The organism is Butyricicoccus sp. Marseille-Q5471, from assembly GCF_951230135.1.
Lineage (GTDB): Bacteria > Bacillota > Clostridia > Oscillospirales > Butyricicoccaceae > Agathobaculum.
On sequence record NZ_CATNVC010000001.1, the window covers coordinates 1 to 114137 of the forward strand.

Sequence of the window (114137 nt, forward strand, 5' to 3'; positions counted from 1 at the left end):
GTATCAAGGCAGGCATTTCAGGGCGTTACCCCCTCATTCCACCTGTCGGAATATCAGTTCTCCTAAACTGAACATTTACACGTTCATTATTTAGTGCCTAACCTTTTCAGTTAGGAACGTGTCGCACCCCACTCGAACTGCCCATGCTTGCGATAATCAAAATATGCGGTTCCGAGTTTCGCAAAGAAAAACACCGCCAGAATCAGGTCGATGGCGGGGAACACCACCTTGTTGACCACCGTCTTAATCTGCTGGGAGGCGGTGTTCCACGTTCCCTCAATCGCTCCGGCCACATCGCCGGTTCCCGCCGCAAAAGCGGTCTGGCTGAACACAAGACAAAGGAGCAGCGCCACGCAAAGGGCGGCTGCCAGTCGCTTCATTTTCATTGATTTTCCACCTTTCTTTGTGAGGGTAAAAAGCGCAAGGCCACAGCTTTTTTCGAGCTGCGGCCTTGTTTTTTCTCTGTTTTTAATGGGGTTTTTGGGGCGCAATGTGCCAGTCATCCCAAAGTGATCCTCGGATGGTGATATTATGTGAAAGAGAAACCATTCGCTTGCGAAGCAGACCGCCGACCTGAGCATCATACAGGGCGGCTTCGGTGGCTGTAGTTAACACCATCACACCCTCAAATTTATAAAAGGCAAACGGCTCAATGAGTAATTTATAGTCACCGTTAATTAACACATCGAAGTCCATTCCTACAGTTTCTGAAATAGACCGGATGACTTGCTCATCGGTGAAATAACTCTTGATAGCAGCGATGTTATTGCTGCCGCTGGTGCTGATAATTCGGGGCAAAGACTGTGCCGGGTTTTTAAAGGTATATCCTCCCTGCACAGGAGAGAGTCCTCTACCGCCAGTGTATTGCAGTTTGCTAACCTTTCCAAAATGATAGATGCTGGAGGGAGGTGTTTTATTGGTGAGGTCAACGGGTGTTGTCACAGCAGTGTGGTCACTTGCCCGAACTACCGTCACCCGCACACCATCATTACCGGGAGTCCATGAATTAGTGCTGGTACCATCGCCCATACCACCACCGCCACCGTCCACATTGCCCTCACCAATGGCATAAACCGAAACCGGCGAAACCAGACAAAGCAGCAGTGCCAGTGATAGAAAAACAGAAAACAATCGCTTCATTTTATCTCCTTTCCGCAACAAAAAAGCACGGCATAAACCGTGCTTTTCTGCTGCTTATTCTATTTAGTCCATGTCACCGATTTTGTTGCCATTCTCATACATATTATCAAGTCGTTCCCCTTGATTGGCTCCTGCATTCGGCACATTGTCAAAACCCGGCAGCCCACCGCCACCCTGCGGTTTGCTTTCGGGAGGAGTCGTTTTTTTCTCAGTATCCTCCGGTTTGTAGACAGGCGGGGCATCGGTGCTTTCGGGAGTAAAGTCATGGTCTTTATCCGAGCTGGGTGTCCTGTCAGTGCCATCCGCTGTTTTTGGATTCTCCGGGGCTTCCGGCTTTACCGGATCGGACTGGAGCTTCTGCTCCGGCAGGTCGGTTTGAGGCGGCAGGGTTTCCACCGGCTGCGAGGGTGTATGATTGGGCGGCGTGACCACCACATCAGGCGGCTGCACCTCCGGCGTTACTGAAGAAGAGCCTTGCTCCGACTGAGGCAGGGTATCCGGTTTATCGGGAGCCTTGGCGAACTGCATTCCAATAGCGACCAGAAGTGCCAGTCCGAGAACCGATACCCCTGCAATGGTCAGCCTTTTCTTTGTTTTCTCTGTCATATTGAACCCCTCCTTTGAGAAGTGTAAAATGCTACCTTTTTGTATTTTTCACCATACTATATTTTTTTCCAGAAGTCCAGACAATTTCCCGCACAGTTAAAACACCTCGGTATACCCTGCCTGAACCTTGAGCTTGATTTTCATGGACGGAAGCTGCTTGCCGCCGAAATAGACCGGCACCTCCAGCCAGATTGTGGCATCAGCCTCGAAGCGCTGGACGTTTCTTGGAGAAGAAGGTGCCAGCGGCGCATTGCGAATGGTGACGTCCAAGCCGGAGAGCTTGTATTCGAGCGCATCTCCGGAATACTTTACATGGCTGCCGCTGATTTCTTCCGTACCGAGAACACTGTCCATGTAGCTGTAGATATCGCCGGTGTTCACGCTGTAGTAGAAGGAGGAACCGTCCGGCTGATAGCCGCCGCTGTATCCCTCACGAACTCCATGATACACATCGGCATAGTTGTCGTTGACAGTGACGATGATGGCATCCTGCAGGGCTTCTTTTGCGCCGCTGGCGATAATATTCAGCCTGAAAAACTCCATCACGCCGCACAGAATGAGGATAAGCGCCAGTGTAATGGCCACCACCAAAGGGAAGCCGTTACCGGCCTTGCATTTGAGAATTCTTCTCAGCTTGGTCATTTGTGGTACACCTCGCTTTTCCCGGAGGCCTCTGAGCGCAGGGTGATGGGAAAAGAGCCGAAGCCGCCGAACAGCCCGATATTCATATCCAATGTTAAGGTGACGGTGATTTCTCCATTGAGCTGGATACTGCCTGTCTTTGACCATGAAATCCGGGGACTCAGCCCGGTCTGCTCAGTGAGAACCGCTGCACGGCGGCTGGTTTCGCTGCCGACTCTGCCCGAGATTTCCGCTTCCCTGCACAGCTCGGTGGCGTAGGTATCCAGTTGGTTTTTGGCGATGAACACAGGCAGCACCCGCACCGCCAGTACAATCACCAGAACAGCACATAAGACGAGGACACACACATCAATGTAGCCCTCGCCACGTTTGGATTTTAGAATTTTCTTCATGTTCACCCCTCCCTAAAACATCCCGCCAAGAGACTTTATAATCTCAAAGGCGATGATGGCCAGATAGGTAAATAAGAAGCACATGAGCATGAGAAAGGAAAACACACGGATTTTCGGTGGTATCTTCTGCGCCTCACTCTTGAGTCGCTGCAGCTCCAGCTGCTTGAAATCGTGCGCCAGCATCTGAAAATACAAGGTGCTGTCATCGCCTCGCAGCGCACCGATGAGACCACGGGTAATATCCGACAGCATGGGCGAATTGAGCCTCGCCTCAAACCGGGTAAGGGCGGCCTCATAACTAGAGGATCGCATATCCGCTGCCAGCATGGTCAGTTCCCCGGCAAAGACTTCCCCGGCGTTTTTCTTATAACTTTCCACGATGGACAGCACATCACGGGAGGCTTTCAGTTCCTGCTCTATGCTGGCAACAAATCGGGGCAGTTCCTTTTCCACGGCAGCTCGCTTGACCGACAGCTTTTCATCGGCCTTTTTTGTTTCCTTAAAATACACCATCACCGACAGGAATACCACCACTGGCACCAGCAGCGGAAAGACTAGCCCTGCCGGGATTACAGCCAGCAGGATTGCTCCGGCCTTGACCAACGCATAGGTCTGATAAATCTCCGGCTCCATGTTCATGCCGGTGGCTTTCAGCACATTCTTCAGCCGGTGTTTGCGGTATTCGTCCATGCGGATATACCTTGATAGCTTCACCGCAAAGGTCATGAGATAGGTTTCAAAACTCCTTGCCGCTTTTTTCTCTGCTCTTGTGGTGTTCAGCATGGCTTTCGCCGTACTGAGATAAGGCAGGCGTAGCACATCCAAAAGGATAAAGAACAGACCAGCTGCCAGTGTTAATCCAAACAAAAATAGTAGTTGCAAATAGATAGACCTCCTTTGCATTAAAATCCCCCTCGGAGAGCATGGGGGGCACACGGGGGGAACTGGTTCCCGCCCGTGAGGTGCGCCGTGAGCGAAGCGAACCATATCACTTCCGCAGAAGTGATGCGCACCTTACCTCCTGTACTCAATGGGCTTTGTCAGCCGTATCACGCAAGCGGTAGAGATAAAAATGAGGGCGGCGCTGATCGCCAGAATGATCTGCCCCAGCGGGGTGTGGCATCAGCGTGTCATAATGCTGTACACCTTTCGGCTGAGATCGTCATCGAGGTAAACGGCGAGGCCACGCTCACCCTCATCGGACAGCCTTTCCCTTTCAATGAGATCGAGGATTTTATCCTCATATTCTAAAATTTCCCCAGCGCTTAAATCCACCGGATTGTTCTCCAAATCTCCCCATTCATTTCGAGGGTAGATATGAGGGAAGAGGGGATTCCATAAACGGAGGGTAGTCAGTTCTTTTTTCATCGTGCATCTACCCTTTCTTTTCGTTTTTGGGCAACAAAAAAAGCGGCTGTGTTTTTCAATTACGAAGAACACAGCCGCTTAAAATTGCCCCATAGGGTATTGGCTTTATGATGTTGTCTGCCGGACTGATTCCGGCCTAAAAAGAGAAACACCCTGCTTTTCCTTAAAAAGCAGGGTGCATCTATGAAAAACGAGGGTTCTGAATTTTTCATTCAAAACCCTCGTCAGGCCGCATAAACACTGGGTTTTTCGGCCCTGCATCTATTTTGACCTAATGTTATGGTGCGGATGGGGGGACTTGAACCCCCACGTCCTTGCGAACACTAGCACCTGAAGCTAGCGCGTCTGCCATTCCGCCACATCCGCATACAATTGTTATCATCCATCACTTAGCCATTTAGAAAGACATCGGATTCGACATCGCATCGAACCCGATGCTTCCGTTGGTGCCGGTGACCGGACTCGAACCGGTACGCTGTCGCCAGCGGTGGATTTTGAGTCCACTACGTCTACCAATTCCATCACACCGGCTAATGTGGTGCAACAGTAGATATTATATCCTATTGTTGCACCAATTGCAAGCCCTTTGCGGAAATATTTTAGAAAAATTTGTCCTTAATACCCAGTGCGAAAATAATCAGCACAACAATCGGCAGAATATAGGTGACATAAATCCGCATGCCATCCTTCACCTTAAGGCCGCGTCCTTGATTGGCTTCGTCCTTGAAGTTCTTCCATCCCCATCCATAGCGACTGGTGCAGAACAGCAGGTAGATCAACGAGCCAAGCGGCAGCCACAGGTTAGAAACCAGAAAATCCTCGAGATCAAGCACCGCCGAACCGTCGCCAAACGGCATAAAACCAGACCAAAGGTTATAGCCCAGTACACACGGCAGCGACAGCAGAATCATCAGTATAATGTTGACCCCTGCCACCTTCTTGCGGCTTGCACCGGTCAGATCCATGCCGCAGGAAATAATATTTTCGAACACCGCGAGCACGGTTGAAAACGCAGCGAACGCCATAAACACAAAGAACAAACTGCCCCACAGCCGTCCCCATGCCATATGGTTAAAGATATTCGGCAGCGTAATGAAAATCAGACTCGGGCCGCTGTCCGCCGCGACATTGAAGGAAAAGCAAGCCGGGAAAATAATCAGACCGGCAACGATTGCAACGAAGGTATCCAACACTGCAACATGTACCGCTTCTCCCAGCAGCGCGCGATCCTTGCCGATGTAGCTGCCGAAAATCGCCATCGCACCGATGCCAAGCGACAGCGTGAAAAAGGCCTGATTCATCGCACCAACAATTGTAGCGCCAATGCCGATCTCCTGCATGCGTGCAAAGTCGGGCTTGAGATAAAACGACAGTCCCTCCGCAGCGCCCTCCATCGTGACACTATTGACCGCAAGTACCACCATAATGGCAAGCAGCGCAATCATCATCACCTTTGTAACGCGTTCCAGTCCGTTTTGCAGCCCCATGGAGCAAACACCGAAGCCGACAATAACAACGAGTACCATCCATCCGCCCATCACCAGCGGCTGTCCCAGCATTTCGGTGAACATGTTTGCAACCGTCTCCGACGTTGCACCGGCAAAGCGTCCCGATGCAGTCAGATAAAAATAGTGCAGCATCCAACCCGCGACCGTTGTGTAGAACATCATCAGCAGATAGTTGCCAATCATGCACAAATAGCCGTGGATATGCCACTTCTGTCCCGGTTTCTCAAGCGCTTGATACGACATGACCGGGCTTTTCTGGCTAGCTCGGCCAACCGCAAACTCCATCGTCATGATGGGCAGACCAAGCACCAGCAGGAAAAAGATATAGAACAGAACAAAGGCGCCGCCGCCATACTGACCCGCCATATACGGGAATTTCCACACATTTCCGATGCCGATGGCGCATCCTGCCGACAGCAGGATGAACCCCAGGCGCGATCCTAATTTTTCTCTTTGCATTGTTACCCCTCTTACGTACTACTTTATTTTCAGACACCTGTTGTGTCCGATTTACTCTTTTCTTTTTTGCGGCGCAGCTCCCGAAAGAAGGATTTGAGGATGCCTGCGCATTCCTCCTCCATCAGGCCGCTGACCACCTCCGGTTTGTGATTATACGGCAGCTCAAATAAGTTCACCAGTGTGCCGCACGACCCGGCCTTCGCATCCGGCGCCCCGAAATACACCGTCTTGATGCGCGAATTGATAATTGCCCCCGCACACATCGGACACGGCTCAAGCGTAACATAAATATCGCACCGATGCAGCCGCCAACCGCCCAGCTTCTTGCAGGCTTTGCCAATCGCTTCGATTTCGGCATGGTGCAGTGCGTCCTTTCGCGTTTCACGCCGATTCCGACCACGGCCGACGATTTTTCCGTCGCACACCACAACAGCGCCGACCGGCACCTCGCCTTCGTCTGCCGCTTTCTGCGCCAGGCGCAGTGCAGCCTTCATGTACTTTTCCTGCTCGGTCAAACTCCAACCTCCTGCATCTGTTTTGCTCTAATTCATTCCGTCTGGAATACGGCATTTTCTCGCCGCACAAGTTCGTCAGCCGCTACTGTCATCGCAGAATCCACAGTCTTCTTCGGTAAAAAGCACCCGTCCGAAGCGGGCGGGTGCTTGCTGTTTACTGCATCATTTGGCGTCGGCGTGATAAGTTCATCGTACCATCCTGCATCGCCTGCAGGTTTTCGAGCGTATTGCCTGTGCCGTATGCGACACACGAAATCGCTTCATCCGCCACATGCGTCGGAATGCCGGTTTTGGAAGCAATCAGCTTATCAAATCCCCAAATCAGAGAACCGCCGCCGGTCATTACAATACCGTTGGTTGAAATATCGCCGGTCAGTTCGGGAGGTGTGCGCTCGATTACCCAGTGAATTGCCTCAATGATTGACTGAGAAACCTCTTCCAACGCATCCAAAATCTCGGTTGAGTTCACCGTAAAGGTGCGCGGCAAGCCGGTCATCAGGCAACGTCCCTTGACCTCCATCGAAACCTCTTCTGTACGCGGATAAACACAGCCGATTGCCTTTTTGATTTCCTCCGCCGTGCGGTCGCCGATGAGTGCATTGTGCTTGCGGCGGACGTACTTGACGATAGCCTCATCAAACTTATCGCCCGCGACCTTAATCGAGGTTGACTCCACAATGCCTCCAAGCGAAATCACCGCAACATCGGTCGTGCCGCCGCCGATATCGACCACCATATTGCCATTGGCCTTAGCAATGTCGATACCTGCGCCAATCGCTGCCGCAACAGGCTCTTCAATCAGGAACACACGTTTTGCGCCCGCCTGTGTGCCCGCGTCGATTACCGCACGCTCCTCAACCTCTGTAATGATGGAGGGCACACAAATAACCACGTTTGGTTTGAACAAACGGAAGCCCTGCACCTTGCGGATAAACTCCTTAATCATGCGTTCGGTCATTTCATAATCAGAAATTACGCCCTCACGCAGAGGCCGAATAGCAATGATATTGCCCGGGGTACGCCCGAGCATCTTCTGTGCGTCCGCACCGACCGATAGGATTTTGCCGGTCACCTTATCTACCGCAACGACCGAAGGCTCATTGAGTACAACGCCTTTGCCCTTGACATAGACCAGCACGGTTGCCGTGCCCAAATCAATGCCGATGTCGCTGGAGAACAATGCAAACTTTTTTGCCAATTTCTCGAAAAAAGAAGCCATAACACGTTTCATCCTTTTTTGTCAGTAAGCCGTTTTGCAATACTCCTATTATACCCAACGAGTCCCTGGATTTCAAGGTTATTTACAAAAGAATTGCCATGAAGCGGTATTTTCGACGTTTTTCTACCTTACACGCGCCGCTGAAAGCACATAAACGCGTCCTGCACCCATGTCGCGCAGAACCGCGCAGGCTGCGGCGGCAGTCGCTCCCGTTGTGATGACATCGTCAACCAGCACCACACGTTTTCCGTTCAGCGCATCCTGATTGGCAGGTGCAAAAGCACGCGATGCATTGCGGCGGCGCTGCACCGGGGATTTCTGCTGGGACTGCATCGTCACAAACATCCGTTTACTCAGCAGCGGACGACAGGGCAACTTCAGTTGTTCCGCTACTGCCCGTGCAAGCAGCTCGCTTTGATTATAGCCGCGCTGATATCTGCGCATCATACCGATTGGCACATAGGTGATTACCTCCGGCTGCCAGTCTTCTAGGCGCGCAGCCAGTTCAGCCGTCATCTGTGCAGCAAACCAGTCGGCATAGTGCTGATAATGGCTGAATTTATAACGCTTCATCGCCTCTGCCACCGCACCGCGATAGAATAACGGCGCTGCCGCACCATCTGCACCGTCAATGCATATGCCCTCGGTACACCGGTAATGCTGACGCACACGTGCCGCGCATTCATCGCAAATCATCGCGCCACCTTTGACAAACAGCGGCATAGGTTCCCCACACAGAACGCAGCGTCGCGGAAAAATCAGGCTCACTTGTGCTCCTCCTCCCGCAGACGCGCTTTGAGTGCACTATATCGGCGTCCCTTCTGGTTATTCTCCACCATATAGGAAATCACTTCGCCGCTGCCGACGATGACAAGCAGCCGCTTTGCTCGCGTAATCGCTGTGTACAGAATATTCCGCGTCAGCAGCTTGCGTGGAATGCCACTGGATAAGGCAAGCACCACCGCATCAAACTCGCTGCCCTGCGCTTTGTGCACTGTGATGGCATAAGCCAAATCCAGTTCACCAAGCATATCATAGGTATAGGTCGCAATTTTATCATCAAACCGCACGACCATGCATTCCTGCTGCGGGAAGATTTGCAATATCTCACCAACGTCGCCGTTGAACACACCTGTGCCCACTTCGCCGTCCTCTCGGCGTTCCCACATGATATCGTAATTATTGCGCACCTGCATGACGCGATCTCCCTCTCGAAAAATCGTGTCTCCGAAGCGCTTTTCCAGTTTCACATCATCCGGCGGATTCAGCACAGCCTGCAGGCGGCTGTTAAGCGGCACCGTACCGCTCCCCTGCCGCTTTGCGGGCGACAGCACCTGAATCTGGGACGGTGCAAATCCATAGTGACTGGGCAGGCGCGCAGAACAAAGCTGCGCAATGGTTTCAATGACCGCGGCAGGCTCAGCGCGCCGCATGATGAAAAAGTCTCCCTCCGCGCCCGATGCCGCCGGCATCTGTCCTGCGTTGACCGCATGTGCATTCATAACGATATCGCTTTGCTGCGCCTGCCGAAAAATTTCGGTCAGCTGAATGGTCGGAACACGATGCGAGCCTATCATATCGCGCAGGAAATTGCCTGGCCCGACAGGCGGCAGCTGATCAGCGTCTCCCACCAGAATGAGCCGCGCACCGAAGGGCAGCGCTTCAACCAACGCCTGCATCAGCGTGATATCGACCATCGATACTTCATCCAGAATGACAGCATCACACTCAAGCGGATTGGTCAGGTTGCGCTGAAATGCCGTGCGCCCGCCAACCGCATAGCCTGCTTCCAGCAGGCGATGGATGGTCTTCGCCTCCATGCCGCACAGCTCGGACAGCCGTTTGGCCGCGCGTCCGGTCGGCGCAGCAAGCAGTGTGTTCAAGCCGAGCGCCTCGAACACCTGTAAAATGCCGCGCACCGTCGTAGTTTTGCCCGTGCCCGGGCCACCGGTCAGAATGACCAGACCGTTTTTTGCCGCAGTGGCGATGGCCTGACGCTGTTTTTCGGAAAACGGTACTTCGCCGTCCAGTTCCAGTGCACCCAGTAGCTCGTCCACATCAAAATCGTAAGAATAATTGCGCTCTGCCATATCTCCGAGCATCTCGGCCAGAAAGGCCTCTGCTTCGTGAATGGTTCGCAGATAGACCGCATCGCGTCCCGCGATATGCTCGCGCACCAATTTCCCCTGCCCGGACAATCGCTCTACGCTCTCCTGTGCGCGATTTTCTTCAAACACCACTTCATCATCCGACAGCAGCGCGCACACAGCGCCAAGTAGTTTTTCAATCGGAATAAATGTATGTCCATTGTCCAAATTAAAAGATAGTGTATATAGTACTCCGGCATCTGCACGCTCGTCCGACAGACGCGACAACCCCAACGCCAGCGCCAGTGCATCGGCAACTTTAAAATCGACCTCATAGTATGCATCACAGAGTAGATAGGGATTTTCGCAAAGCGCATCAATCGCGTCCGCTCCCAGACGTTTATAGAGCGGTGCTGTGAGCGCAACCGGCAAACTGTGCTCGGTTAGAAAATCCATCAACAGCCGCATTTCGCTCTGCTCAATAAATTGTCGTCCAATTTCACGGGCCTTTTTTTCCGTAATACCGCGAATTTCTGTGAGACGCTCCGGCTCGTGCAGCATCATCTCAAAGGTTTCTTCACCGAACCGTTCCGCAATCTTGAGGGCGAGCCGTTGTCCGATCCCTCGTATCAATCCGGACCCTAAGTACTCCGCAATGCCGCGCACCGAGCTGGGCAGCCGCCGCTCAAAGGCTTCCGCGGCGAACTGTTCCCCGTAGGACGGGTGCGTGACCCAGCAGCCGGTCAACGTGACCAGCTCTCCCGGGCCAATATTGGGGAATGTCCCCGTTGCGGTCACTTCACTGCCATCTTCAGAGGCAAGGCGCAGCACGGCGTAGCCGTTTTCATCATTGTAGAAAACGATTTGCTGCACCGTGCCACTGATCAAAAAATACTCTTTTGCTTCCACTTGCCCTTCCCCAGTCCATTTTTTATTCTAAATACATGATATCCTGCCGCACAGCCAAACGCTTTGCAACGTTCTGCCCCTGTCCGTTGCCAATCTCCACAAAGGTGATGGCCAGACCGGGCAAATAGCGGCGCCGCATGTGAAGCGCCGTCGCAATCAGCTGCTCGGCAGATGCATCGCATCCGTCGCCGTAAAGCGTCAGCTCCGCGTTTCCCTTATGGCGCAGCGAATGGTAGAACAGCAGCTCATACCCGGCGTGCAAGGTGCAGTATAAACCCACTGCCGCGAAAATCGCTAGCACAGTTTGCCAGAAAACAGACATGGCTCTTCCCTCCTGCTTTCAGGCTATGCACGCATACGCAAACGGGTGACTGACATGTATTTATTTTATCATAGGCTGAAGAAAAAGTAAATCAAAGCTCGTGTTCCCCGCACCAATCGCGCAGGTCGTCGCTGTTTGCCCCGCTGATCGGATGCGATTTGCCGCAATGCCGCTCATGCGGGCACATTGCCTTACCGGATGGGAACGAACCGTCCGCAGTTGATGCGTCCACGCTGATTTCGCGTGCGGCAACGCTGGGTTTACTCACTTCCATCCACTCAATGCCTTTTTTTGCCGATTCCAGTTGCTTCTTAGTAATTTCGTTCTGATCCATTACAAATCCCTCCTTGCTGCTATTTTGCCGCAATAAAAGCGAAATAGACGGGAAGAAACCGGAATCTCTTGGCCTTCTTATGCTATAAATCGTATAAAAAAACTCCCATTCCGAAGAATGGGAGTTTTGAAAAGCGAAATTAAGCGTTAACCTTGATAACAACGCCCGAGCCAACGGTACGGCCGCCTTCACGAATAGCGAAGCGGAGGCCTTCCTCGATAGCGATAGGGGTGATCAGCTCAACGTCCATTTCAACGTTATCGCCGGGCATGCACATCTCAACGCCTTCAGGCAGGGAGATAACGCCGGTAACGTCGGTGGTACGGAAATAGAACTGAGGACGGTAGTTGTTGAAGAACGGGGTGTGACGGCCGCCTTCTTCCTTCTTCAGAACGTAAACCTGACCACGGAACTTGGTGTGCGGGTGGATCGTGCCGGGCTTAGCCAGAACCTGGCCGCGCTCGATCTCGGTCTTCTGAATACCACGCAGCAGAGCGCCGATGTTGTCGCCAGCTTCAGCGTAATCGAGCAGCTTGCGGAACATTTCGATACCGGTGATAACGGTCTTGCGGGGAGCTTCCATGAGACCAACGATTTCAAGTTCGTCAGCCATCTTAACCTGACCACGCTCAACACGACCGGTTGCAACGGTGCCACGGCCGGTGATGGAGAACACGTCCTCGACAGGCATCAGGAACGGCAGATCAGCCTTACGCTCCGGGGTCGGAATGTAGGTGTCAACAGCGTCCATCAGCTCGCGGATGCAAGCGTACTCGGGAGCGTTCGGATCGGTGGACTCACAGGTCAGAACGTTCAGAGCAGAACCACGGATTACCGGGATATCATCGCCCGGGAACTCGTAGGAGCTCAGCAGCTCACGGATTTCCATCTCAACCAGGTCGAGCAGCTCTTCGTCGTCAACCTGATCAGCCTTGTTCATGAAAACAACAATATAAGGAACGCCTACCTGACGGGAGAGCAGGATGTGCTCACGAGTCTGGGGCATCGGGCCGTCAGCAGCGGATACAACGAGGATCGCGCCGTCCATCTGAGCAGCACCGGTGATCATGTTCTTTACATAGTCGGCGTGGCCCGGGCAGTCAACGTGCGCGTAGTGACGAGCAGCAGTCTGATACTCAACGTGTGCAGTGTTGATCGTAATGCCGCGCTCCTTCTCTTCAGGAGCCTTGTCGATTGCGTCGTATGCCTGGTACTTTGCATCACCGCTCATAGCCAGAACCTTGGTGATAGCCGCGGTCAGAGTCGTCTTGCCATGGTCAACGTGGCCGATGGTGCCGATATTAACGTGCGGCTTTGAGCGTTCAAATTTTTCCTTTGCCATTGTGGATATCCTCCTCGTAAATTGAATTCTAAGTCAATGGTAAACCTATTTTACTGCAATTTGTAGAAAAATGCAATAGCTTTATCAGTCGTTTTTAGAGCGAGCGTCGATAATCTTATCCTGTACAGACTTCGGCACTTCGGTGTAGTGACTCGGGCTCATGGTGTACTGGCCGCGACCCTGCGAGCGCGAACGCAGCGTGGTTGCATAACCAAACATTTCAGACAGCGGAACCGCTGCTGCAATCGCCTGTACGCCGCCGCGTGCTTCCATGCCCTGAATCTGACCACGGCGAGAGTTCAAGTCGCCGATAACGTCGCCCATATAATCCTCAGGAACCATTACGTCAACCTGCATGATCGGCTCCATCAGAACCGGATCAGCCTTGCGCATTGCTTCCTTGAACGCCATGGAGCCGGCAATCTTAAACGCCATTTCCGAGGAGTCAACTTCGTGGTAAGAACCATCATAGAGGGTTACCTTTACGTCAACTACCGGGTAGCCGGCCAGAATACCGGCCTGCATAGCGCCCTTGATGCCCTGATTGACAGGCTCGATATATTCCTTCGGAATCGCGCCGCCAACAATCTTGTTGATGAACTCATAGCCCTTACCGGACTCGTTCGGCTCAACAATGATCTTACAGTGACCGTACTGGCCCTTACCGCCGGACTGGCGGGCGTACTTCTGGTCGACATCAGCCGAGCGGCGGATGGTTTCCTTGTACGCAACCTGGGGAGAACCAACGTTTGCCTCTACCTTGAATTCACGCAGCAGACGGTCAACGATGATTTCCAGATGCAATTCACCCATGCCGGCGATGATGGTCTGTCCCGTTTCCTCATCCGTGTAGGTGCGGAAGGTCGGATCCTCTTCAGCCAGCTTGGAAAGAGCGATGCCCATCTTCTCCTGACCAGCCTTGGTCTTAGGCTCGATGGCTACGCGGATAACCGGTTCCGGGAAGTCCATCGACTCGAGAATGATCGGGTGCTTTTCATCGCAAAGTGTATCACCGGTTGTGGTGTTTTTAAAGCCAACAGCAGCAGCAATATCGCCGGAGTAAACTACGTCGATATCCTGACGGTGGTTTGCATGCATCTGCAGAATACGGCCGAGACGCTCACGATTGTCCTTGGTTGCATTGAGCACCGAAGAACCGGCAGTGATCGTACCGGAGTAAACGCGGAAGAAGGTCAGACGGCCGACAAACGGGTCGGTCGCGATCTTAAATGCAAGCGCAGAGAACGGCGCGTCGTCAGACGACGGACGGCTGTCTTCTTCCTCAGTGTTGGGGTTAACGCCCTTGATATCTTCGATATCGGTCGGCGCGGGCATATAATCGACTACTGCGTCAAGCAGCATCTGTACACCCTTATTGCGGTAAGCAGTACCGCAGAGTACAGGGATGATCTGAACGCCGCAAACGCCCTTACGGAGCGCTGCTTTCAGCTCAGGCACCGTGATTTCTTCGCCCTCGAGGTACTTCATCATGAGGTCCTCGTCAAGCTCGGCAATCGCTTCCACCATTGCTTCGTGATATTCCTGCGCCTTGTCCTTCATGTCCTCGGGAATTTCTTCGTCGCGGACATCCTTGCCAAGGTCGTCATAATAAATTTCAGCACGCATGGTCATCAGGTCGATGATACCCTTAAAGGTATCCTCAACGCCGATCGGGAGCTGAATCGGAACCGCATTACATTTCAGGCGATCCTTCATCATGCCGACAACGTTGTAGAAGTCCGCGCCCATGATGTCCATCTTGTTGACGAACGCCATACGCGGTACGCGGTACTTGTCAGCTTGATGCCAAACGGTCTCAGACTGAGGCTCTACGCCGCCCTTAGCACAGAATACGGTGACAGAACCGTCCAGTACGCGCAGCGAGCGCTCTACTTCTACGGTAAAGTCAACGTGGCCCGGGGTGTCGATGATGTTGATGCGGTGCTCCTGATACTGATGTGCGGAGCCCGCCCAGTGACAGGTGGTAGCAGCGGAGGTGATGGTGATACCACGCTCCTGCTCCTGCTCCATCCAGTCCATGGTCGCCGAGCCGTCATGCGTCTCGCCGATTTTATGGTTTACGCCGGTGTAATAAAGAATACGCTCGGTCGTAGTGGTCTTGCCAGCATCGATGTGCGCCATGATGCCGATATTTCTGGTTCTTTCCAGGGGATATTCTCTAGGCATATTGCTCTCCTTTCAAAGCGTTATGCGGACAGACAATTAATAACGGAAGTGCGCGAACGCCTTGTTCGCTTCCGCCATCTTGTGCGTGTCCTCACGCTTCTTAACAGAACCGCCCAGATTGTTGCAGGCGTCCATGATCTCGCCGGCCAGACGCTCACGCATGGTCTTTTCAGAACGAGCGCGCGAGTACTTGGTGATCCAGCGCAGGCCCAGGGTCTGGCGACGCTCAGGGCGTACTTCCATCGGGACCTGATAGGTGGCGCCGCCTACGCGGCGAGCCTTAACTTCGAGCGACGGCATGATATTCTCCATCGCTTCGGTGAAAACCTCCAGCGGTTCACGTCCGGTCTTGTCGCGGACGATTTCGAAAGCACCATAAACGACCTTCTGCGAAACGCCCTTCTTGCCGTCCAGCATGATCGAATTGACCAGCTTGGTGACGAGCTTGGAATTATAAAGCGGATCGGGCAGAACGTCTCTCTTGGGGACATTACCTCTTCTTGGCACTTTACTTCCCTCCTTCAAAATAATTTGATTTCATAGGTACTCCGGCTCTCACGTTGAGAGCGGTGTAATGCCTGTCCGAGGCATACATCCCATTATATAATCGGATATAAAACACCCAGACAAAGCATGTTTGCTTTGCTGAAAACTTGAAACTTTTCTCGCAAAACGTGTGGGTCGGCTGATAAGCTTACTTACCGGCCTTCGGACGCTTAGCGCCGTACTTGGAACGAGCCTGGCGACGATCAGCAACACCCTGGGTATCCAGCGTGCCACGGATGATGTGGTAACGAACACCAGGAAGGTCCTTTACACGACCACCGCGAACCATGACGACAGAGTGCTCCTGCAGGTTGTGGCCGATACCGGGGATGTAAGCAGAAACTTCCATCTGGTTGGTCAGCTTTACACGAGCGACCTTACGAAGCGCGGAGTTCGGCTTCTTGGGGGTCATCGTCTTTACCGTGGTGCAAACGCCGCGCTTCTGCGGAGCGGACTGATCAGTGACCTTCTTCTTCTGAGAATTGTAGCCTACCTGAAGAGCCGGCGCCGTGGACTTAGCGACAACTGCCTCACGACCCTTACGGACGAGTTGGTTAAAAGTTGGCATTTTATTTCCTCCTTCTTTCAAAAGTATTTATGAAAAGCGCGTTTTGCGCAATTCAACAAATCAAAAAAGCGGTGCGTCAGCGCACCAAAGTTACAACTGCGGCGCCGACGTCGATGCCGACCGCGTCACCCAATTCCGCCATGGTGGCAATTTCGGTTATCGCGGTGTCGGTCTGGCTGCACAGCTCATAAATCGGCTGCGTCACGCGCGGCTCAGCGTCGAGCGCGATATATACGCGCGCGGCTACGCCTTCGCGGATGGCTTTTTTAGACTGTTTTACGCCAATGACCTTTTGCGCCGTGCGAAGATCTGAAAGCATAGTATACCTCCTATACGGCATGCTATAACAGTATAACCGTTTTACAACACGAAGTCAAGGGGTTTTTCAAGGACTTTTCTTGATTTTGTCAGCTTCGGACTTCCTTTGTAAAAAACAGGAGAATGCTGAGAGCATTCCCCTGTCTGTTCACTTTTATACATCCTTAGTCGAGATCGACTGTCTGCTCATAATGACCATCGCAGTACTCAGTCATACCGGAGCCTGCGGGGATCAGTTTGCCGATGATAACATTCTCCTTCAGGCCCAGCAGCGGGTCGACCTTGCCCTTGATTGCGGCATCGGTCAGCACGCGGGTGGTTTCCTGGAAGGACGCAGCCGAGAGGAACGAGTCGGTCGCCAGCGAAGCCTTGGTAATACCCATGAGGGTCGGCTCGCAGGTAGCAAACTGGAGACCCGTTTCGCCTGCATCGATACGATCCTGCACCAACTTGTTGCAGTCCTCGAACTCGAGCAGATCCATCACGGAGCCGGGCAGCACATTTGCATCGCCCGCATCTTCAACGCGTACCTTGCGCATCATCTGACGCACGATAACCTCGATATGCTTATCGTTGATATCAACGCCCTGCTGACGGTAAACCTTCTGAACTTCCTTGATCTCATAATCATGCACTGCGCGGGGATCAAGGATGCGCAGAATGTCATGCGGGCTAAGTGCGCCATCATTGAGCTGGTCGCCCTGCTTGACCGCCTGACCATCTTCCACGCGAATGCCGGAAGAAGAAGCAAGCTGATAGGAACGCATATCGCCTGTCTCACCGTTGGTAACGTTGACAGTCTTGAGCGTTGTACGCTTAGACTCTTCAATCGAGATAACACCGGTGATTTCAGCCAGAGTCGCAACCTTCTTGGGCTTGCGCGCTTCGAACAGTTCTTCAACTCGAGGAAGACCCTGCGTAATATCCGAACCTGCAACGCCGCCGGTGTGGAAGGTACGCATGGTAAGCTGTGTGCCGGGCTCGCCGATTGACTGTGCTGCAATGATGCCAACCGCTTCGCCCTTGCCGCACGGATTGCCGGATGCAAGGTTCATGCCGTAGCAGCGCGTGCAAACACCCTTGCGTGCGCGGCATTCCAGAACCGAACGAATCTGCACGCGGGTAATGCCCGCAGCATCGATTGCATCAACATCGGCGTCGTCCATCATCTTGCTCTTGGAGACAACGACCGCGCCCGTGTTCGGATCGCAGATGTCATCGACCGGATAGCGGCCGAGCAGACGTTCGCGCAGCGGTTCGATGGTCTGGTTGCCTTCCTTAATATCCTCAACCCAGATGCCCTTGACCGCACCACAGTCGTCCTCACGGATGATAACATCCTGCGAAACGTCTACCAGTCGACGGGTCAGGTAACCGGAGTCCGCCGTACGAAGTGCGGTATCGGACAGGCCCTTACGCGCACCACGCGCCGCAATGAAGTACTCCAAAACGGACAGGCCTTCACGGAAGTTGGACTTAATCGGGATTTCAATCGTCTTACCGGAGGTAGATGCCATCAGGCCACGCATACCTGCCAGCTGACGAATCTGGTTAATCGAACCACGCGCGCCGGAATCGGCCATCATGTGAATCGGGTTGTAACGCTGATCGCGCATGTTGGCCTGCAGTCGGCCGGTAACCTGCTTGGTGGTTTCTTCCCACTCGGCAACGGTCAGGCGATAACGCTCGTCGTCAGTGATAAAGCCGCGCTTGTACTTCTTGTCGATCAGAGCAACCTTCTTTTCAGTCTCCTGAATCAAGGTCTGCTTCTCATCCGGGACAATCATGTCTGCAACCGCAACAGTCAACGCGCCCTTGGTCGAATATTTGTAACCCATCGCCTTAATGGAGTCCAGCACCTCTGCGGTGATATGGAAGCCGTGGGTGTGGATGCATCGATCGATAATCTTGCCCAGTTCCTTCTTGCCGCAGGTGAACATGATTTCCAAATCGAGCAGCTTATCCGGATCGGAGCGATCGACAAAGCCGATGTCCTGCGGAATGCGGTCGTTAAAAATCAGACGGCCGGGGGTTGCATCAATCAGCTTGGAAATTCTCTTGCCGCCGATTTCGCGCACAGTGCGTACCTTAATCGGTGCATGGATGCCGACAACACCCTGATCGTATGCCATAAGTGCCTCATCACTGTTGCGGAAAATCTTGCCCGCACCAGGTTCGGTCTCACGGTCGATGGTCAGATAATATGCGCCGAGCACCATATCCTGCGAAGGAATGGTAACCGGCTTGCCGTCCTGCGGCTTGAGCAGGTTGTTCGCGGACAGCATCAGCAGACGAGCCTCAGCCTGTGCCTCAGCGGACAGCGGCACGTGAACCGCCATCTGGTCGCCGTCAAAGTCGGCATTAAACGCGGTACATACCAGCGGATGCAGACGGATCGCACGACCCTCAACGAGCACCGGTTCAAACGCCTGAATGCCCAGACGGTGCAGCGTCGGCGCACGGTTCAGCATAACCGGGTGACCCTTGATGATGTCTTCCAGCACGTCCCAGACCTCAGTCTTGGCACGCTCGACCATTTTCTTGGCGGACTTGATGTTGGAGGCCGTGCCGTCCTCTACCAAGCGCTTCATGACGAAGGGTTTGAACAGCTCGAGCGCCATTTCCTTCGGCAGACCGCACTGATAAATCTTCAGGTCAGGGCCGACGACGATAACCGAACGGCCGGAGTAGTCAACGCGCTTGCCGAGCAGGTTCTGACGGAAACGTCCCTGCTTGCCCTTCAGCATGTCGGAAAGCGACTTGAGCGCACGGTTGTTCGGGCCGGTGACCGGGCGGCCGCGGCGGCCGTTGTCGATCAGCGCGTCAACCGCTTCCTGCAGCATGCGCTTCTCGTTGCGCACGATGATATCGGGCGCGCCGAGCTCGAGCAGACGCTTGAGACGGTTGTTACGGTTAATGACGCGGCGGTACAGGTCGTTCAGGTCAGAGGTCGCAAAGCGGCCGCCGTCCAGCTGTACCATCGGGCGGATTTCCGGCGGGATGACCGGAACGACGTCCATAATCATCCAGTCCGGGCGGTTGCCCGACAGGCGGAACGATTCCACAACCTCAAGGCGCTTAATCAGACGCAGACGCTTCTGGCCGGAAGCATCCTTGAGCTCAGCGGCCAAATCCTTGGACAGCGTTTCGAGATCCAGCTCTGCAAGCAGAGCCTTAATGGATTCCGCACCCATACCGGCGCGGAAATCGTCCTCGTACTTTTCGCGCATGTCGCGGTACTCAGCCTCGGTCAGAATCTGCTTCTTCATCAGCGGCGTGTCGCCCGGATCAATGACAATATAAGAGGCAAAGTACAGAACCTTCTCCAGCACGCGGGGGCTGATGTCGAGAATCAGACCCATACGGGACGGAATGCCCTTAAAGTACCAGATGTGCGAAACGGGCGCGGCCAACTCGATGTGACCCATGCGCTCACGGCGAACCTTGGCCTTGGTGACCTCAACGCCGCACTTATCACAAACCTTGCCCTTGAAACGGACCTTTTTATATTTACCGCAGTGGCACTCCCAGTCCTTGGTTGGGCCAAAGATACGCTCGCAGAAAAGGCCGTCCTTTTCGGGCTTGAGCGTGCGGTAGTTGATGGTTTCGGGTTTCTTAACCTCGCCATAAGACCACTCGCGAATCAGCGCGGGCGAGGCAAGGCCGATTTTAATGGCGTTAAACGTATGATATCCCATAAATTTATATGATGCTCCTTCCCTGTTAACAGACGATTGACAAACAAGCGGATGTGTTCTTACTCACCCAGGCCGTCGTCAAAATCGTCCTCGGCATCGTCGTCACCCTCGTCGTCGGCAGAATCAAGCGTGAAGAGGTCGGTATCGCCCTCCTCAGCGTCATTGATAGCAAAGCCGGCAGCTGCGAACTCGTCGTCCGCACCCGAAACGGCGTGCTCCATCGGGCGGATGAAATCGGTATCGTCCTCGTCGTCCTCCGCAAGTTCGATAACATCCATGTTCTCATCGAGCACCTGAATATCCAGACAGAGGGACTGCAGCTCCTTAACCAGAACCTTGAAGGATTCCGGAACGCCCGGCTGCGGAACGTTGTGGCCCTTTACAATAGCCTCATAGGTCTTAACACGGCCGGTGATGTCGTCAGACTTAACCGTCAGGATTTCCTGCAAGGTATAGGCCGCGCCGTAAGCCTCGAGCGCCCAAACTTCCATCTCGCCGAAGCGCTGGCCGCCGAACTGCGCCTTGCCGCCGAGCGGCTGCTGCGTAACGAGCGAGTACGGGCCGGTGGAACGGGCATGAATCTTATCATCAACCAGATGATGCAGCTTGAGGTAGTACATATAACCAACGGTGACGCGGTTATCGAACTTATCACCGGTACGGCCGTCGTATACAACGCTCTTGCCGTCCTCGTTGACGCCCGCCTTGACCAGTGTCTCCTTGATATCGTCAAGCGAAGCACCGTCAAATACAGGAGTCTCGACCTTCCAGCCAAGACGCTTGGCCGCAAAGCCCAGATGCACCTCGAGCACCTGACCGATGTTCATTCGAGAAGGTACGCCCAAGGGGTTGAGCACAATGTCAAGCGGTGTGCCGTCTTCAAGGAACGGCATATCCTCCTGCGGCAGAATGCGCGAAACGACACCCTTGTTACCATGTCGGCCTGCCATCTTATCGCCGACAGAAATCTTACGCTTCTGTGCGATATAAGCACGAACGACCATATTAACGCCGGGAGACAGCTCATCACCGTTCTCACGGGTGAAAACCTTGACGTCTACGACGATACCGGACTCACCGTGCGGCGCACGCAGCGAGGTGTCACGCACCTCACGCGCCTTCTCGCCGAAGATCGCGCGGAGCAGACGCTCCTCTGCGGTCAGCTCGGTTTCGCCCTTGGGCGTTACCTTACCAACCAGAATATCACCGGCCTGCACCTCGGCGCCGACACGAATGATGCCGCGCTCGTCGAGGTTGCGCAGTGCATCCTCGCCGACGTTCGGGATGTCGCGGGTGATTTCTTCCGGCCCGAGCTTGGTGTCACGGGATTCGGATTCGTATTCTTCAATATGAATCGAGGTATACACGTCGTCACGAACCAGACGTTCGTTGAGCAGTACAGCATCCTCGTAGTTGTAGCCTTCCCAAGTCATAAAGCCGATCAGTGCGTTCTTGCCGAGCGCGATTTCGCCGTTCTCGGTCGAAGGACCGTCCGCCAGTACATCGCCGCGCTTAACGCGCTCGCCCAAGTCTACAATCGGGCGCATGTTGATACAGGTGGACTGGTTAGAACGCAGGAACTTGGTCAGGTGATAGCTCTTTTCCTGACCGTTGTCGTAGCGCACGACAACTTCGCGTGCGGTCACACGGGTGACGACACCGTCGTTCTCAGCCAGCGGAATCGTGCCCGAGTCAACTGCTGCCTTGTATTCCATGCCGGTTGCTACAACAGGTGCTTCACACTTGAGCAACGGCACGGCCTGACGCTGCATGTTCGCGCCCATCAGTGCGCGGTTTGCGTCGTCATGGTCCAGGAAGGGAATGAACGCAGTCGCAACCGATACCATCATGCGGGGCGAAACGTCCATCAGGTCAACATCTTTGCGGTCAACCTCAACGATTTCGTCGCGCATACGGCAGGTGATACGCTCATTTGCCAAGCAGCCGTTCTCATCGAGCGGCTCGTACGCCTGACAGGTGATATACTCGTCCTCAACGTCCGCAGTCATATACTGCACTTCATCGGTCACGTGGCCGGTCGACTTGTCGATAATCCGGTACGGCGCTTCGATAAAGCCAAAGTCGTTGATACGGGCATAGGTTGCCAGATAGGAAATCAGGCCGATGTTAGGACCTTCAGGGGTCTCAATCGGGCACAGACGGCCGTAATGGCTGTAGTGTACGTCTCGCACTTCGAAGGACGCACGGTCACGCGACAGACCGCCGGGGCCGAGGGCCGACATACGACGCTTGTGCGTCAGCTCTGCCAGCGGGTTATTCTGATCCATGAACTGCGACAGCGGCGAGGAGCCAAAGAACTCCTTGATGGCTGCAGTAACAGGACGGATGTTAATCAGGCTCTGCGGGGTGACGATGTCCAAATCCTGAATGGTCATACGCTCGCGAATGACGCGCTCCATACGGGAGAAGCCGATGCGGAACTGGTTCTGCAGCAGCTCGCCTACGCAGCGCAGGCGGCGGTTGCCCAGATGGTCAATGTCATCCGTCGTGCCGATGCCGTTGCCCAGATTGAGCAGATAGCAGATCGATGCGAGCATATCATCAACAATGATGGTTTTGGGGATCAACTCACCCTTGCGCTCGATGACGGCCTTCTTGAAGTCCTCGCCCGAAACGCCGGAATCAATCAGCTCCTTGAGCACCTTGAAACGAACCTTCTCGTTCACGCCGAGCTCCTCGGCGGTGAAACCGGTGTAGTCCTTAAAGTCTCCGATGTCGACCATGCCGTTACCGAACACCTTGACGGCTCTGCCCTCGTTGTTTTCGATGGTCACGCTGTGTACGCCGCAGCGGGCGATTTTGCGTGCCTTCTCACGGGACAGGATTTCATCAGCCTCAGCGACGATTTCGCCGGTCATCGGGTCGACAGCGGGCTCGAGCAGCTTGTGCCCAGTGATACGGCGCGCAATGTCCAGCTTCTTGTTGTACTTGTAGCGGCCGACAGCAGAGATGTCATAACGGCGCGCGTCGAAGAACATCGCGTCCATCAGGTTGGTGGCCGACTCGACAGAGGGCGGCTCGCCCGGACGCATCTTCTTGTAGATTTCAATCAGCGCTTCGTCCGAGGTCGACGCGGGATCCTTCTCAAGCGTCGCAAGGATGCGCTCATCCTCACCGAAAACCTCCTTGATTTCCGCATCGGTCTTTACGCCGATTGCGCGGATAAACGAGGTAATCGGGATTTTACGGTTCTTGTCGATACGGACATAGAACACGTCGTTCGCATCGGTCTCGTATTCGAGCCACGCGCCGCGGTACGGAATGACCGTGGCAGAAAGCAGCGCCTTGTCTGTCTTATCCAGTTCGCGGCCAAAGTAAACGCCGGGCGAACGAACGAGCTGGGAGACAATCGCGCGTTCCGCGCCGTTGATGATGAAGGTAGCGGAATCCGTCATGCGCGGGAAATCGCCCATGAAGATTTCCTGCTCCTTGATTTCGCCCGTCTCCTTGTTGCGCAGGCGCATGCGCACCTTGAGCGGAGAGGCGTACGTGGCGTCTCGCGCCTTGCACTCCTCAACCGAATACTTGGGCTCGTCGTTCATCGAGTAATCGAGGAAGGAGAGCTCCAGGTTTCCGGTGTAGTCCGTGATGCTGGCGGTGTCCGCGAAGACCTCGCGCAGGCCTTCGTCCAGGAACCAGCGATAGGACTTCTTCTGCACCTCGATCAGATTGGGCATCTCCAGAATCTCATCGATGCGTGCAAAGCTCTTTCGCGTGGTCTTGCCGTGCTGTACGTCTTTCACCATCATGTGCTTTGATCACTCCATTTCTAGCGGCATTATTTTGATACGCCAGGGGGCGTTGCAAAATCTTTTATTTGGGTCTTGCAATCCCTTGCAGACCGTGCTAACATGTACTTAGATATCGGCGCAATTGCGCCTAATCTGTTGAGCGTTTAATTATACCATAGTTTTTCCTATGAAGTCAAGAATATTTTTGCATAAAAAAGCGGTTGGCATACGCCATCCGCCTTTTCTTTTGCACAAAAAGAGAGCCGGAACAGCATCAGCCGTTCCGGCTCTTCCCTTTTTACAGCACTTTCGACAAGAAATCGCGCAGACGCGGATGCTGGGGATTGGAGAAGAACGCTTCCGGTTCGTTCTGCTCTGCAATCACACCCTGATCCATGAACATGACACGTGTCGCAACCTGACGGGCAAACCCCATCTCATGCGTGACAACCACCATTGTCATGCCGTCTTCCGCGAGTTCCTTCATAATTTCGAGCACCTCGCCGACCATCTCAGGGTCGAGCGCCGAGGTCGGCTCGTCGAACAGCATCACATCGGGATTCATTGCAAGCGCGCGCGCAATTGCGATACGCTGCTGCTGTCCGCCCGAAAGCTGTGCCGGAAAGGAATCCGCCTTATCTGGCAGCCCGACACGCTCAAGCAGCTGCTTGGCCCGCTGTTCCGCTTCTTCTTCCTTCATCACACCGAGTTTGACCGGTGCAAGCTTGATATTCTCCTTGACCGACAGGTGTGGAAACAGATTGAACTGCTGAAACACCATGCCCATCTTGCGGCGAATCACGTTGATATCCGTCTTGGCCGAGGTGATATTCATCCCTTCGAAAATGATTTCACCGCCGGTCGGCTCTTCAAGCAGGTTCAAGCAGCGCAGAAAGGTCGACTTTCCCGAACCGGATGCACCGATGATAACCACCTTTTCGCCCTTTTCGATATGCTCGTCGATTCCCTTGAGCACCTCGTGGTCGCCAAAGGATTTTTGCAGGTTTTTAACGTCGATCACTAGCGCGCAGCCTCCTTTCAAACAGGTTGAGCAGTTTGGTCAGAATCATCACAATCACCAGATAGATGACCGCAAGGCCGATGTACGGCATAAACGCGATGTACGTCTTGGACTGAACGATTTGCGCCGCCTTGGTCACGTCCTGCAGGGCGATGACCGTAACAATCGAAGTCTCCTTGACCAAGGTAATCAGCTCATTGCCGAGTGCCGGCAGGATGTTCTTGATTGCCTGCGGGATGATGATAAAGCGCATGGTCTTTGCATAATTGAGGCCCAGCGAACGTCCGGCCTCCATCTGTCCCGCATTGATTGACATAATGCCCGACCGCACGATCTCGGCCACATAAGCGCCCGAGTTGATGCCGAACGTGATAATCGCGCACATCAGCAGTGCATTATCACCGCGCGGACGCATGATAACGAAGTTCATAATCAGCAGCTGCACCATGGCAGGCGTGCCGCGGATGACCGTCAAATACAGCTTGCACAGGGCGTTGCCCACGCGCAGCAGCACATTCGGGTTCTTGCGCGAGGAGTCGTGCGCAGAGCGAACGACCGCAATGATGACGCCAATCAGCACACCGACCAGCAGCGCGCCCAACGTCGTCTGGAAGGTGACCTTCAGACCCTTGGCGAAGAACTGCCAATTGTCACGATAAATGAACGTTACGAAAAACTGGTAACAAATCTCCTGCAGAAATTCCGGGCACATCTGTATCCAACCCGGCGCCTGCAAAATCCAATCCGAAAATTGCAGCAGATTCAAATCCATTTCCCCTTTCTCTAATTTACAGCATAATAGGAAGAAAGGGGCGGCTTACGCCGTCCCTATTCTCTCCCAATTCCAAGCGAAACTACTTACTCAGCCTTGATGTAGGTACCGATAATCTGATCGATCGTGCCGTCTGCCTTGAGTTCCTGCAGCGCACTGTTGACCTTATCAAGCAGCTCCGTGTTGCCCTTCTTGATGCCGATTGCATAGTCTTCAACCGCAAATTCGGTGTCCAGAATGCTCAGTCCGGCGTTGGCAGCCACGTAATTTTTTGCCGGCTCCTGGTCGATAACAACACAGTCCACCTGACCGTTCTTCAGCGCTTCCACTGCGAGCGGGCCGCTGTTGAAACGACGCACCGCATCCTCACCGTAACCGCCGTCTGCCGGGTCTGCGGCACAGTAGATATCACCGGTTGTACCCTGCTGCACACCGATCAGCTTGCCGGTCAAATCGTCAATCGACTTGATATCGCTGTTTTCCGGCACAATGACAACCTGTACGCCGGTTGCGTAAGACTCGGAGAAGTCCATCTGCGTCTGACGGTCGGGGGTCACGGTCATGCCGGCCGCCGCGATATCAATGCTGCCTGCCTCAAGCGCTGCCGGCAGAGAGTCAAAGTCCTGGTCGACGATTTCGAGCGTCATGCCAAGCTTATCGGCAATCGCCTTGGCAATATCGGCGTCGATGCCGACGATGTCCGTGCCATTATCGCCGTAAAACTCATACGGCGGGAATGTAGCGTTTGTGCCCATGCGCAGCGTTTCGCCGGAAGCTGCAGCGTTATTGTTTGCATCGCCCTGCGCACCGTTGTTCTCAGCAGGCTTACTGCCGCAGCCGGCCAGCATGGTCAGCGCCATGGTACCTGCAAGAAGCGCAGTCAGAATCTTCTTCATAGGTTCTTTCCTCCCAAATGTCGGTTTTATTAAACTATTTTTAAATCAAGGTATATTATACGTTCTTCCGTTTAAAAATGCAACCTCAAAAGTGCAGAAAACAGCTGCCGTACGGAAATATTTTTGAACATCCTGCCCTATAGAAAGGCGCACCGAGGGACAAAACGCCGCTTCTCGGCATAGCCTGCAGTCAGAAAACCTATTTCTATTAGGAGGAACGCTTATGCCCAGTATCTATCTTTCTCCCTCGACGCAGGAGTATAATCCGTATTACGGCGGCAGCGGCAGCGAGGAATACTACATGAACCTGATTGCGGACGCGATGGAGCCCTACCTCATCTCGTCCGGCATCGAGTTTGTCCGCAATACCCCAGACATGACAGCCGCCTCGTCCATCCGTGCGTCCAACGAAGGGAACTACGATGCGCATATCGCGCTGCATTCCAACGCCGCTCCCGAAAACCTCGCCGGACAGCTGCGCGGCACCGATGTGTACTATTATCCCGATTCTATGCGCAGCCGTGAGATTGCCGATATCATGGTTGCCAACCTGAAAGCCATCTATCCACTGCCTGATAAAGTGCGCGCCATGCCTACCACCTCAATCGGCGAAGTCACCCGCACCCGTGCCCCCTCCGTCCTCATCGAATTTGCCTATCACGACAACCCTGAGGATTCTGAATGGATTAAACAGAACATCGACCTGATCGGCCGCGATGTGGTGCTGGCGCTGACCGAGTATTTCCGCATCCCCTTTGTCGAACCCGCGCCGATCCAGACTGCAACGGTTGAGGTCGAATCCGGTAACTTAAACATTCGCTCCGCTCCATCGCTCTCCGCTCCCATCATCGGCAAGGCGCCGGACGGTGCACAGATTTTCGTACTCGGACAATACGACGACTGGTACGTTGTGCGTTACAATGATTACGAAGGCTATGTCAAAGGCGATTACATTGTGCTAAATTACTAAATTTATCCCCAGTCATTCCTGTCACTTTGCTATTTCTCAGAATTTTGTACGTGTATCTTGCCCATTTTCAGCATTTTGCGCGACGCTTCTTGCGTTTCTCGTTTTCAGACGATATAATGTATACGTTCGATGTTACGAAACGCAAGGAGGAATAAATCGAGTGTATCAGATTCTGAAGAAGCGGACGCTGAACGCCAACACCAAGCTGATGGTCGTAGAAGCGCCGCACGTGGCAAGAAAGGCCGAGCCCGGCCAGTTTATTATTCTGCGTGTGGACGCAGAGGGCGAGCGCATTCCGCTGACCATCGCGGACTTTGACCGCGAGGCAGGCACGATTACGATCATTTTCCAGGAGGTCGGTGCAACCACCATGGCGCTCGGCTGCATGAACGAGGGCGACTCTCTGCATGACTTCGTCGGCCCCCTGGGCATCGCGTCCCATCTCGACGGCCTGAAGAAGGTTGCGGTCGTCGGCGGCGGTCTGGGCTGCGCAATCGCCTATCCGCAGGCCAAGAAGCTGCACGAAATGGGCTGCGAGGTCGATCTGATCGCCGGCTTCCGCTCTAAGGATATCATCATCCTCGAGGACGAGATGCGTGTGGCATCCACCAACCTGCACGTTGTGACCGACGACGGCTCAAACGGCCGCAAGGCGCTCGTCACGCAGGTGCTCAAGGAACTTATCGACGCGGGCAACCAGTACGATGCGGTTATCGCAATCGGCCCGATGATTATGATGAAGTTTGTTTCCGAAACCACCCGCCCCTACGGCATCAAGACCATCGTTTCCATGAATACCATCATGGTAGACGGCACCGGCATGTGCGGCGGCTGCCGCCTGACCGTCGGCGGCGAAACCAAGTTCGCCTGCGTAGACGGCCCGGACTTTGACGGTCATCTGGTTGACTTTGACGGCTCGATGCGCCGCGGCGCAATGTACAAGGCACAGGAGAAATCCTCTGTTGAGCGCCACGAGTGCAATCTGATGAAGCAGGAGGTCAAGTAAGATGCCGAATATGAATCCGAAGAAGATGCCCATGCCTGAGCAGGACCCCAACGTCCGCAACAAGAATTTCGAAGAAGTCACGCTCGGTTACACTCCCGATATGGCGGTTGAGGAAGCCCAGCGCTGCCTGAACTGCAAGAATAAGCCCTGTGTTGCCGGCTGCCCGGTACAGGTGCAGATTCCCGAGTTTATCTCGCTCGTTGCCGAGGGCAAGTTCCTTGAAGCTGCGGCGAAGATTAAGGAAACCTCGGCGCTGCCTGCTGTCTGCGGACGTGTCTGCCCGCAGGAGAGCCAGTGCGAGTGCAAGTGTGTGCGCGGCATCAAGGGCGAGCCGGTTGCCATCGGCCGTCTGGAGCGCTTTGTCGCCGACTTTGCCCGCGAAAACGGCGAAGAGAAGCCCGTAAAGCCCGAGCCGAACGGCCACAAGTGTGCCGTTGTCGGCGCAGGCCCTGCCGGTCTGACCTGTGCGGGCGATTTGGCACGCATGGGTTACGAAGTCACCGTGTTTGAGGCATTGCATACCGCAGGCGGCGTGCTGATGTACGGCATTCCGGAATTCCGTCTGCCCAAGGAAATCGTGCAGAAGGAAATCGACACGCTGAAGGATCTCGGCGTTGAGTTTGTGCTCAACTTCATCGTTGGCCGCTCCGAGACCATTGACGAGCTGTTTGCCGACGGCTATGAAGCAGTCTTTGTCGGCTCGGGCGCAGGTCTGCCGACCTTCATCGGCGTACCGGGCGAAAACGCCAACGGCGTTTACTCGGCCAACGAGTACCTGACCCGTATCAATCTGATGAAGGCATATCAGGAGAATTCGCCCACCCCGATTCAGCACGCCAAGAAGGTTGCCGTGGTCGGCGGCGGCAACGTTGCGATGGACGCCTGCCGCTGTGCCAAGCGCATGGGTGCGGAGGATGTTTACATCGTTTACCGCCGTTCCGAAGCTGAGCTTCCTGCTCGTCTGGAGGAAATTCACCACGCGAAGGAAGAGGGCATCGTGTTCAAGTTCCTGACCGCGCCGCTCGAAATCCTCGCGGATGAGAACTACAATGTGACTGGCATGAAGTGCCAGCAGATGGAGCTGGGCGAACCTGACGAGTCCGGCCGCCGCCGTCCGGTGCCGGTAGAGGGCAGCGAATTTGTGCTCGACCTCGACTGCGTCATTGCGGCGATCGGCACAAGCCCGAACCCGCTGATTCGTCACACCACGCCAGGTCTTGACACCAACAAGCGCGGTTGCATCGTAGCGGACGACGAGCACGGCATCACGTCCAAGGATGGCGTGTTCGCCGGCGGCGACGCCGTGACGGGAGCTGCGACTGTAATCCTCGCCATGGGCGCCGGCAAGCGCGCCGCAGTGGCAATGGATGAGTATATCAAGAACAAAAAGTAAGCTACATATTAAAAAGAACCCGCAGGAAGTATCCTGCGGGCTCTTTTCTATGCCATTTTGACAGTGCATCAGTTACGAAGCACTGTTGTCCATCAGCTGCATCACGCCGCCGAAATACAAAGTTTCTCCCATCAGCTGCACAGCATCCTGCCCAAGCAGCAGTGTAAACAGCTCCGCCGGCGCCCAGCTCGTACCGTTTACTTCATAAGCCGCCGCGCCAAGGGACTGCGGTGCACTCATGCCAATCGCCTGTGCGCTGGCCATAAAGTAGCTGTCTTCGCCGATGAATATCGTTGTCTGCACCTTGCCGTTGGTCAGATGCGCACTCTCCTCTTCGCCGTTCCAAGTGACGGTAAAGCCCAGCGCCTCTGCAACCTTACGCAGCGGCACCATCGCAACGCCGGATTCCACACGCCCCTGTGCGAAAGCGATATCGCCTTCTTTAATCAGGGTCAGGTCATAATTCTCCTGCGGCGGAATGACGACCTTATCTGCCGTCGCCTGCCCCGGCATGCTCATCGCAACCACATCGTACCAAGCAAAAAAGCGTGTGCCCACATGGATATCGCGAAGCGATGCCACCTGACGGGTCGCCAGAGGTGTGACCGTCACATCGGCCGGCAGCGTAACCACAACCGAGCCGGCTTCACTTGTCACCGTTAACGAGCCGTCTGTGTTGTACTGTACCTGCTCGGCGGTCAGCAGATGAGCAGGCGCATGTGCCTCATCCAGATTGACCAACACCGCCAGCGCATCCACCTGCGGCGGCTCGCTGAGTGCAAGCGTTTCTCCGTAATACACATAGACCTTACCACCCGCCTTAATGTCCGTCTCGGACGTCTGATAACCGGTCTTGGTATCCATCAGCAGCGTGTTTTCCGAAAAATGCAGCACTACCTTATCATAGGTATCGGTTTTGACGGTCATTTCGGAATACATTCCTGATTTGGCTGTCATTTCAATCACCGTGGCAAACTCGCCGAGCGCATAAGGCGCGTGCGCATTCTGCACAACCTCCGCCTCGAGCGGTTCGGCTGCGTAAACCGGTGCACCTGTGCACAGAATCGCCGCAGTCAGCGCGGCCGCCAGCAATTTCTTTGTCATAAGATTTCCTCCCTTGTTCTATTCTTCCTGATTAGACGCAGCGAAGCGAAAAAGGTTCCTTAGGAAATCAGCGCATAGGAATCCAAATCGGCAGGAGCAGTCATGGTTACCTGCCCATCCACACCGGTCAGCTTCATGCTGCTTGTCAGAGAACCGGTCAAGCCGTCCGCGTCAAACTGCATCCGAAGCTCCTGCGCGGCAATACGGCCGTTCGACGCAGTCTGCTGCACCGTAAGACCGGAGAATGCTGCATCCTCCAAACTGCCAACCGCACTTGCCGCTGCATCCAACGCAGTACCAAGGCGATTGAGTCCCGCCGTATTATAGGTAATGGTGTAGGTGCTGCCCGAAACCGTCATGTGATCAATCAGCGCCAGCGGAACACGGGCAAACCCCTCCGTCAGCTGTCCAAGCTCTGCATCCGTGAGCTGTTTGCGCGTTTTCTGCCCGTTCTGCTTGAGGTATTGCACTCCATTTGCCACATAGGACTCCGCAGAAAATGTTTTATCCTCGATTCCCTCCGCAGACAGTGTAATGACGCGATTGGTCAGCAGTGCGGGTGCAGCGAGATCCAGTCGCGTGGTTTCACTGCTCTTCATCGTCATGCTTTTTGTGGTAAGCGTCAATTCGTGCTGAACCGCCAGTCGCTGCAACGCGTCCATGCCTACCGTCGCTTTGCGGTACTGATTATAAACCTGCATCAGCTTGTCTGAGGCAGCGGCAGCGTCCGACGACACCGCACCGTCCTGCACCAGCGCATCAAGCAGCGTGCCCTCCTCGCCCTTGGGCGAAAGCGCCAGCGCCGTATAGCTTGCTGCAACCACATGGTCGCGCAGGAAATGCGCAGGATTCACAGTCATCGAGTCGTACACGCCGGTTTTTTTTGCAAAATCAACCGCTTTTTCATAAGTAAAATCACCGGCCGTTTCGGTATAGCCGAGCGCACGCAGCACAAACGCACCATACATCTGCGCGGTACAGGCTTCATCCGGCTCAAACGCTGTTGCAGTCGCTCCTGTGGTCAAGCCGTTCTGATACAGATACTGCACATAGGGTTTTTCCCAACTTTGCAAATCGGTGAAGGGCGCATCATACGCCAGTTTCTGTGCTTCTTCCTCTTTTCCGAGCAGACGCACGAGCATCGCGGCCGCTTCCGCGCGGGTCGGCGCGCGATCGAGTTCATAACCTTGATCCGTCCCCCGGAACAGGCCTAATTCCTTGAGATGATCTGCGCTTGCCGTAAAATCTGCGGCAAAGGCGGATGCAGTCAGCGCCGCGGTCAGTGCAAGGCCGGCTGCGGTTATTCGAAACATATGATTCATGTGAAAATTTCTCCTTTGCTGTGTTAAAAACATCATACCACAAATCCCGTCCTTTGCCAACAGCAGGCAGGTATTAACAGTTTTTTTGTAGACTTTCCGCAGCAAATGAGACATACTAAGTACGTCCTGAATTCATACATTGCAAAGGAGTACAATTATGGTGAGTATGCAAAAATGCGGCGTGATTGGCGTTGGCTTTGTCGGTGCGACATCAGCCTTCACGCTTGCTACAAGCGGTCTGTTTTCCGAGGTCACGCTTGTCGATATGAACACAAAGAAAGCTGAAGCGGAAGCGGCCGACATTAACCACGGCATTTCCTTTTCCAAGCCCTGTTTTGTACGCGCAGGCGATTACCGCGATTTGAGCGAATGCGGTTTGATTGTCATCGCAGCCGGCGCGAACCAAAAGCCGGGCGAAACACGGGTTGAGCTGCTCGGGCGCAACCGTGTCATTATGAAATCTATCATCGAAAGCATCATGGCAGTCAATAAATATGCCATTCTGCTTATTGTATCCAATCCGGTCGATGTGCTGACCTACATGGCGCAAAAGCTGTCCGGCCTGCCGGTCGGCCGTGTCATCGGCTCGGGCACTGTGCTGGATACCGCTCGACTGAAATATCTGGTCGGTCAGCACCTGAGCGTTGACAGCCGCAATGTTCATGCCTTCATCATCGGTGAACACGGCGACAGCGAGCTTGCCGTCTGGTCGAGCGCGAATGTTTCAGGCGTTGATTTGGAGGATTTCTGCCGCATTTCGGACAAGGACTATTCCTTCGGTGCAATGCAGCGCATTTATGAAAACGTGCGCGACGCCGCCTATTCCATTATTGACGGTAAGGGCGCAACCTATTACGGCATTGGCCTTGCGGTGCGCCGTATCGCAGAAGCCATCGTGCGGGATGAACACTCCGTGCTTCCCGTTTCTTCGCTCATCTCAGGGCATTACGGCGTTGACAATCTCTGTCTCGGTCTGCCGGCAGTCGTCGGGCGAAACGGTGTGGAATCCGTACTCGACATTCCGCTTTCTTATGAAGAGTTGGAGCAGCTACAGAGCTCTGCCCAGAAGCTGCGCGCCCTGATCGACGAACTGGAAGACGCAAAATAACAAAAAAAGAACCGGAACAGCGTTCCGGTTCTTTTGCTCTAATGCTTAGGCTGCGGGAGTGGCTTCGCTGCTTGCAAGCAGTTCTTCCATATCCTTGTAGGTATCCAAATCGGTCGGCAGGGTAATCTTGACGCTGTCGCCCGTTGCGTTCACCTTGCACTTCAAGGTCATGTCCATGTCCATGCTCTGGCCTTCTGCGGACATTTTCATTGCCATGCTCATGTCCATCGTGGTAATCTTGCCGTTTTCAACGGTCATCTTGGCCGTTACGTCGCCCAGCTGCAGGTCAACGCCCAGCGCAGCGGAATCCATGCCCATCGACTGCAGCACGTTCTGAATCATGCCGTTCATAGCGCTCATCTCATAGCTTACGGTATAAACATTGCCCGATTTGCTGATTGACTTAATCAGGCTCAGCGGCTCGCTGCTCGAGGTGGTCAGTGTGCCGATCTGATTCTGAATCTCCTTGAAGGACATCGGCATCTTGATTTTCTCGCCGTCCATCGACATGTAGTACACGCCATTCGTGTAGAAGTATTCCAGCTTCATTTCCATTTCGTTCGGCTGGCCTTCTCCGATGAGGGCCTTATCCATGACAACCTTCGCGGTGGTAGCCATCGCCATAACGGACTTATCCATGTCAGCCATGTTCATGTCCATTTTAATGCTCATCGGCATTGTCATGGTCATCGCATTTGCGCCGTTCATCTTGACGTTGGCGCTGACATCGGCCGACATGTCCATCTTGGTTTCCTTGCTCAGCGTTTCGCTGACAGCAAGATAATCCTTGTAATCCTGAAATGCCTTCTGCGTCGAAGCCGCAGCCGTCTTGTCAACCGCGCCGCCTGCAACCAGCTTGTCGAGCAGGGTATCGGCCGTCTTGTCCTTCGGTGCAACTGCCAGTGCGGTATAGCTCATCGCCGCAACGTTGTCACGCAGAAAATTGGTCTCATTGCAGTTTGCCATGTCAGCCAGACCGATTTCCTTAGCCTTGTCAATTACCTTGTCATAGGTAAAGTCGCCGGATGTCTCGCTGTAGCCAAGCGCGCGCATCAGGAAGGCGGAATACATCTGCGCCGAGCACTTATCCTCCGGCTCAAAGGTCGTTTCCGACGCGCCGTTGGTCAGCTTGTTTTCGTACAAATACTGCACGTACGGCTTCTGCCAGTCATCCAAATCGGTGAAGGGCGCGGAATAAGTAAGTGCCTTTGCCTCCGCTTCTTTGCCCAGCAGACGCACCAGCATGGTAGCCGCTTCGCCGCGGGTCGGTGCACGGTCGAGCTCGTAGCCCTGCGCCGTTCCCTGAAACAGGCCAAGTGTTTTGAGCGCGTCTGCGCAGTGGTCGAAACTCGCCGCAGAAGACGATACGACCAGTGCAGAGACGGCCAAAGCCGTCGCTGTCAGGATCTTGATCATTCTTTTCATAAACTCTTATCCTCCTTGATTTCCACCCAAATGGTGGTTCTGAAACCATTGTAGCACTATGAATTTTGATTGTAAAGCGCCCGCACAATGAACAGATTTTACGTTTCTGTTACATCGAACCCATTTTTGTATTTTAAAACTTCATTTTCGATTGACATCTATGCTTTTCAGGATTATATTGTATATAGACAATATGTACAATTTATTTTTCTTGACTTTCCCCGCCTATGCATGTATTGTTGTATTATGTTATTGGTACAATAAAGGAGGAACGAGATTTGAAAAAACGATTACTTGCCGCGCTGCTTGCGGCGGCCATCACCTGCACCTCTCTGCCGTATGCGTTTGCAGCAGAAGATCCCGCCACACGTGCGGAAGTGTGTGCCATGCTGCTCTCGGCAGCAGACGATTACCACCCCGGTGTGCAGGCGAGCGATATCATGCACGGAGATCCTGACGGTAGTCTGCGCGGCAATGAGCCTGTGACCCGCGCGGAAGCGCTTGTTATGCTGTCGCGCGCCTTTGGCGAGCTTGCCAAGCCGACGGGTGAAAACGCACGGCTGGCCTATCCCGCCTCTAATTTTACCGATCTGTCCAACTGGGCGAAGACCGAACTGCAAAACGTACTGGATACCGGCATTGTCGCGGGCACGTCGGCCACCACCTTCTCGCCCAGTGAATTTGTAACCGAAGAGCAGATGAACCTCTTCATTGACCGTGTGTTTGCGCTGGAAGGCACCAACGCAAAAGATGATTTTTATGCCGCGATTAACAAAACCGATTTGGCAACCGGTATTATTAAGCCGGGCCGCATGATTGGCGGCACACTGTACGACAAGATGGATGCGGCCAATGCAGATATCGCAGCAATCATTAAGGAAATTGTCTCCGGTACGCCGGCCAAGGGGTCGGGCGAAGAGAAAATCAAAACGCTTTACACCAACTATCTTGACTGGGATGCGCGTAATAAGGCAGGCATCTCCCCCATCAAGCCCTATTTAGAGGCGATCGATGCCGCGCAATCTCTTGATGATTTGATGGCTGTGGATCAAAAGCTATCCAACGAGTATGCAACCTCGTTGTTTCTCGGTTTCGGTCTTTCCATTGACGCCAAGGACAGCACGCGATATTCGGTTACGTTCAGCGGCCTGTCCCCCTCGCTGACCAAGGATATCTATGCGGCCGACAGCGGCAAGCAGAAGGATGCATATATCAAATATATCACCACCCTGTTCCAACTTGGCGGATATTCCGACGCCGCTGCGCAGGCAGCGCGCTTCTGGTCGGTGGAAAAGCAGCTTTCCGTGAGCATGCTCGACCAGCAAGATTATGGGGACGTGGATAAAACCTACAACCTATTCACCATGCAGCAGCTGCGCGACCTGTTCCCCTCCATCGATTTGAGCGCCGTCTACGCGACCACCGGCCTGCAGTCCTCCGACCATATCATCGTCACCGATAAAGGCCTGTTGCAGGCAAATGCCGTGCTGTTTGGCAATGCCGATTTGGACACGCTGAAAACCGTTGCGCGCCTGAATCTTCTGGGCAGCTTCGGCAACATGCTCAGCCGTGATTTCCAAACCGCAGCCGAGACCTATCAGCAGGATTTTGTCGGCACGACAGGCACAATGACAGACGAGGAATATGCCGCGCAAATCGTCCAGTATTCGCTCGGGGATTATCTGGGCGAAGCCTATGTCAAGCGCCACTTTACCGCCAAGGCCAAGGCCGATGTAGAGGACATGGTGCAGGACATGATTGCAGTCTACAAGGAGCGCATCGCAAAGCTAGACTGGATGACGGAGACGACCAAGCAAAAGGCCATCGAAAAACTCAGCGCACTGAATGTCAAGGTTGGCTATCCGGATTCGTGGACCACCTATTATGATAATACCGATCTCAAAACCGCATCTGAGGGCGGCAGCTATTTAGACAACATGGTCTCACTGAGCCGTGCCTCCCGCAATATTTATGTGAAATGGCAGAACGAGCCGGTGGACAAGAGCACTTGGGCAATGAGCGTGTTTACGGTCAATGCCTGTTACGTTCCTCCGTTTAACGAAATCGTCTTCCCCGCCGCTATTCTTCAGCCGCCGATGTATGATGTCAACGCTTCGCGCGAACAAAATCTCGGCTCTATCGGGTACGTCATCGCCCACGAAATCACGCATGCGTTTGATAACAACGGCGCCAAGTATGATAAAAACGGCAATGCCGCCGATTGGTGGACTGCGGAAGACTACGCGGCATTTCAAAAGCTGTGCAGTAAGGTCATCACCTATTACGACGGCATGGAAGCTGCGCCCGGCATTACCTGCTCCGGCGCACTCACGCTTTCCGAAAACATCGCCGACCTCGGCGCTGTCGCCTGCATAACAGAAATCGTATCCCGCGAGAAAAATCCCGACTATAAAACGCTTTATGAATCCGTCGCACGCACTTGGAGCAGCGTTTCTACGCGCGATGGACGCACCTATCTTGCACAATTAGATATTCACGCACCTGAGAAACTGCGCGTCAACCGCGTGCTGCAAAGCTGCGCACCGTTCTATGAGAGCTTTGGTATCACCGAAAGCGATGGTATGTGGCTTGATCCCGCACAACGCGTTTCTATCTGGTAAACCATAAAGCAAGCCCCCGGCAAAAGCCGGGGGCTTGCTTTATTCTCTTCACTCAGGCGCTGAGAAATACAAATGCAATATAGCACGCTACCGGCACGGCCGAAAGCAGCATTGCAGATCCAACCGGGCGATTCTCTCTCTTTTTGCCGAGTATAAAACACAAGAAGAGCGATGCGAGCATACCCACTGCGCCCAAAATCAGCATCAGTCCGGCCTGTCGGTCATACACATACAAATTACGGTTCCAGTATGCAAGATCGGCGACCAAGAAAATCGCAAAGTTAAACAGGCAGCTGCCGAGAATATTACCTGCAATCGCGTTAAAATTATTCATCCGCGCAAGTACAAAGCACGAAATCATCTCGGGCAGACTGGTCACGATGCCAAGCAGCAACGCACCGGCAAGCGTTGTACCGAGTCCGAGCGATTCGCCCAAATAATCAGATGCGTAGGTGATGAGAATGCTCGTAATCACGAGAAGCACCGCATAAAACACAAAGCGCGTCACGATTTGTTTGACGGACAGCGGCGATGCGGATTCCTTGTCGCCCGTGTCCTCATCCCCGGACATCGCGCGCAGGCTGAACGCGTACAGCAGAAAAATCACGATTGAAATGAGTGATACGCCGTAGAAAAAGAACGTCTTGCCCGACCAGAGCGAGAATAGAAGAATCCCGTAAATAACGAGTGATGAAATCGCGGTTACACGATGGCTTCCCGTCAGGTATGCCGATCGCAGTCCCTTCCAGTATAACAGGAAGACAAAACCCATCACGAACAGATTAAACACATTGCTGCCCAGTATGTTACCGATTACAAGGGCAGGCTTGCCCACCGCCAAAACCGAAGTCAGGCTTGTGAACAGTTCAGGCAGACTGGTGACAGCCGCCAGCAGCACGCCGCCGATAAAGGCGGAGGCCAACGACGTTTTCTGATCCAAAAGATTTACATAATTGCCAAGCTGCGCCGAAAAAACGACGACGCCGACAACAAGCAGCAGATATCCCAGGAGCACAAGTAGCATAAATTTAATTTCCCCCTCTTGTTATTGCAGCCAAGATGGCTTTTCACGCATCCGCACGCCTGCGGCAATGCCGAGTGCTGCATACATCGTCACGACTGAAGTACCGCCATAGGAGAACAGCGGCAGCGTCAATCCCATAATAGGCAGCAAACCAATACACATAAAAATATTCATAAACGTCTGAAATAAGAACATGCCGCCGATACCAATCGCCATCATGGCCGAAAACGTGGTCGAGGCACGATATCCGATGTAAAACAACCGTGCAATCAGCAGTCCCAGCAGCAGGACAATCAGAAGGCTGCCGATAAAGCCAAGCTCCTCGCCCGCGACTGAAAAAATCATATCGGTTCGTTTTTCCGGCAACAGATTCATCTGCGTCATTGCACCGTTGCCGATCCCCTGCCCGCTCATCAAACCCGACCCAATCGCCGTCTTGCTCTGTGTGGTCTGGTATGCCGTCTGCGGGTCGATTGAAGGATCCAGCAGCACCAAAATGCGATTTTTCTGATAATCGCGCAGCACGAAGTTCCATAAGATCGGGATGCTGAGCAGCGCGACACCCACGCCCGCACCCAACCACTTGAGTGACAGTCCTGCGGCAAACATCATAACCAGCGCCATCATAAAATAGGCAATCGCCATGCCGCTGTCCTTAGAGGTCAGCTCAATCACCAGCATCAGCAGCCCTACGTGTCCAAACAGCGGCAGTAGGCCGCGCAGCTCACTGATTTGTCCGCGCACCTCGGAAAGATGCGCGGCAAAGGTGAATACAAATAACAGCTTGCCCAGTTCGCCCGGCTGTAAACTAAACGCGCCGAGATCAATCCAGTTGCGCTGACCGCCGCGCTCATCGCCAAATGGAATCAGCAGGCACTGCAGCACAATATTAATGATAACAAAAACCTTCCACCACTTGCTCATCATTTCTAAATCAATCAGCGACATGATGACATAAGCAACAAGGCCGATACCGGTCGCTGCCGCCTGAATGATGATATAGCGGCTCGATCCCGTCGTCATGGTCGCCGAGTGGACGAGGATCATGCCGTAAACCGAGCAAAGCAGTGCCAGACCCAGCAGATAAAAATCTGTATTTTTCAGATAATGTCTGGCGGCTTTCAGTGCATGCATCGTCGGTATTCCTCCTTTTTCGGATTGTCAGTCTTGTTTTATATCATACCACAACGAGATACGCTTGGCGAGGTCAAATTTCAGCAAATTTTTTCTCGTCTGTTCTGGAAAGCTGTGCAGAATATGCTATAATGATACTATTGTTTTGTTTCATTCAGGAGGAGTATGTATGTTATCCGATATCGAAATCGCGCAGGCCTGTCAAATGCGTCCGATTGTCGAGGTTGCTGAGGCTGCCGGACTTTCCGCGGAGGATCTGGAGCTGTATGGCCGATACAAGGCCAAGCTGTCGGCCGAGGTCATGCAAAAAGCTGCGGCAAATGAAGACGGCAAGCTTGTTCTCGTCACCGCTATCAACCCCACCCCTGCCGGCGAGGGCAAGACCACGACCACGGTCGGTCTGGGTCAGGCCATGGCAAAGCTCGGCAAAAAGGCAATGATTGCACTGCGAGAGCCTTCGCTCGGCCCGGTTTTCGGCGTCAAGGGTGGCGCAGCCGGCGGCGGTTATGCGCAGGTCGTGCCGATGGAGGACATCAACCTCCATTTCACCGGTGATATGCACGCCATCACCGCAGCAAACAACCTGCTCTGCGCCATGCTGGACAATCACATGCAGCAGGGCAATCTACTGAACATTGACCCACGCCGCATCATCTTTACCCGCGTGATGGACATGAACGACCGTGCGCTGCGCAACATCACCATCGGCCTTGGTGGCAAGATGAACGGTGTGCCGCGCGAGGATCACTTCATGATTACGGTTGCAAGCGAAGTCATGGCCATCCTATGCCTTGCGTCCGATTTAAACGATCTGAAAAAGCGGTTCGGTGACATTCTGGTCGCCTACTCCTATTCAGGAAAGCCGATTTATGCGCGCGACCTGCATGCCGAGGGCGCCATGACTGCGCTGATGCGTGACGCAATCAAGCCAAACCTCGTGCAGACGCTCGAAGGCACGCCCTGCCTGATGCACGGCGGCCCCTTTGCCAACATCGCCCACGGCTGCAACAGCGTGCAGGCGACCCGTCTGGCGCTCAAGCTGTCCGATATTGCAATCACCGAAGCTGGCTTCGGCGCCGATCTCGGCGCGGAGAAATTTATGGACATCAAGTGCCGCAAAGCAGGTATCAGTCCGGACTGCGTCGTACTGGTCGCGACCGTTCGTGCACTCAAGTACAACGGCGGCGTGCCCAAGGCTGAGCTGAACGCACCGGATCTGCAGGCACTTTCCCGCGGCATCTGCAACCTTGACGCACATCTGGACAATATTGCAAAGTTTGGTGTTCCCTGTGTGGTCGCCATCAACGCCTTCCCGTCTGACACGGCCGAGGAGATGGAATTTATCGGTCAGCACTGCGCGGAGCGCGGCGTGCGCGTAGCGCTCAGCGAAGTGTTCGCCATGGGCGGCGAGGGCGGTCGCGCACTTGCAAACGAGGTACTCGCCGTATTGGATGAGAACACAGCTGATTTCCATATGCTTTACGAGGATACGCTCCCGCTTGAGGATAAAATCCGCAAAATCGCCAAGTCGATTTACGGCGCTCTGGGCGTTTCCATCGCTCCCGCCGCACAGAAGGAGCTGCAAAGCATCACCGAGATGGGCTACGGCGCGCTGCCGGTGTGCATCGCCAAAACCCAGTACTCGCTGTCCGATGATCCGGCGCTGCTCGGTCGTCCGACCGAGTTCATTGTCAACGTCCGCTCGGCGCGTCTTGCCGCGGGCGCAGGCTTTGTCGTCGTCGAGACGGGTGCAATTATGACCATGCCCGGTCTGCCCAAGGTTCCGGCCGCCGAAAACATTGATGTTGCCGAAAACGGTAAAATCGTCGGTCTGTTTTAAAATACTCTCATCAAAAGGCCGTCCCTCCTTGGGGACGGCCTTTCTTTGTGCAGAGGATTTGGACATATGCCGTTTGCACGGCCACCACCCCCGTCCCTCATCTACATAGCCGTTGCAGTTTTACATGACCGCTCTATGGTTGACATTTACGCCCGATAGCGTTATACTGTCCTCATAAAAATGAAGTTTTGAGGTGAAAAGATGAGATAAGCTTTCTTGCAAGAACGTGTTCGGCACGAAAAGGACGGCACTGCCCGTCTGTTTTGTTGTGCCGACCTGCAAGAAAGCCTGTTTCATTCCGCCGCCTCCTTAAACCGGGGTTTCCTCCCCTGTTCTTTGGGCTGCAAGGATGAACATTCTTGCAGCCCTTTTTATGTGCTAATAGGGGGTGCATCCTAATGTCTATCATCCAAATATCAAACCTTACCTTCTGCTATGACGGCAACTCCGACACCATTTTTGAAGACGTCAGCCTGCGGCTTGATACCGACTGGCGACTCGGTTTGACCGGACGCAACGGCCGCGGCAAAACGACCTTTTTAAACCTGCTGCTCGGAAAATACGAGCACCGCGGCAGCATTTCCTCCTCGGTCGCCTTTGATTATTTTCCCTTTTCCATCTCCGACCCTTCGCGCAGCGCGTTTGATGCGGTCGAAGCCATTTCTCCCGATTATGAATACTGGCGGCTCGCTCGGGAAATGCACAAGCTAAAGCTCTCCGACGAGCTGCTCTACCGCCCCTATGACACGCTTTCGGGCGGCGAGCAGGTAAAGCTGCTCCTTGCGCTGCTGTTTTCGCGCGACAATCGTTTTCTGCTGATCGACGAGCCGACCAACCATCTGGACTTGGAGTCTCGCACGCTTGTCGCCGACTATCTGCACTCCAAAAGCGGTTTTCTGCTTGTTTCGCACGACCGTGCCTTACTCGACGGCTGTATCGACCACATCCTTTCGATTAACAAAAGCAGTATCGAGCTTCAACAGGGCAACTTCTCCTCTTGGTGGGAAAACAAACGGCGGCAGGATCAGTTTGAGCAGGAGCAGAACGACCGCCTCAAGCGGGACATTGCCCGTCTGGATGATGCCGCCCGACGCGCCGCCGACTGGTCGGACAAGACCGAGCAGAGCAAGCATATGCGTAATTCCGGTCTGCGGCCCGACCGCGGCTATATCGGCCACAAGGCGGCAAAAATGATGCAGCGTTCCAAATCCATCGAAGCGCGACGCATCAACGCGGCGGAGGAAAAGGCCGATTTGCTGCACAACATCGAAACGGCGGATGCCCTTAGGCTTTCGCCCCTGACCTATCATGCCGACCGACTGCTGCTGCTACGCGATGTTTCCATCCGGTACGGCGAGCAGCCCGTATGTGAAAAGGTCTCGTTTGACCTCCGCCGCGGGGAACGTGTCGCTCTGACCGGCGCGAACGGTAGCGGCAAATCGAGTCTGCTCAAGCTGATCCTCGGACAGGACATTCCGTTTGAGGGGCAGTTTCAACGAGGAAGTGGACTTTCCATTTCCTATGTGCCGCAGGATGCTTCGTTTTTGTCCGGCAGGCTTGCGGAATATGCAGAGCAGTGCGGCATCGATTGTAGCCTGTTCCTCGCCATTTTACGCAAGCTGGACTTTTCACGCACCCAGTTTGAAAAGGACATGTCCGCTTTCAGCGCAGGACAGAAAAAGAAGGTTCTCATCGCCCGCAGCCTGTGCGAGCGCGCCCACCTCTACGTCTGGGACGAGCCGCTCAACTTCATCGACATACTCTCTCGCATGCAAATTGAGCAGCTGTTAGAGCGTTTTCGCCCCACACTGCTCTTCGTTGAGCACGACCGCGCCTTCTGCGACCGCATTGCCACTAAGACCGTGCAGCTGTAAACCTTGTCATCTGCCGCGCCGCGTGGTATGATAGGAGGGTAATTTTCAGGGAAAGAGGCTCCTTTATGGAACAGATAACCCATTCGCCCGAGCAGACCGAGGCCTTTGGCGCAGAATATGCCAAAACCCTTGTGCCGGGCGATGTTGTCGCTTTTTCAGGCGACCTTGGCGCAGGCAAAACCGCGTTTTCGCGCGGCGTACTGCACGGACTTGGCTATGAAGGCCGCGTCACCAGTCCGACCTTCGCGATTGCAAACGAATACCAAACGCCGGGCGGTGCCGTCGTCCACTTTGACCTTTACCGCATTCTGGACAGTGAAGCGCTGTTTGAAATCGGTTTCGATGAGTATTTGGACGGCAGCCGCATTGTGCTCATTGAGTGGAGCGAAAATGCACGCGACCTGCTGCCCGCGCAGTACAAAACCGTGCACATTGCCTATGGCACGGACGAAAATGACCGCATCATCACTTGCAGGGAGGTGGGCGCTTGAAAATTCTCAGCTTTGAATCCTCCGCCGTTTCGGCCTCGGTCGCATTGACAGACGGTGAAAAGCTCATTGCGCAGTCCTTCCAAAACTGCGGACTGACGCACAGCCGCACCCTGCTGCCAATGGCAGAAAGCCTGCTGGCGAACTGCGGTATTGCGCTGTCCTCGGTGGATGGCTTTGCGGTCGCGGCCGGTCCTGGCTCGTTTACCGGCATCCGCATCGGTGTGGCGACCGTCAAGGGGCTTGCCCTCGGCACGGACAAGCCGTGTGTCGGCGTATCGACACTCGAAGCCATGGCGCACGGTGCGCACGCACTGCACGGTAGTCTCTGCTGCGTGATGGACGCACGAGCAGGACAGGTTTATAACGCACGGTTCACCTGTGAAAATGGAATTATCACCCGGCTGTGCGATGACCGCGCGGTCAAATTAACCGAGCTTGCCCAAGAAATCGGCAATACTCCGCAATTTCTGGTTGGAGACGGCGCAGATTTGTGTTATAATACACTCAAAGAACAATGCGCCGGGCTGACGCTTGCGCCGCCCGAACTGCGCTGGCCCACGGGCTACGGCGTTGCCGCCGCCGCCCTGCCCCGATTTCTGCGGGGCGAAACCTGCACCCCCCAGCAGCTCGATGCCGTGTACCTGCGCAAACCACAGGCCGAGCAAATGCGGCTGGCCGGGCTGCAAGGAAAACCTTGAGAAATAGAAGGAGATATGATTATGGCAACCGTTCATGAAATGGATCATCCGCTGATCAAGCACAAGCTCAGCCTGATGCGAGACAAAACCACAGGTGTAAAGGAATTCCGCGAGGCGACCGCTGAAATCGCCATGCTAATGTGTTATGAAGCCACCCGCGATCTGCCGCTGAAGGAGATCAGCATCGAGACCCCTGTCGCTCAGGCCAAGGTCAAGGTCATCTCCGGCAAGAAGATTGCTCTTGTTCCGATCCTGCGCGCAGGCCTCGGCATGATTGAAGGTATGCTCGAGATGATTCCCGCCGCTAAGGTCGGTCATATCGGTCTGTACCGCGATCCGGAGACGCTGCATCCGGTGGAATACTACTGCAAGCTGCCGAGCGACATTCAGGATCGTGACGTGCTACTGCTCGACCCGATGCTTGCAACCGGCGGTTCCGCTGTTGCTGCGATTGACAGCCTGAAGCGCCGCGGTGTCAAGCACATCAAGCTGATGAACCTGATTGCTGCGCCCGAAGGCGTAAAGACAGTGCAGGATGCACATCCGGATGTGGATATCTTTGTTGCCGCAATCGACGAGAAGCTCAATGAGCACGGCTATATCATCCCCGGTCTGGGCGATGCAGGCGACCGTATTTTCGGCACCAAGTAAATTAAGCGCTATCACGGTGCGGCCTTTGGCCGCACCGTTTTTATATGCCGCTCTCTATTGATCTGCAAACGCGAAACCCCGCCGTTACCATCAAAACGGCGGGGTTTCCGCGACTGTTGCAGATTCACTCTCTTCTATTTGATTTTATAACTTCAAATCAAGACCGGATGCCTTCTGCTTCAGCATCAGCGCGGCCAAATCGGCGATATGCGCACCGGCTTCAGCCGGATTGGTACCACCCCGATGAATGTTGGACACCACTGTGCGATTGGCTTCGGGAATGCCGACATAGCCGCCATAGGTCATATAGGCGCTGAGCGACTCGCCCGACGCAAGGCCGGGACGTTCGCCGAGCAGAACAACGGTGACCTCGGCCTGCAGCGCCTCGGTGACGGCATCCATCGCCCCAACGCGCCCGTATTTTAAGAAAAAGGGCGTACCCGCCTGTACCTGATGCATTTTTAGACCCTGCATAATTGCCGGCAGGATATCGACGAGATTGGCCGCTACCGCGGTCGAAGACAAGCCGTCCGACACGAAGACCTGTACCTGCGGCTTCATCGTACACTTGTCTCTCAGCATTTTGATGGTTTCATCATCCAGTTGCCGCCCCAGATCGGGTCGGGTCAGGTATTCGTCCTTGGAGGCGCATTTGCTCGTGACCGTAAACAGTCCCATTCGCCCGAGCAGCTCCTCGGGTACGTCGGTAAAGACCGCGTCCATCGCGGCGGCATGATCAGCGCGAAAACGCAGTTCCGTCTTGGTTCGATAGCGCGGCCCTGCACGCCACACGCCAAGACGCGCTTCCGTGCGCGCCTTCATGCGCAGATATTCCTCCGGATCGGCGGCGTTCGGTACATCGAGCACGGTTTTAAAGTCGACTGCCGACAAATCCGGTACTTCCCCTTCCGAAACACAGGCGGAGGACGCGCACGGCGCTTCCTTGGCCGTTACCTCAGCAACGATACGTGCCACCAGTTCGGTCAAATTATCGTTCGTCATCGTCGTCCCCTCCTCACTTCATAAAGATCGAGCCGTCGCCGGCGCGCGAAGTCAGCCGACCCTTCTCGTCCATCAGACCCATTTTGATCATCCAACGGTGGAATTCGGGCGCGGGCAGCCGCCCAGACAGCTCACGCAGCGCCACATCATCGTGGAAGCTGGTATCCTGATAAGAGAGCATCACGTCGTCGCCCACCGGCACACCCATGTAATAGTTCGCACCCGCCATGTTCAGCAGCATGGTCGCCATCTCCTGATCCTCTTGATCGATGCTGGTGTGGTTGGTGTAGCAAGGCGCCATGCCCATCGGCAGGCCGATCAACTTGCCCATAAAATGATCCTCCAAGTTGGCGCGAATCATTTCCTTTCCGTCATAAAGTGTTTCGGGTCCGATAAAGCCCGACACATTGTTGACCATAAACGGCCGGAAGTAGCGTCCAAATCCGTAGGTACGCGCCTCGAGCGTCATTTCGTCGACCCCGTGATCCGCGCCGATGGACACCTCCGAACCCTGTCCGGTTTCAAAATACAGCAGGTTTGGACCTGCCCCCAGCGCATAAGACAGCGCAAGCTGATAGGCCTCCTCCACCAGCTTGCGGTTCACGCCGAAATTCTCGTTTGCCGTTTGCGTGCCTGCAATCGACTGGAAAATCATATGCAGCGGCGCACCCTGCTCGACCGCCTTCATCTGCGTTGTCATATGAGACAGCACGACGCACTGGGTTGGGATGCTGAACTTATCCATAAAGCCGTAAATCGCATCTGCAATGCGGCGGGTGCTCTCCACATTATCCTCAACCGGATTGATGCCGATGCACGCATCGCCGCTGCCGTAGGACACACCCTCCATCACGCCGACGAGAATGCCCTCCGGATCGTCGGTTGAGGAGTTGGTCTGGCAGCGATAGGACAGCGTGCCCGGAATGCCGATGGTCGTGTTGCAGCGGGTCACATTATGTATCTTGCGCGCGCCGTATACCAGATCCATCGCGCTCATCAGCTTGGCCACGCCTGCAACCACCTCGCCCGTAAAGGCGCGGGACGCACGCTGCAAATCGTCGCTCGTTGTGTTATAGTCGAGAATCCACTCGCGCAGCTCGCCGAGCGTCATGCTCTTTTTTGCCTCGTAAGCGCGCTTGTTCAGGCCGTCAATGTTGACACGGGTAACTTCGTCCTGCTCATAGGGGATGGTCGGGTTTTCAGTCAAATCTCCAACGGTCAGCTCACTCAGTACCACCTTGGCCGCAACGCGCTCGGTCACTGTACCGGCTGCAATGCCCTGAAAGCGGTCGGCTGACTTGGGCTCATTGGCCTTGGCCAGCACGTCCTTAATGTCGCGAAATTCAAAGGTTTTGCCGTTTAGCCTTGTTTTTAGCTTCATTTATGCTTCACCCCTTCTTTCTGCTATTCTCTCCGTACGGTCATTCGTTTTTCTGCAAGGTAGTCCTGCGCTTCCGGCGTCACCAGTGCGTCCCGCCGGACGCTGACGCACATACATCCCTGTTCGTGCAGCTGTCTAACTGCACGAAGGGTGACCGCTTTGCTTTCGATGCGCCCCATGTTGTCCAGCGGTTGTTCCAGCTCCGCCAGACGCGGTTCGACGCGCCGCATGATTTCGTCAATTAATGCCGAACGCTCCATTTTACTTCTCCCCTCCTTTCTTTTAGCTGTCCCGAGGAAATAAAAAAGCGTTCAGGGCGCACTGCACCATTGAACGCTTGCTCGCATCGCAAAACTGTTCAGCTGCGCTTCGTCGCTCAGCTGATCTTATAGATTTAGCATACACATCCCACTGTCAGTTGTCAACAAAATAAATTCACGAAAGACAACTCCTCTTGTCGATTCCCTACAATTCTCTGTTTTGACGAAGGAGCAACCGCTAAACGGCATACCACGCTGCACGTGCGGTTGCTCTACTCGCGCAAACATGCTATTATGAACTGGAGCCATAGGCGTGCATTGCGCCGGCTGACCGATAAAGCTGAAGCATAAAGGAGTATCCTACATGGACTTTACAGGAAAAATCGCCGTCGTCACCGGTGGCGCGGCAGGCATTGGCAAGGCAATCTGTGGCGCGTTTCGTGCAGCCGGTGCGACCGTCTGCGTGATTGACCGAACAGAAAACGACTTTTTCACCGGAGACCTCGCAGATGAGACCGCACTGCGCACCTTTGCCGACAAGGTGCTCCACAGCTACGGGCACGTTGATTTTGTCATCAACAACGCAATGCTCAGCCGCGGCGGCCTGCAAAGCTGCTCTTATGAGGATTTTAACTATGTGCTGCGCGTCGGTGTGTCCGCTCCCTTTCTGCTGGCACAGCTGTTCGCGCCGTATTTTGCAGCAGGTGCAAGCATTATCAATATTTCTTCCTCGCGCGACCGCATGAGCCAACCGGAGACCGAAAGCTATACTGCGGCCAAGGGCGGCATTGCCGCGCTGACCCATGCTCTGGCCGCCACGCTGGCGGGGCGTGTCCGCGTCAATTCCATCTCGCCGGGATGGATTGACACAACAGGCGCGGTCTTTTCGGGTGCGGATGCCATACAGCATCCGGCGGGGCGTGTCGGCACACCTGCCGACATTGCAAATCTGGTGCTCTTTCTGTGCAGCGAACAAGCAAGCTTCATCACAGGAGAAAACATCTGCGTTGATGGCGGCATGACACATCAGATGATTTATCACAACGACTGCGGCTGGCGTTATGACCCCATGCAGCACTGATTCGGTGTTTTCCTTCTAAAGAGAAGAATCCCCGCGAACCCAATGGGTTCGCGGGGATTCCTTTTGCCATGTATCAGCCGCCAAGCCGCTTGCACGCATGCTGTGCAATTGCATCGAGCTCTTTGGCAATCTCTTCTGAAACGACCGGCTCGTCTGTCCGGTTTTTTTCAATCATCGCACGTGCACGTTCGTCGGCCGAACGCAGCAGGTCATGCTTGCGCGAGGTCAGGTTTTCATAGCTATCCCGATCGAAGAGCGTGCCCGGCCAGCTGCTTTCGCGCATATACTCCACCGTGTGCTCCTCACCGAGGAAGTTGCCGCCGATTCCCACCTCTTCGATGGTATCCAGACAGATGCTATCCTCATCCACTTCAATGCCACGCGTTACATAATTAAAGGCATCAATCCACTCGTTGTCCAAAACCAGTTGTGCAAAGCTCATGCCCTGATCCGCGCCGACAATGCCCTGACCGCCGATCGCTTCCGTGCCCGCCAGCATGCTGAAGGCGGTCGACAAGGTCTTTTCGAAGCCGCACTGAAAATCCGGGAAAATCGAGTCTGTCAGACCTGCGTTTGAACCGCACTTCAGTCCGTAATATGCTGCCATTTGTGCTACACCCACGCCAATCAGCGCCTGATTGGGCGAGCCAAACGAACAAAACATATTGTGGCGCACATCGTTGGTGTGTCCTGAAGCAACGTACTTCGGAATACGTCCGGTGATTGCATAGATGAAAAACAAGCTGCCGAGCACCTCTGCATTTTGCAGCGTCAGCAATCCGGCGAGCGAAATCGGGCCGGTCGAGCCAGCCATCACCATCGGCGTCATGGTCAGTTCGAGCTGATGCTCGCGGAAGATGAGTGCGATTTCCAAGCTGTTTTCCGCAAACGAGAGCGGACTAATGGTATCAAACAGGTAGCTGACCTCACGTCCCATGACGCGCGACATTTCGATGATGTACCGCGCGGAATCCGGCGTCAGCACATAGGTTCCACCCGGTTTTTTCGAATATTTGTAGATTTCTCGATAGCAAAGTACATCACTGAGCGCACTGGGCACATCGCTCGGCACGGTAACCGCGTTGGCAAGCGGAATATTATCCAGCGACTGAATCAGCGCAATGCCATTACGCACGTCATCCATTGTCCCATATCGCCGCTCACCCGTCGCATAATCGACCATGAAAATCTGCGTAGAGACATTGCCTGTGAGCTTTGACACGGTATCCGTCGTACGCTTTGCGTCACACGATGTATGCCGCACCGTTTTGAGCAGCTCCTCCATCATATCTGCAGGCAGGTGGACGATATCGCTCGCGTCGTCTGCCTTTGCGCCAAGTGCGGCGGCCAGACGGCGCACCTCGCGATTCGGCACCTTCATACCGGTTTTCTCCAACAGGCGCAGTGACTTTTTGTGGATGAGCTCGATTTCGTCGGCGCTGAGCAGTTCTACATGGGAACGGATTTGCTTCATGGTATAGACTCCTTCTCAAAGCGATTGAAAGATATCGCTTCGTTTTTCCCATTATAAAAGATTGCTCTGCGACACACAATCGATATTTCGGCTGAAATATAGTAGGATTTTGCCGACTTTAAAAAAGAAAAGAGCTTCCCCGTGAAAGGAAGCTCCTAAAAAATTACTCACAGCCGCAAGCGCTGTTTTTCCTTGTACATTTGCTGATCCGCTTCCATGATGAGTTCATCCACGGTTTTCTTTTCGTTTTGCCGCAGCATCGCACAGCCTATGCTTGCCGATAACCGATACGGTTTCTGTTCCCGTTCGTTAAACGCAACCAAATTGTCCCCAATCTGAGCGATGGTGCTGTGAACATGCTCACTGCAATCTCTCTCGCCAATGATCACGAACTCATCTCCGCCAATTCGGGCGATAAAGTCCTTTCGCGGCACAGATTGTATTAACACCGCCGCAAAGGCTCGCAGCGCATCGTCCCCTGTTAAGTGGCCATACGTATCATTGATTGCTTTAAACCGATCAATATCCAGCAGCAGCAAAAAACGCACCGCAGAATCACAAGGTTCGGCGATAATTTTGCACAGATACTCTTCAAAACGCCGCCGATTATTGACTCCGGTCAAAGCATCGGTCGTAATCTGCGCATTCTGCAAGTTAAAATAAATGATGAGCAGCGATATCACCGATCCGATCCAAATCACCGGAAGGCCAAAGTACAATGACTGACACACAGCGCCTATCCCCGGAAACAGCGGATAAATCAGCAGCGCCTTTAAATCCCGACCGGAGCAATCGCTTTTTCCGTTTTTGATTGCGTTTAACGTAATGAAATACGTATAGATAAAATACACGGCGCACAGAATCACAAATGCATTGTAGCTACGGCCTCTGTGATAAATATTCTGCGCATCGATTTGGAAAAACAATGACGCCGAGCAGCTCATCACAGTGCCTATCAACAGCAGCAATAGTGGCAGACCATAAAGCGGCATCCGGCGCTTGCTCGTATCCCACGATTTATTGATTTTCTCCTCACAATACAGCAGCCAAAACAAACAAATCACCGGATGGAGTGAAAAATAGATGACCGTCACCAGCATATACACAGCTCTCGCCCCGATAAATTGCGTGCCATCCAGAAGCCACATCGACATATCCGTTAAGAGCAGTGCCATATTGGTAAACAGCATGCAGGTGAACAGCATGTCGTCCGTTTCTTTTTTTGGGGTGATTTGCGCACCAAAATTACAATGCATCAGCAGCAAAATCAGCGTTCCGAAGCAGCCTATCGCAATACGCATTTCATTCGCCATCATCAATTCCCCCGCTTCTATGGTCATCGCATTATCCCATGCCGCAAACAGGGATTCTGCAAACTACAAACTCATCAGCTATTTAGGTCATTATACCATATGCCATACAAAATGCATATATCTTCCACGCAAAAAAGGGCACGCCTTTCGGCGTGCCCTTTTTCTTATGCCAGATAGATTGGGCTGGTCAGTGCAATAATTTCTCCATCGCCGTTACCGCGCGCATGACTGCCGCGCAGCTCCGCGCGAAGCCAGCCGCGGGGTAGTTCGCGCGAAAACGAAATTGGCGCTCCTGTAAAAGGCTGCTCCGCTGCCGTCTCCCCATTAACAACCAAACGCACGGTTTTAACTTCGATATTCCACTGCTCCCAGACTGCCTGTCGCTCGTCCAGGCCGATTTGCACCCGCACCTCGCCTTGTCCGGCAGATGCGGTTTCGCCCAGACCGAAGCAGCCCTCCTCCTGCCAAAGGGTCAAATCGACCGTCGGACCAAGGGTAATATAGGTGCGTCCGGCCCGCAGCGCAGCCAGTGTGTTCGGCGTATTCACTTCGCCCTCCGACAAGCCCAGATAGGTCGCCGTGAGCAGGTGTGCCTTTGAATCCGGAGCATGCCAGTCGCGTCCTGCGCTGACCGCCAGCCGATGCCCCTGATTGAGCAGTCCGTCATACCACGGCATGACCAATTGATTTTTTGTGCGGCTCATCGGATCCTCTTGCGACCAGACTTCAATGTAGCTGACCAAATCCCACCGTGTGACCCGAAATTCCCAGTTGCACCCACACATCAGCGGCGAGCCGACCTCGCGCGGATGCGCAATACCGGCCACGCCGTGTGCATCCGCAATTTCCTGCAGTGCAGTGTCAATCGTATCGGGTGTCACAAAGCGCCAGTCGATAAAACGGTCACAGCCAAGCACCAGCAGATGCCCGTAAAACGTCGTCCACTCAATGCCCGGGATGACGCGCAGACCTGTCTCCGTTTCCAGTGCAGGCGTGACCTCTGCATTCCCTGTAACCGCATTATGGTCGGTCAGCGCAATGCCCGCATAGCCGTACGCCGCCGCAGCCTTCATCAGGCCCGGAACGGTGAACTGGCCGTCACTATGCTGTGTATGATTATGCAGTTCAAATGGACGGTAGCAGATCATCCGTCTCCCCCCTTTCCAGTCCGCAGACAGCAATGTGGCAGTCGACCGTACCGTCGACCACGGCCTGTACATGCAGCACGACGCGCCAATCGCCGGGCGATGCGGCGTGCGGTGCGAACCCCCAGCTCGAACCGCTTTCCGAAATCACAATCTTCTGCTCAGGCGGGTGACGGTGCGCGCAGCCAACGTACTCTCCGTCGCAATCAACCGACAGCGTGACGAAGTTAAACAACTGATCGTACTCCTTCATATCCTCTTCCGTCAGCTGATAGCCTGCGGGAAAATAAAGACGTACACATTCTTCAATCTGCGGCATAATAATCGCCGGGTCGCTGATTGCCTTCGGCCCATAATGCAGCAATACGACCAGTCTGTCATACGCCTTGTCCACGTGAAACGGGAGCAGCACATTGCGCCGCACATCCGTGACCGTAAATTTGAGGTCGTCCCTCAGCAATACATCCATAACAATTTATCTCCTCTGTTCAGTCGGAAAAAGAGGGAGCCTAAGCTCCCTCTTCCGCTGATGCTATTTTTCCCACTCTTTTTCTTTCAGGTTTGTATAGATATACACACCTGCGGAAACCGAGCAGATCAGGAACATGATAACCGATAGTGCGGCGGCGCGTTCATACCGCAGATACTTGTTGAATTGGTCAAACAGCGAGATGCCAAGCATCTTCGGGAAGTTGCCGCCCATCAAGTACGGGGTGGTGAACGAACCGACGTTGGACATGAACACGAAGGTCGAAGCGATAACGACATCCTTGAACGACAGCGGCAGGATAATCGAGCGGAACACCTGCAGCTTGGACGCGCCGACATCGCGCGCGCTTTCAATCATCGAATCCGGGATTGCGCCCAGACCGGCGGTAATCATGAGTGCTGCGAAGGGAACGTTAAACCACATGTTCATGAGAATCATGCCGCTGGCCTGATACATGAGACCCGGTTTAAAGTCGCCGCCGAACAGCTGAGAAATACGATTGAGCAGGCCGGAATCGCGGATGATGGTAATCATCGCATAAACCGCAACCAGACTCGGAATGAAACGCGGGAGCAGATACAGACTGCCGATGGCCCGCGAAATCGGGGACTTAATGAAGCGAAGATACAGTGCGAGCAGATATGCAATGATAATAGCGAGTACAACCGTTACGACAACTACGTACAGCGTAAAGCCGAGATTCTTCAGTTCATTGGGAGTGGTGAAGAAATATCCGTAGTTGCTGAGGGTGAACCCACCGGTATCGGGATCAGTGAAGCTTGTTTTCAGCGCCGTAAAAATCGGAATTGCGACTACTGCCATGACGGTCAGGAAAGCCGGCAAAACCAACAGATAGGCGATGAGCTTCCGTTTGGTTTCTTTGTTCATAGCGTTACCTCGGACACAGTTTTTTTAGACAGCAGTAAAATCAGCCAATCGCACCGATTTCGTTATCCCAGCGCTCGTTGAACGCGGTACCCAGTTCGCCGATAGACATAATGCGGAACTTGGAAACATCCAGCTGCGCCAGATCTTCATATCCGGTCATATCCATACCAGAGGTATCGATCAGCGGGATAGCAGCCATCTGCTTGACCAGCATTTCCTGAGTGCTGTCGGTCAGCATGTAATCCATGAACGCGTAAGCGCCGTCAACATTGGAGCCGAACGCAGGAATCATCATGCTCTGAACAGAGCCGGTGAAAGAAGGCTCAATGGTGCTCATCTTGATATAATCCGGAACAGTGCCGGCAGCACGCTGAGAAAGCAGCATGTCAGCCCACATCGGGCACATATCGATTTCACCGTTGGACAGCAGGTCAAGTGCGCCCTGGTTCTTGTTGGGGTAAACAATCTTGCCGCCGGACTGGTAGATGGAGGGGTGCAGCTCAGCAAGCTTTGCAAAGCCGGCATCCCACTGCTCGGTCCACTTCTGGTCCGCGCTGGTCATTGCCTCTTCCGGCAGATCGTTATAAACAGTGGTACGTGCGAAGGAGTCGCCTGCACCGCCGGTGCCGGGCGTGTTGTAAGCGAAACGGCCCGGATGATCCTTAGCCCACTGGAACAGTTCTTCCATGGTCTTGGGCGGCTCGGAAACGTTTTTGGAGTTGTAAGCCAGAACAACGGTCGTGCCGCGGTACGGCTGGCAGTAGTCTGCAGCAACCGCAGACTTTGCCGAAACCTTGCTCGAGTTCGGAATCTTAGAGGTGTCAATCTTAACGAAGGCATCCTCACCAATCAGATCGATGATTTTGGACAGGTCGTCGCCGCCCATGTCGATTACATCATAATCGGTATTGGTCTGATTTGCCTTGTACGCCGCCGCCAACATGTCGGGCAGTGTCTGCGCGCCGGTACCGGACAGCATGAAGTTCAGCTCAGCCTGGTACTGATCCTTGTAGTCGGAGTTCTCGTTAAAGTCCTTAACCATGGACTCGAAGATCTGACGGACATTGTCCGAACCGGTTGCCCAGACCTTAACGGTCTTGAGGCGCTCGGCGCTGACGCCATCATCCTTTTTTCCGCCGCCGCAGCCGGTCAGCGCGGTGACCATCATGGCTGCCGCCATAAAGCCTGCAAAAATTCTACTCTTTTTCATAGCCCAATCTCTCCTTTTTTAAAAAACATGATACTTCGCAAATTTTAGATGAACTGCCTGTCCTACGGTAAGCTTATCTGACTGCTCGCGGTCCACAAAACACTTGACAACCGTATCACCGCACTGAACGTTCACTTCCACATAGTGTCCGAGGATCATGATCGTACGAACCGTGCCGTTGATGTCGCCGATGTCCTGTGTAATGGAAACATCCTCCGGGCGAACTGCAATGGTTTTCCCGTCTTTATTGACAAAATTCATCTCGCCGATGAAGGATGCGACATACTTGCTTGCCGGCTCGTCATAAATCTCAGCCGGTGCGCCGACCTGTTCGAACACGCCCTTGTTCATGACCACAATGCGGTGGGACAGCGCCATGGCTTCCTCCTGGTCATGGGTTACGAATACGACCGTGATGCCCAATTCGGACTGGATTTTCTTCAGTTCCTCACGCATCTGCTGGCGGATTTTTGCATCGAGCGCGGAGAAGGGCTCGTCAAGCAGCAGCACCGAGGGCTTAAGCATCAGCGAGCGCGCAATTGCGATACGCTGCTGCTGACCGCCGGAAAGCTGTGTCGGATATTTCTTTTCACAGCCGGACATCGAAACCAGTGCGAGGTGCTTTTTCACTTCCTCATCGATGGTCGCCTTGGGTACCTTGCGCAGCTTCAAGCCAAACGCAAGGTTTTCGTAGATTGTCATATGCGTCCAGAGGTTGTAGCTCTGGAACACCATTGCGGTCGGGCGCTTTTCAGGCGGCAGATCGATGATTGACTTGCCGTCAATCAGGATGTCGCCGTCCGAGACATCGAGGAAACCGCCCAGCGTACGCAGGATGGTTGATTTGCCGCAACCCGATGGGCCAAGCATGGTGACGATTTCGCCTTCGTAGATTTTCAGGTTGATGTGCTCTACGCCGTCGCCGTTGTCGTAGTGCTTGGTCATGTCGCGAATTTCAAGTTTTACCGTTCTATCAGCCATATTGAACTCCCTCTTAATTTCGTAAGACTTTGGTTTGGAAGCGATTTACCGGCTTCCCTCTTATTTCATTTTGAAGCCACCCGCAATCGCCTCGGGGCCGATATACTTGCGCATTGCGAAGATCAGCACAGCTGCGGGGATAACGAGCAGGATAGCGAACACCGCGCCGGCCTGTCCGGGATAATCGAGGATAATGCCGTACATTTCAACCGGCATGGTCTTGATTCGAGCCAGACCAACGAGCATAGTGCCCTGTGCCTCTTCCATCGAACCGAGGAAGGTGTACAGCGTTGCAACCGCAATACCGGGCATTGCCATGGGCAGCGACACCTTGAAGAAGGTGCGGAGCGGGCCTGCGCCAACATCGCGAGCGGCCTCCTCCTGCTGTCTGTGAACCGAGCGGAACGCGCTCGCAGGCAGCCAGACCATGAACATCATCGAGTTGATCATGTGGATAATGACAACGCCGAGCAGCGTGCCCATCAGGTTGTACTTGTAGAACAAAATACCGATTGAGGTATAGATGCCGAGCTTCGGGAATGCGTTGGTCAGCAGGAAGGATAGCATAAACACCTTGCGGCCCGGGAACTTAAAGCGCGCCAGCGCATAAGCCGCCGGGATACACAGCAGCATGGAGCATGCCGTTGTGATAACTGCAACGAGCAGGGACTGTACAATTGAGGACACCAAACTCTGCTGTGAGAACACGAATTCCCACCACTTAAAGCCCCACTCCTGCGGCAGTACCGCGGGAACCTCGTATTTGTTGGCAAACGCCATCATGATCATGTTAAGTAACGGGCCGTAAAAGAAAAGCAAAAAGCCTGCAAGAATTAAAAACTCCCAAAAGTGTTTTTTGCCGGCCGCGTGATAGAAGCGCTTTGGATTTAGGTACTTGAACATTCCTTCTCCCCCTTGGTTTGTTGTTTGCGTTGGGATCACTCTTTGGATTCTCCCGTTGGGACGCATTTTATCATAACGTCCTACGCGGTTGATTGCCACATGCAATCTGTTAATCCTGCGTTAAGCTTTGGTAAAATCGTTCATGATGTACAGGATTCGACAAATGCAAGAGCTTTCATTCGTCATATTGACAAATTCACTTTACCACATCCCTTGCATTCAGGCAAGTATCTTTGTTACTAAATTTTGTTTCAGCATTGTTTAGCTTACAGGGAATACAATCTCATCCGTTTTGGCGAATGCGAGTAAATAGTCCCCGTATGCCGACGGGTCCTGCGAAGCATATCGCTCAATCAGCGCTCGCTTATCGGCTGCTGTAAAGCCTTCCGGCAGCGGACGCGTCTGACGCGCTTCCCAGTCCAGTCCCAATGCATCACAGTCGGGCGGTTTGGTAAACGCCCCCTCCGTGCGCAGCGGCCAAGCAGCTTCATCTGCCGTGTGAATCATACAATGGTAGCGGCGCGGCAGATAGGCCGAATCGTCCTGCCTGACCCGCTCCACCGCCAGTTCGACAAAGGCGGGGCAAGCGGCATGATCGCCATGGTAATCGCCGGGTGCAGTCGTGTAAATTTCATCCGGCCGAAGTTCAGCAATCAGATCCGTGAAGTCCCTCAGCACCCCTTCCCTTGTATAGGGACTGTGTGTGCCATCCCGTGTCATCCGATAGTCCGAAAAGCCTTCGGGCACCCAGCTCTCGGTGCGTCCAAAGCGAGAGGGCAACACCCTTCCGCTTTCGTCCCGCAGCAGCTGCATCAGAAAACTCTGTTCGTACGGCATGCCGGTATCGGCAAAGCCAAACTTGATAATCTGCTCCGGCGGAACGCCCAGCATTCCCAGCACCTCTGTGCTTTCACCAATTCGGACGGCGGCAAGGCGCTCATCCTCATACTCCCCGTTGGTAACCAGACAGACATACACTGTTCCGCCCTGCGTGACCGCTTGGCGAATGATGCCCGCCGTCTGAAGAACCTCATCGTCTTCATGGGGTGCAAAAATTAGAATCTTTTTGTTCATTTATCAACCTCCGGGCAAAAGAAAAAGCCAATGCAACAACTGTTGACCGGTTTCTTCCGAAACCGGTGCTGTTCTGCCTTGACTCATAAACTCTCAAGCGACTTGTTATTTGGTTTTCTTGGATTCAGTATAACACGCCCCCCTAGCACCCGCAAGCAAAACATTCACCACCGCCCACATTTTGGCTAATGCACGCAAGTTTCTTCTTTTCTTCTTGTGCATATTGACTATTCTATATCAAAAAAGTACTGGAAAAGCATCCCGTATCATGGTATACTATGACCAACACCCAAAGGAGGCCATGCCCCATGTCACCCAACCCCAAACTGCAGGAGCTGCTACAGGATGCTCCTATTATTGCCGCTGTCAAGAATGACGAAGGACTGGATCGGGCGCTCGGTTCAGACTGCGCCGTTATCTTTTTTCTATATGGTTCCATCTGCACCATTGGCAGCCTGACCGAGCGTGTCAAGGCTGCCGGCAAGCGAGCCTTCGTCCACCTCGACCTGATTGAGGGACTGGCCGGCAAAGACGTTGCCGTTGACTTCATCGCCAACAACACCAATGCCGACGGCATCATCTCAACCCGCCCCAACCTCATCCGCCGCGGGCGCACGCTGGGGCTTCTGACGATTCAGCGCTTCTTTATGCTCGATTCCCTCGCGTTTGATAATGTACTGCGTCAAGCGAGCGATGCGGATGCAGTGGATATTTTACCCGGCACGATGCCCAAAATCATCAGCCGCCTGTCTGCACGCATTCGGCAGCCCATCATCGCCAGTGGCCTGATTTCGGACAAGCAGGACATCTTTTCTGCTCTGGGCGCGGGCGCGGTTGCCATTTCGTCTACCAACGCCGAGTTATGGTTTTTGTAAGCAGAAACAAGGTTTTTTATAAAATAGACTTGCATCCCCTTTATGACTGTGCTATATTTTAGGTACTGACAACTGGATATTTGCTTGGAGTATTGAGTCAAAGCATCTGAAACTGCGCGTAGAAACGTGTGGTTTTTGTGCTTTGACTCTTTTTTCATTCACAAAAAGAGGAGGATATACAGTATGTATGACATTACGATCATCGGCTGCGGCGTCATCGGCGCTTCGCTGGCATACCGCTTGTCCCGCTACGATCTGCGCGTGCTTGTGCTCGAACGGGAAAATGATGTAGCGATGGGCACGACCAAGGCGAACAGCGCAATCGTGCACGCCGGCTACGACCCGATGAACGGCACACTGATGGCAAAACTCAACGTACGCGGCAGCGAAATGATGGAGGGTCTGTGCAAGGATCTCGATGTGCACTATCAGCGCTCCGGTTCGCTCGTCATCGCGTTTAGCAAGCAGGAGCTGCTCACCCTGCAGGAAATGTACGAAAACGGCAAACGCAACGGCGTACCCGGTCTGAAACTGCTGAGCGCGGAGCAGACTCACGCAATGGAGCCCAATTTGGCCGATACCGTGCGCGGGGCACTTTATGCGCCTTCGGCGGCGATTATTGACCCGTGGGGTCTGTGCATTGCCGAGGCGGAAACAGCGGTCAAAAACGGCGTTGAGCTGCGGCTGCGTACAGCGGTTACAGGCATCGAACAACAGGCGGGACATGTGCTGCTGCACACCTCGACCGGTGACGTGCAGACCCGCTTTGCGGTCAACTGCACCGGCACGCATGCGCACGAATTGGCAGAGATGGCGGGCGGCGAAGGCTGGGAGGCCAAACCCACACGCGGTGAATACTATCTCTTGGACAAATCGAGCGGCGATTTGGTCAAACACGTTATCTTCCAGTGTCCCTCCTCGGTTGGCAAGGGCGTACTGGTTTCCCCGACCGTGCATGGCAACCTGATTGTCGGTCCGAACGCGGCCGATGCGGACGATGCAGACGATAAGCGCACCACCGCCCCCGGCCTGCATGAGGTGCAGACCGTCGCGCGCCGAAGCGTGCCCACGATCGACATCCGCCAGTGCATCCGCACCTTTGCAGGCGTGCGTGCCATCACTAACCGCCCCGATTTCATCATTGAACCTGACGATGTATGCCCCGGCCTGCTCCATCTTGCGGGCATCAAGTCGCCCGGTCTGTCGGCGGCTCCCGCAATCGCTGAATATGCGGAAAAGCTGCTCGGTCAGATGGGTGTCTGTTATGTGGAAAAGCCGGATTTCGACGGCACGCGCCGCGTCACCCGTTTTAAACACCTTTCAGGCGAGGAAAAGGCGAAACTGGTCGCTGAAAACCCGCTGTACGGCCGCGTGATCTGTCGCTGCGAGACCATCACCGAGGGTGAAATCGTCGACGCGATTCACTCCCCCATTCCGCCCTGCTCAATTGACGGCGTCAAGCGCCGTGCCGGTGCAGGCATGGGACGCTGTCAGGGCGGCTTCTGCGGTCCGCGCGTGATGGAGATTCTGGCGCGCGAACTCAAAACAGACCAAATGGACATTCTGCAGGATCAGGACGGCACGTTCCTCATCACCGGGCAGACCAAGATGGGAGGCGCAAAGGCATGAAATACGATCTCGTAGTCATCGGCGGCGGCCCCGCCGGTCTGGCCGCGGCGCACGCTGCGTGGGAGGACGGCTGCAAAAGCATCTGCATCCTCGAGCGCGACAAGGAGCTCGGCGGCATCCTCAACCAGTGCATCCATAACGGCTTCGGCCTGCACTTTTTCAAAGAAGAACTGACCGGACCGGAATACGCGGGACGCTTCATCGAAATGCTCCGCTCGACTGGTGTCGAGGTGAAAACCGACGCGATGGTGCTTGACGTGACCCACGACAAGCAGGTACATGTCGTAAGCGCCGCATCCGGCTATGAGGTGCTGGATGCCCAGTCCGTCGTCCTCGCAATGGGCTGCCGCGAGCGCACCCGTGGCGCAATCGCCATTCCGGGCACCCGACCGGCGGGCGTGTTTACCGCAGGCGCGGCGCAGCGTTACCTTAATATCGAGGGCTATATGGTCGGCAAACGCGTCGTTATCCTCGGCTCGGGCGACATTGGCCTGATTATGGCGCGCCGTATGACGCTTGAGGGTGCGAAGGTACTGGCCTGCGTCGAGCTGATGCCCTACTCGGGCGGCCTGACGCGCAACATTGTGCAGTGCCTGAACGATTTTGATATTCCGCTTTATCTTTCCCATACCATTACCGACATCCAGGGACGCGACCGTGTGGAGCGCGTGACCGTTAGTCAGATTGACAACAAGCGTCAGCCGATTCCCGGCACCGAAATGGTGTTCGACTGTGACACCGTGCTGCTTTCGGTCGGTCTGATTCCCGAAAACGAGCTCAGCCGCGCGACGGGTCTTGAGATGGACGCACGCACGAACGGCCCGGTCGTTTATGAAAATATGGAGACCTCTATTCCGGGTGTCTTTGCCTGCGGCAATGTTGTGCACGTGCACGATTTGGTCGACTTTGTCACTGCGGAAAGCCAGCGCGCCGGGCATGCGGCCGCAGCCTACTGCGCGGGGCAGGTAGCCGCATCCACTGTAATTAAACCTATTTCGGCCGGCAACGGCGTGGGATACACCGTGCCGCAGCATATTCGCATGGACGCGGTGACGGACGCGGTTTCTCTCTTCTTCCGTGTCCGCGCCGTGTACCGTGACGCAAAAATCGTCATTACCGATGAAACCGGCGCACAGATAGCCGCCTTTGCGCGCGAGCATCTTGCACCCGGTGAAATGGAAAGCATTAAACTGCCCCGCGTACTGCTCGACAAAGTGCAGGGCGCGCTGACCGTATCCATTGAGGAGGGCAAATAACATGACCGAACTGATTTGTATTACCTGCCCCAAGGGCTGCCATCTGACGGTAGACGAGGAAAACGGCTTCGCGGTCACCGGCAACGCCTGTCCACGTGGTGAAGCCTACGGCAAAAATGAGTTGCAGCACCCGGTGCGCGTGGTCACTTCGACCGTGCGCCTGACAGGCGGCGCCGCTCCCCGTCTTCCGGTCAAAACCGACAAGCCGCTTCCCAAGGACAAGGTGTTCGACTGCATGGCATTGCTGGATGCTGTAGTCGCAGCCGCACCGGTGAAAGTAGGCGATGTGCTGCTTGCAAATATCTGTGGAACCGACGTCAATATTGTTGCCACCAAGAATGCATAGTGTTTATGCATTTCTTACATAAATTTAACAAAACAATTGTATAATTCATCCAAGCTGCTCCTTGTTTTAAAAGACGCGAAACGGTACAATATAGTCAATGAAAAATACCGTTTGCGTAAAGGAGTACTTGATGATGTTCCGTTTTTCCAAAAAAGACCGTGAGCGCAAGGCCGCTCGTGAAGCCAAGTGGAATGCGTTGGCCATGCCGGCAACTATCTTCCACACCGCTCAGTAAAAGCAAGCAAAAAAGCAGGCTCCCAGATGGGAGCCTGCTTTTTTATTTACACATTTCCTCTGCCACGCGGCACAGTACATCGGGATGGTTGGAGATGATAGAGTCCACACCGCGTTCCATCATGTCGCGCATATCGGACACCTCATTGACCGTCCAGGTGTTCACATTCATGCCGCGGCCGTGGTAAAGATCGACCAGTTCCGGCTGATACTGGAGCAGCATATAGCGGGGATGCATATTATCCGCGTTGGAGCGTTCAATGTATTTGTCAATATCGAGAAACGGCTTATCATACAGCAGTCCTGTCTTAATATCGCCATTGAGGTTTTTAAAGTGCTGCATCGAAATATGGTTGAAAGAGGACACAAACACCTCGTCCTGCATTTTGTGTGCGCAGACTGCATCAATCACCATCTGCTCCAGACCCTCGTAAAACACCTCATAGTTTTTCAGTTCCATGTTGAGCAGCATATGGGTGTCATGGCAAAAATCGAGCAGCTGATCGAAAGTCCAAATATGCTGACCTGCAAACTCCGGCGCTTTCCATGATCCGATGTCAAGCTGCATCAGTTCATCATAAGTGTAATCCTTGAGATAACCGGTGCCGTTTGAGGTACGCTCAAGTGTTGCATCGTGGAAAATAACCAGTTTTCCATCCTTTGTGATATGTACGTCGCTTTCAAATCCGTCACACGCGGTTTTTTGAACGGCGGCTTCAAAAGCAATCGGACTGTTTTCGGGGTATTCTCCGGAAAATCCGCGGTGGGCGAGTAAAATCGGTTTTTTCATTGTATTTTTCCCCTTTACCTCAATTTCAGACATTAAAAAAACACATGAATAACACGCAGCATCCTCCTGCTGCGCCCATTCATGTGCGTCTCTCAACTCTTGCACAATTTATAATTACAGTATACTCCTCCGTCCTGCGAATTGCAAGCAAAAAGCGGCCGCATATGCGGCCGCTTTTGTGTCTTTTAATCCTTCTTTTCCGCCATCAGCGTGACCATGACGGCCTTCTGGGCGTGCAGGCGGTTTTCCGCCTCCTCAAAGATTTCGTCCGCGTGCTCCTCGAACACCTTGGTCGTAATCTCCTGCTCACGGTAAGCCGGCAGGCAGTGCTGCACCATGCAGCCGGGCTTTGCCGCAGCAAGCAGGTCATCGTTCACCTGATAGCCGGCAAACGCCTTGGCGCGGGCCTCCTTCTCTGCTTCCATGCCCATGGACGCCCACGTGTCGGTGATAACGACATCAGCGTTCTCCGCAGCCTTCATCGGGTCATTGGTGATAAAGAAATCAGGGTTGCCCTCGGCAAAGGCCATCACCTCAGCATGCGGACGATACGCCTCCGGTGTCGCAATCGACACCTTCATGCCGGTTTTCAAGCCGCCGACAATCAGCGAATTCGCCATGTTGTTGCCGTCGCCGATATAGCACATCTTGAGGCCTTCCAGCACAGCGAATTTCTCACGGATGGTCATCAGGTCGGCAAGCACCTGACAGGGATGACAGAAGTCGGTCAGGCCGTTGATAATCGGAATCGTGCCGTAGCCTGCGAGATCCTCGACCTCCTGCTGTGCATAGGTACGAATCATAATGCCGTCCAAATAACGGGAAAGCACACGCGCCGTGTCCTGCACCGGCTCGCCGCGGCCAATCTGCAGGTCGCGGTTGGACAGAAACATCGCCTGACCGCCCAACTGATACATACCGGCCTCAAACGAAACGCGGGTACGGGTGGACGACTTCTGGAAAATCATGCCCAGGCTCTTGCCCTCCAGATGGCGGTGCGTAATATTGTGCTTCTTTTCATATTTAAGCTGATCGGCCAAATCGAGCAGGCCAACGATGTCATCAGCGGAGCAATCGAGCAGTTTGAGTAAATGCTTCATTTAAAACACCTCTTTCATAATGGTCAGCGCCTCATCCATTTCCGCCTTGCTGATGGTCAGCGGCGGCAGCAGGCGAACGGCATTCTTACCCGCAGTAATCGCAAGCACGCCCTTATCAATAAGCTTGCCTGCAAATTCTGCATGCTTACCCTCGTCCACGATGATACCCAGCATCAGACCCATGCCGCGCACGCCGTGAATGTTAGGCGAGCCGATAGCGAGAATCTGCTCCTTGAGATATTCACCCTTGGCACGAACTTCAGCCAGAAACGCATCGTCTGCGACCGTGTCGAGCACGCAGTTTGCAGCCGCGCACACCATTGGCGTGCCGCCGAAGGTGGTCGCGTGCGTGCCGGGCGTCAGCACATCGCAGCAGGTCTTTGCAGCCATGACCGCGCCAATCGGCGTGCCGCCGCCAAGTCCCTTGGCCATCGAGACGACATCCGGTGTGATGTCGTAATTCTGGAAGCAGAACAGCCTGCCGGTGCGGCCGATGCCGGTCTGCACCTCGTCAATCAGCAGCAGCAAATCCTTTTCGCGGCACAGCGCTTCGACCTGCTTTACAAACGCAGCGTCGAGCGGCAGTACACCACCCTCGCCCTGAATCAGCTCCATCATCACAGCGCAGGTCGCGCCGTCGATTTTGGCCTTCACGCTGTCAATGTCGTTCGCAATCGCATAGTCAAAGCCCTCGGTAAAGGGGAAAAAGTAGTTATGGAACTTATCCTGACCGGTTGCCTTGAGCGTCGTCACCGTGCGGCCATGGAAGGAGTTGATGAGTGTTACAATCTTATGCCGTCCTGCGCCGTACTTGTCAAACGAGTACTTACGTGCCAGCTTAATCATGCCCTCGTTCGCTTCCGCGCCCGAGTTTGCAAAGAACACCTTGCCCATGCCCGTGTTCGTGACCAGCTTCTTTGCGACCTGCACCATCGGCTCGGTCGTGAACAGGTTGGACACGTGCATCAGCTTATGTGCCTGCTCGGTGATGGCCGCGATGAGCGCTTCGTTGTTGTAGCCCAGGCAGTTGACACCGATGCCCGATGCCAGATCAATGTACTTTTTACCCGCAACGTCCCAAAGCGTGGCGCCCTCACCGTGGTCGAGCGCGATTGGGAAACGGCCGTAGGTGTTCATCACATATTGATTTTCCTCGGCCTTGAGTTCTTGATATGTCATGTAAATCCGCTTCTTTCTTACTGGAACATGGTACCGACGCCAACCTTGGACAGCAATTCAATCAAAATTGAATGCTTGACGCGGCCATCCTGAATATTAGCTGCCCCGACGCCCTTGCGCACCGCCTCAACACAGCAGTCAACCTTGGGAATCATGCCGCCCTTAATCACGCCGTCGCGCACCAATTTGGGCACCTCCGATACCTTGAGGAAGGGCAGCAGCGTGGATTCGTCCTTGGGGTCCAGCATCAGACCGCGCACGTCGGTCAGCAAAATCAGTTTTTTCGCCTTCAGCGCGACCGCCAGCTTGGATGCGGCGGTATCTGCGTTGATATTGTAATTTGTTTCATCGTCAATACCCTGCGCAACGGTGGAAACAACTGGAATATACCCCTGCTGCAGCACATCAATGACCGGAGACGGATCAACGTCAACAATCTCGCCGACGTAACCGTAATCGGTGCCGACGCGGTCGGTCAGGCGCTTAGCCTGAAACAGGCCGCCGTCCATGCCGCCCAGACCGATGCCGCGTCCGCCCGCTTTTTCAAGCAGGGTGACAAGGTCCTTGTTGACCTTGCCGCACAGCACCATCTGCACGATGTCCATTGTTTCACGGTCGGTGTAGCGCAGGCCGTTGACAAACTCGGATTTTTTACCGATTTTGGTCAGCATATCATTGATCTCGGGGCCGCCGCCGTGCACGACCACCACCTTGATGCCGACCAGATTGAGCAGCACAAGGTCGTGAATAACCGCGTCCTTGAGTTCCTCGTTAATCATCGCGTTGCCGCCGTACTTGACGACGACCGTCTGCCCATAGTACATCTGGATATGCGGCAGCGCCTCAACCAAAATTTTAGCCTTGAGCTCCGCGTCCAGATCAAATTGTTCGTCCATCATGTCCGGTAATCTCCGTTGATTTTCACGTAGTCGTAAGTCAGGTCGCAGCCCCATGCGGTCGCGCTTTCGCTGCCTTCATTGACGTCGACCAGAATGACGACCTCGTTCTCGCTGAGCACCTTCTTGGCGAGTTCCTCGTCAAAATCGAGCGCCGCGCCCTTTTCGCAGACCGTCACGCTGCCCGCCGCCGACTCAAACGCGACGGTGACATATTCGGGACGGAACGGCGCCTTGGAGTACCCCATCGCGCACAGCACGCGGCCCCAGTTTGCGTCTGCGCCGAACATCGCAGCCTTGACCAGATTCGAGCCGACAATCGCCTTCGCCAGCCGCTCGGCGGCCTCCTCGGTGCGAGACTGTTTGACGGTGCAGGTCACCAGCTTGGTTGCGCCCTCGCCGTCCGCCGCGATTTGACGCGCCAGACGGGTATTGACCTCGCTCAGCGCCTTGCAGAACACCTGATAGTCCTCATCCTGCCACTCAATAAGCGGATTGCCCGCCTTGCCGTTAGCCAGCACGACGCACATGTCGTTGGTCGAGGTGTCGCCGTCCACCGTGACGCGGTTGTAGGTCTTTTTGACGTTCTCCTGAAGGGCATCAAGCAGCATCTCGTGCGTGATTGCGCAGTCGGTCGTCACGAAGGACAGCATGGTACCCATGTTGGGGTGAATCATGCCGCTGCCCTTGCAGATGCCGCCGATCCGACAGGTCTTGCCGCCGATTGTAAACTCAACCGCCGCGGTTTTGGTTTTCGTATCCGTGGTCATGATGGCGAGATTCGCCTGCTCCGAGCCGTCCCCGGACAGCGTAATGCCGCCGAGATTGGCCTCGATACACTCAATATTAAGACGTTGTCCGATTACGCCGGTCGATGCGACGACCAAATCCTTTTCATCTACCCCAACAACGCTTGCCGCCGCTTTCGCCATGCGGCGGGCATTTTCCATGCCGTCGGGCGCACAGGCGTTGGCGTTGCCCGCATTGGCGACGATGCCGCGCGCCACGCCGTTTTCCAGATGCTCCATGGTCACATAGAGGGGCGCGGCCTTGACACGGTTGAGCGTGTAGGTCGCCGCGGCCGTACACTCACAGTCGCTGAGTATGATGGCGGCATCATCGTTTGTGCGGCTGTCCTTGATGCCGCAGCGGATGCTGCCCGCCTGAAACCCTAAAGCGGCACACACGCCGCCGGAAATGATTTTCATAACACGTTTCCTCCTTTATGGAAGGGATTTATAGATTCAGTCCGGTCGTTTCGTCCAGACCGAGCATCAAATTCATGTTCTGTACCGCCGCACCCGACGCGCCCTTGCCGAGGTTGTCAAACAGCGCAGTGACGATGGTCTGCGATTCGTGGCCGCAGACAATCAGCTGCATGCTGTCATGTCCGGCGAGCGTGTTAGCATAAATCACCGGCTCTTCCCCGCCGAACGGTGCAACGGAAACCAGTTTCTGCCCCGCATAGTGCTGCGCCAGCGTTTCGTGCACGCGGTGCGCGTCTACGCCCAGCAGCATGACGGTGGTCGCCATACCCTTGTAAAAGTCGCCCAGAATGGGAACGAACACCGGCGCTTCGGTCAAACCGCAGATGTGCTGCATTTCAGGCAGGTGCTTGTGCTGCAGGTTCAGGCCGTAAATGCGGTGGGATGCGTGACGCGGGTCACGCGCTTCGTCCTCATATTCGGCAATCAGCTTTTTGCCGCCGCCCGAATATCCGGTCAGCGACGAGCAGGTCAGCGCATAGTCCGGCGACAGCACATCGTGGGCGACCAGCGGATAGACCGACGAAATGAACCCGCTCGCATGGCAGCCGGGATTCGCCACGCGCAGCGAATTGACGATTGCCGCGCGGTGTGCCTTAGACAGCTCAGCAAAACCGTAATCCCAATCGGGATCAATACGGTGCGCGGTTGAGGCGTCAATCACACGGGTCGTATCGTTTTCAATCAGCGCCACGGCTTCGCGCGCCGCCGCATCCGGCAGGCAGAGGAACACGATGTTCGCTGCGTTTAGAAACTTGCGGCGCTCTTCCGTGTCCTTGCGCTTGTCTTCGTCAATCAGCAGCAGATCGAGATCGGTGCGGCTGCCCAGCCGCTCGTAAATCTGCAGACCGGTTGTGCCCTCTTTGCCGTCGATGTAGATTTTAGGCTTCATCGTTTTCCACCTGCTCGATGAACTTGTCGATCTTGTCAATCTGGCGCGTGACCTCCTGCGGTGCAGGGCCGCCGATGACCTTACGTTCGCCGACACAGGTACGCAGGTCAAGCGCGTCATACACATCGTCACCGAAGTTGGACGAAATCGCAGCAAAATCCTTGAGCGTCAGCGTTTCCAACGTCTCATCGGCCTTGATGCACTGGTTGACCAAACGGCCAACCGTCTTATACGCATCGCGGAAGGGCATGCCCTTCTTGGTCAGATAATCGGCGCAGTCGGTCGCGTTGATGAAACCGCCCGATGCCGCGCGGCGCATATTGTCGCGGCGCAGCGTCATGGTCGCAAACATGGGCGTGAATACCTCAAGGCACTGTTTAACGGTGTCAATCGCACCGAATACAGCCTCCTTATCCTCCTGCATATCCTTGTTGTATGCAAGCGGAAGTCCCTTCAATACCGTCAGCATCGTGGTGAGCGAACCGTACACACGGCCGGTTTTGCCGCGAATCAGCTCGCATACGTCAGGGTTCTTTTTCTGCGGCATGATGGACGAACCGGTGGAATACGCGTCGTCCAGCTCGACGAACTTAAACTCCCACGAGCACCACGAGATAATCTCCTCAGAAAGACGCGACAAGTGCATCATCAGAATGGACAGCGCGGAGCACAGCTCAACGCAGTAGTCGCGATCGGAAACACCGTCGAGCGAGTTATCGGTCAGGCGGGCAAAGCCCAGCTGCTCGCGGACGAAATCACGGTCAATCGGATAGGTGGTCGACGCGAGCGCGCCCGAGCCGAGCGGCATTTCATCCATGCGCTCCAAGCAGTCCTGCAACCGCGAAACATCACGTTTGAGCATATTCGCGTAGGCCATCATATAATGTGCGAACGTTGTCGGCTGGGCACGCTGCAAGTGGGTGTAGCCCGGCATGACCGCGTCCAGATTCTCGCGGCTCTTCTTGGTCAGCGCCTTCATAAAGCCGAGAATCAGGTCGATAATCTCGCGGATCTCCTTGCGGCAGTACAGACGCATGTCGAGCGCGACCTGATCGTTTCTCGAACGGCCGGTATGCAGGCGCTTGCCCGTGTCGCCGATGCGCTCGGTCAGCAGCTGCTCGATGTTCATGTGAATGTCTTCATAATCGAGCGAAAACTCGACTTTGCCGTCCTCAATGTCCTCCAGAATGCCCCGCAGACCCTCGACAATCTTCTCCGACTCGTGCTGCTCGATGATGCCCTGCTTACCGAGCATGGCGGCGTGCGCCATCGAGCCGGTGATGTCTTCCTTATACATGCGGCAGTCAAACAGGATGGACGAGTTAAAATCGTTTACCACCAGATCAGTTTCCTTCTGAAACCGTCCTGCCCAAAGTTTTGCCATAATCAATTACCTCTCTGAAAAACGTGCGGGCGCGCCTTGACGGTGCGCCCTGACGCATATCTTACTTCTCTACCGACGGGAAATGCTTGCCGGTCTTATCGAACAGCATCTGGTCATTCAGCGCGCGCACCTTGAGCGGCAGACCGAACAGGTTGATGAAGCCGGCAGAATCTGCCTGATCGTAGCAGTCATCCTCGTTGAAGGTCGCCATATCCTCGGAATAGAGCGAGAACGGCGAGGTAACGGATGCCGGAAGAATGTTGCCCTTGTAAAGCTTGAGCTTAACGTCGCCCGTGACGGTTTCCTGCGTGGAATCAACAAAGGCCGAAATCGCCTTGCGCAGCGGGGTGTACCACTGGCCGTTGTAGACCATTTCGCCGAACTTCAGCGCGACCTGCGCCTTGTAGTGCGAAGTCTCCTTGTCAAGCGTAATCTCCTCGAGCTTCTGGTGCGCCGCATAAAGAATTGCGCCGCCCGGGGTCTCGTAAACGCCGCGGCTCTTCATGCCGACCAGACGGTTTTCGACAATATCCAGAATGCCAACGCCGTTTTCACCGCCCAGCTTGTTGAGGGTCTCGATGATCTTGACCGAATCCATCTCCTCGCCGTTTACTGCGGTCGGCACACCCTTTTCAAAGTGGATGTCAACATAAGTCGCCTTGTCGGGCGCCATTTCCGGAGAAACGCCAAGCTCGAGGAAGCCCGGTCTGTTGAGCGGCGCTTCGTTCGAGGGCAGCTCGAGGTCAAGGCCTTCGTGGCTCAGGTGCCACAGGTTCTTATCCTTGGAATAGTTGGTTTCCTTATTAATCTTAAGCGGGATGTTATGCGCTTCCGCGTAGGCAATCTCCTTTTCGCGGCTGTTCAGCTCCCAGAACCGCCACGGTGCGATGATGTCCATCTGCGGCGCAAAGGCGTGAATGGCCAGCTCGAAACGCACCTGATCGTTGCCCTTGCCCGTGCAGCCGTGGCAGATTGCGTCTGCGCCTTCCTTTAATGCAATCTCAACAATGCGCTTTGCAATGATCGGACGGGCAAACGACGTGCCCAGCAGATACTGCTCATAGGATGCACCCGCCTTCATGGTCGGGATGATATAGTCGTCAACAAACTCCTGCGTCAGGTCTTCAATGTACAGCTTGGATGCGCCGGTCTTGAGCGCCTTTTCCTCAAGTCCGTCCAGCTCGGTGCCCTGACCGACGTTACCGGAAACCGCGATGACCTCGCAGCCGTAATGCTCCTTGAGCCACGGAATCAGCACCGAGGTGTCCAGACCGCCCGAATACGCCAGAACTACCTTGTTATATTTCTTTTCCATATCAATTCCTCCGTTTTGTCCAACTTTTCACGTTGGATATATTATACCTCCGTTGCAGTCATTTGGCAATATAAATTTATAATTATTTTAATTTATGTATAATTATACGCAATCTGTATGAGACATTTTCAAGAAATGCTTGCACTTTGCCTGAAAAAGAGCTATTATGTCTATAATATCGTCTGTCAAGACAGATACACAAACCGAATAAAAATAGCAGGGGGACTGCTGCAATGACCGAGAAAAATCTCACGATGCTCACCGACTTCTACGAATTCACCATGGCGCACGGCTACTTTGAAAAAGGGATGGCCGATCGCCGGGCGTATTTTGATATGTTCTTCCGGCGTGTGCCGGACGGCGGCGGCTACGCTATCATGGCGGGCGTGCAGCAGTTGATCGAGTATTTTAAAAATCTGCATTTTACCGACGAGGACATCGCTTACCTGCGTGGACGAAACTGTTTCTCCGAACCCTTCCTTGACTATCTGCGTACCTTTCAATTCGAGTGCGACGTTTGGGCCGTGCCCGAAGGTACACCGGTTTTCCCGGGCGAGCCACTCGTTACCGTTGCCGGGCCGATGATTCAGGCGCAGTTTGTCGAAACCATGGTACTGCTCACCATCAACCATCAGACGCTGATTGCAACCAAGGCCAGCCGCATCACGCGTGCCGCACAGGGCCGCGTTGTGCTGGAGTTTGGCTCGCGCCGCGCGCAAGGCTATGACGGCGCAATCTATGGCGCACGTGCTGCCTATATCGGCGGCTGTCACGGCACGGCCTGCGTGCTCGCCGACCGCGATTATCAGATTCCTGCCGGCGGCACGATGGCGCACAGTTGGGTGCAGATGTTCGACAGCGAGTACGAAGCCTTCACCGCATACGCGGATATTTATCCGACCAACTGCGTTTTTCTGGTTGACACCTATAACGTGCTCAAATCCGGCGTGCCGAACGCTATCCGCGCCGCGCGCGAGATGATTGAGAAAACCGGCATCCGCCCCAAGGGCATCCGTTTGGATTCCGGCGACATCGCCTATCTGTCCATCCGCGCCCGCGAAATGCTCGACGAGGCCGGCTTCCCCGACATGCAGATTATGGCCTCCAACTCGCTGGACGAATATCTGGTGCGCGACCTGATTACACAGGGTGCACGCATCGATTCCTTCGGCATCGGCGAACGGCTGATTACCTCCAAGTCCGAACCGGTGTTCGGTGGTGTGTATAAGCTGGCGGCTGTTGAAAACGCGGAAGGCGAGATTGTTCCTAAAATCAAGGTTTCTGAAAACGTGGAAAAGATTACAACACCGCATTTCAAGCAGGTTTACCGCCTGTTTGACAACAAGACGGGCAAGGCGATCGGCGATGTCATTACTATTCACGATGAAACAATTGACGATTCCAAGCCCTATACCCTCTTCCACCCCATCCACACATGGAAGCAGAAGATTGCGACCGATTTCACCGTGCGTCCGCTGCGTGTCAAGCTGTTTGACAAGGGCTCCTGTGTTTATGAAAGTCCTGCCATCGATGCAATCCGCAATCACTGCACGCAGGAGTTGGACACGCTCTGGGAGCAGGTCAAGCGCTTTGAAAACCCGCAGACGTACTTTGTCGACCTTTCCAAAAACCTTTGGACAGTCAAAAACGACCTGCTGGAAACCTGCCGCATCTAACATGAACAAAATCAAACGGCGAACCGTCACGGTTCGCCGTTTTTTTGTGCCTCTCCCCCTCAAAAATTACATTGACAACGCTTCGTGCACCGTCTATGATAGTGAATTGGAACGAAATAACAAAGGGGTTACATAGGGGTATGAAAAAGGAGTCCTTTTTTCGCATGCTCGGCAGGCGTAAGGCCTACGTCGTCGCCGAGTTATTTTTTGTTTATCTGGTGCTGGGCATCGGACTGATTATGTTGGGTTCGGTCTTGCCGATGCTCAAAGCCGAATATCAGCTTGACTATAAAACAGGTGGCATGTTGTTGTCCGTTCAATCGGTGGGGTATCTGGCAATCGGCCTACTCACCGGCGTTCTCTCCCTCAAAATCGGATTGAAACGCGCTTATCTCATCCTGTATACGCTGTTCAGCATCGGTCTTGTCATGCTGCTGGTCAACGGTGCGCCGATGTGGCTGATGGCCGCAATGCTGCTGATTGGTCTGGCGAAAGGCGCAATCACCGACTATAACAATCGTGTTGTCAATGAATATTCAGGCGGCAATGCGTCCCCGCTCAATCTGCTGCACGCTTTTTTTGCCATTGGTGCGTGCCTTGCCCCTTTCATCGTGCTGTTTTGCACGCGAAACGGAAACGGCGGCTGGCGCACAGCGGTCATTTTTGCCTCTGCTCTGGGCGTTGTTTCGCTGATTTCCGGTTTCTTTATGCATCTGCAGGAGGACAGTGCCGCGCCGACCGAGCAGCACGCCGCACCGTCCACCGAGTTCGGTTTTCTGCGTGAGCGCTTGTTCTGGCAGACCGCAGTCATCGGCTTTTGCTACCAGGCAGTCGAAGCATCCATGATGGGCTGGCTGACCAGTTTTTATGTCGATACCGGCGTGATGGGCACAGGTTCGGCGCAGGTTATCACCTCCATGCTGTGGGTTTCTCTGCTGATTGGGCGTTTCTCATGCAGCGCGATTGCGGCGCGATTCCGCCCCTTCCAGATGATTCTCGTCATGTGCCTTGGCATGGCAGGCTTTCTGACGCTGCTCGTTTGCAGTCACAGCCTTATCATGGTGCTGCTTGCAACCGTCGGCCTTGGTCTGTGCATGTCGGGCATGTACGGCACCTCGGTGGCAAATGCGGGCGATACCTTTGCGCGTTACCCCATCAGTATGGGACTGTTTGTCACCATGACCGGCGTGGGCGCCGCTATCGCACCGACCGCGGTCGGTGTGCTGGCAGATCGATTCGACCTGCGTACCGGCTTCGGTGTGCTGCTGATTGCGGCCATCCTGCTCGTTGCTGCAGCGATCGTTAACGCCCGTTATTTTCGGAAAAAGGCATAAGAAAAGCCTCCGGCTTCGGCCGGAGGCTTTTCTTAAAACAGTTTAAACACACCGAGCACACCGTTCGACGCAATCAGCATGATAATGCCGGCTGCGATTACGCCCGCCGTGATAGACAGCATCGCTTTGCCCTTCGGCATTTCGAGCAGCGTTGCAATCAGCGCACCCGACCACGCACCGGTGCCCGGCAGCGGCACGGCGACGAACAGAAACAGTCCAATGCGTGCATACTTGGTCACCTGATCCTTTTTGCTTTCAAGCTTTGCCTTATAGTTGTGTACAAAGCGGGTAAACGGCTTGAGCGTGCCCACCCAGTCCAGCACTTTTTCACCGAAAAACAGCACAAACGGAATCGGAATCACATTGCCCAGATAGGCCAGCGGCATGACCTCATACCACGGCATACCTGCCGCAACACCGAGCGGTACCGCACCGCGCAGCTCCACCAGGGGCACCATCGAAATAATCAAGACTGCGAGTTCGCGCCCCGCCCCGAGCAGCCAATCAAACAGACTCTGAAACATGTTTTTTCCTCTCATATCCAAAACTAATGCTTATCATACCCTAAAACGCGCCTCCATGCAACCTTTTGAAAAAAATTCATAAATATCAAACATGAATTTAACATTTGACACTCCACAGACATCGCGCTATACTATGGATACCTAGAATATCAAGGTATCGGAGATGATGGCATGCCGCGCAAAAAGGACGAAGCCGGTTTTCCCGGCAGCAACACCCTGTTAATCCTTGCATTGTTGGAAGACAACGATAAATACGGCTATCAGATTATCCGCGAATTGGAGTGCCGCTCAGATCAAACTTTTTCCATGAAGGAAGGCACGCTCTACCCCATTTTGCACAGTCTGGAGGACCGGGGCGAAGTGCGCTCCTACGAGCGCGAAAGCGATGTGGGACGCAAGCGACGGTACTACAAGCTGACCCGTCAAGGCATTCGCACGCTCGCCAAGTGCCGCCGCGAATGGGAGGCCTTCTGCAAGCAATTCGGCAAAGTGGTCGGGGGTGAAGCATGTGTCCTCGGATGAGCGCATTGCCGCCTATCTCGATCAGGTCTGCCGCTATATCTCGTGGCCGCCCTATGCCGCCCGCGTCCGACGCGAGCTGATCGACCACATCCTCACCCGTTCGGAATACCTGCAGCACGAACGCGGCTTTACCGAAGAGGAAGCCGTGGCACAGGCAATTCGTCTGCTCGGCAATCCCGATGAAATCGGCCACGCGCTGCCGCGTGCGTATCGGCCGTATCGGCGGCTGCTCTGCCTGTTGATCACCTGTCTGCTCTGGGCAGGCATCGCATCCTGTATTATTATGATTTTGCTTTACTTTCCGCAGTGAAAAGCGTTCTGTTCTCATAAGAACAGAACGCTTTTTATTTACTTTTGCGCAGCGCCAGAATTTTCAGCACCGTTTGCACCAAACAGGTCACAAGGATAATACCGAACGAAATCGCTCCGGCCTCGCCCAGCACCAAATTACCATAGTCTGCGAACCGTTCCACATCCCCCTGCACCAACGCAAGCGTTGTGTAATACAAATCACCGCCCGGCACAAGCGGCACAAGCATCGGGACGAGCAGGGTGATGACCGGCGTCTTCATCACGCGGGCAAGTACCTCGGCCAGAAGTGCCGTGCCGAGCGCGGCAAGGAAAAAGGCGAGCACGCGATCATCATAAAAATGCTGCGCCAACAGGTACAATGCCCAGTTCGCCACGCCGCCCAGACCAGCTACAACCAGCTTGCCGCCTGACATATGAAACAGCAGGCTGAACCCGACTGCACCCATGCCGCCCAGTATCAGCTGCAAAACCATCTCGGTCATGCGCCACCTCCGACCTGCATCAGCACCAGTGCACAGCCTGCAGCGATGGCCACCGCACGCAGCAGGGCTTCAAATGCACCGAGCAGACCGCTGATGGTGTCTCCGCCAATCATATCGCGCAGCGAGGTCACGAGCGCAATACCGGGAATCAGCAGCATGATATTGCCAATGACGATTTTGTCGAGCGCCTGCCCCAGACCAATCTGCACCATCAGCCATGCCGTAAGGCACATCGATGCCGACTGAACAATGGTCAACACGATGGGCTGCAGCTGAACGAGTGCCCCCGCCCGCCCCAACACATACAGCAGCATGCTGCATATCATCGCGGCAATGCCATCCCGCACCGAGCCGCCGAAAAACATGGCAAACGAACCTGCGACGAGCAGATAGGCCAGCACAGTTGTCCACGACTGTCCATTCGGCGCATCAGCGATTTGTTGGATACGCGCACGCAGCTGTTCCAGCGGCAGCGGCGCAGCACAGACCGCGCGGGACAGGGCATTGACCTGATCAATCCGCCTCATGTCGGTTTCCCGACGAGTGACGCGCCGCGTCTGCGTCAGAATCTCTCCGCTGCGGTGCCGCGCTGTGACGACCATGCTTGCTGTGATGGTCAGCACATCGGCACGCTCAAAGCCGTAGGAGCGTGCCATGCGCGCCATCGTATCCTCCACGCGGCCGACCTCTGCCCCCGCAGTGAGCAGCAGCTCGCCCGCATCTAAAATACAGCTTAAAATCTGCTCGTTTTGTTCCATGTTTCCTTTCCCTCGTTACAGCATCGGCGCGAACAAACGCAGCACGGAAGCCGCAACCGAGCGCACCCACGGTACGCGGTGCAGCCATGCGTCATCAATCAGGCGGCTTTTGGCCATCACGTCCAGCGAATCCTGCTTCACTGCTTCGACCACCGGATCGTCATAAAAACAGGTCGCGCATTCAAAATGCAGGAAGAACGATCGAAAATCCATATTAATCGTACCGACAATACAGGTATCATCATCTGAAACAATGCTTTTCGCGTGAAGAAAACCGGGTTTATACTCATAAATCTTTACGCCTGCACGATGCAGCTGCTGATAGTAGGAACGCGTAATCATATAAACCAGCTTTTTATCCGGAATACCGGGCGTCATGATGCGCACATCTACGCCCGACTGCGCCGCAATAGTAAGCGCGGTAATCATTTCATTGTCAAGCACCAGATACGGCGTTGCAATATAAACATATTTGCGCGCCGTGTGCACGATTTGCAGATAAACCGCCTCGCCAACGTTCAAATCGTCCAGCGGTGAATCCGCAAAGGACTGCACATAGCCCCGTCCCGGCATTTTCACCGATGGCAGATAAAAATCCATCGGCGGCACAGGTTCTCCGGTTACATATTCCCACATCTGCAAAAAGAGTGAGGTCATGTTCGCCGTACCATCGCCGCGCAGCATGATGCCGGTATCCTTCCAGTGACCGAAGCGCTGCTTGACGTTGATGTATTCGTCGGCCAGATTGATGCCGCCCATATAGCCCACATTGCCGTCAATCACCATGATTTTGCGGTGATTGCGGTAATTGAGGTAGGTATTGAGTGTCGGAATAAAGCGATTAAAGCGCACCGCGCGAATGCCAAGTGAGCACAAATGCCGATCATAATTCATCGGGAGCGTTGCGATCGAGCCAACATCGTCATACAGCACGCGCACATCCACGCCCTCCCGCACCTTCTGACACAGGATATCCAGAATCGTATTCCACATTACGCCTTCTTCAATGATGAAATACTCAAGAAAAATAAATTTCTCGGCTTTGCGCAATTCTTCACACATTGAAGCGAACATATCCTCACCCACGCGGTAATAATGGGACTCTGTATTGCTCCAAACCGGCATACCGTCCAAGTTTTCAATATACCGAGCAGGTGCTGCATGCCGTGGTCGCTCCTCCGCCAACTGTTCTGTCATCGGCGTGCGCAGATAGGTGCGGAAATCAGGTGGATTCGGCTCATACTTATGCTGGGTGCGCGCCCGGTTAAAGGGCGTGTTGCCCCAGAGCAGATAGAAGAGTCCACCGAATAACGGCAGTGTCAAAATCATGATAATCCATGTGATTTTATAGGTCGGGTTATCATATTTTCGCACCAACCAGATTACCATAATGATACTAAGCACCGTCAGCATATTGTAAACCCAACGCCAGTTTACACTTGCACGCCCCACACTGTACATGACGATAACAAACTGCGCCAATACCAGCAGCGCCCCAACAAAGCGGCGATCACTGAACAGGCGGCCAAAAGTTTTCCGCATCATACACCTCCTTCATATAAATACAATTTTTCTACAAATCTCATGATATCGCACATGACGACAAAAGTCAACGCGGTGACATTGCCCACCAGTTAAATCTGTGATAGAATAAGTATTATATTTCGTCTTCACAGGAGGATTCCTTGATATGCCGCATACCGCAGTACCCGCAGCCGAGCTTTCGGCACGCCTGAGCCGTCTGCGTCAGGCGCTCTGCGCCCAGGCCCCTGACTGGTCCATGGTTATTCTCGACCATAAAATCAATTTATATTACCTGACCGGCACAATGCAGGATGGCGCGCTCGTCATTACGCCGGATGAAGCTGTGTTTTTCGTGCGCCGCTCCTACGAATGCGCCAAGGCGGATTCACTCTTCCCCGACCTGCGTCCGATGGGCAGTTTTCGCACCATTGCGGAAGCATTCCCGCACATACCCGAGACAGTCTATGTTGAAACCCGCACAATGACGCTGCAAAAGCTTTCCATGCTGCAAAAGTATCTGCCGTTTGCCCGCACCAAGTCGGTAGACAGCGTTCTTTCCGGTCTGCGCGCAACCAAGAGCGAATATGAGCTCACCTGTATGCGCACTGCCGGTCAAATGCATGCCGCGGTTTTGGAGCGGATTGTTCCCTCCCTCGTGCGCCGGGATGTGAGCGAAGCGCGGCTGTGCGGTGAAATCTGCACTGCCCTGCTTGAACACGGTGCGATGGGTATTTCGCGGTTTAATCAGCCGATGGCCGAGGATGTGCTCGGCGTCTGCTCCTTCGGCGCACACGGCCTGTGCAGCGCGGCACTCGACAGTCCTTCCGGCACAATCGGCACCTGTATCGCAATGAAGTCCATCGGCTCATGTGAGCGCCGCCTTGCGGTGGACGAGCTGATTCTGCTGGATATTCCAAGCGGTTTTCGTGGTTATCACACGGACAAAAGCATGACCTATTTCTATGGCGATTGGTCCCGCCATCCGCAGGGGGCGCTCATCCGCGCGGCACATGACCAGTGTGTGTTGGTCGAACGCTGTGCCGCGCAGCGCATGGTGCCCGGCGCTGTGCCTTCTGAAATCTACGCCGAGCTGACCGCCATGATTGACCCCGCCTTCCGGGAAGGCTTCATGAACGGCGCCAAGTTCTTGGGGCACTCCATCGGCCTGACCATGGACGAAACCCCTGTGTTGGCGCGCGGCTTTGATGCGCCTCTTGCTGCCGGCATGACCTTTGCGGTCGAGCCGAAAATCGCGCTGCCCGGCATCGGCCTGATCGGCACAGAAAACACTTATGAGATTTGCGTTTCCGGACCTGCCCAGTCGCTTACAGGCACGCCGGATGCGGACTGGGAAATCAACGACTGACGAGAAATGAGGAAAATCATGCAAAATTTTGTACTGGTCACCGACTCTACCATTGACGAGTCCGCTGCCTATTTCGCACAGCACGATATCAAGTGCGCCCCCCTCTCCTTCACGATTGACGACCGCACGACTGAAGAGGACAGCTTCCAGACCATTTCCTACAAGCAGTTTTACGACCTGCTGCGTGCCGGAAAAATGTCCTCCACCTCGCAGGCCAAGCTGGAAACTTTTCTAAAGCTTTTCCGTCAGGCGCTTGAAGGCGGTCAGGACGTGCTGTATGTCGGCTTTTCCGCAGGTTTGTCCGGCTCTTATGACGCAGGCTGCATGGCGCGGGACGAACTCGCCCCCGAATTCCCGGATCGCAAGATTATCTGCGTTAACACCCTGTCTGCCACCGGCGGCGAGCGCATCCTCGTAGATAAGGCGCGCGAGCTGCGCGACAGCGGCTGCTCAGCCGAGGTAACCGCCGAGGCCATCGAGCAAATTCGCCGCCACGTGATTCATTTAATCACCGTGAATGATTTGGGGCACCTGCATCGCGGCGGCCGACTGAGCCGCACCTCGGCTGTTGTCGGCAGTCTGCTCGGTATCAAGCCGATTATCTGGGTCAACGACGAAGGCAAGCTTGGCGTCGGCCACAAGGTGCGCGGACGCCAGAAGGCCATTGAATATCTTGCCGACCGCACCATCCGTGAAATTGCGGACAAGAATCAGGTCGTGCGCATCTGCCACGGCGACTGCGAGGCTGATGCCGATTTGCTGGCTGCCCGCCTGCTTGAAAAGGGCGGCATCCACTCGGAGAAGCAGATTGTCGGCACGGTAATCGGCTCGCACACCGGTCCCGGTGTTTTGGTCTGCAACTTTATCGGCGGTGACCGCACGCCGGATTAAAATAAAAAGGCTCCCGCCACACGGCGGGAGCTTTTTTATTGCGTCGTTTGTAAAAACTGCTTGCGGTAAATGCTCGGGGCATAGCCGGTGTGTTTGCTGAAAATCGTACTGAAATGATTTGGACTGTCAAACCCAATTTGTCCGGCGATATCAGCAATGGGCAGCTTGGTCGTGAGCAACAGTGACTGTGCCTCGCCGATGCGCCGACGCATGACATACTGCATGGGTGAATAGCCGCTGAATTCCTTAAAAAGATGCGATGCATAATACGGGCTGATGCCTGCCTGCGTCGCCACATGCTCCAGAGAAATATCCTCGGCATAGTGCGTGTCAATATACTCCCGCATCAGGTTCACCTGTGCCGATTCGGGCTGCTCACCCATCTGCTCCTCATATCCCAGCTGCGTAATCATGAGCAGCAGCGCAGGCAGCAAGTGTGCGATGATTTCTTCGCTGTGCGGACGCGGCTCGGTCGCATGAACATAAATCATGCGAAACATAGCCTCAAACTCGTCGAACCGTGAACCGGTATGCAGCAGTGCCGACGCCCCGCGCGGCAGAAGGCAGTTTTCCGGCAGTCCGGTAATGCGCAGGTTCTCCACCCCGCAGCAGTATATGTGCTCCATACTGTCCGCTTGCGCCGCATCCTCATGCACAACGCCTGTATTATATACCAGTACGTCTCCGCGCTTGGTGTGCAGCGTCTCGCCGCCGACCATATGCAGGCCGTGTCCTTCCACTGTGAGCAGCACCTCGCACTGGTTATGATGCCGGTGCATCGTGCGGGCGACTTGATCATGTTCATATGTCCATAGACTGACGTGCGCCAGTCTCGGCTGATTATCCTCCGCCAGCTTTTTCGCCTTGGCAGACTTTGTTATAATTTGCGGCATTGTGTTTCCCCCTTGGCTCCTCTTTTTATTATCGCAGAGGAAGCATGCCAAGTCTAAGTGCAATTTGCCTAAAATTTTGCTTCGTTCTTTGTATGAAAAAACCCGCCGTTTGTTTCGGCGGGTTTTTGTATTGCCTTAGGGTTGGAAACGCTCACGGGTTTCCAGATACTGCACGATGGCTTCGACCGTGCCGTCAAATCCGAGCACGGCGGAATTAATCGATAAATCGTAATTGAGCGCATCCTTCCATTCCTGGCCGGTATATCGCTTATAGTAGGCCGCGCGGTATGCGTCCACCTCGGCAATTTTCTTTTTCACCTCGCGCTCGGGCAGCGAATCGACCTTCATTGCCTCCTGCAGGCAGAAGTCCTCCGGCGCATGGACGAACACGCGAGCCACGTCCTTACGCTCGCGCAGCACATAGTCCGCACAGCGGCCAATCATCACGCACGGGCCTTTGTCCGCCAGTTCGCGAATGATTTTAGCCTGATACTCAAACAGATTATTCTCATCGGTAAAGCCACCCTGTTCAGGGCTGACCGGCTTGCCGCCCTTGCCGCTGTATCTGTTGCGCAGGCGGGTGAGCAAATCCGGCTTCAGGCGCTCATCGCTGAACAGCAGCGTGTTAATGCCGCTGTCCTCCGAAGCCATTGTGATGATTTCGCGGTTATAACACGGAATGCCCAGACGCGTGGCCAAACGCTGACCGATTGTCTTGCCGCCCGAACCGTATTGGCGGGCAATCGTTATGATATACGACATATCCCTTTCCCCCTTATTCACCCAAGTACGCTTGCTTAATCGAGTCATCGTCAAGCAGAAGCTTTGCCTCGCCCGATTTGACGACCTTGCCGGTCTCCAAAACATAGGCGCGGTCTGCAATGGAAAGCGCCTTCTTTGCGTTCTGCTCAACCAACAGCACGGTGGTGCCTGCCGCCGAAACCTCTTCAATAATCTTGAAGATTTCGCTGACAAACAGAGGCGACAGACCCATGGAGGGTTCATCCAGCAGCAGAATTTTGGGACGGCTCATCAGCGCGCGACCCATAGCAAGCATCTGCTGCTCGCCGCCGGACAGGGTGCCGGCGAACTGATTCTTGCGCTCCTCCAGTCTCGGGAAACGCTTGTAAACCCCCGCGAGCGACTCGGCGATTTCAGCCTTGGGACGGGTATATGCGCCCATTTTGAGGTTTTCATACACCGACAGCTCAGCAAACACGCGGCGGCCTTCCGGCACATGGCTCATGCCCAGACGGACAATCTCATGTCCGGGTTTCTTTGTAATGTCATTTCCTTCAAAAATCACCTGACCACTTTTCGCAGGCAGCAGGCCGGTGACCGTGTGCAGCGTAGTGGTTTTGCCCGCGCCGTTCGCGCCGATGAGCGCGACAACCTCGCCCTGTTCAACCTCGAAGGAAACGTCGCGGATTGCGTGAATCAGGCCATAATAGACGTTTAGGTTTTTGACTTCCAACATTGCCATATCGCTTTGTTCCCCTCCTTTATTCGCCCAGATAGGCCGTAACGACCTCGGGATTCGACAGCACCTCAGCCGGTGTGCCCTCTGCGAGCTCGCGGCCAAAGTTCAATACGTACAGGTATTCGCAGATGCCGGAAACGAGCTTCATATCATGCTCAATCAGCAGAATGGTCACACCGAATTTGCTGCGCACCAGCTGAATGGTTTCCATCAACTCAGCCGTCTCATTCGGGTTCATGCCGGCAGCCGGCTCGTCGAGCAGCAGCAGCTTGGGCTCGGTCGCAAGTGCACGGGCAATCTCCAGCTTGCGCTGCTTGCCATAGGGCAGGTTGGCCGCTTTATAATCGGCCATGCCGTCCAAATCGAACACCTTGAGGATGTCCAACGCCTTTTCATTCATCTGCGTCTCTTTTTTGCGGTAAGAGCCGAGATGAAACAAGCTTTCCGCCAGCGTATACGTAATCTTATTGTGCAGACCGGCCTTGACATTATCAAGCACGGTCAGCTTGGGAAACAGACGGATGTTCTGGAAGGTACGTGCCACACCCATTTGACAGATTTCATGCGGCTTCTTACCGATGAGGTTTTCGCCATCCAGACGGATGCCGCCATCCGTCGGACGGTACACACCGGTCAGCATATTGAACACGGTCGTCTTGCCTGCGCCGTTCGGGCCGATCAGGCCGACCAGACCGCCTTCTTCGATTTTCATACTCAGTTCGTCGACGGCGCGCAGGCCGCCAAACGAAATGCCCAGTTCGGTCACTTCAAGCATTGCCATGTTACGCACCCCCCTTTTCGGACTTTTCGAGCTTCTCCATCTGCTTCATGCCGCGCTTGTCGAGCATACGCTGCTTGATGCCGGAGTTGTTAAACAGCATCATAGCGATCAGCAAAATGGCATACAGCAGCATGCGGTAATCGCGCACCGGACGCAGCAGTTCAGGCAGCACGGTCAGCACTGCCGCACCGATCATCGAGCCCCAAATATTGCCCAGACCGCCGAGCACGACGAACACGAGCACCAGAATCGAGGTGTTGAAATCGAACTTAGAGGCAACAACCGTGGAGTAATTCATCGCGTACAGCGTGCCAGCCATACCGGCAAGCGCAGCCGAGACGACAAACGCCAGCAGCTTGTAGCGCGTGGTCGAAATGCCAATCGATTCAGCGGCAATCTTATTGTCGCGCACGGCCATGATGGCACGGCCCGCGCGGCTGTTAATCAGGTTCAGCACGAGGAACAGCGTAATCACCACCAACACAATACCCGAGGTGAAGGTCGAAATTTTCTGGATGCCGGACACGCCCATCGGGCCGTTGATAATCATTTTGCCGCCCTCGCCCAGCTCAAAGCCCTGTTCGAGCAGGCTGAAATGCAATCCGGATGCATCGCGGCCAATATACAGCACGTTTACGATGTTCTTGATGATTTCGCCAAATGCCAAGGTCACAATAGCGAGGTAGTCGCCCTTCAGACGCAGCACAGGCACGCCGACGATGACACCCGCAACAGCAGCGCACACAGCGGCAACCAGCATCGCAATCGCCAGACGCAGCGGCGCGGACGGAATCACATCGGCCAGACTGCTTGTGACTACAATGCCGGCGAACGCGCCGACCGACATAAAGCCCGCATGGCCGAGCGACAGCTCGCCCAGTACGCCGACAGTCAGGTTCAGCGAAACCGCCATGATAATATAGGCGCAAATCGGCACAAGCTGACCCTTCAGCGAGTTGTTAATCAGGCCGCCCGCAATCATCGCCTGTACGACGATGAAGAACACGGCAGCCAAGCCGTAGCAAATCACATTGTCACGTGTGCTGGGGGACAAATTTTTCAGTTTTTTCATTTTGCCCACCTCACACTTTCTCGTTTCTATGCTTGCCAAGCAGTCCGTCCGGCTTGACCAGCAGCACGACGATCAGCATGGCGAACACAATCGCGTCCGACAACTGGGTCGATATGTACGCCTTGGAAAAAATCTCGATCACGCCGAGCAGAATACCGCCCAGCATTGCGCCGGGAATCGAACCGATGCCGCCGAATACCGCTGCGGTAAATGCCTTGATGCCGGGCATGGAGCCTGTGGTCGGCATCAGGGTCGGATAGGCCGAGCACAGCAGCACGCCCGCGATGGCGGCCAGACCCGAGCCGATTGCAAAAGTGACCGAAATTGTCGTATTCACATTAATACCCATCAGCTGTGCTGCGCCCTTGTCCTCAGAAACGGCGCGCATTGCCGTGCCCATCTTGGTCTTGGTGGTGAACAGCGTCAGCGCAACCATGATGACTACGCAGGCCAACACCGTTACCAGTGTGACATGCGAAATGGACAGCTGACCGTCAAACAGCTTGACTGCGCCGCCGCCCACAACGGACGTAAAGCTTTTGGGGTTGGAGGTCCAGATGAGCAGCGCTGCATTCTGGAGGAAGTAGGACACGCCGATTGCCGTAATCAGCACCGCCAGAGACGGCGCCATACGCAGCGGCTTATAAGCCAGGCGTTCAATCGTAACGCCGAGCACCGTACAAACAACGATTGCCAGAACAACGCTCATCAGCGGGGACCAACCCATATAGGAGGTCCCGCAGAACGACATATACGCGCCGATCATGATTACATCGCCGTGGGCGAAGTTGAGCATCTTGGCGATGCCGTAAACCATGGTGTAGCCGAGCGCGATGATGGCGTAAACGCTTCCCAGACTGATACCGCTGATCAGATAGGATAAGAAGGTCATGCTATACACCTCATTCAAATCTTTTAATTTCTCTTACATACATACCCGTTTCATATGGGGTGGGGCTGGGGCTTGTTTCTGCCCCGGGACAAGCCTCCGCCCCGCCCCATATTCGTGGTCGCGGAGCAAAAAAAGCAAAAGAGGGCCGTCGCTGTATATACGGCGCCCTCCTTTGCTCTTCTTTGAGTCTTCTTTTAAATTACATACCGACGTATGCGCCGTTGTTGATAATCATGCCCTTCGGGCTCTTGGAAACAGCACCGGTTGCATCCCAGGTCATGCCTTCGCCGGTCAGGCCGTCAAAGGAGATGGTCGGGAATGCTTCAACCAGCTTTTCGCAGATATCCTGCGCGGACATGTCAGCGGTGCAGCCGGCAGCTTCAATCGCTGCAACGTAAGCGTAAACGCAGTCGTACGCATCAGCCGCGAACTGGTTCGGGGTCTCGCCAAACTTTTCCTTGTATGTCTTAACGAAGTTTGCCGTCTTGTCGTCCGTTGCATCCGCGTTGAACGGAGTCAGCAGCATAACGCCTTCGGCAAGCGTGGTGTCAAAGCCTTCCAACGTCAGGATGCCGTCCATGCCGTCCACGCCGAAAATCTTGGGTGCATAGCCCATGGACTTCGCCTGGGTCAGAATCAGAGATGCCGGCTGGTAGTACATCGGCAGGAACAGCAGGTCAGCGCCGGCCTTCTGTGCTTCGCCCAACTGTACGGTAAAATCGTTTGCAGAAGCATCGGTAAAGGTGGTGGTGGACACGATCTCCAGACCCAGTTCAGCAGCCTTGGCCTTGAAGGTATCATAGATACCGGAGGAGTAAACGTCGTCATTCTTGTAAATGACAGCTACCTTAGTGCCCAGCTTCTGATCGAAAATGTACTGTGCGGATGCGGTGCCCTGGTTGGGGTCGGCAAAGCACATCTGATACATATTGTCCTTGCCATCAATAACGGCAACCGAAGAAGCCGACGGAGTCAGGGCAAAAATACGGTCGGAATAGGTCTCTGCAGCGGTGGCTTCACAGGGCTTGGAGGTAACCGAACCCAGCGAAATCTGCATGCCCCAGTCGAGCAGGGCGTTGTACGCGTTGACAGCCTTCTCCGCATCGTGCTCATCATCCTCGTACTTCAGTTCAAACTGAACCGCGCCGCCTGCTGCGTTGATTTCGTCAACCGCAATCTGTGCGCCGTTCTTGGCTGCGTTGCCGTAAATCGCCGCGCCGCCGGTCAGCGGGCCGGTGCCGCCAAGCTTAAACACAGCCGCACTTGCAGACGCATCGCCTTCAGCGCTGTCCGCATTCGTACCGGCATCCTGCGAATTGCCGCCTGCACCGCAGCCGGTGAGCGCAGTAGCCAGCATCGTGCCGGCCAGAAGCATGCTCAGAATCTTCTTCATAGTGATCTTCTCCTTTTACAAGCTAATCTTCCCGCCCCGAAAACGTTTACTTTTGTTTGGGGAACCCGGATTATTGTTTTATTATACTACCATTTTAACGCTTTTGCAGGTCTTTTTTAATATTCGGGGTATTTTCAGGCAATCTACCTATTATCTTTTCAGATAAAACACCTGTTTTGTGTGTTCTTACCGAAAACACTTGTCCGTCTTGCAGGGATTCATGCATTATTTTTCGTCGCTTGCAGGAAAAGATTTATTTCTCGCATTGTCCATTAAAAAGGGCTTCTCCAATGAGGAGAAGCCCTTTTAACTCATTCCAATTCGAATGCGCCGGTGTATAACTGATAATACTTTCCATGCTCTGCAATCAGCTGCTCGTGATTGCCCCGTTCAATGATGCGGCCAAGCTCAAGCACCATAATCACATCTGCGTTCTGCACGGTTGACAGGCGGTGCGCAATGACGAATACCGTGCGCCCGCACATCAAGCCATCCATGCCGCGCTGCACGATGGCTTCGGTTCGCGTATCGATGCTGCTGGTCGCCTCATCGAGAATCATAACCGGCGGATCGGCTACCGCCGCACGCGCAATCGAAAGCAGCTGACGCTGTCCCTGCGACAGGCTGCCGCCATCTCCGTCAATCTCGGTGTCATAGCCATCGGGCAGGCGCTCAATAAAGTCATCCGCACCCGCAAGCTGTGCCGCAGCCTTAATTTCCTCGTCGGTTGCATGCAGGCTGCCATACCGGATATTATCACGAATGGTGCCAGTGAACAGATTCGTATCCTGCAGTACAATACCGAGCGAGCGGCGCAAATCAGACTTCTTAATCTTGTTGATGTTGATACCGTCATACCGAATCTTGCCGTCGGCCAAATCATAAAAACGGTTAATCAAGTTGGTGATGGTCGTCTTACCCGCGCCCGTCGCGCCGACGAAGGCCACCTTCTGCCCCGGCTCAGCGTAGAGTGTGACATTGTGCAGTACGATTTTCTCGGGCGTGTAGCCGAAATCGACATCAAAGAAGCGAACGTCGCCGCGCACCTGCTCATAGGTCAGCGTGCCGTCCTCATGCGGATGCTTCCATGCCCAGATATTCGTCTTTTCTTCGGTTTCGACCAGCTTGCCCTGCGCGTCATACTTGGCGTTTACCAGCGTGACATAGCCGTCGTCCACCTCGGACGGTTCATCCATCAGCTCAAAGATTCGCTCCGCGCCCGCGAGCGCCATGACGATGGAGTTGACCTGTTGGGAAATCTGGCTGACCGGCTGCGTGAAGGTCTTGGTCAGCTGCAGGAAGCTCGCAATCACGCCTAGCGTGATGCCGCCGCTGACGCCCGTCAGCGCAAGCGTACCGCCGACGACCGCAACCAGTACATACAGTAGGTTGCCGATGTTCATCATAATCGGCATCAGGATATTCGCAAAGGTATTGGCGCGGGTCGCATTGATACGCAGCTCTTCGTTGAGCCCGTCAAACTGCTCCTTGCACTTATCCTCGCGGCAGAATACCTTGACGACCTTCTGTCCGCCGATCATTTCCTCAATATAACCGTTGACCTTACCGATTGACTTCTGCTGCTCCAAAAAGTACTTTGCGGAGTTGCCGCCGATTTTCGCAGTCACGCGCAGCATGACAAACACGCCGAGCAGCACAAACAGCGTCAGCCACACGTTGGTGAACAGCATCGCCACCAGAACCGCAACAATTGTGATGGCCGAAGAGAACATCTGCGGCACCGACTGGCTGAGCATCTGCTGCAGGGTGTCGGTATCGTTGGTGTAATGGCTCATCACATCACCGTGGGTGTTGGTGTCGAAATAACGAATGGGCAATGACTGCATGTGCGAGAACATTTGATCGCGCACGGTTTTCAGCACGCCTTGCGAGATGGAAACCATCAAGCGGTTATAAAGGAAGGTAGAAATTACGCCAACCAGATAAACAAACCCCATCATCACCAGTGCGCGCAGCAGGCCGCTGAACACAGGCGAAGACTCTAAAAGCAGGGGCGAAATGTAGTCGTCAATCAACACGCGCAGGAACATCGAACCGGCGACGCTTGCCAACGCGCCGAGCACGATGCACACCAGCACAACGAAGAATTTTCCGCTGTAATCTCTCTTAATATAAGAAAGCAGGCGTCCCAGGGTCTTTTTCGGGTTCTTGCCGCGCTTTCCTCCTGCGGGACGGCCGTGGCGGCCGCCTCCCATCATCGGTCCGGGCATTATTCCTCGCCTCCCTTCTGCTGTGAACGATAAACTTCCTGATAAATCTCATTGCTGCGCAGCAGCTCGTCATGCGTGCCGACCGCATTGATGCAGCCGTTGTCCATGACGATGATTTGATCGGCATCCTGTACCGAGGACACGCGCTGCGCGATAATGAGCTTGGTGGTTTCCGGGATTTCCTCGACAAACGCACGGCGGATGAGTGCATCCGTCTTGGTGTCAACCGCGCTGGTTGAATCATCCAGAATCAGAATTTTCGGTTTTTTCAGCAGCGCGCGTGCAATGCAAAGACGCTGTTTCTGGCCGCCCGATACATTGGTGCCACCCTGCTCGATGTGGGTATCATAGCCGTCCGGCATCTGCGAAATGAACTCATCCGCCTGCGCCAGTTTGCACACGCGTTTCAGTTCTTCGTCCGTTGCTTTTTCGTTGCCCCAACGCAGATTTTCCTTAATCGTGCCCGAAAACAGCACATTTTTCTGGAGCACCATCGCAACTTCGTCACGCAGGGTTTCCAAATGATAGGCGCGCACATCCACGCCGCCGACCTTGACCGAGCCTTCGGTCACATCATACAGGCGCGGAATGAGCTGCACCAGAGACGACTTTGCCGAACCCGTGCCGCCCAGAATACCGACAGTCTGCCCCGGCTTGATATCAAGATTGACCCCATGCAGGGCAAACTTATGATGATCTCCCTTGTAGCTGAAGCTGACGTTTTCAAAGCGAATCGAGCCATCCTTGACCGCAGTGACCGGATTTTCCGGGTCGTGCAGATCAGCCTGCTCGGTCAGCAGCTCGCTGATGCGCTGCGCTGACGCGCGGGACATGGTAATCATCACGAACACCATTGCCACCATCATCAGGCTGATCAGAATCTGCATAACGTAGGAGAACAGACTGGTCAGCTCGCCCGTTGTCATACTGCCGCCAACAATCAGCCGCGCACCGAACCACGAAATGAGCAGGATGCACGCATACATGCAAATCTGCATGAGCGGCATCGCGCAGGCCATAGTCTTCTGCGCCTTGGAAAACTCACGGTACAGCCGTCCGGACACGCTTTGGAACTTCTCAGTCTCATGTTCCTCGCGCACATAGGCTTTAACCACGCGGATGCCGCGCAGGTTTTCCTGTACGACCGTGTTCATGCGGTCATAGGTCTTGAACACGCGGGCAAATACCGGCGCAACAATCTTCATCAGTATACCCAGACCGATTCCCAGAATTGGCAGTACGCCGACAAATACCCACGCCACCTGATTGTTGATGCGGAACGCCATAATCAGCGAGAAAATCAGCATCACCGGACATCTGACCGCGATGCGTGTGCACATCTGAAATGCGTTCTGCACATTGGTTACATCGGTCGTCAGTCGGGTGACGATAGACGCGGTTGAGAATTTATCGATGTTTGAAAACGAAAAATCCTGCACAGCATAATACATATCGTGCCTGAGATTTCGCGCAAAGCCCGCCGAAGCGCGCGAAGCAAACGTGCCCGCCAATGCGCCGAACACCAGTGCAAGCATTGCGCAAACAATTAGAATCAGGCCGTACTTCCAAATTGCGCCCAGATTTCCCGCATCAATGCCGCGGTCAATCAAAAGCGCCATGACGGTCGGTATCACGACCTCCATCACGACCTCCAAGACCACAAAAAACGGCGTGAGCAACGCATCCTTCTTGTACTCGCGTACACGCCCTACCAGTTGTTTGATCATAGTGTCACCTCCGAAGATTTGCTTTGGTACTCCTCCAAATTGGCACGAATCTGTTCACACACCGCAAACCAGACCTGCAGCTGCTGCTCGTCAATGTTTTGGCGCATCAGCGATTCCATCTGTTCTAACTCCAAACAGATAACCGAGTGGAAGGCACGTGCCTTTTCTGTCAATTTAAGCCGTTTCAGCCGTGCATCATGTTCGACCGGCTCGCGCCGCACCAAGCCGTGGCGCTCCATCAACTGAAGGATGCCGGTCGCAGTCGAACGGCGAATGTGGAACTGGGTTTCGATATCCTTTTGGAACCGATCCCCCTGCGCCTCTTCATGAATCAGGTAATGAATAATCATGCCCTGCATGCCTGTGACGTTCTCCATTTCACTTCCCGATGCTCTGATTGCCATTTGCCGTTTGATCAGATTGTTGAGCATTCCCAGCTCCGCTCCGATCCGATCCTCAAGCATATTGTTAGCCTCCTTACAGTTAGGGTACTAGCATAGTATACGCCTATTTCAATCATTGTCAACAGACTTCACAAAAATTTAAAAAAATACCGCAGGCTGCATAAAAAAGAGGGTGCAAAGGCACCCTCTTTTTTATGCACGATATTTCTCTTTTAAATACATCTCTTGCAGAAACCGCCGGCCGGTTTCTGTACGAAAAATGCGTTTTGCCGCAATTTCACACGCCTCACGCGGCAGTTCGTCTTCATACGCGTTGACCAGAAAATCCGCTTCCAGCAAAATCCGAAAATCCAACGCCTCACCTGCGTCATAGGTGTGATGATGCGCAATCAGCCACAGCACGCGCTCCTGTTCCGCGCCGTTTGCACCCGCTTTCTGCAGCATGGGTGCGGCCACCGCAGGGCCCTCGCTCTCCTGCCACTTCCCCGCAGAAGAACCGTGGAGCCGCTCCGCCTCATGAATACCGATATCATGCAGCACCGCTGCAGCGTCGAGCACCTTTTGGGTGTGCTCCTCCAGACCCTCTGCCTGCCCGATGGCATGGCTAAACGCGTATACCTTCATGAAATGCTGCACCCGACGCGGATCGCCCGCATCATATGCAATCGCCTGCGCGATTAAGTCATCGATTTTCATGCCGTGTCCCTCGTTTTTGTTTTTATTGTATGCAAACGACGATCGGCTGTCAAGCGCCAATCAACCAAGCCACCATGCTGCCAGCAGTACGCGCAGCAATGCGCTGAGCGCTGCAAGCACAATGCAGATTACATACGGAATCCGGCAGCTTTGCAGCAGGGTCTTGCCGCCGCTCGGGTCGGTCACACACCAAACCATTGTGCAGGCTGCAAGCAGTGCAGGCACCGCAAGCACCGCCGGCAGGCCGGTGGCCAAGACCGACAACAGCAGGCTTTCCTTCTGTCCGATGCCGACCGCAACGGTCAGCGCCAGGACAAATCCGCGTGCGGCACACAGTCCGGCCAAGAACAGCGGAACCGGCCGCAGCAGTGCGCATAATACGGGCAACGCGATCCACAGCACCGCGCCCAGCACGCACCGTCCCGCCTGCTCAGGCAGGGCGGACAGCAGCGCGGCCAAGTGGATCGCATCGTCCCCCTCGCCGGCGATTAGGCCTGTCATGCCGCCCGCCAGCGCCCCGCACAGAAACATCGCGCACAAAAACACAAACGCAGGTGTGCGCAAAAGCTCGTCAAAAAAGCCGAGAACATGCTTTTTCCTCATACTTCTCCCCCTTACGGAAGGTTCTGATAAAGCATATTCCCGGCTTGTTCGTTTTAGACCAGTCAGTCCTCACACATTGCGTTTACCAAATCGCGGCAGGGCTGATGCAGGAACAGGCGCACATTTTTTCCGATTTCATACGACGCACTCAGCTTGCCGTCCTCGTCCTTGTGCAGCGTCGCGGCAATCAGCTCGGTACCTGAAACAACGCGCTCGCCAACGAATTCAACATTTACGCGCGCATCATCGCACACGGTAACCAGAATGCGCTTTTGGATGCACTGCGACAGCGGCGCAAGCTCGGTGGCCATCTCCCGGCGGGAGGCACACAGGAGCACGATTTCACTTTTGAGCACTGCGGCGAAGGTGTCCTCGCACACCACAGCACCGCTGCCCTCAGCGGCTGCTTTTGCAGCCTCGCTTTTGGAGGAAATAAACAGATTTCTGGCGGGAATGACGTTTTTATCAAGAATCGCACGAATCATCCGGGGCAAATATTCTCCCCCGCCGATGACGGCTACCAATACGTTTTGCGGCATGGAATCAACTCCTTTATGGATTGCTAAAAATACTCATCAAGAGATACGATATTCATTATACGGCAGAAAAAGCCCTATTGGCAATCCATTTTACACGGTTTTTCGCCTTTTTGTCGTTCCTGCTAGTTTGCACAAAAATGCTCAACCGCTTTTAGATATATTGCACACTCCAGGCGTTTTCGTTCCATTTCACAGCCCAGATCATAGGAATCGTTCATATCACCGTTCATATTATAGTTTGCCGCAGAACATCCACCTGAACAATAAAACTTTGCCCAACAGATTTGGCATTTAGGGCGGGAATAAATATTCATGCCGGCAAATTTCTGCGCAATATCCAAATCGAGCGTATTATCCAGCACGCTGCCCTGCTTAAACTCTTCCTTGCCCACAAACTGGTGGCAGGGATAGACATCGCCATCCGGCGTGACGGCAACATACTCATAGCCCGCTCCACAGCCGCGCAGACGCTTGATAACGCAGGGACCCTGATTGAGATCAACCATGAAGTGGAAGAACGAGAAGCAGTTTCCTTCGCGCTTTTTCTCCTCCATAATGTCGGTCAGGCGGTCGTACTCGGCACAAATTTTGTCCAAATCGGCTTCGGTCAGGTCGTAGCCGGAGTCCGGGTCGGCCGTTACCGGCTCGACGGACAGACGGTCGAAGCCCGCCTCCGCAATGTGCAGCACATCGTTTGCAAAATCCAGATTATGCGAGGTAAACGTGCCGCGTGCATAGTAATCCTTGCCCTTATCGCGCGCGTCAACCAACGCCTTAAACTTGGGCACGATCACATCATAGCTGCCGCCGCCGTTTACGGTCTTGCGGAACTCGTCATTGACCGAGGGGCGGCCGTCAAGCGACAGCACAACGTTATCCATGTTTTCATTGATGTACTTCTGCTTGTCCGCATCAAGAAGCAGACCGTTGGTCGTAATCGTGAAACGGAACTTTTTGCCGTGCTCCGCCTCGATAGAACGCGCGTAATCGACCGTCTGCGTCACGGTGTCCCATGCCATCAGCGGCTCACCGCCGAAGAAATCCACTTCGATATTGCGGCGCGCGCCCGAACGGGCAATGACAAAGTCAATCGCCTTCTTCGCAATTTCAGGTGGCATGATTTTACGGCCCTGCCCAAAGTCGCCGGTCGATGCGAAGCAGTATTTGCATCTGAGATTGCAGTCGTGCGCCACGTGCAGGCAAAGTGCCTTGACCGGTGCGCCGACCGGCACGTACTTGGATACGTCGATGTAATCATCCTTGGCGAAGAGCTGTCCGTTTTCCTTCAAATCGTATAGCTCGGCATACGCCTCACGCACCGCCTGCGGATCGGTGTCCGGCAGCGCGTCAATCACGCTCTGCGGGCACTCGGCCGGCATGGCTTCATCAACCAGGCCCGATACCGCATAGCTCGTGTCATCCAGTACATGAACCGCGCCCGAATTGACATCGAGCACGAAGTTTACGCCTTTTTTGGTAAAGCGATGGATCATTTTATTTATTCCTCCAACTGAATAAGAAACAAGGCGCGCCAATCCGGCACGCCTTGCAGTTTGACTTCTGTTAGCCTTACTTGGCCTGCTCGCAGGTCTGGTTCGCAACCGTGCAAGAGGTCTTGCAGGCGGACTGGCAGGAAGTCTGGCACTCGCCGCAGCCGCCCTTGGCAGCAGACTGCTTCAGCGTCGCCGAGGTCAACGTGGTAATATGCTTCATGATAGGTTCCTCCCTTTCACAACGTCTTACTTTTTGATATGCTTATAGCGCTTTTTCTTGCGCATACCCGCACCGGCAAAACCGCCGAGCGCCGAGCCGACGAGCATGCAAATCACACTCACCAGTACGCGCAGGATATGAACGGGCTGTCCCAGAGCGATTGCCCCGCCGACAAGCATCACCAGAAAAACCAGCGCCCCTGCGCCGACCGCCCAGAGGAACTTGCCGCCGGGTGCGCGCTTGGCCGAAATCATCGCCGCCACGGCACAGCCAAACGCCAGAAAGACCAGCGCACAGGGTGTTACCGCGCCTTCCCCGAGTGTGCCGCGCTGCACAAGCAGAGCGCCCACAAACATCAGGAGCAGGGTCAGGATTAATCCGGTACCCGCCGCCGGCAGCAGAATGCTGACCGGTGACGTACCGCTATCGGTTTTTCTCATATCACGCTACCTCCCGCCGAAACTGTTTGTACATGGTATTCGGCAAAGAGTTGGGTTATTACTTCTTTTCGTTTGCTTCCTTGGGCGCTTCAACACCCTCGGTCGCCGGAGCTTCCTTACCGCGGATCGCCCAACGGTAAATGCGCAGCTTGGTGCGATCGGAAGAGGTTTCGATGGTCAGTACATCGTCCTTAATGTTGACGACCTTGCCGATGAAACCACCGATGGTCGAGACTTCGTCACCAATCGAAATCGAGCTTCTCATGTCACGCTCAGCCTTGTCGCGCTTACGCTGCGGACGAATGAGCATAAAGTAGAACACAACGACGAGCAATACGATCGGCGCGAACTGAACGATATAGTACAGGTAATCCTGTCCACTTGGCATATTTAACACCTCCTTGTGCTTTTTGCCGTTAATAAATTTATTATACTGGAAGGTTATCCAAATTACAAGCCTTTCTTTTGATTTCGCATAGGACAATCCGCCGCCAACATAAATTAAAACCACTATCTGGAAACGAGGTGCTAAGCTATGCTGTTATCCGCCCTGCTGGCGCTGGGAGGCGCGTTTTTCTTTCTGGTGCTGCGAGTTCAAGGCAGCGGCGGTTCGTTCCCCAAGCCGCTGTCCCCCGAAGAGGAGCACGAGCTGCTTTGTAAAATGCAGGAGGGGGACGAGGCCGCGCGCGCCAAACTGATTGAACATAATCTGAGACTGGTTGCGCACATCGTCAAAAAATATTATGCAGACCGTGCCGAACAGGATGATCTCATTTCAATCGGCACCATCGGACTAATCAAGGCGGTCAGCACGTTTAACGCGGATAAGAACATTAAACTTGCGACCTATGCCTCCAAATGCATTCAGAACGAACTGCTTATGCACTTCCGTCAAAAACGCAAATCAGCCGGGGAGCTGTCGCTCTCGGATTCGCTCGACACCGATGCGGACGGCAATGCGCTGAATCTGATGGACGTCATCTGCTGCGAGGATCTAAATCTTCAGGCAGTAGAAGAGCACGACCGATACGACGCGATGCATCAGGCGCTCGCAGCCTGTCTGACCCCACGCGAACGTGAGATTATCCGCCTGCGCTACGGACTCGGCACACCTGCCCCACTCACCCAGCGCGAGGTCGCCCGACATCTCGACATTTCTCGTTCCTACGTTTCACGCATTGAAAAGAAAGCGCTCGAAAAGCTGCGCGAATCATTGGAACACCAGAATGATTAAAGCTGCTCCAGCGCTGCGGCACAACTGTGCCCGGCGCCTGCTCCACGAGAAAGGAGTCCTTATATAAGGGCTCCTTTTTCCCATGCTTATATAAAGAGCTGAGCATGCTCAGCCGTTTTGGCTTCATCCAATGACATTTGTCAGTATGCCGATGCCGTCAATCTCGCACTCGACCACATCGCCATTTTTCAAAAAGCACGGCGGCTGCATGCCCATGCCCACCCCCGCGGGCGTTCCGGTTGCGATGATTGTGCCCGCCTTTAGCGTCATACCCTGTGTCAGCTCGGCAATGATTTCCGCGATGCCTGTCATCAAATATTCGGTGTTGCTGTCCTGCCGCGTTTCGCCGTTGACCCGGCAGCGGATACCGAGCGCAGGCGGCGAGGCGACCTCATCCGCCGTCAGGATGCACGGCCCCATCGGCGTGTGTCCATCCAGACTTTTGCCGAAATACCACTGTTTATGGCCGGTCTGCAAATTGCGCGCGGATACATCATTGAGAATGGTATAGCCAAATACATAATCAAAGGCATCCTCTGCCCTGACCTGCCACGCGTCCCGACCGATGACCACGCCAAGCTCACATTCATAATCCAGACTGTCAACCAGGGTTTCATAGGCCGGAATCACGCCGCCGTTCCAATTGGCTTCGCTCACCCGCTTGGAAAAGTAAATTGTGCGCGGGCGGTCGCCAAACGCCGCTCGGTCAAAGCGCCCGGCCTCCGTCAGGTGATCATAGTAATTGATGCCGAGGCACAGCACATCCTGCAGCGGGAACGGAATGGGCGCACGCGGCACAAGCGCATCAAGGCGCAGGGGCTCTTTCCCTTCCGGCGGCACGCGCAGCGCGGCAAGCTGCTCTGGTGACGCACTTCGAATCAGTGCGTTCATATCGGCAAACGCCATCCCCCAGCACGAAAGCGGCCAAATTTTGCCCGGCTGCTCCGTGTAGCCTACACCGATTTCATCCGGTGACTGCGCCGATGTTTGATATGTATATAGCTTCATATTCATCCTCCCGAAATTCCCGGATTTTCCGCTCTCATTTTATCATTTCATGCCATGTTTATCAATCTCATTTGATTGCAACGACCTGTTTTTGGGACATCTTTTCCTATTTGACCATTTTCCCGACGCGCAAAATACCGTATGATAAAAGCATACAAGGCTATTCAGGGGAGGCTGTCCATTTGAAACGTGAAATTTTGACCCGCATGATGGCGCAATCCGTCATAGAGCAGGGACTGCGCGGCCTGCAAGACGATCCGCACCGCAGCCTGCGCCGACTGGTCGATTTCGGCAGTGAACTGGCCAACGGGCCGTACCAGAAGAATTTCATCAACCTGTTTCGCAGGCTACTGAAACGGGAAGATTGCCCCTATTACAATTTGGCACAGAACGCCGTACGCGATGTCTCACACAGCCGGCTCAAAACCTGCGCGCTCGGTCTCGGGTGGAACAGCCTGACTGTCGGCGCTGCCCGCATTCGCACACTGGAAGCGGAAAAGGGGCACAATATTCCGTGGTCGCTCACACTGCACTTAGACGGCAGTGCGTGCGCCATGAACAGTGAACAGTACGAAGCCCTTGTGCATCAGGCGGTCGATCTGGGCATTTACTCCTATTTTCTCGTGCCGGATGAAAGCGCTGCCGCGCTGAGCATCGCGCTGGAACTTGTCAACCGCGCGCCCGACTGCGTCTTTTTCCTGCTGCTGCCGGAGCAGCGCGGCGAAATGGAGCAGCTACCCGCGTCTTCCGTCCCCGACAACCTTATTCTCGGACTCTCGACCGACCGCACGCACTGGAGAAGCGACGCACAGTGCTTGCGAAACGCAGGCTGTCTTTATGCGCTTTATCGTGCCTATTCCACTCCGGAGGAGGTGCGCGAAATCACCTCTGGCAGCTGGGCCGCTGAAATCGCGCCTGATATGGGAATGGCAACGGTCTGTGTGGCGCGGCACGACTGCCCCCCCAACCTCGCCGAGCAGGTCTGCGGCTACACACTCCGCTCCCGCTTGTCACCGCAGTACCCTACTTTTTTTGTTGATTTTTATACCGACAACCACTATGCCGATCGCTGTATTTCAGGAGACGCCTGCTTTATGGGTGTGCTGCCGGACGGCACAGTCACCGAATACTGCGACGGGCACGAAACTGCTGCCGCCTACTCGGTTTTCGATGCGCCGCTGTCCGAACTGCTCGCCCGCTATTTTCAAAAATAAAATCCCCCGTGCGGCAGCAACGCGGCACAGGGGATAACGCACTTTGGTCAATCGCCTTGCATAGGCGGTTCGAGATCGGAAAGACTATCAGCGTAAGCTGACAAATGTCTAAACACGCTTTTCAGCTGTCCTACGTACTGTTCCGGCGGCATATGCGCTCCTTCTGTCAGCCACCGCATGATGGAGACCAGCATTGCATCACTAAAAAAGGTCACGCAAAACCCGGATTCTTCGCTTGCCGCGAACGCGCCCTGCGTGGCGGAGAGCAGAAACGGCGCGACAACACTGCAAAGATAGTCCCGAAAATACTGCCGGAAGGAATTTTGGCCTGTCAATCGGAGCAATTTGCCGTAGAACACGCGTTCATCGTAAAAATACTTGCAGATTTGGGTCAGCAAATCCCATCCATCCTCCGAATGAGACTGATCCAAACACAAAATAAATTCCGAATAGAAAATCCATTCTACCAGATCGTATTTATCCTTAAAATGATAGTAAAAGCTCTTGCGATTCATTTCACAGCGGGCGCAGATATCGCCCACGCTGATTTTTTCAAATGGCCTCTGCCGCATTAAGTCCTTCAGCGCCTGCGCAAGGGCTTTTTTTGTAATGCTGGAGTCGGGCAAACCGTCCACCCCCTTTGCCTTGTCTTCATTATAGCAAGCCATTCGCCGTTTCACAAGCCGCTTTGTGCGTATCCTCTTTTGGACAGAATATCCAAAGTGTCCTAAAAATCGGCATTTGCCATGAAGTGTGCAAGTTTCGGACGATTCGCACTTTTGTCCCGTGCGGCACACGCCAAACTATGTTACGCTTATTGATACCAAATCAAACAGGAGGTCGTTTTGATGACACCACACCACACACCGCCGGACGAGCTTTTACGTTTTTATGCGCTTGACCCCGCCAAGGGTCTGTCCACCCAGCAGGTTGACGAAGCGCGTGCCAAATTCGGTGAAAACAAACTGCGCGAAAAGAAAAAGAAGAGCAATGCGCAGCGCTTTCTTGACCAGTTCAAGGATGTAATGATTCTGATTCTGATTGCCGCCGCCGTGGTTTCGTTCATCGTGGCACTGACGAGTGGCGGAGGGCACGACTTTTTCGAGCCGGTTCTCATTCTGCTGATTGTTGTCATCAACGCCATCATGGGCGTTTTGCAGGAAAGCAAGGCGGAAAAAGCGCTTGAGGCATTGCAGGGGCTGTCCGCACCCCATGCACGCGTGCTGCGAAACGGCAAAGAGGAAATCATTGACGCGGCCGCGCTCGTACCGGGCGATATCATCGTACTGGAGGCGGGCGATTTTGTGCCCGCGGACGCGAGACTGCTCCGTTCCTCCTCACTCAAAGCCGAGGAAGCTGCGCTGACCGGTGAATCCGTGCCCGCCGAAAAGGATGCGGCAGCCGACGTGCCGGAGAACGCACCGCTTGGCGACCGGCTCAACATGGTCTTTTCCGGCTGCTCGATTACCTACGGCCACGGCACGGCGCTCGTCACTTCAACCGGTATGAACACCGAAATGGGACGAATCGCCGGTTTGCTCAATAATGAGCAGGAAACGCAGACTCCCCTTCAGCAAAAGCTGGCAAAGCTGGGTCAATATCTCGGCATTGTCGCATTGATTGCCTGCGGCATCATTTTTGTTGTCGGCCTGCTTGACGGCATGCCCGTGATGGAAATTTTCATGACCTCGGTTTCACTTGCCGTCTCCGCCATCCCCGAAGGTCTGCCTGCCATTGTGACAATTGTGCTCTCGATTGGTGTGCAGCGCATGGTCAAGCGCAACGCAATCATCCGCCGACTGCCCGCGGTTGAAACACTGGGCAGTGCGTCCGTCATTTGCTCGGATAAGACCGGCACACTGACCCAGAACCGCATGACCCTGGTTCGCGCCTATGTCAGCGCAAACGCAGTAATCGAGGACATCACCGACCAAAACTCGCCCGAAGTGCGCCATCTGCTTGCGTACGGCACCCTTTGCTGCGACGGCTCGGTCATTTTTGACGGAGCACAGGAGCAGCACATCGGCGACCCGACCGAAACCTCCATTGTGCTGGCGGCGCATCGCAACGGCATGCCAAAGGACCAACTGAACGCGCGTTTCCCCCGTCTTGCCGAGCTGCCGTTTGACTCCGACCGCAAGCGCATGACCACCATTAACAAGGTTGACGGGCACAACATCGTCATCGTCAAGGGCGCGTTTGACGGCATTGCCGACCGCTGCGTCAAGGGCGATTTGGAGGCTGCATCCCGCATCAACGACGAGATGAGCGGGCAAGCGCTCCGCGTGCTCGCACTGGCGTGCAAGGAAATTGATGAAGTGCCCGCCGTGCTCGACATGGAAGCACTTGAAAGCGGCCTGACCCTGCTTGGTCTGGTTGGCATGATTGACCCGCCCCGCCCGGAAGCGCGGGAAGCCGTTACCGTTTGCCGCCGCGCCGGCATCCGCCCGGTGATGATTACCGGCGACCATGTCGTGACCGCATCGGCGATTGCACGCGATTTGGGCATCCTGCGCGAGGGCGATCAGGCAGTCACCGGACAGCAGCTTTCCGCCATAAGCGAAGCCGAGCTTGACGCGCGCGTTGACCATATTTCGGTCTATGCCCGTGTGTCCCCTGAGGATAAAATCCGTATCGTCAAGGCATGGCAGAGCAAGGGGCAGGTCGTTTCAATGACCGGCGACGGCGTAAACGACGCGCCCGCGCTCAAGGCCGCCGACATCGGCTGCGCGATGGGCATTACAGGTACCGACGTTGCCAAGGGCGCCGCCGACATGACGCTGACCGATGATAACTTTGCCACCATCGTTGAGGCCGTGCGCGAGGGTCGCGGTATTTATGAAAATATCAAAAAAGTGGTCGGATTCCTACTGGGCACTAACATCGGCGAGGTATTAGCCGTATTCTTTGCAATGATTTTCTGGCGGCTGACACCGCTGCTGTCCATGCAACTGTTATGGATTAACCTTGTGACTGACAGCCTGCCCGCCATCGCACTGGGCATGGAAGCGGTCGAAGACGGCATCATGGATCAGCAGCCGAAGCCGAAGAACGAGGGCATCTTTGCGCACGGTCTGGGCGTGCGTGTCGTGCTGCAAGGCTGCATGTTCGCTATTCTGACACTAATCGGCTTCCATCTCGGCCGCACGGCCACCGGACAGCTTGCAGGAGGTCAGACAATGGCCTTCATCGTACTCGCCTTCTCTCAGATTTTGCAGGCATTCAACATGCGCTCCACCCGCTCGCTCTTCAAAATAGGCTTCTTCACCAACTCCAAGCTCAATATTGCAACAGCAATCTCGCTCGGCCTGATGCTACTGGTCGTGTTTACTCCCGCCGCAACAGCGTTCGGACTCATCTCGCTGCCTGCAGTTCAGTATCTGCAGGCGATTGGCCTGGCACTTGTGCCTCTGGTCATTATGGAGCTGTCCAAGGCGCTCGGCATGATACGGCACCACGGTTAAACCGCTCTCCAAAGACCGCACCATGCAAACGTGGCGCGGTCTTTTTGCAGCATTGCCCGGCGGATTCTTTTGTGTTATAATTTTTCATATTAAAGTAGTTTTAAGGAGCATTTTGCATGAACCATATTCAAGACCGGATCCCGCTTGCATCAGGCACGGCGATTCCCTGCGTCGGCTTCGGCACATGGAAAACCCCGCCGGCAGAAACCACAGCATCCGTGGTCAATGCGATTGCCGCAGGTTATCGCCATATTGATACCGCGACCGCCTACGGGAACGAAGCCGCCGTCGGACAGGGCATCAAACAGTCAGGCGTGCCGCGCAGCGATATTTTTCTGACCACAAAGCTGTGGAATCCGGATCAAGGCTATCAGCAGACGCTGTCCGCCTGCGACAAATCCCTCGCTGCGCTGCAGACCGACTATGTTGACCTGTATCTCATTCACTGGCCGCATGACCGTAAGTATTTCGACAACTGGCAGGAGCGCAATGCCGAGACTTGGCGCGCGTTTGAGGAGCTGTACCGCGCCGGTAAGGTACGCGCGATCGGACTTTCCAACTTCCGCCCGCATCACATCGAAAACATCCTGCAAAACAGCACCATCGCCCCTATGGTAGATCAAATCGAATTTCATCCGGGCATGGCGCAGCAGGAAACACTCGCATTTTGCCGGGCCCACGGTATGGCGGTGGAGGGTTGGAGCCCGCTCGGCTCGGGCCGTGTATTCAAGCTGGAAGAGATGCACCGCCTGACTGAAAAATACGGCAAATCCGTCGCACAGCTTTGTCTGCGCTGGGCCGTGCAGCATGGTGTCATTCCGCTCCCCAAGAGCGTCACACCGTCCCGCATTGCAGAAAATGCACAGATTTTTGATTTTGTACTGGATGAGGCAGATATGACCCTGCTGGACACGCTGGACTGCGGATGGTCAGGGCTCGACCCGGACAATCTGGTCTACTGAACAGCCTCCACTTTGAATATGAAAAACGGCATAGTCGGCAGAAAACCGACTATGCCGTTTTTGTACGATGTTGCCTTAAAGTGCCGCGCTGGGAAGATTGTCCACAAAGGCCTTCATCTGATCCTCCAGCTGAATGGACTGTGCCTGATTTAAAATGGCCTGCTTTTGCTCGCTTGTACAACCCTGGTAAAACTCAATTGCTTTGATATTTTGACCAAGATACGCGCAAAAACTGGTCGGTACACCGCCGAGAGAGTACATTATATCACCTCTTGCCTAGTATGCCACAAACACGGGCAAACTATCATAATCGATACAAACCGACGACTAATTACACATCGTTTCCCTTAATGGAATGTTTTTTTGCGTTTGCGTGCTGATTTTGATTTTCGCGTGTGATTGGCGTTTGACCGTTGCATTTCTTCATACGTGCCTGCTTATTATCCGGCTGACTGTCTTTCGGCATCCGATTCACCTCTTCTTTTTTGATTTGATCTGGTTTGCACAAACCTGAAGCTCTTCAAACGTGGCGATTTCACTGTTTTGCAGTTCGGTCTGAACGGACGGTGCAAGCGTTTGAAAATACTCGAACGCTGTCAAATCCTGATCGAGAAGGTCGGACAAGCAAAGATGCACTTCATTCATAAAATCACCTCATGACATAGTTTGTCCAAAGGCACCGCCGAAATGAAGCGTAATTTTTTCTATCGAAGGGGCACTGTGACGCAAGCGCCGAGAGCAAAAGAAAAAAGTCCTCAAACCCGCATCGCAGCTAGGTTTCAGGACTTTTCTCGTTGGCAGCCGAAGAAGGATTCGAACCCTCACAAACAGAGTCAGAGTCTGTCGTGCTACCTTTACACAATTCGGCTATTTGTTCAGTTTTTGTGTCTTGCTCTTGAACTGACAAGTGTTATTATACCCAGCGTCAGAGAAAAAGTCAACACTTTTCTTTGAAAATTGAAAAAAAATTTGGAAGACCCGGTTCTAAAAAGAATTGGGTTGACGGTACTTATATCCGTCAACCCAATTCCCTATTTTTGCTCCGCTGCTTCCGCTTCGGCTTTGGTATGGTGCACCGTACCCCACGGATGCTGTGCCGGTGCATAAATTGAATACAGCTTCAGCGGTGTGTGGCCTGTATTGGTCACATTGTGCCACATGCCTGCCGGTACGAAAATTGCGTCGCCGTTGTGCACAACCTGCTCATACATCAGGTGCTCCTGCGTCGGCCCCATCTGTGTCAGTCCCTGCCCGGCTTCAATGCGCAAAAACTGATCATGATCCGCATGCAGCTCCAGACCAATAGACTCACCTGCCGGAATGCTCATTAGCGTTGCCTGCAGATTTTCTCCTGTCCAAATGGCGGTGCGGTAGTTCGGATTTCGCAGCGTTGCGACTTCTATATTCAGCACGTAGGGCTCCGGGCCGTGATCGGCAGAGGCAGGTCGAGCCGACTGCACGGCAGCCGGTACGGCCGATGCGGACATTTTCTGCTGCGCATTTCCCGTCGAACGGTATGAATTTCGGTTCATATTGTTATAATGACGATACATGTCGTTAGTTCATCTCCTTTCTGCCATACTATGCGCCTCATTGAAAGACCGTGCCCGCCGGCACTGCCTTGCACGGACATATTTGTCCCTTTTCCGCTCTTTTTTACAGTTTTAAGCGCATGTATAGCGTGAATTTTGACGGCCAGACAGCTAGAAAATACGCGTCAAACGAAGTATAATAGTATACGCACGAAAATTACCGATTCTGGAGGTATAAATAGATATGACAAGAAAAGATTTGCGCAACATCGCGATTATCGCGCACGTTGACCATGGCAAGACCACGTTGGTGGACCAGATGCTCAAGCAGGCGGGCACGTTCCGCGAGAATCAGGTCGTCGAGGAGCGCGTCATGGACTCCAACGATATCGAGCGCGAGCGCGGCATCACCATTTTGGCCAAGAACACCTCGGTACACTACAAAGATGTGAAAATCAACATCGTTGATACGCCGGGTCACGCCGACTTTTCCGGCGAGGTAGAGCGTATCCTCAAGATGGTTGACGGTGTCGTCCTGTTGGTTGACGCTGCGGAGGGTCCGATGCCGCAGACGCGCTTTGTCCTCCAGAAGGCTCTGGAATTCGGCCATAAGATTATCATTGCCATCAATAAGATTGACCGTCCCGACGCACGCCTGAACGAAATCGGCGACGAAGTGCTCGAGCTGCTGCTCAACCTTGACGCAACCAACGAGCAGCTTGACAGCCCAATCGTTTACTGCTCCGGCCGCGACGGCACGGCTTCGATGTCACCCAACGTGCCCGGTCAGGATTTGATTCCGCTTTTTGAGCAGATTCTCGACCACATCCCGTCTCCCTCGGTTGACACCGAAGGCCCGATGCAGATGCTCGTTTCCTCGATCGACTACAACGAGTATGTCGGCCGTATCGGCATCGGCCGTATCGAGCGCGGTGAAATGAAGGTCGGCCAGCAGGTTACCATCTGCGACTACCACGGCCACATGAAGCCCTATAACAGCAAGCTCGTCACACTGATGACGATCGACGGCCTCGGCCGCGCAAACGTTGATTCGGCCAAGGCGGGCGATATCGTCTGCTTCTCCGGTGTGGAAAACATCACCATCGGTGAAACCGTGTGTGATCCTGCAAATGTGCAGCCGCTGCCCTTCGTCAAGATTTCCGAGCCGACGGTCGAGATGTATTTCTCGGTTAACGACTCCCCCTTTGCCGGCCGTGAGGGCAAGTTTGTCACCTCGCGTCACCTGCGTGAGCGTCTGTTCCGCGAGCTGCTCAAGGATGTTTCGCTGCGCGTTTCCGAAACGGATACGACCGATTCCTTCCGCGTTTCCGGTCGCGGTGAAATGCATTTGTCCATCCTGATTGAGAACCTGCGCCGCGAAGGCTATGAGTTCCAGGTTGGCGCGCCCAAGGCGCTGATGCACGAGGTGGACGGCGTAACAAACGAGCCGATCGAGCGTATGATTGCTGACGTACCGCTTGATTCGGTCGGCTCTGTCATGGAAAAGATGGGCTCCCGTAAGGGCGAGCTGGTTTCCATGAGCCCGAAGGGCGACCGTATGCGCGTTGAATTCCTGATTCCGGCACGCGGCCTGTTCGGCTACCGCACCGAGTTCCTGACCGATACCAAGGGCGAAGGCGTGCTGAGCTCGGTTTTCCACAGCTACCAGCCGTATAAGGGCGAGATTCAGAAGCGCAGCCAGGGTTCGATGATTGCATTTGAAAGCGGCGAGGCCGTAGGTTACGGTCTGTTCAACGCACAGGAACGCGGCACGCTGTTCATCGGCGCAGGCACGCCTGTATACGAAGGCATGGTTATCGGCTGCACCCCGAAGAGCGAAGACATCGCCGTCAACATCTGCAAGAAAAAGCAGTTGACCAACATGCGTGCATCCGGCTCGGACGACTCACTTCGCCTGATTCCGCCGCACATCATGTCGATCGAAGAAGCACTCGAATTCCTGGGTGATGATGAACTGCTCGAAATCACACCCGAGAGCGTGCGTATCCGCAAAAAGATTCTTTCCAATAACGATCGCATGAAGAAGATCAAGGGTAAAAAGTAATTTTATATACGATTTAAGGAGATTTGATGCATCATGGCACTGAAAAATGTACTGCATTCTGATCTGGCACCGGCCGCAGTAGGCCCCTACTCGCAGGCGATTGAGGCTAACGGCTTTGTATTTACCTCAGGTCAGGTTCCGATTAACCCCAATGCCGGCAAAATTGTTGCTGAAACCATTGAAGAGCAGACCGAGCAGGTCATGCAGAACCTCAAGATGGTGCTCGCACAGGCGGGTATCGGATTTGACCGTGTTGTCAAGTCCACCTGCTTCCTGGCCGATATGAACGATTTTGCAGCATTCAACGCTGTCTATGCGCAGTATTTCCCCGAAGCCGCACCCGCACGCTCCTGCGTGCAGGTCGCCGCGCTGCCGCTCGGCGCCAAGGTGGAGGTTGAACTGGTGGCTGTCAAGGGATAAGCGATGTTCACCATTTGTTTCGGAAAATACCGTCACTATAAAGGCGGAGAGTACGAGGTTATCGGCCTTGCCAAGCACTCGGAAACGCTGGAGGATATGGTAATCTACCGCGCGCTGTATGGCGAGCGTGGTGTCTGGGCACGTCCCGCGTCGATGTGGCATGAGCTGATCGAGGTTGACGGAAAATCCGTGCCGCGTTTTCAGTATCTCGGAAATTAAAATAAAAAGAAGAGACGGTTTGCACCGTCTCTTCTTTTTATTTAGTCCTGTTCTGCGTCTGCGGGTGCATCTGTTGCCGCAGCAATCATGTCCGGCTTAGACTCGGTGCCCAGATAGCTCGGCATATCCAGACCGGCCTGCTTGAAAATCTCATGCAGCGGCGGGATGGATGCCATCATACCCGACAGGAAATTGGCGGTTGAAGATTTGCCGTCTGCATTGCCTGCGCCGGAATCCCAAACCGTGACCTTGTCGATTTTGAGGTTTTTGACCGCATCGACCTGAATCTTGACCAGCTCTTCCAGCTTGTCGGCAATCATCAGCTGTACTGCGGCCTGCGGGTCATCCCCTGCCGCTGCGACAAGCGCGCGGATACCCTCTGCCTGACGCTCCAAAATCTCCTTCGCGCCGCGTGCTTCGGCTTCCATCTTCGCAAAAATTGCATCTGCCTCGCCGCGCGCTCTGCGGCGCATGACCTCTGCCTCGGCTTCAGCCTGAATCTCCGCTTGTTCCTTTGAGATTTGTGCCTTAACGATAATATCCGCTTCCTGCGTTGCCTTTTCCAACTGCGCGCGGGTGGTTTCCGCCTCCTGCTGCGCTATGTAGGCTTCCTGCTTGGCCTTTGCCGCCTGAACAGCCTCTGCCGCTGTCGCCAAACGAAGCGCTTCCGCTTCCTTCTCACGGCGGTTTGCCTCGGACTGTGCCACTTCGATTTTCGCGTTGTTTTCGCCGTCGATTGCAGTGGCGTCTGCCGCAGCAACCTGCACACGCTGATCACGGTGCGCGTTGGCCTGACCGATTTCACCGTCACGATTCTTTTCCGCAACCGACTTCTTCGCGTCGTTGATTGCCTTGGCAGCCGCTTCCTTGCCGAGTGCGTCAATGTAGCCGGACTCATCGTTAATGTCGGTCACGTTGACGTTGATGAGGCGCAAACCAATCTTTTTCAGCTCAATTTCCACATTGCTTGCAACAGCAGAGAGGAACTTATCACGGTCGGTGTTAATCTCTTCGATGTCCATCGTTGCAACGACCAAACGGAGCTGACCGAAGATAATATCCTTGGCAAGCTCCTGAATCTCGTTGAGCTTAAGGCCGAGCAGACGCTCCGCAGCATTTTGCATGATGCCCGGTTCGGTCGAAATACCGACCGTGAAGCGGCTGGGCACGTCGATGCGGATATTCTGCTTAGACAGCGCGTTCTTCAGGTCGGCGCTGATGGAGATAGGGGTCAAATCCAGGTACTGAAACGACTGGATGACCGGCACGATGAACGCCGCGCCGCCGTGAATACATTTGGCCGAACGCGCCTGCCCGGATTTGTCCGAGCCGACCTTGCCGTAAATGACCAGAATCTTATCGGACGGGCACTTTCGGTACCGCGAAAGAATGGCCAGCAGTGCTGCGAACAGCACCACCACGATGATACAGACGGTGATGAGCATTTGTAATGGCATAGTCTTTTCCTCCACATGTTTTATTTTTACCTTTTATTGCAGCGGACGGCGTGCGTCCCACTACTCTTTTTCTACGACCAGCAGTTCACCCCGCAGGTCAGTGACGCGGACGACCGCGCCGGTGGACAGCGGTTCGCTGCTCATTGTGATGGCCGAAAACTCGTTGAGTTGTCCCTGCACCTGCAGCATCACCTTGCCCTCGCCCGCCCCCGCGGGCGGGATGGGCAAATAGACCCTGCCGCACTCCCCAATCGCGTTCCTGACATTCAGCGTGCCGTTTTCGGCCAGCTTCTGCGAAGCCTGCACCAATTTGGCCACTAAGAACATCGCAATCAGGCCAAGCACCAGACCGATGAGCATGCTCACCGTTTCATTCGAGCCTGTGCTGATGGCGACGATCGAAGACCATCCGAAGACGGTCAAAAACGCAACCACGCCCTGCAGCGTCAGCAACCGCAGCACCGAACCATCATGTACGCCGCTGCCGTCGTGACGGGATAAATCGTCAAAATCGGCATCGCTCAATTCGCTGAGATCGGTGTCGGTATCGGTCTGTATATCCAAATCAAGACCCGAGGTATCACTCGGATTGACGGCTGTTCCCCCGTCCGCCATGCCGCCTGCGACCGAAAGTACGGTCTGAATCAGCAGTATCAGTGTCGACGGGATTGCGATGCAGTACAGCACGCGCAGCACGTTGTCCAGTGCGTTCCACCATTCCGTCATTGCTGTCCCTCCTCAACTGTCGTTTTTTGTCATGTAAATTATATTTACATTTTCATTATAATATCTGGCATACCGCTTGTCAATCATACTATAGGAAATATTTATATTCCTTTTGTCTTGTTATTTTGCACGAGGTTTGGTACAATGAAGTAAATTATACTTACGCGAAAGGAACGAGTGATATGACTGCATCCGAGCTTGGCAGAAAACTGAAAGAAGCGCGTCTGGCAAAAAGAATGACGCAGGCCGAGGTCGTGGGCGACTTCATCACACGCAACATGCTCAGCCAGATTGAAAGCGGCGCGGCGATGCCGTCTGTCAGGACACTCAGTTATCTGGCGCGCGTGCTTGATCTGCCAACCGAGCAGCTGATTGCGGGCGATGGCGCGTCCGAGGACGCCTTTCGCATCCTGCTTGATGCCAAGGCTGCCTACCGCGCGGGGGATTTCGCTGCTGTCCCCTGCGATGAAACCGCCTTTCCGGATGAGGTGTCGGATGAATTATATGCACTTGCCGCGCGCGCCTGTCTGATACGCGCCCGGTCGGAAGCCGGGGTACAAGCACCCAGTGATGTGACCACCCTGATTCGCCGTGCCATTGACTTTTCCGGCAAAGGATTATATACAAACGAAGCGCTCCGCAGTGAAGCCGTGCTGTTTTTAAACGAGCAGGTTGGCCGACTGCGCGATTATTACAAGGCACTTGCCGAGGAATAAGCGCGGCCCATTAAATCTCTAAAGAAAAACGCTGTATGCAACTGCATACAGCGTTTTTTGGGTTCTTACTGATTCGCCTCGATGTAGCTCACGATGTCACCGATGGTGCTCATCTTGGTTGCTTCTTCATCGGAAATGGTGATGCCGAAGTTCTCCTCCAGATCCATCATCAGTTCAACCACGTCGAGCGAGTCGGCGTTCAGGTCCTCTTTAATCTTGGTTTCCATGGTCATGGTGGAAGCGTCAGCGTCAAACTTATCGGCCAACAGCTCGCAAATCTTTTCAAACATGGGTCTTACACTCCTTCAAATTCTTGATTATCTCTGAAAACTCCGATTTTACGGAATTTTTCATACCGTTTTTTTAGCATCGTGTCCATATCCGGCTCAGCATTAAGCTCAGCCAACGTGTCGGACAGCGCACGCTTAATGTTACGCATCATCTGCGCATTGGTCACGCCCTCGGGCACGATGCCCTCAATCATGCCAAACTCCCGCAAATCCTCCGCCGTGATGCGCAGAGTGTCGGCGGCCTCAGCCTCGCGAGTCGGGTCTTTCCACAGGATGGACGCACAGCCGCGCGGCGAAATGACTGAATACAGTGCGTTTTCGAGCATAAGCACGCGGTCGGCCACTGCAAGTGCCAATGCGCCGCCCGAACCGCCTTCGCCTGTGACAATCGAAATCACCGGCGTACGAAGCTCAATAAACTCATACAGGCAGCGGGCAATCGCCTCGCCCTGTCCGCGTTCCTCTGCGCCAACGCCGCAGAACGCGCCCGGTGTATCGACAAAGCAGAACACCGGACGGCCGAATTTTTCAGCCTGATGCGCCAGCCGAAGCGCCTTGCGGTAGCCTTCAGGGTGCGCCATGCCGAAATTAGCAGCCAGATTTTCCTCGGTTGTTTTGCCCTTGCGGTGTCCGATTACCGTAACCGGCGTGCCGCAGAACAAGCCTACGCCCGCGCAGATCGCATGATCCTCTGCAAACTCCCGGTCGCCGTGCAGCTCAATGAAATCATCGAACAGCTCGGTGATGTAATCATCAATCACCGGACGCTTGGGGTCGTGGATGATGCGCATTTTTTCAGAAGCCGGTTTGCTCATCATGCCCTTCGCACCTGCCTTTTCTTCGGTTTGGGCTGGCGATGCATTTTCAGCAGCTTTTCCAGCGTACTTTTCAGCTGATTGCGCGGAACTATTTTATCACAGAATCCATGCGATAGCAAGAACTCCGATGACTGAAAATCATCCGGCAGGGTTTCGCCGATGGTGCCTTCAATCACGCGTCGGCCTGCAAAGCCGATTGTCGTGCGCGGCTCGGCAAGGATAATATCACCCAGCATGGCGAAGGACGCGGTTACGCCGCCCGTTGTGGGGTCGGTCAGCACCGTGATATACAGCAGTCCCGCATCCGAATGCCGCCGCGCTGCCGCGGAGACCTTGGCCATCTGCAGCAGAGAGAACATGCCCTCCTGCATGCGTGCGCCGCCCGAACAGGTAAACAGCACCACGGGAAGTGCCTTTTCGGTCGCATATTCAAACAGGCGGGTCAGCTTTTCACCGACAACGCTCCCCATCGAAGCCATCATAAAATGACTGTCCATAACACCGATACAAGCTTCCGTACCGCCGATTTTACACACGCCGGTCAATACCGCATCGGGCATACCGAGTTTTTCCGAAAGCTGTGCCGCCTTGTCCGCATAACCCGGAAAGTCAATCGGGTCTGCCGGAGCCAGCGATTCGTTCAGTGCCTGAAACGTATCCTTATCCGCAATTTGTCGGATGCGCGTACGCGCAAGCAAGCGACCGTAGCGGCCGCAATGCGGGCAGACGTACAGGTTTTTGCCGTAGGCGTAGGCTTTCAGCTCAGCGCCGCAGCCCTTGCAGGTCACGACCTTCACGCCCGCATCCTCCTGCGGCTTCATTTCCATCGAAGTCTCGCGCGTCTTTTGGAACAGGTCAATCAGTCCCATGCGTATCCTCCTTTCTTAGCGGTCAAAATCGCCGTTGGCAATGGAATTGACGTGGAAATCCGCGTGTTCAAAAGCCTCCGAGCGCAATATATGCATTTGATAGTCCGTTCCCGTGATGACACCCTCAAACAGAGTCTCAGCCAGTGCACGGCGCATACGGGCAATGGCCTGTGCACGGTCAGCGCCGTATGCAATCAGCTTGCCGATCATCGAATCGTAAAAGGGTGGGATTTTGTATCCCTGATAGGCGGCCGTATCCATGCGCACACCTGGACCGCCCGGCAGATGCATTGAAACCAGGGTGCCCGGACAGGGCGCGAACTCCCGCGAGGGGTCTTCCGCATTGATGCGGCATTCGATTGCATGGCCGCGCAGCAGAAGATCGTCCTGCGTAAAAGCCAGCGGCTCACCCGCCGCGACCTTAATCTGCTCGCACACCAAATCAACGCCGGTGACCTGCTCGGTGACCGGATGCTCGACCTGAATGCGGGTGTTCATCTCGCAGAAGTAGAAATTCCGATCGGAATCGACCAAGAACTCAATCGTACCCGCGTTCCGATAGCCGACGCGCTTTGCCAAATCAACCGCCGCGCTGCACATGCGGGCGCGCAGGTCTTCGTCTACAAAGGCGGAGGGCGCTTCCTCTATCAGCTTCTGGTGGCGGCGCTGTACCGAGCACTCACGCTCGAACAGGTGCACAATGTTGCCGTAGCTGTCACCCAGAATCTGCACCTCGATGTGGCGCGGATTGTGAATGTAGCGCTCCATGTAAATGCGGCCGTCACCGAAGTTGGCCTGCGCCTCGGAGGAGGCGTTGTCATACGCCGTTTTCAGCTCAGACGCATCCTGCGCCACGCGAATGCCCTTGCCGCCGCCGCCCGATGCCGCCTTGAGCATAACGGGATAGCCGATGCGTTCTGCCTCTCGTTCCGCTTCAGCAAAGTCCGCGACCGCGCCGTCCGTGCCCAGTGCCACAGGTACGCCTGCCGCAATGGCATTGCGCTTGGCTTCGGCCTTATCGCCCATCAGACGGATTGTCTGCGCAGTCGGTCCGATGAAGGCAAGTCCGGCTTCGGTCGTCAACTCGGCAAAGTCCGGATTCTCCGACAGAAAGCCGAAGCCCGGATGAATCGCCTGACAGCCCGATGCGACGGCAGCCGATATGATATTGTTCATGTTCAGATAGCTGTCCGCTGCGCGGGCGGGACCGATACACACCGCCTCATCCGCAATCTGCGCGTGCAGCGCTTCGCGGTCTGCCTCAG

The 114137-nt window shown here is 54.5% G+C and carries 112 protein-coding genes, 3 tRNA genes and 1 pseudogene (1 of these 116 running past the window's edge); 31 read left to right on the forward strand and 85 right to left on the reverse strand.

The window, feature by feature from the left end; genetic code table 11:
- Positions 1-122 precede the first annotated feature (122 nt).
- From QOX26_RS00005 to QOX26_RS00030, 6 genes and pseudogenes are all read right to left on the reverse strand, one after another.
- A pseudogene (locus tag QOX26_RS00005) lies at positions 123-386 on the reverse strand (DUF3852 domain-containing protein); the annotation flags it as partial.
- 82 nt (positions 387-468) lie between these two features.
- Positions 469-1140 carry a hypothetical protein gene (locus QOX26_RS00010; RefSeq protein ID WP_331488457.1) on the reverse strand — a complete coding sequence of 224 codons (672 nt, stop codon included), beginning with the start codon at positions 1138-1140 and terminating at the stop codon, positions 469-471.
- A 63-nt stretch (positions 1141-1203) separates the two neighbouring features.
- Positions 1204-1746, reverse strand: coding sequence for a DUF6550 family protein (locus QOX26_RS00015; RefSeq protein ID WP_050696778.1), 543 nt, complete (start codon positions 1744-1746; stop codon positions 1204-1206).
- Between the two features lie 96 nt (positions 1747-1842).
- Positions 1843-2388 carry a hypothetical protein gene (locus tag QOX26_RS00020; RefSeq protein ID WP_050696777.1) on the reverse strand — a complete coding sequence of 182 codons (546 nt, stop codon included), beginning with the start codon at positions 2386-2388 and terminating at the stop codon, positions 1843-1845.
- Positions 2385-2780: a DUF4320 family protein gene (locus QOX26_RS00025; RefSeq protein WP_050696776.1), complete on the reverse strand. Its 396-nt coding sequence runs from the start codon at positions 2778-2780 to the stop codon at positions 2385-2387. The genes QOX26_RS00020 and QOX26_RS00025 overlap by 4 nt, the downstream gene beginning before the upstream one ends.
- Before the next feature lie 12 nt (positions 2781-2792).
- Positions 2793-3662 (reverse strand): secretion protein F, encoded by an 870-nt coding sequence (locus QOX26_RS00030; RefSeq protein WP_082236311.1) that lies wholly within the window; start codon positions 3660-3662, stop codon positions 2793-2795.
- An 87-nt stretch (positions 3663-3749) separates the two neighbouring features.
- On the opposite strand from QOX26_RS00030, the gene QOX26_RS00035 reads away from it, so the two are divergent.
- The gene (locus tag QOX26_RS00035) at positions 3750-4031 is read left to right on the forward strand and encodes a hypothetical protein (RefSeq protein WP_283672841.1); all 282 of its coding nucleotides are present in this window, start codon (positions 3750-3752) and stop codon (positions 4029-4031) included.
- A 397-nt stretch (positions 4032-4428) separates the two neighbouring features.
- Here QOX26_RS00035 and QOX26_RS00040 read toward each other — a convergent pair.
- From QOX26_RS00040 to QOX26_RS00130, 19 genes are all read right to left on the reverse strand, one after another.
- A tRNA-Leu gene (locus tag QOX26_RS00040) sits at positions 4429-4514 on the reverse strand.
- Between the two features lie 78 nt (positions 4515-4592).
- Positions 4593-4679 (reverse strand) — tRNA-Leu (locus QOX26_RS00045).
- Between the two features lie 68 nt (positions 4680-4747).
- Complete coding sequence (locus QOX26_RS00050; RefSeq protein ID WP_283672842.1) at positions 4748-6115, reverse strand: sodium-dependent transporter; 1368 nt, start codon at positions 6113-6115, stop codon at positions 4748-4750.
- A 29-nt stretch (positions 6116-6144) separates the two neighbouring features.
- Positions 6145-6630: a tRNA adenosine(34) deaminase TadA gene (gene tadA, locus QOX26_RS00055; protein WP_283672843.1), complete on the reverse strand. Its 486-nt coding sequence runs from the start codon at positions 6628-6630 to the stop codon at positions 6145-6147.
- Between the two features lie 154 nt (positions 6631-6784).
- Positions 6785-7849 (reverse strand): rod shape-determining protein, encoded by a 1065-nt coding sequence (locus QOX26_RS00060; RefSeq protein WP_283672844.1) that lies wholly within the window; start codon positions 7847-7849, stop codon positions 6785-6787.
- A gap of 123 nt (positions 7850-7972) precedes the next feature.
- Entirely contained in the window at positions 7973-8617 is a 645-nt protein-coding gene (locus QOX26_RS00065; protein ID WP_283672845.1) for a ComF family protein, read from the reverse strand.
- Complete coding sequence (gene recD2 / locus QOX26_RS00070; protein ID WP_283672846.1) at positions 8614-10845, reverse strand: SF1B family DNA helicase RecD2; 2232 nt, start codon at positions 10843-10845, stop codon at positions 8614-8616. Before recD2 ends, QOX26_RS00065 begins: the two co-directional genes overlap by 4 nt.
- A 22-nt stretch (positions 10846-10867) precedes the next feature.
- Positions 10868-11167, reverse strand: coding sequence for a hypothetical protein (locus QOX26_RS00075; RefSeq protein ID WP_283672847.1), 300 nt, complete (start codon positions 11165-11167; stop codon positions 10868-10870).
- Positions 11168-11258: 91 nt separating this feature from the next.
- Positions 11259-11501, reverse strand: a complete 243-nt coding sequence (locus QOX26_RS00080) for a hypothetical protein (RefSeq protein ID WP_283672848.1) — start codon at positions 11499-11501, stop codon at positions 11259-11261.
- A gap of 139 nt (positions 11502-11640) precedes the next feature.
- The gene (tuf, locus tag QOX26_RS00085) at positions 11641-12843 is read right to left on the reverse strand and encodes an elongation factor Tu (RefSeq protein WP_283672849.1); all 1203 of its coding nucleotides are present in this window, start codon (positions 12841-12843) and stop codon (positions 11641-11643) included.
- Positions 12844-12927: 84 nt separating this feature from the next.
- Positions 12928-15030 (reverse strand): elongation factor G, encoded by a 2103-nt coding sequence (fusA, locus tag QOX26_RS00090; protein WP_283672850.1) that lies wholly within the window; start codon positions 15028-15030, stop codon positions 12928-12930.
- Between the two features lie 36 nt (positions 15031-15066).
- Positions 15067-15537 carry a 30S ribosomal protein S7 gene (gene rpsG / locus QOX26_RS00095; RefSeq protein WP_283672851.1) on the reverse strand — a complete coding sequence of 157 codons (471 nt, stop codon included), beginning with the start codon at positions 15535-15537 and terminating at the stop codon, positions 15067-15069.
- Positions 15538-15724: 187 nt separating this feature from the next.
- Complete coding sequence (gene rpsL, locus QOX26_RS00100) at positions 15725-16144, reverse strand: 30S ribosomal protein S12 (protein ID WP_283672852.1); 420 nt, start codon at positions 16142-16144, stop codon at positions 15725-15727.
- A gap of 76 nt (positions 16145-16220) precedes the next feature.
- Positions 16221-16463 (reverse strand): ribosomal L7Ae/L30e/S12e/Gadd45 family protein, encoded by a 243-nt coding sequence (locus QOX26_RS00105; RefSeq protein WP_283672853.1) that lies wholly within the window; start codon positions 16461-16463, stop codon positions 16221-16223.
- A 163-nt stretch (positions 16464-16626) separates the two neighbouring features.
- Positions 16627-20160, reverse strand: coding sequence for a DNA-directed RNA polymerase subunit beta' (rpoC, locus tag QOX26_RS00110; protein WP_283672854.1), 3534 nt, complete (start codon positions 20158-20160; stop codon positions 16627-16629).
- Between the two features lie 59 nt (positions 20161-20219).
- The gene (gene rpoB / locus QOX26_RS00115) at positions 20220-23927 is read right to left on the reverse strand and encodes a DNA-directed RNA polymerase subunit beta (protein ID WP_283673297.1); all 3708 of its coding nucleotides are present in this window, start codon (positions 23925-23927) and stop codon (positions 20220-20222) included.
- 283 nt (positions 23928-24210) lie between these two features.
- Entirely contained in the window at positions 24211-24933 is a 723-nt protein-coding gene (locus QOX26_RS00120; RefSeq protein WP_283672855.1) for an amino acid ABC transporter ATP-binding protein, read from the reverse strand.
- Positions 24920-25645 (reverse strand): amino acid ABC transporter permease, encoded by a 726-nt coding sequence (locus tag QOX26_RS00125; protein WP_283673298.1) that lies wholly within the window; start codon positions 25643-25645, stop codon positions 24920-24922. Before QOX26_RS00125 ends, QOX26_RS00120 begins: the two co-directional genes overlap by 14 nt.
- A 146-nt stretch (positions 25646-25791) precedes the next feature.
- Positions 25792-26601 carry a basic amino acid ABC transporter substrate-binding protein gene (locus QOX26_RS00130; protein ID WP_283672856.1) on the reverse strand — a complete coding sequence of 270 codons (810 nt, stop codon included), beginning with the start codon at positions 26599-26601 and terminating at the stop codon, positions 25792-25794.
- A gap of 223 nt (positions 26602-26824) precedes the next feature.
- Between QOX26_RS00130 and QOX26_RS00135 the strand changes: the two genes are divergently transcribed.
- The 3 genes from QOX26_RS00135 (at position 26825) to gltA (ending at position 29970) form a co-directional block, all read left to right on the forward strand.
- Entirely contained in the window at positions 26825-27571 is a 747-nt protein-coding gene (locus QOX26_RS00135; protein WP_283672857.1) for an SH3 domain-containing protein, read from the forward strand.
- 160 nt (positions 27572-27731) lie between these two features.
- On the forward strand, positions 27732-28577 hold the full coding sequence (locus tag QOX26_RS00140) for a sulfide/dihydroorotate dehydrogenase-like FAD/NAD-binding protein (RefSeq protein WP_283672858.1): 846 nt from the start codon (positions 27732-27734) through the stop codon (positions 28575-28577).
- A 1-nt stretch (position 28578) separates the two neighbouring features.
- Positions 28579-29970, forward strand: coding sequence for an NADPH-dependent glutamate synthase (gene gltA / locus QOX26_RS00145; protein ID WP_283672859.1), 1392 nt, complete (start codon positions 28579-28581; stop codon positions 29968-29970).
- Positions 29971-30042: 72 nt separating this feature from the next.
- On the opposite strand, the gene QOX26_RS00150 is transcribed toward gltA, so the two are convergent.
- Both QOX26_RS00150 and QOX26_RS00155 read right to left on the reverse strand, forming a co-directional pair.
- The gene (locus tag QOX26_RS00150; protein WP_283672860.1) at positions 30043-31074 is read right to left on the reverse strand and encodes a copper amine oxidase N-terminal domain-containing protein; all 1032 of its coding nucleotides are present in this window, start codon (positions 31072-31074) and stop codon (positions 30043-30045) included.
- 59 nt (positions 31075-31133) lie between these two features.
- On the reverse strand, positions 31134-32396 hold the full coding sequence (locus tag QOX26_RS00155; RefSeq protein ID WP_283672861.1) for an S-layer homology domain-containing protein: 1263 nt from the start codon (positions 32394-32396) through the stop codon (positions 31134-31136).
- Between the two features lie 157 nt (positions 32397-32553).
- On the opposite strand from QOX26_RS00155, the gene QOX26_RS00160 reads away from it, so the two are divergent.
- Positions 32554-33504 carry an L-lactate dehydrogenase gene (locus tag QOX26_RS00160; RefSeq protein ID WP_283672862.1) on the forward strand — a complete coding sequence of 317 codons (951 nt, stop codon included), beginning with the start codon at positions 32554-32556 and terminating at the stop codon, positions 33502-33504.
- A gap of 45 nt (positions 33505-33549) precedes the next feature.
- Here QOX26_RS00160 and QOX26_RS00165 read toward each other — a convergent pair whose 3' ends face one another.
- Positions 33550-34929: an S-layer homology domain-containing protein gene (locus QOX26_RS00165; RefSeq protein ID WP_283672863.1), complete on the reverse strand. Its 1380-nt coding sequence runs from the start codon at positions 34927-34929 to the stop codon at positions 33550-33552.
- 278 nt (positions 34930-35207) lie between these two features.
- Here QOX26_RS00165 and QOX26_RS00170 point away from each other — a divergent pair, with 278 nt between their 5' ends.
- Positions 35208-37550: a M13-type metalloendopeptidase gene (locus QOX26_RS00170; protein ID WP_283672864.1), complete on the forward strand. Its 2343-nt coding sequence runs from the start codon at positions 35208-35210 to the stop codon at positions 37548-37550.
- 52 nt (positions 37551-37602) lie between these two features.
- Here the strand turns inward: QOX26_RS00170 and QOX26_RS00175 are convergent, their stop codons facing one another.
- Both QOX26_RS00175 and QOX26_RS00180 read right to left on the reverse strand, forming a co-directional pair.
- On the reverse strand, positions 37603-38574 hold the full coding sequence (locus QOX26_RS00175) for a sodium:calcium antiporter (protein WP_283672865.1): 972 nt from the start codon (positions 38572-38574) through the stop codon (positions 37603-37605).
- Positions 38575-38595: 21 nt separating this feature from the next.
- Positions 38596-39708 carry an FtsW/RodA/SpoVE family cell cycle protein gene (locus tag QOX26_RS00180; RefSeq protein ID WP_283672866.1) on the reverse strand — a complete coding sequence of 371 codons (1113 nt, stop codon included), beginning with the start codon at positions 39706-39708 and terminating at the stop codon, positions 38596-38598.
- Between the two features lie 169 nt (positions 39709-39877).
- On the opposite strand from QOX26_RS00180, the gene QOX26_RS00185 reads away from it, so the two are divergent.
- Positions 39878-41548, forward strand: coding sequence for a formate--tetrahydrofolate ligase (locus QOX26_RS00185; protein WP_283672867.1), 1671 nt, complete (start codon positions 39878-39880; stop codon positions 41546-41548).
- A 120-nt stretch (positions 41549-41668) separates the two neighbouring features.
- On the opposite strand, the gene QOX26_RS00190 is transcribed toward QOX26_RS00185, so the two are convergent.
- Positions 41669-41845: a hypothetical protein gene (locus QOX26_RS00190; protein ID WP_283672868.1), complete on the reverse strand. Its 177-nt coding sequence runs from the start codon at positions 41843-41845 to the stop codon at positions 41669-41671.
- Positions 41846-41946: 101 nt separating this feature from the next.
- On the opposite strand from QOX26_RS00190, the gene abc-f reads away from it, so the two are divergent.
- The 4 genes from abc-f (at position 41947) to upp (ending at position 45262) form a co-directional block, all read left to right on the forward strand.
- Complete coding sequence (gene abc-f / locus QOX26_RS00195; RefSeq protein ID WP_283672869.1) at positions 41947-43422, forward strand: ribosomal protection-like ABC-F family protein; 1476 nt, start codon at positions 41947-41949, stop codon at positions 43420-43422.
- 65 nt (positions 43423-43487) lie between these two features.
- Positions 43488-43913 (forward strand): tRNA (adenosine(37)-N6)-threonylcarbamoyltransferase complex ATPase subunit type 1 TsaE, encoded by a 426-nt coding sequence (tsaE, locus tag QOX26_RS00200; protein ID WP_283672870.1) that lies wholly within the window; start codon positions 43488-43490, stop codon positions 43911-43913.
- Positions 43910-44611: a tRNA (adenosine(37)-N6)-threonylcarbamoyltransferase complex dimerization subunit type 1 TsaB gene (tsaB, locus tag QOX26_RS00205; RefSeq protein WP_283672871.1), complete on the forward strand. Its 702-nt coding sequence runs from the start codon at positions 43910-43912 to the stop codon at positions 44609-44611. Before tsaE ends, tsaB begins: the two co-directional genes overlap by 4 nt.
- Before the next feature lie 21 nt (positions 44612-44632).
- Positions 44633-45262: a uracil phosphoribosyltransferase gene (gene upp, locus QOX26_RS00210; RefSeq protein ID WP_283672872.1), complete on the forward strand. Its 630-nt coding sequence runs from the start codon at positions 44633-44635 to the stop codon at positions 45260-45262.
- A gap of 144 nt (positions 45263-45406) precedes the next feature.
- Here the strand turns inward: upp and eutC are convergent, their stop codons facing one another.
- From eutC to QOX26_RS00225, 3 genes are read right to left on the reverse strand one after another with little or no spacing between them, the layout of a single operon-like run.
- Complete coding sequence (gene eutC / locus QOX26_RS00215; RefSeq protein ID WP_283672873.1) at positions 45407-46264, reverse strand: ethanolamine ammonia-lyase subunit EutC; 858 nt, start codon at positions 46262-46264, stop codon at positions 45407-45409.
- Between the two features lie 13 nt (positions 46265-46277).
- Complete coding sequence (locus QOX26_RS00220; protein ID WP_283672874.1) at positions 46278-47645, reverse strand: ethanolamine ammonia-lyase subunit EutB; 1368 nt, start codon at positions 47643-47645, stop codon at positions 46278-46280.
- Between the two features lie 23 nt (positions 47646-47668).
- The gene (locus QOX26_RS00225; protein WP_283672875.1) at positions 47669-47905 is read right to left on the reverse strand and encodes a hypothetical protein; all 237 of its coding nucleotides are present in this window, start codon (positions 47903-47905) and stop codon (positions 47669-47671) included.
- Between the two features lie 364 nt (positions 47906-48269).
- Between QOX26_RS00225 and QOX26_RS00230 the strand changes: the two genes are divergently transcribed.
- Positions 48270-48986 carry an SDR family oxidoreductase gene (locus QOX26_RS00230; RefSeq protein WP_283672876.1) on the forward strand — a complete coding sequence of 239 codons (717 nt, stop codon included), beginning with the start codon at positions 48270-48272 and terminating at the stop codon, positions 48984-48986.
- Between the two features lie 73 nt (positions 48987-49059).
- On the opposite strand, the gene QOX26_RS00235 is transcribed toward QOX26_RS00230, so the two are convergent.
- The 9 genes from QOX26_RS00235 to QOX26_RS00275 form a co-directional block, all read right to left on the reverse strand.
- On the reverse strand, positions 49060-50460 hold the full coding sequence (locus QOX26_RS00235) for a trimethylamine methyltransferase family protein (protein ID WP_283672877.1): 1401 nt from the start codon (positions 50458-50460) through the stop codon (positions 49060-49062).
- Between the two features lie 167 nt (positions 50461-50627).
- The gene (locus QOX26_RS00240) at positions 50628-51800 is read right to left on the reverse strand and encodes a GGDEF domain-containing protein (RefSeq protein WP_283672878.1); all 1173 of its coding nucleotides are present in this window, start codon (positions 51798-51800) and stop codon (positions 50628-50630) included.
- 137 nt (positions 51801-51937) lie between these two features.
- On the reverse strand, positions 51938-52921 hold the full coding sequence (locus QOX26_RS00245) for a CehA/McbA family metallohydrolase (RefSeq protein WP_283672879.1): 984 nt from the start codon (positions 52919-52921) through the stop codon (positions 51938-51940).
- Entirely contained in the window at positions 52899-53387 is a 489-nt protein-coding gene (locus QOX26_RS00250; protein ID WP_283672880.1) for a hypothetical protein, read from the reverse strand. Before QOX26_RS00250 ends, QOX26_RS00245 begins: the two co-directional genes overlap by 23 nt.
- A gap of 63 nt (positions 53388-53450) precedes the next feature.
- The gene (locus QOX26_RS00255; protein ID WP_283672881.1) at positions 53451-54296 is read right to left on the reverse strand and encodes an ABC transporter permease; all 846 of its coding nucleotides are present in this window, start codon (positions 54294-54296) and stop codon (positions 53451-53453) included.
- A gap of 40 nt (positions 54297-54336) precedes the next feature.
- Positions 54337-55506, reverse strand: a complete 1170-nt coding sequence (locus tag QOX26_RS00260; protein WP_283672882.1) for an extracellular solute-binding protein — start codon at positions 55504-55506, stop codon at positions 54337-54339.
- 18 nt (positions 55507-55524) lie between these two features.
- Positions 55525-56487: an ABC transporter ATP-binding protein gene (locus QOX26_RS00265; RefSeq protein WP_283672883.1), complete on the reverse strand. Its 963-nt coding sequence runs from the start codon at positions 56485-56487 to the stop codon at positions 55525-55527.
- Between the two features lie 60 nt (positions 56488-56547).
- On the reverse strand, positions 56548-57390 hold the full coding sequence (locus tag QOX26_RS00270) for an ABC transporter permease (protein WP_283672884.1): 843 nt from the start codon (positions 57388-57390) through the stop codon (positions 56548-56550).
- A gap of 261 nt (positions 57391-57651) precedes the next feature.
- A complete protein-coding gene (locus tag QOX26_RS00275; protein ID WP_283672885.1) occupies positions 57652-58464 on the reverse strand; it encodes a PIG-L deacetylase family protein in 813 nt (270 codons plus the stop codon).
- A 308-nt stretch (positions 58465-58772) separates the two neighbouring features.
- On the opposite strand from QOX26_RS00275, the gene QOX26_RS00280 reads away from it, so the two are divergent.
- The 5 genes from QOX26_RS00280 to QOX26_RS00300 all read left to right on the forward strand — a co-directional run bounded on the left by QOX26_RS00280 (position 58773) and on the right by QOX26_RS00300 (position 62805).
- Positions 58773-59339 carry a glycerol-3-phosphate responsive antiterminator gene (locus tag QOX26_RS00280; RefSeq protein WP_283672886.1) on the forward strand — a complete coding sequence of 189 codons (567 nt, stop codon included), beginning with the start codon at positions 58773-58775 and terminating at the stop codon, positions 59337-59339.
- 183 nt (positions 59340-59522) lie between these two features.
- Positions 59523-60968 (forward strand): NAD(P)/FAD-dependent oxidoreductase, encoded by a 1446-nt coding sequence (locus QOX26_RS00285; protein ID WP_283672887.1) that lies wholly within the window; start codon positions 59523-59525, stop codon positions 60966-60968.
- Complete coding sequence (locus QOX26_RS00290; RefSeq protein ID WP_283672888.1) at positions 60965-62224, forward strand: NAD(P)/FAD-dependent oxidoreductase; 1260 nt, start codon at positions 60965-60967, stop codon at positions 62222-62224. The genes QOX26_RS00285 and QOX26_RS00290 overlap by 4 nt, the downstream gene beginning before the upstream one ends.
- Position 62225: 1 nt before the next feature.
- The gene (locus QOX26_RS00295; protein ID WP_283672889.1) at positions 62226-62570 is read left to right on the forward strand and encodes a DUF1667 domain-containing protein; all 345 of its coding nucleotides are present in this window, start codon (positions 62226-62228) and stop codon (positions 62568-62570) included.
- 97 nt (positions 62571-62667) lie between these two features.
- Positions 62668-62805, forward strand: coding sequence for a hypothetical protein (locus QOX26_RS00300; protein WP_283672890.1), 138 nt, complete (start codon positions 62668-62670; stop codon positions 62803-62805).
- A 42-nt stretch (positions 62806-62847) separates the two neighbouring features.
- Here the strand turns inward: QOX26_RS00300 and QOX26_RS00305 are convergent, their stop codons facing one another.
- The 8 genes from QOX26_RS00305 to QOX26_RS00340 form a co-directional block, all read right to left on the reverse strand.
- Positions 62848-63594, reverse strand: coding sequence for a glycerophosphodiester phosphodiesterase (locus QOX26_RS00305; protein WP_283672891.1), 747 nt, complete (start codon positions 63592-63594; stop codon positions 62848-62850).
- Positions 63595-63779: 185 nt separating this feature from the next.
- On the reverse strand, positions 63780-64694 hold the full coding sequence (argF, locus tag QOX26_RS00310) for an ornithine carbamoyltransferase (RefSeq protein WP_283672892.1): 915 nt from the start codon (positions 64692-64694) through the stop codon (positions 63780-63782).
- On the reverse strand, positions 64695-65873 hold the full coding sequence (locus QOX26_RS00315) for an aspartate aminotransferase family protein (RefSeq protein WP_283672893.1): 1179 nt from the start codon (positions 65871-65873) through the stop codon (positions 64695-64697).
- Between the two features lie 17 nt (positions 65874-65890).
- On the reverse strand, positions 65891-66772 hold the full coding sequence (gene argB, locus QOX26_RS00320) for an acetylglutamate kinase (protein WP_283672894.1): 882 nt from the start codon (positions 66770-66772) through the stop codon (positions 65891-65893).
- Positions 66769-67977, reverse strand: coding sequence for a bifunctional glutamate N-acetyltransferase/amino-acid acetyltransferase ArgJ (argJ, locus tag QOX26_RS00325; RefSeq protein ID WP_283672895.1), 1209 nt, complete (start codon positions 67975-67977; stop codon positions 66769-66771). The genes argB and argJ overlap by 4 nt, the downstream gene beginning before the upstream one ends.
- A 28-nt stretch (positions 67978-68005) precedes the next feature.
- Positions 68006-68926 carry an N-acetyl-gamma-glutamyl-phosphate reductase gene (gene argC / locus QOX26_RS00330; protein WP_283672896.1) on the reverse strand — a complete coding sequence of 307 codons (921 nt, stop codon included), beginning with the start codon at positions 68924-68926 and terminating at the stop codon, positions 68006-68008.
- Positions 68916-70310: an argininosuccinate lyase gene (gene argH, locus QOX26_RS00335; RefSeq protein WP_283672897.1), complete on the reverse strand. Its 1395-nt coding sequence runs from the start codon at positions 70308-70310 to the stop codon at positions 68916-68918. The genes argC and argH overlap by 11 nt, the downstream gene beginning before the upstream one ends.
- Before the next feature lie 61 nt (positions 70311-70371).
- A complete protein-coding gene (locus QOX26_RS00340; RefSeq protein WP_283672898.1) occupies positions 70372-71625 on the reverse strand; it encodes an argininosuccinate synthase in 1254 nt (417 codons plus the stop codon).
- 233 nt (positions 71626-71858) lie between these two features.
- On the opposite strand from QOX26_RS00340, the gene QOX26_RS00345 reads away from it, so the two are divergent.
- A complete protein-coding gene (locus QOX26_RS00345) occupies positions 71859-73301 on the forward strand; it encodes a nicotinate phosphoribosyltransferase (RefSeq protein WP_283672899.1) in 1443 nt (480 codons plus the stop codon).
- Between the two features lie 140 nt (positions 73302-73441).
- Entirely contained in the window at positions 73442-74635 is a 1194-nt protein-coding gene (locus QOX26_RS00350) for an MFS transporter (protein ID WP_283672900.1), read from the forward strand.
- Between the two features lie 32 nt (positions 74636-74667).
- Here QOX26_RS00350 and QOX26_RS00355 read toward each other — a convergent pair whose 3' ends face one another.
- Positions 74668-75159 carry a COG2426 family protein gene (locus tag QOX26_RS00355; RefSeq protein WP_283672901.1) on the reverse strand — a complete coding sequence of 164 codons (492 nt, stop codon included), beginning with the start codon at positions 75157-75159 and terminating at the stop codon, positions 74668-74670.
- A gap of 171 nt (positions 75160-75330) precedes the next feature.
- On the opposite strand from QOX26_RS00355, the gene QOX26_RS00360 reads away from it, so the two are divergent.
- Together QOX26_RS00360 and QOX26_RS00365 are read left to right on the forward strand one after the other, a co-directional pair.
- The gene (locus QOX26_RS00360; RefSeq protein WP_283672902.1) at positions 75331-75681 is read left to right on the forward strand and encodes a PadR family transcriptional regulator; all 351 of its coding nucleotides are present in this window, start codon (positions 75331-75333) and stop codon (positions 75679-75681) included.
- On the forward strand, positions 75668-75991 hold the full coding sequence (locus tag QOX26_RS00365; protein ID WP_283672903.1) for a permease prefix domain 1-containing protein: 324 nt from the start codon (positions 75668-75670) through the stop codon (positions 75989-75991). Before QOX26_RS00360 ends, QOX26_RS00365 begins: the two co-directional genes overlap by 14 nt.
- 34 nt (positions 75992-76025) lie before the next feature.
- Here the strand turns inward: QOX26_RS00365 and QOX26_RS00370 are convergent, their stop codons facing one another.
- The 3 genes from QOX26_RS00370 to cls are packed head-to-tail and all read right to left on the reverse strand — an operon-like array spanning position 76026 to position 78778.
- Positions 76026-76475, reverse strand: a complete 450-nt coding sequence (locus QOX26_RS00370) for a threonine/serine exporter family protein (protein WP_283672904.1) — start codon at positions 76473-76475, stop codon at positions 76026-76028.
- Positions 76472-77233, reverse strand: a complete 762-nt coding sequence (locus tag QOX26_RS00375) for a threonine/serine exporter family protein (RefSeq protein WP_283672905.1) — start codon at positions 77231-77233, stop codon at positions 76472-76474. The genes QOX26_RS00370 and QOX26_RS00375 overlap by 4 nt, the downstream gene beginning before the upstream one ends.
- Before the next feature lie 15 nt (positions 77234-77248).
- Positions 77249-78778: a cardiolipin synthase gene (cls, locus tag QOX26_RS00380; RefSeq protein ID WP_283672906.1), complete on the reverse strand. Its 1530-nt coding sequence runs from the start codon at positions 78776-78778 to the stop codon at positions 77249-77251.
- Between the two features lie 145 nt (positions 78779-78923).
- Between cls and QOX26_RS00385 the strand changes: the two genes are divergently transcribed.
- The gene (locus QOX26_RS00385) at positions 78924-80123 is read left to right on the forward strand and encodes a M24 family metallopeptidase (protein WP_283672907.1); all 1200 of its coding nucleotides are present in this window, start codon (positions 78924-78926) and stop codon (positions 80121-80123) included.
- An 18-nt stretch (positions 80124-80141) separates the two neighbouring features.
- A complete protein-coding gene (locus tag QOX26_RS00390; protein ID WP_283672908.1) occupies positions 80142-81014 on the forward strand; it encodes a DegV family protein in 873 nt (290 codons plus the stop codon).
- A 35-nt stretch (positions 81015-81049) separates the two neighbouring features.
- Here the strand turns inward: QOX26_RS00390 and QOX26_RS00395 are convergent, their stop codons facing one another.
- The 17 genes from QOX26_RS00395 to yajC form a co-directional block, all read right to left on the reverse strand.
- Positions 81050-81907, reverse strand: a complete 858-nt coding sequence (locus tag QOX26_RS00395) for an AraC family transcriptional regulator (RefSeq protein WP_283672909.1) — start codon at positions 81905-81907, stop codon at positions 81050-81052.
- A 135-nt stretch (positions 81908-82042) separates the two neighbouring features.
- Complete coding sequence (locus QOX26_RS00400; RefSeq protein ID WP_283672910.1) at positions 82043-82669, reverse strand: cytidylate kinase-like family protein; 627 nt, start codon at positions 82667-82669, stop codon at positions 82043-82045.
- 13 nt (positions 82670-82682) lie between these two features.
- The gene (locus tag QOX26_RS00405) at positions 82683-83390 is read right to left on the reverse strand and encodes an ABC transporter ATP-binding protein (RefSeq protein ID WP_283672911.1); all 708 of its coding nucleotides are present in this window, start codon (positions 83388-83390) and stop codon (positions 82683-82685) included.
- Positions 83391-83409: 19 nt separating this feature from the next.
- Entirely contained in the window at positions 83410-84168 is a 759-nt protein-coding gene (locus QOX26_RS00410) for an ABC transporter ATP-binding protein (RefSeq protein WP_283672912.1), read from the reverse strand.
- Between the two features lies 1 nt (position 84169).
- Positions 84170-85240, reverse strand: a complete 1071-nt coding sequence (locus QOX26_RS00415) for a branched-chain amino acid ABC transporter permease (protein ID WP_283672913.1) — start codon at positions 85238-85240, stop codon at positions 84170-84172.
- A 10-nt stretch (positions 85241-85250) separates the two neighbouring features.
- Entirely contained in the window at positions 85251-86132 is an 882-nt protein-coding gene (locus QOX26_RS00420) for a branched-chain amino acid ABC transporter permease (protein WP_283672914.1), read from the reverse strand.
- A gap of 199 nt (positions 86133-86331) precedes the next feature.
- Positions 86332-87525, reverse strand: coding sequence for an ABC transporter substrate-binding protein (locus QOX26_RS00425; RefSeq protein WP_283672915.1), 1194 nt, complete (start codon positions 87523-87525; stop codon positions 86332-86334).
- A gap of 311 nt (positions 87526-87836) precedes the next feature.
- Positions 87837-89756 carry an ABC transporter ATP-binding protein gene (locus QOX26_RS00430; RefSeq protein WP_442870192.1) on the reverse strand — a complete coding sequence of 640 codons (1920 nt, stop codon included), beginning with the start codon at positions 89754-89756 and terminating at the stop codon, positions 87837-87839.
- Positions 89756-91483 carry an ABC transporter ATP-binding protein gene (locus tag QOX26_RS00435; protein WP_283672916.1) on the reverse strand — a complete coding sequence of 576 codons (1728 nt, stop codon included), beginning with the start codon at positions 91481-91483 and terminating at the stop codon, positions 89756-89758. The genes QOX26_RS00430 and QOX26_RS00435 overlap by 1 nt, the downstream gene beginning before the upstream one ends.
- A complete protein-coding gene (locus QOX26_RS00440; protein ID WP_283672917.1) occupies positions 91480-91947 on the reverse strand; it encodes a MarR family winged helix-turn-helix transcriptional regulator in 468 nt (155 codons plus the stop codon). The genes QOX26_RS00435 and QOX26_RS00440 overlap by 4 nt, the downstream gene beginning before the upstream one ends.
- 132 nt (positions 91948-92079) lie before the next feature.
- Positions 92080-92583 (reverse strand): HD domain-containing protein, encoded by a 504-nt coding sequence (locus tag QOX26_RS00445; RefSeq protein ID WP_283672918.1) that lies wholly within the window; start codon positions 92581-92583, stop codon positions 92080-92082.
- Positions 92584-92643: 60 nt separating this feature from the next.
- On the reverse strand, positions 92644-93186 hold the full coding sequence (locus tag QOX26_RS00450; RefSeq protein ID WP_283672919.1) for a hypothetical protein: 543 nt from the start codon (positions 93184-93186) through the stop codon (positions 92644-92646).
- A 62-nt stretch (positions 93187-93248) separates the two neighbouring features.
- On the reverse strand, positions 93249-93725 hold the full coding sequence (locus QOX26_RS00455) for an NAD(P)-binding domain-containing protein (RefSeq protein ID WP_283672920.1): 477 nt from the start codon (positions 93723-93725) through the stop codon (positions 93249-93251).
- 122 nt (positions 93726-93847) lie between these two features.
- Positions 93848-95218: a thioether cross-link-forming SCIFF peptide maturase gene (gene scfB / locus QOX26_RS00460; protein WP_283672921.1), complete on the reverse strand. Its 1371-nt coding sequence runs from the start codon at positions 95216-95218 to the stop codon at positions 93848-93850.
- A 76-nt stretch (positions 95219-95294) separates the two neighbouring features.
- The gene (scfA, locus tag QOX26_RS00465) at positions 95295-95438 is read right to left on the reverse strand and encodes a six-cysteine ranthipeptide SCIFF (protein WP_283672922.1); all 144 of its coding nucleotides are present in this window, start codon (positions 95436-95438) and stop codon (positions 95295-95297) included.
- A 26-nt stretch (positions 95439-95464) separates the two neighbouring features.
- Positions 95465-95878, reverse strand: coding sequence for a TIGR04086 family membrane protein (locus QOX26_RS00470; RefSeq protein WP_283672923.1), 414 nt, complete (start codon positions 95876-95878; stop codon positions 95465-95467).
- Between the two features lie 58 nt (positions 95879-95936).
- The gene (gene yajC, locus QOX26_RS00475) at positions 95937-96266 is read right to left on the reverse strand and encodes a preprotein translocase subunit YajC (RefSeq protein ID WP_283672924.1); all 330 of its coding nucleotides are present in this window, start codon (positions 96264-96266) and stop codon (positions 95937-95939) included.
- 147 nt (positions 96267-96413) lie between these two features.
- Between yajC and sigK the strand changes: the two genes are divergently transcribed.
- Positions 96414-97112, forward strand: a complete 699-nt coding sequence (gene sigK, locus QOX26_RS00480; protein WP_283672925.1) for an RNA polymerase sporulation sigma factor SigK — start codon at positions 96414-96416, stop codon at positions 97110-97112.
- A 123-nt stretch (positions 97113-97235) separates the two neighbouring features.
- Here sigK and QOX26_RS00485 read toward each other — a convergent pair whose 3' ends face one another.
- Positions 97236-98120, reverse strand: coding sequence for a fumarylacetoacetate hydrolase family protein (locus QOX26_RS00485; protein WP_283672926.1), 885 nt, complete (start codon positions 98118-98120; stop codon positions 97236-97238).
- A 182-nt stretch (positions 98121-98302) separates the two neighbouring features.
- On the opposite strand from QOX26_RS00485, the gene QOX26_RS00490 reads away from it, so the two are divergent.
- Positions 98303-99334 (forward strand): hypothetical protein, encoded by a 1032-nt coding sequence (locus tag QOX26_RS00490; protein ID WP_283672927.1) that lies wholly within the window; start codon positions 98303-98305, stop codon positions 99332-99334.
- Between the two features lie 47 nt (positions 99335-99381).
- Here the strand turns inward: QOX26_RS00490 and QOX26_RS00495 are convergent, their stop codons facing one another.
- Positions 99382-100002 carry a TetR/AcrR family transcriptional regulator C-terminal domain-containing protein gene (locus QOX26_RS00495; protein ID WP_283672928.1) on the reverse strand — a complete coding sequence of 207 codons (621 nt, stop codon included), beginning with the start codon at positions 100000-100002 and terminating at the stop codon, positions 99382-99384.
- Positions 100003-100182: 180 nt separating this feature from the next.
- Here QOX26_RS00495 and QOX26_RS00500 point away from each other — a divergent pair, with 180 nt between their 5' ends.
- Together QOX26_RS00500 and QOX26_RS00505 are read left to right on the forward strand one after the other, a co-directional pair.
- On the forward strand, positions 100183-102798 hold the full coding sequence (locus QOX26_RS00500; RefSeq protein ID WP_283672929.1) for a cation-translocating P-type ATPase: 2616 nt from the start codon (positions 100183-100185) through the stop codon (positions 102796-102798).
- Between the two features lie 116 nt (positions 102799-102914).
- Positions 102915-103760, forward strand: a complete 846-nt coding sequence (locus tag QOX26_RS00505) for an aldo/keto reductase (RefSeq protein WP_283672930.1) — start codon at positions 102915-102917, stop codon at positions 103758-103760.
- A 75-nt stretch (positions 103761-103835) separates the two neighbouring features.
- Here QOX26_RS00505 and QOX26_RS00510 read toward each other — a convergent pair whose 3' ends face one another.
- From QOX26_RS00510 to QOX26_RS00530, 5 genes are all read right to left on the reverse strand, one after another.
- A complete protein-coding gene (locus tag QOX26_RS00510; protein WP_283672931.1) occupies positions 103836-104021 on the reverse strand; it encodes a hypothetical protein in 186 nt (61 codons plus the stop codon).
- Positions 104022-104091: 70 nt separating this feature from the next.
- The gene (locus tag QOX26_RS00515; protein ID WP_283672932.1) at positions 104092-104226 is read right to left on the reverse strand and encodes a hypothetical protein; all 135 of its coding nucleotides are present in this window, start codon (positions 104224-104226) and stop codon (positions 104092-104094) included.
- Positions 104227-104231: 5 nt separating this feature from the next.
- The gene (locus QOX26_RS00520; RefSeq protein WP_283672933.1) at positions 104232-104405 is read right to left on the reverse strand and encodes a hypothetical protein; all 174 of its coding nucleotides are present in this window, start codon (positions 104403-104405) and stop codon (positions 104232-104234) included.
- A 150-nt stretch (positions 104406-104555) separates the two neighbouring features.
- Positions 104556-104629, reverse strand: a tRNA-Gln gene (locus tag QOX26_RS00525).
- 162 nt (positions 104630-104791) lie between these two features.
- The gene (locus QOX26_RS00530) at positions 104792-105292 is read right to left on the reverse strand and encodes a cupin domain-containing protein (RefSeq protein ID WP_283672934.1); all 501 of its coding nucleotides are present in this window, start codon (positions 105290-105292) and stop codon (positions 104792-104794) included.
- Positions 105293-105536: 244 nt separating this feature from the next.
- Here QOX26_RS00530 and typA point away from each other — a divergent pair, with 244 nt between their 5' ends.
- From typA to QOX26_RS00545, 3 genes are read left to right on the forward strand one after another with little or no spacing between them, the layout of a single operon-like run.
- Positions 105537-107357 (forward strand): translational GTPase TypA, encoded by a 1821-nt coding sequence (gene typA / locus QOX26_RS00535; RefSeq protein WP_283672935.1) that lies wholly within the window; start codon positions 105537-105539, stop codon positions 107355-107357.
- A gap of 33 nt (positions 107358-107390) precedes the next feature.
- Positions 107391-107777, forward strand: coding sequence for a RidA family protein (locus QOX26_RS00540; RefSeq protein WP_283672936.1), 387 nt, complete (start codon positions 107391-107393; stop codon positions 107775-107777).
- A 3-nt stretch (positions 107778-107780) separates the two neighbouring features.
- Positions 107781-107996, forward strand: coding sequence for a DUF1653 domain-containing protein (locus QOX26_RS00545; protein WP_283672937.1), 216 nt, complete (start codon positions 107781-107783; stop codon positions 107994-107996).
- A gap of 41 nt (positions 107997-108037) precedes the next feature.
- Here QOX26_RS00545 and QOX26_RS00550 read toward each other — a convergent pair whose 3' ends face one another.
- On the reverse strand, positions 108038-109453 hold the full coding sequence (locus tag QOX26_RS00550) for a flotillin family protein (RefSeq protein ID WP_283672938.1): 1416 nt from the start codon (positions 109451-109453) through the stop codon (positions 108038-108040).
- A 60-nt stretch (positions 109454-109513) separates the two neighbouring features.
- The gene (locus QOX26_RS00555; protein WP_283672939.1) at positions 109514-110179 is read right to left on the reverse strand and encodes an NfeD family protein; all 666 of its coding nucleotides are present in this window, start codon (positions 110177-110179) and stop codon (positions 109514-109516) included.
- Positions 110180-110361: 182 nt separating this feature from the next.
- On the opposite strand from QOX26_RS00555, the gene QOX26_RS00560 reads away from it, so the two are divergent.
- Positions 110362-110895 (forward strand): helix-turn-helix domain-containing protein, encoded by a 534-nt coding sequence (locus tag QOX26_RS00560; RefSeq protein WP_283672940.1) that lies wholly within the window; start codon positions 110362-110364, stop codon positions 110893-110895.
- 65 nt (positions 110896-110960) lie between these two features.
- On the opposite strand, the gene acpP is transcribed toward QOX26_RS00560, so the two are convergent.
- The 4 genes in view from acpP to accC are tightly spaced (at most 15 nt apart) and all read right to left on the reverse strand, a layout consistent with a single transcriptional unit that may run on beyond the window.
- Entirely contained in the window at positions 110961-111185 is a 225-nt protein-coding gene (gene acpP, locus QOX26_RS00565; protein WP_283672941.1) for an acyl carrier protein, read from the reverse strand.
- A gap of 5 nt (positions 111186-111190) precedes the next feature.
- Positions 111191-112003 (reverse strand): acetyl-CoA carboxylase carboxyltransferase subunit alpha, encoded by an 813-nt coding sequence (locus tag QOX26_RS00570; RefSeq protein WP_283672942.1) that lies wholly within the window; start codon positions 112001-112003, stop codon positions 111191-111193.
- Positions 112000-112872, reverse strand: a complete 873-nt coding sequence (gene accD, locus QOX26_RS00575) for an acetyl-CoA carboxylase, carboxyltransferase subunit beta (RefSeq protein WP_283672943.1) — start codon at positions 112870-112872, stop codon at positions 112000-112002. Before accD ends, QOX26_RS00570 begins: the two co-directional genes overlap by 4 nt.
- 15 nt (positions 112873-112887) lie before the next feature.
- Positions 112888-114137: the 3' portion of an acetyl-CoA carboxylase biotin carboxylase subunit gene (accC, locus tag QOX26_RS00580; RefSeq protein ID WP_283672944.1), read on the reverse strand. 97 nt of this gene lie beyond the right edge of the window; only the last 1250 of its 1347 coding nucleotides appear in the window; the start codon falls outside the window, past its right edge; it ends in the stop codon at positions 112888-112890.

What these genes read in the sequence shown, in the direction of transcription:
- QOX26_RS00010 (WP_331488457.1), bottom strand. Translation starts at nt 1,140, where the DNA reads ATGAAGCGATTGTTTTCTGTTTTTCTATCACTGGCACTGCTGCTTTGT.
- QOX26_RS00015 (WP_050696778.1), bottom strand. Translation starts at nt 1,746, where the DNA reads ATGACAGAGAAAACAAAGAAAAGGCTGACCATTGCAGGGGTATCGGTT.
- QOX26_RS00020 (WP_050696777.1), bottom strand. Translation starts at nt 2,388, where the DNA reads ATGACCAAGCTGAGAAGAATTCTCAAATGCAAGGCCGGTAACGGCTTC.
- QOX26_RS00025 (WP_050696776.1), bottom strand. Translation starts at nt 2,780, where the DNA reads ATGAAGAAAATTCTAAAATCCAAACGTGGCGAGGGCTACATTGATGTG.
- QOX26_RS00050 (WP_283672842.1), bottom strand. Translation starts at nt 6,115, where the DNA reads ATGCAAAGAGAAAAATTAGGATCGCGCCTGGGGTTCATCCTGCTGTCG.
- QOX26_RS00060 (WP_283672844.1), bottom strand. Translation starts at nt 7,849, where the DNA reads ATGGCTTCTTTTTTCGAGAAATTGGCAAAAAAGTTTGCATTGTTCTCC.
- QOX26_RS00075 (WP_283672847.1), bottom strand. Translation starts at nt 11,167, where the DNA reads ATGTCTGTTTTCTGGCAAACTGTGCTAGCGATTTTCGCGGCAGTGGGT.
- QOX26_RS00080 (WP_283672848.1), bottom strand. Translation starts at nt 11,501, where the DNA reads ATGGATCAGAACGAAATTACTAAGAAGCAACTGGAATCGGCAAAAAAA.
- tuf (WP_283672849.1), bottom strand. Translation starts at nt 12,843, where the DNA reads ATGGCAAAGGAAAAATTTGAACGCTCAAAGCCGCACGTTAATATCGGC.
- fusA (WP_283672850.1), bottom strand. Translation starts at nt 15,030, where the DNA reads ATGCCTAGAGAATATCCCCTGGAAAGAACCAGAAATATCGGCATCATG.
- rpsL (WP_283672852.1), bottom strand. Translation starts at nt 16,144, where the DNA reads ATGCCAACTTTTAACCAACTCGTCCGTAAGGGTCGTGAGGCAGTTGTC.
- QOX26_RS00105 (WP_283672853.1), bottom strand. Translation starts at nt 16,463, where the DNA reads ATGCTTTCAGATCTTCGCACGGCGCAAAAGGTCATTGGCGTAAAACAG.
- rpoC (WP_283672854.1), bottom strand. Translation starts at nt 20,160, where the DNA reads ATGGGATATCATACGTTTAACGCCATTAAAATCGGCCTTGCCTCGCCC.
- rpoB (WP_283673297.1), bottom strand. Translation starts at nt 23,927, where the DNA reads ATGGTGAAAGACGTACAGCACGGCAAGACCACGCGAAAGAGCTTTGCA.
- QOX26_RS00125 (WP_283673298.1), bottom strand. Translation starts at nt 25,645, where the DNA reads ATGTGCCCGGAATTTCTGCAGGAGATTTGTTACCAGTTTTTCGTAACG.
- QOX26_RS00130 (WP_283672856.1), bottom strand. Translation starts at nt 26,601, where the DNA reads ATGAAGAAGATTCTGACTGCGCTTCTTGCAGGTACCATGGCGCTGACC.
- QOX26_RS00135 (WP_283672857.1), top strand. Translation starts at nt 26,825, where the DNA reads ATGCCCAGTATCTATCTTTCTCCCTCGACGCAGGAGTATAATCCGTAT.
- gltA (WP_283672859.1), top strand. Translation starts at nt 28,579, where the DNA reads ATGCCGAATATGAATCCGAAGAAGATGCCCATGCCTGAGCAGGACCCC.
- QOX26_RS00150 (WP_283672860.1), bottom strand. Translation starts at nt 31,074, where the DNA reads ATGACAAAGAAATTGCTGGCGGCCGCGCTGACTGCGGCGATTCTGTGC.
- QOX26_RS00155 (WP_283672861.1), bottom strand. Translation starts at nt 32,396, where the DNA reads ATGAATCATATGTTTCGAATAACCGCAGCCGGCCTTGCACTGACCGCG.
- QOX26_RS00160 (WP_283672862.1), top strand. Translation starts at nt 32,554, where the DNA reads ATGGTGAGTATGCAAAAATGCGGCGTGATTGGCGTTGGCTTTGTCGGT.
- QOX26_RS00165 (WP_283672863.1), bottom strand. Translation starts at nt 34,929, where the DNA reads ATGAAAAGAATGATCAAGATCCTGACAGCGACGGCTTTGGCCGTCTCT.
- QOX26_RS00175 (WP_283672865.1), bottom strand. Translation starts at nt 38,574, where the DNA reads ATGCTACTTGTGCTCCTGGGATATCTGCTGCTTGTTGTCGGCGTCGTC.
- QOX26_RS00180 (WP_283672866.1), bottom strand. Translation starts at nt 39,708, where the DNA reads ATGCATGCACTGAAAGCCGCCAGACATTATCTGAAAAATACAGATTTT.
- QOX26_RS00185 (WP_283672867.1), top strand. Translation starts at nt 39,878, where the DNA reads ATGTTATCCGATATCGAAATCGCGCAGGCCTGTCAAATGCGTCCGATT.
- QOX26_RS00190 (WP_283672868.1), bottom strand. Translation starts at nt 41,845, where the DNA reads ATGAAACAGGCTTTCTTGCAGGTCGGCACAACAAAACAGACGGGCAGT.
- abc-f (WP_283672869.1), top strand. Translation starts at nt 41,947, where the DNA reads ATGTCTATCATCCAAATATCAAACCTTACCTTCTGCTATGACGGCAAC.
- tsaE (WP_283672870.1), top strand. Translation starts at nt 43,488, where the DNA reads ATGGAACAGATAACCCATTCGCCCGAGCAGACCGAGGCCTTTGGCGCA.
- upp (WP_283672872.1), top strand. Translation starts at nt 44,633, where the DNA reads ATGGCAACCGTTCATGAAATGGATCATCCGCTGATCAAGCACAAGCTC.
- eutC (WP_283672873.1), bottom strand. Translation starts at nt 46,264, where the DNA reads ATGACGAACGATAATTTGACCGAACTGGTGGCACGTATCGTTGCTGAG.
- QOX26_RS00220 (WP_283672874.1), bottom strand. Translation starts at nt 47,645, where the DNA reads ATGAAGCTAAAAACAAGGCTAAACGGCAAAACCTTTGAATTTCGCGAC.
- QOX26_RS00225 (WP_283672875.1), bottom strand. Translation starts at nt 47,905, where the DNA reads ATGGAGCGTTCGGCATTAATTGACGAAATCATGCGGCGCGTCGAACCG.
- QOX26_RS00230 (WP_283672876.1), top strand. Translation starts at nt 48,270, where the DNA reads ATGGACTTTACAGGAAAAATCGCCGTCGTCACCGGTGGCGCGGCAGGC.
- QOX26_RS00235 (WP_283672877.1), bottom strand. Translation starts at nt 50,460, where the DNA reads ATGAAGCAAATCCGTTCCCATGTAGAACTGCTCAGCGCCGACGAAATC.
- QOX26_RS00240 (WP_283672878.1), bottom strand. Translation starts at nt 51,800, where the DNA reads ATGACCATAGAAGCGGGGGAATTGATGATGGCGAATGAAATGCGTATT.
- QOX26_RS00245 (WP_283672879.1), bottom strand. Translation starts at nt 52,921, where the DNA reads ATGATCTGCTACCGTCCATTTGAACTGCATAATCATACACAGCATAGT.
- QOX26_RS00250 (WP_283672880.1), bottom strand. Translation starts at nt 53,387, where the DNA reads ATGGATGTATTGCTGAGGGACGACCTCAAATTTACGGTCACGGATGTG.
- QOX26_RS00255 (WP_283672881.1), bottom strand. Translation starts at nt 54,296, where the DNA reads ATGAACAAAGAAACCAAACGGAAGCTCATCGCCTATCTGTTGGTTTTG.
- QOX26_RS00260 (WP_283672882.1), bottom strand. Translation starts at nt 55,506, where the DNA reads ATGAAAAAGAGTAGAATTTTTGCAGGCTTTATGGCGGCAGCCATGATG.
- QOX26_RS00265 (WP_283672883.1), bottom strand. Translation starts at nt 56,487, where the DNA reads ATGGCTGATAGAACGGTAAAACTTGAAATTCGCGACATGACCAAGCAC.
- QOX26_RS00270 (WP_283672884.1), bottom strand. Translation starts at nt 57,390, where the DNA reads ATGTTCAAGTACCTAAATCCAAAGCGCTTCTATCACGCGGCCGGCAAA.
- QOX26_RS00275 (WP_283672885.1), bottom strand. Translation starts at nt 58,464, where the DNA reads ATGAACAAAAAGATTCTAATTTTTGCACCCCATGAAGACGATGAGGTT.
- QOX26_RS00280 (WP_283672886.1), top strand. Translation starts at nt 58,773, where the DNA reads ATGTCACCCAACCCCAAACTGCAGGAGCTGCTACAGGATGCTCCTATT.
- QOX26_RS00285 (WP_283672887.1), top strand. Translation starts at nt 59,523, where the DNA reads ATGTATGACATTACGATCATCGGCTGCGGCGTCATCGGCGCTTCGCTG.
- QOX26_RS00290 (WP_283672888.1), top strand. Translation starts at nt 60,965, where the DNA reads ATGAAATACGATCTCGTAGTCATCGGCGGCGGCCCCGCCGGTCTGGCC.
- QOX26_RS00295 (WP_283672889.1), top strand. Translation starts at nt 62,226, where the DNA reads ATGACCGAACTGATTTGTATTACCTGCCCCAAGGGCTGCCATCTGACG.
- QOX26_RS00300 (WP_283672890.1), top strand. Translation starts at nt 62,668, where the DNA reads ATGAAAAATACCGTTTGCGTAAAGGAGTACTTGATGATGTTCCGTTTT.
- QOX26_RS00305 (WP_283672891.1), bottom strand. Translation starts at nt 63,594, where the DNA reads ATGAAAAAACCGATTTTACTCGCCCACCGCGGATTTTCCGGAGAATAC.
- argF (WP_283672892.1), bottom strand. Translation starts at nt 64,694, where the DNA reads ATGAAGCATTTACTCAAACTGCTCGATTGCTCCGCTGATGACATCGTT.
- QOX26_RS00315 (WP_283672893.1), bottom strand. Translation starts at nt 65,873, where the DNA reads ATGACATATCAAGAACTCAAGGCCGAGGAAAATCAATATGTGATGAAC.
- argB (WP_283672894.1), bottom strand. Translation starts at nt 66,772, where the DNA reads ATGATGGACGAACAATTTGATCTGGACGCGGAGCTCAAGGCTAAAATT.
- argJ (WP_283672895.1), bottom strand. Translation starts at nt 67,977, where the DNA reads ATGAAAATCATTTCCGGCGGCGTGTGTGCCGCTTTAGGGTTTCAGGCG.
- argC (WP_283672896.1), bottom strand. Translation starts at nt 68,926, where the DNA reads ATGAAGCCTAAAATCTACATCGACGGCAAAGAGGGCACAACCGGTCTG.
- argH (WP_283672897.1), bottom strand. Translation starts at nt 70,310, where the DNA reads ATGGCAAAACTTTGGGCAGGACGGTTTCAGAAGGAAACTGATCTGGTG.
- QOX26_RS00340 (WP_283672898.1), bottom strand. Translation starts at nt 71,625, where the DNA reads ATGGAAAAGAAATATAACAAGGTAGTTCTGGCGTATTCGGGCGGTCTG.
- QOX26_RS00345 (WP_283672899.1), top strand. Translation starts at nt 71,859, where the DNA reads ATGACCGAGAAAAATCTCACGATGCTCACCGACTTCTACGAATTCACC.
- QOX26_RS00350 (WP_283672900.1), top strand. Translation starts at nt 73,442, where the DNA reads ATGAAAAAGGAGTCCTTTTTTCGCATGCTCGGCAGGCGTAAGGCCTAC.
- QOX26_RS00355 (WP_283672901.1), bottom strand. Translation starts at nt 75,159, where the DNA reads ATGTTTCAGAGTCTGTTTGATTGGCTGCTCGGGGCGGGGCGCGAACTC.
- QOX26_RS00360 (WP_283672902.1), top strand. Translation starts at nt 75,331, where the DNA reads ATGCCGCGCAAAAAGGACGAAGCCGGTTTTCCCGGCAGCAACACCCTG.
- QOX26_RS00370 (WP_283672904.1), bottom strand. Translation starts at nt 76,475, where the DNA reads ATGACCGAGATGGTTTTGCAGCTGATACTGGGCGGCATGGGTGCAGTC.
- QOX26_RS00375 (WP_283672905.1), bottom strand. Translation starts at nt 77,233, where the DNA reads ATGGAACAAAACGAGCAGATTTTAAGCTGTATTTTAGATGCGGGCGAG.
- cls (WP_283672906.1), bottom strand. Translation starts at nt 78,778, where the DNA reads ATGATGCGGAAAACTTTTGGCCGCCTGTTCAGTGATCGCCGCTTTGTT.
- QOX26_RS00385 (WP_283672907.1), top strand. Translation starts at nt 78,924, where the DNA reads ATGCCGCATACCGCAGTACCCGCAGCCGAGCTTTCGGCACGCCTGAGC.
- QOX26_RS00390 (WP_283672908.1), top strand. Translation starts at nt 80,142, where the DNA reads ATGCAAAATTTTGTACTGGTCACCGACTCTACCATTGACGAGTCCGCT.
- QOX26_RS00395 (WP_283672909.1), bottom strand. Translation starts at nt 81,907, where the DNA reads ATGCCGCAAATTATAACAAAGTCTGCCAAGGCGAAAAAGCTGGCGGAG.
- QOX26_RS00400 (WP_283672910.1), bottom strand. Translation starts at nt 82,669, where the DNA reads ATGTCGTATATCATAACGATTGCCCGCCAATACGGTTCGGGCGGCAAG.
- QOX26_RS00405 (WP_283672911.1), bottom strand. Translation starts at nt 83,390, where the DNA reads ATGGCAATGTTGGAAGTCAAAAACCTAAACGTCTATTATGGCCTGATT.
- QOX26_RS00410 (WP_283672912.1), bottom strand. Translation starts at nt 84,168, where the DNA reads ATGGCAATGCTTGAAGTGACCGAACTGGGCATTTCGTTTGGCGGCCTG.
- QOX26_RS00415 (WP_283672913.1), bottom strand. Translation starts at nt 85,240, where the DNA reads ATGAAAAAACTGAAAAATTTGTCCCCCAGCACACGTGACAATGTGATT.
- QOX26_RS00420 (WP_283672914.1), bottom strand. Translation starts at nt 86,132, where the DNA reads ATGACCTTCTTATCCTATCTGATCAGCGGTATCAGTCTGGGAAGCGTT.
- QOX26_RS00425 (WP_283672915.1), bottom strand. Translation starts at nt 87,525, where the DNA reads ATGAAGAAGATTCTGAGCATGCTTCTGGCCGGCACGATGCTGGCTACT.
- QOX26_RS00430 (WP_442870192.1), bottom strand. Translation starts at nt 89,756, where the DNA reads ATGCCCGGACCGATGATGGGAGGCGGCCGCCACGGCCGTCCCGCAGGA.
- QOX26_RS00435 (WP_283672916.1), bottom strand. Translation starts at nt 91,483, where the DNA reads ATGATCAAACAACTGGTAGGGCGTGTACGCGAGTACAAGAAGGATGCG.
- QOX26_RS00440 (WP_283672917.1), bottom strand. Translation starts at nt 91,947, where the DNA reads ATGCTTGAGGATCGGATCGGAGCGGAGCTGGGAATGCTCAACAATCTG.
- QOX26_RS00445 (WP_283672918.1), bottom strand. Translation starts at nt 92,583, where the DNA reads ATGAAAATCGATGACTTAATCGCGCAGGCGATTGCATATGATGCGGGC.
- QOX26_RS00450 (WP_283672919.1), bottom strand. Translation starts at nt 93,186, where the DNA reads ATGAGGAAAAAGCATGTTCTCGGCTTTTTTGACGAGCTTTTGCGCACA.
- QOX26_RS00455 (WP_283672920.1), bottom strand. Translation starts at nt 93,725, where the DNA reads ATGCCGCAAAACGTATTGGTAGCCGTCATCGGCGGGGGAGAATATTTG.
- scfB (WP_283672921.1), bottom strand. Translation starts at nt 95,218, where the DNA reads ATGATCCATCGCTTTACCAAAAAAGGCGTAAACTTCGTGCTCGATGTC.
- scfA (WP_283672922.1), bottom strand. Translation starts at nt 95,438, where the DNA reads ATGAAGCATATTACCACGTTGACCTCGGCGACGCTGAAGCAGTCTGCT.
- QOX26_RS00470 (WP_283672923.1), bottom strand. Translation starts at nt 95,878, where the DNA reads ATGAGAAAAACCGATAGCGGTACGTCACCGGTCAGCATTCTGCTGCCG.
- yajC (WP_283672924.1), bottom strand. Translation starts at nt 96,266, where the DNA reads ATGCCAAGTGGACAGGATTACCTGTACTATATCGTTCAGTTCGCGCCG.
- sigK (WP_283672925.1), top strand. Translation starts at nt 96,414, where the DNA reads ATGCTGTTATCCGCCCTGCTGGCGCTGGGAGGCGCGTTTTTCTTTCTG.
- QOX26_RS00485 (WP_283672926.1), bottom strand. Translation starts at nt 98,120, where the DNA reads ATGAAGCTATATACATATCAAACATCGGCGCAGTCACCGGATGAAATC.
- QOX26_RS00495 (WP_283672928.1), bottom strand. Translation starts at nt 100,002, where the DNA reads ATGGCTTGCTATAATGAAGACAAGGCAAAGGGGGTGGACGGTTTGCCC.
- QOX26_RS00500 (WP_283672929.1), top strand. Translation starts at nt 100,183, where the DNA reads ATGACACCACACCACACACCGCCGGACGAGCTTTTACGTTTTTATGCG.
- QOX26_RS00505 (WP_283672930.1), top strand. Translation starts at nt 102,915, where the DNA reads ATGAACCATATTCAAGACCGGATCCCGCTTGCATCAGGCACGGCGATT.
- QOX26_RS00510 (WP_283672931.1), bottom strand. Translation starts at nt 104,021, where the DNA reads ATGTACTCTCTCGGCGGTGTACCGACCAGTTTTTGCGCGTATCTTGGT.
- QOX26_RS00515 (WP_283672932.1), bottom strand. Translation starts at nt 104,226, where the DNA reads ATGCCGAAAGACAGTCAGCCGGATAATAAGCAGGCACGTATGAAGAAA.
- QOX26_RS00520 (WP_283672933.1), bottom strand. Translation starts at nt 104,405, where the DNA reads ATGAATGAAGTGCATCTTTGCTTGTCCGACCTTCTCGATCAGGATTTG.
- QOX26_RS00530 (WP_283672934.1), bottom strand. Translation starts at nt 105,292, where the DNA reads ATGAACCGAAATTCATACCGTTCGACGGGAAATGCGCAGCAGAAAATG.
- typA (WP_283672935.1), top strand. Translation starts at nt 105,537, where the DNA reads ATGACAAGAAAAGATTTGCGCAACATCGCGATTATCGCGCACGTTGAC.
- QOX26_RS00540 (WP_283672936.1), top strand. Translation starts at nt 107,391, where the DNA reads ATGGCACTGAAAAATGTACTGCATTCTGATCTGGCACCGGCCGCAGTA.
- QOX26_RS00545 (WP_283672937.1), top strand. Translation starts at nt 107,781, where the DNA reads ATGTTCACCATTTGTTTCGGAAAATACCGTCACTATAAAGGCGGAGAG.
- QOX26_RS00550 (WP_283672938.1), bottom strand. Translation starts at nt 109,453, where the DNA reads ATGCCATTACAAATGCTCATCACCGTCTGTATCATCGTGGTGGTGCTG.
- QOX26_RS00555 (WP_283672939.1), bottom strand. Translation starts at nt 110,179, where the DNA reads ATGACGGAATGGTGGAACGCACTGGACAACGTGCTGCGCGTGCTGTAC.
- QOX26_RS00560 (WP_283672940.1), top strand. Translation starts at nt 110,362, where the DNA reads ATGACTGCATCCGAGCTTGGCAGAAAACTGAAAGAAGCGCGTCTGGCA.
- acpP (WP_283672941.1), bottom strand. Translation starts at nt 111,185, where the DNA reads ATGTTTGAAAAGATTTGCGAGCTGTTGGCCGATAAGTTTGACGCTGAC.
- QOX26_RS00570 (WP_283672942.1), bottom strand. Translation starts at nt 112,003, where the DNA reads ATGATGAGCAAACCGGCTTCTGAAAAAATGCGCATCATCCACGACCCC.
- accD (WP_283672943.1), bottom strand. Translation starts at nt 112,872, where the DNA reads ATGGGACTGATTGACCTGTTCCAAAAGACGCGCGAGACTTCGATGGAA.